The organism is Comamonas sp. UBA7528 (assembly GCF_002479375.1).
In the GTDB taxonomy this organism is placed as follows: domain Bacteria; phylum Pseudomonadota; class Gammaproteobacteria; order Burkholderiales; family Burkholderiaceae_C; genus Comamonas.
Window position 1 is genome coordinate 193,266 of the sequence record NZ_DLMU01000004.1, and the last position, 114,019, is coordinate 307,284.

The 114,019-nt window shown below is 63.4% G+C and carries 100 protein-coding genes and 3 pseudogenes (1 of these 103 running past the window's edge); 45 read left to right on the forward strand and 58 right to left on the reverse strand.

Annotation, left to right across the window (positions count from 1 at the left end):
• The 9 genes and pseudogenes from B3349_RS04995 to B3349_RS05035 all read right to left on the reverse strand — a co-directional run.
• Positions 1–370, reverse strand: a pseudogene (locus tag B3349_RS04995) (transglutaminase family protein); the annotation flags it as partial.
• Between the two features lie 184 nt (positions 371–554).
• The gene (locus B3349_RS05000) at positions 555–713 is read right to left on the reverse strand and encodes a hypothetical protein (protein ID WP_291586925.1); all 159 of its coding nucleotides are present in this window, start codon (positions 711–713) and stop codon (positions 555–557) included.
• Between the two features lie 118 nt (positions 714–831).
• On the reverse strand, positions 832–957 hold the full coding sequence (locus B3349_RS05005) for a hypothetical protein (RefSeq protein WP_291586927.1): 126 nt from the start codon (positions 955–957) through the stop codon (positions 832–834).
• 112 nt (positions 958–1,069) lie between these two features.
• Positions 1,070–1,282: a hypothetical protein gene (locus B3349_RS05010; RefSeq protein WP_291586929.1), complete on the reverse strand. Its 213-nt coding sequence runs from the start codon at positions 1,280–1,282 to the stop codon at positions 1,070–1,072.
• 709 nt (positions 1,283–1,991) lie between these two features.
• On the reverse strand, positions 1,992–2,276 hold the full coding sequence (locus tag B3349_RS05015; RefSeq protein ID WP_291586931.1) for an H-NS histone family protein: 285 nt from the start codon (positions 2,274–2,276) through the stop codon (positions 1,992–1,994).
• Between the two features lie 251 nt (positions 2,277–2,527).
• Positions 2,528–3,440, reverse strand: a pseudogene (locus B3349_RS05020) (IS481 family transposase).
• Between the two features lie 308 nt (positions 3,441–3,748).
• Positions 3,749–4,042 carry a hypothetical protein gene (locus B3349_RS05025; RefSeq protein WP_291586933.1) on the reverse strand — a complete coding sequence of 98 codons (294 nt, stop codon included), beginning with the start codon at positions 4,040–4,042 and terminating at the stop codon, positions 3,749–3,751.
• 117 nt (positions 4,043–4,159) lie between these two features.
• On the reverse strand, positions 4,160–4,342 hold the full coding sequence (locus B3349_RS05030; protein ID WP_291586935.1) for a hypothetical protein: 183 nt from the start codon (positions 4,340–4,342) through the stop codon (positions 4,160–4,162).
• 186 nt (positions 4,343–4,528) lie between these two features.
• A complete protein-coding gene (locus B3349_RS05035) occupies positions 4,529–4,813 on the reverse strand; it encodes a hypothetical protein (RefSeq protein WP_291586936.1) in 285 nt (94 codons plus the stop codon).
• A gap of 198 nt (positions 4,814–5,011) precedes the next feature.
• Here B3349_RS05035 and B3349_RS05040 point away from each other — a divergent pair, with 198 nt between their 5' ends.
• The 4 genes from B3349_RS05040 (at position 5,012) to B3349_RS05055 (ending at position 8,075) form a co-directional block, all read left to right on the forward strand.
• Positions 5,012–5,644, forward strand: coding sequence for a phage regulatory CII family protein (locus tag B3349_RS05040; RefSeq protein WP_291586938.1), 633 nt, complete (start codon positions 5,012–5,014; stop codon positions 5,642–5,644).
• 45 nt (positions 5,645–5,689) lie between these two features.
• The gene (locus tag B3349_RS05045) at positions 5,690–5,893 is read left to right on the forward strand and encodes a phage tail assembly chaperone (RefSeq protein WP_291586940.1); all 204 of its coding nucleotides are present in this window, start codon (positions 5,690–5,692) and stop codon (positions 5,891–5,893) included.
• Positions 5,894–5,985: 92 nt separating this feature from the next.
• Positions 5,986–6,111, forward strand: coding sequence for a DUF1799 domain-containing protein (locus tag B3349_RS20655; RefSeq protein ID WP_414646853.1), 126 nt, complete (start codon positions 5,986–5,988; stop codon positions 6,109–6,111).
• Positions 6,112–6,494: 383 nt separating this feature from the next.
• Positions 6,495–8,075, forward strand: a complete 1,581-nt coding sequence (locus tag B3349_RS05055) for a methyl-accepting chemotaxis protein (RefSeq protein WP_291587234.1) — start codon at positions 6,495–6,497, stop codon at positions 8,073–8,075.
• Positions 8,076–8,081: 6 nt separating this feature from the next.
• Here B3349_RS05055 and B3349_RS05060 read toward each other — a convergent pair whose 3' ends face one another.
• The 5 genes from B3349_RS05060 to B3349_RS05080 form a co-directional block, all read right to left on the reverse strand.
• Positions 8,082–8,894 (reverse strand): IS5 family transposase, encoded by an 813-nt coding sequence (locus tag B3349_RS05060; RefSeq protein ID WP_291587236.1) that lies wholly within the window; start codon positions 8,892–8,894, stop codon positions 8,082–8,084.
• 223 nt (positions 8,895–9,117) lie between these two features.
• Positions 9,118–9,651, reverse strand: coding sequence for a hypothetical protein (locus tag B3349_RS05065; protein WP_291586942.1), 534 nt, complete (start codon positions 9,649–9,651; stop codon positions 9,118–9,120).
• A gap of 100 nt (positions 9,652–9,751) precedes the next feature.
• Positions 9,752–11,194: an EAL domain-containing protein gene (locus tag B3349_RS05070; protein ID WP_291586945.1), complete on the reverse strand. Its 1,443-nt coding sequence runs from the start codon at positions 11,192–11,194 to the stop codon at positions 9,752–9,754.
• A 598-nt stretch (positions 11,195–11,792) separates the two neighbouring features.
• Positions 11,793–13,538 (reverse strand): methyl-accepting chemotaxis protein, encoded by a 1,746-nt coding sequence (locus B3349_RS05075; protein WP_291586948.1) that lies wholly within the window; start codon positions 13,536–13,538, stop codon positions 11,793–11,795.
• A gap of 27 nt (positions 13,539–13,565) precedes the next feature.
• The gene (locus B3349_RS05080; protein WP_291586950.1) at positions 13,566–14,045 is read right to left on the reverse strand and encodes a chemotaxis protein CheW; all 480 of its coding nucleotides are present in this window, start codon (positions 14,043–14,045) and stop codon (positions 13,566–13,568) included.
• Between the two features lie 889 nt (positions 14,046–14,934).
• Between B3349_RS05080 and B3349_RS05085 the strand changes: the two genes are divergently transcribed.
• Entirely contained in the window at positions 14,935–17,397 is a 2,463-nt protein-coding gene (locus tag B3349_RS05085; RefSeq protein WP_291586952.1) for a YgiQ family radical SAM protein, read from the forward strand.
• Positions 17,398–17,512: 115 nt separating this feature from the next.
• Here B3349_RS05085 and B3349_RS05090 read toward each other — a convergent pair whose 3' ends face one another.
• From B3349_RS05090 to B3349_RS05105, 4 genes are all read right to left on the reverse strand, one after another.
• Positions 17,513–19,966: a putative bifunctional diguanylate cyclase/phosphodiesterase gene (locus B3349_RS05090; protein ID WP_291586954.1), complete on the reverse strand. Its 2,454-nt coding sequence runs from the start codon at positions 19,964–19,966 to the stop codon at positions 17,513–17,515.
• Between the two features lie 43 nt (positions 19,967–20,009).
• Positions 20,010–21,497, reverse strand: coding sequence for a methyl-accepting chemotaxis protein (locus B3349_RS05095; protein ID WP_291586956.1), 1,488 nt, complete (start codon positions 21,495–21,497; stop codon positions 20,010–20,012).
• A gap of 187 nt (positions 21,498–21,684) precedes the next feature.
• Entirely contained in the window at positions 21,685–22,584 is a 900-nt protein-coding gene (locus tag B3349_RS05100) for a CoA transferase (protein ID WP_291586958.1), read from the reverse strand.
• 299 nt (positions 22,585–22,883) lie between these two features.
• Positions 22,884–24,080, reverse strand: coding sequence for an amino acid aminotransferase (locus B3349_RS05105; RefSeq protein WP_291586960.1), 1,197 nt, complete (start codon positions 24,078–24,080; stop codon positions 22,884–22,886).
• A 114-nt stretch (positions 24,081–24,194) separates the two neighbouring features.
• On the opposite strand from B3349_RS05105, the gene uvrB reads away from it, so the two are divergent.
• The 10 genes from uvrB (at position 24,195) to B3349_RS05155 (ending at position 34,153) form a co-directional block, all read left to right on the forward strand.
• Positions 24,195–26,252 carry an excinuclease ABC subunit UvrB gene (gene uvrB, locus B3349_RS05110; protein WP_291586962.1) on the forward strand — a complete coding sequence of 686 codons (2,058 nt, stop codon included), beginning with the start codon at positions 24,195–24,197 and terminating at the stop codon, positions 26,250–26,252.
• A 255-nt stretch (positions 26,253–26,507) separates the two neighbouring features.
• Positions 26,508–27,044, forward strand: a complete 537-nt coding sequence (gene iscR / locus B3349_RS05115; protein ID WP_066534422.1) for a Fe-S cluster assembly transcriptional regulator IscR — start codon at positions 26,508–26,510, stop codon at positions 27,042–27,044.
• Between the two features lie 115 nt (positions 27,045–27,159).
• Entirely contained in the window at positions 27,160–28,380 is a 1,221-nt protein-coding gene (locus B3349_RS05120) for an IscS subfamily cysteine desulfurase (RefSeq protein ID WP_291586965.1), read from the forward strand.
• Positions 28,381–28,429: 49 nt separating this feature from the next.
• Positions 28,430–28,828 (forward strand): Fe-S cluster assembly scaffold IscU, encoded by a 399-nt coding sequence (gene iscU / locus B3349_RS05125; protein WP_066534417.1) that lies wholly within the window; start codon positions 28,430–28,432, stop codon positions 28,826–28,828.
• 1 nt (position 28,829) lies between these two features.
• Positions 28,830–29,153 (forward strand): iron-sulfur cluster assembly protein IscA, encoded by a 324-nt coding sequence (gene iscA / locus B3349_RS05130; protein WP_066534414.1) that lies wholly within the window; start codon positions 28,830–28,832, stop codon positions 29,151–29,153.
• 79 nt (positions 29,154–29,232) lie between these two features.
• Positions 29,233–29,751: a Fe-S protein assembly co-chaperone HscB gene (gene hscB / locus B3349_RS05135; protein WP_066534411.1), complete on the forward strand. Its 519-nt coding sequence runs from the start codon at positions 29,233–29,235 to the stop codon at positions 29,749–29,751.
• Positions 29,752–29,848: 97 nt separating this feature from the next.
• Complete coding sequence (hscA, locus tag B3349_RS05140; RefSeq protein WP_291586969.1) at positions 29,849–31,717, forward strand: Fe-S protein assembly chaperone HscA; 1,869 nt, start codon at positions 29,849–29,851, stop codon at positions 31,715–31,717.
• Between the two features lie 11 nt (positions 31,718–31,728).
• Complete coding sequence (fdx, locus tag B3349_RS05145; protein ID WP_066534401.1) at positions 31,729–32,067, forward strand: ISC system 2Fe-2S type ferredoxin; 339 nt, start codon at positions 31,729–31,731, stop codon at positions 32,065–32,067.
• A 1-nt stretch (position 32,068) separates the two neighbouring features.
• The gene (dnaQ, locus tag B3349_RS05150; RefSeq protein ID WP_291586971.1) at positions 32,069–32,803 is read left to right on the forward strand and encodes a DNA polymerase III subunit epsilon; all 735 of its coding nucleotides are present in this window, start codon (positions 32,069–32,071) and stop codon (positions 32,801–32,803) included.
• A gap of 120 nt (positions 32,804–32,923) precedes the next feature.
• On the forward strand, positions 32,924–34,153 hold the full coding sequence (locus tag B3349_RS05155; RefSeq protein WP_291586974.1) for a PLP-dependent transferase: 1,230 nt from the start codon (positions 32,924–32,926) through the stop codon (positions 34,151–34,153).
• 72 nt (positions 34,154–34,225) lie between these two features.
• Here B3349_RS05155 and B3349_RS05160 read toward each other — a convergent pair whose 3' ends face one another.
• A complete protein-coding gene (locus tag B3349_RS05160; protein ID WP_291586976.1) occupies positions 34,226–35,704 on the reverse strand; it encodes an amino acid permease in 1,479 nt (492 codons plus the stop codon).
• A gap of 380 nt (positions 35,705–36,084) precedes the next feature.
• On the opposite strand from B3349_RS05160, the gene B3349_RS05165 reads away from it, so the two are divergent.
• Positions 36,085–36,984 (forward strand): pirin family protein, encoded by a 900-nt coding sequence (locus tag B3349_RS05165; RefSeq protein ID WP_291586978.1) that lies wholly within the window; start codon positions 36,085–36,087, stop codon positions 36,982–36,984.
• Positions 36,981–37,496 (forward strand): retropepsin-like aspartic protease family protein, encoded by a 516-nt coding sequence (locus tag B3349_RS05170; RefSeq protein ID WP_291586980.1) that lies wholly within the window; start codon positions 36,981–36,983, stop codon positions 37,494–37,496. The genes B3349_RS05165 and B3349_RS05170 overlap by 4 nt, the downstream gene beginning before the upstream one ends.
• Before the next feature lie 230 nt (positions 37,497–37,726).
• Here B3349_RS05170 and B3349_RS05175 read toward each other — a convergent pair whose 3' ends face one another.
• The 5 genes from B3349_RS05175 to B3349_RS05195 form a co-directional block, all read right to left on the reverse strand.
• Complete coding sequence (locus B3349_RS05175; protein WP_066534390.1) at positions 37,727–38,521, reverse strand: ABC transporter ATP-binding protein; 795 nt, start codon at positions 38,519–38,521, stop codon at positions 37,727–37,729.
• A gap of 31 nt (positions 38,522–38,552) precedes the next feature.
• Complete coding sequence (locus B3349_RS05180; RefSeq protein WP_291586983.1) at positions 38,553–39,437, reverse strand: ABC transporter permease; 885 nt, start codon at positions 39,435–39,437, stop codon at positions 38,553–38,555.
• A 134-nt stretch (positions 39,438–39,571) separates the two neighbouring features.
• The gene (locus B3349_RS05185) at positions 39,572–40,540 is read right to left on the reverse strand and encodes an ABC transporter substrate-binding protein (RefSeq protein ID WP_291586985.1); all 969 of its coding nucleotides are present in this window, start codon (positions 40,538–40,540) and stop codon (positions 39,572–39,574) included.
• A 689-nt stretch (positions 40,541–41,229) separates the two neighbouring features.
• Positions 41,230–41,883 carry a class I SAM-dependent methyltransferase gene (locus tag B3349_RS05190; protein ID WP_291586986.1) on the reverse strand — a complete coding sequence of 218 codons (654 nt, stop codon included), beginning with the start codon at positions 41,881–41,883 and terminating at the stop codon, positions 41,230–41,232.
• A 171-nt stretch (positions 41,884–42,054) separates the two neighbouring features.
• Positions 42,055–43,761 carry an electron transfer flavoprotein-ubiquinone oxidoreductase gene (locus tag B3349_RS05195; protein WP_291586988.1) on the reverse strand — a complete coding sequence of 569 codons (1,707 nt, stop codon included), beginning with the start codon at positions 43,759–43,761 and terminating at the stop codon, positions 42,055–42,057.
• A gap of 467 nt (positions 43,762–44,228) precedes the next feature.
• Between B3349_RS05195 and B3349_RS05200 the strand changes: the two genes are divergently transcribed.
• The 8 genes from B3349_RS05200 to B3349_RS05235 all read left to right on the forward strand — a co-directional run bounded on the left by B3349_RS05200 (position 44,229) and on the right by B3349_RS05235 (position 53,918).
• The gene (locus B3349_RS05200) at positions 44,229–44,735 is read left to right on the forward strand and encodes a sigma-70 family RNA polymerase sigma factor (RefSeq protein WP_291586991.1); all 507 of its coding nucleotides are present in this window, start codon (positions 44,229–44,231) and stop codon (positions 44,733–44,735) included.
• 8 nt (positions 44,736–44,743) lie between these two features.
• On the forward strand, positions 44,744–45,715 hold the full coding sequence (locus B3349_RS05205) for a FecR domain-containing protein (protein WP_349682179.1): 972 nt from the start codon (positions 44,744–44,746) through the stop codon (positions 45,713–45,715).
• 144 nt (positions 45,716–45,859) lie between these two features.
• On the forward strand, positions 45,860–48,358 hold the full coding sequence (locus B3349_RS05210) for a TonB-dependent siderophore receptor (protein WP_291586992.1): 2,499 nt from the start codon (positions 45,860–45,862) through the stop codon (positions 48,356–48,358).
• 304 nt (positions 48,359–48,662) lie between these two features.
• Positions 48,663–48,962, forward strand: a complete 300-nt coding sequence (locus B3349_RS05215) for a hypothetical protein (RefSeq protein WP_291586994.1) — start codon at positions 48,663–48,665, stop codon at positions 48,960–48,962.
• Between the two features lie 3 nt (positions 48,963–48,965).
• Positions 48,966–50,675, forward strand: coding sequence for a PepSY-associated TM helix domain-containing protein (locus B3349_RS05220; protein WP_291586996.1), 1,710 nt, complete (start codon positions 48,966–48,968; stop codon positions 50,673–50,675).
• The gene (locus tag B3349_RS05225) at positions 50,672–51,031 is read left to right on the forward strand and encodes a DUF3325 domain-containing protein (protein ID WP_291586998.1); all 360 of its coding nucleotides are present in this window, start codon (positions 50,672–50,674) and stop codon (positions 51,029–51,031) included. The genes B3349_RS05220 and B3349_RS05225 overlap by 4 nt, the downstream gene beginning before the upstream one ends.
• A gap of 273 nt (positions 51,032–51,304) precedes the next feature.
• Positions 51,305–52,180, forward strand: coding sequence for a Bug family tripartite tricarboxylate transporter substrate binding protein (locus B3349_RS05230; RefSeq protein WP_291586999.1), 876 nt, complete (start codon positions 51,305–51,307; stop codon positions 52,178–52,180).
• 169 nt (positions 52,181–52,349) lie between these two features.
• On the forward strand, positions 52,350–53,918 hold the full coding sequence (locus tag B3349_RS05235; RefSeq protein WP_291587001.1) for an acetolactate synthase large subunit: 1,569 nt from the start codon (positions 52,350–52,352) through the stop codon (positions 53,916–53,918).
• Positions 53,919–54,145: 227 nt separating this feature from the next.
• On the opposite strand, the gene B3349_RS05240 is transcribed toward B3349_RS05235, so the two are convergent.
• The 9 genes from B3349_RS05240 to B3349_RS05280 form a co-directional block, all read right to left on the reverse strand.
• Complete coding sequence (locus tag B3349_RS05240; protein WP_291587002.1) at positions 54,146–56,785, reverse strand: sensor domain-containing protein; 2,640 nt, start codon at positions 56,783–56,785, stop codon at positions 54,146–54,148.
• Positions 56,786–57,160: 375 nt separating this feature from the next.
• Positions 57,161–58,084, reverse strand: coding sequence for an enoyl-CoA hydratase-related protein (locus tag B3349_RS05245; protein WP_291587003.1), 924 nt, complete (start codon positions 58,082–58,084; stop codon positions 57,161–57,163).
• Positions 58,085–58,245: 161 nt separating this feature from the next.
• The gene (locus B3349_RS05250) at positions 58,246–58,560 is read right to left on the reverse strand and encodes a DUF2322 family protein (protein WP_291587240.1); all 315 of its coding nucleotides are present in this window, start codon (positions 58,558–58,560) and stop codon (positions 58,246–58,248) included.
• A gap of 188 nt (positions 58,561–58,748) precedes the next feature.
• Positions 58,749–60,077: a chromate efflux transporter gene (chrA, locus tag B3349_RS05255; protein WP_291587005.1), complete on the reverse strand. Its 1,329-nt coding sequence runs from the start codon at positions 60,075–60,077 to the stop codon at positions 58,749–58,751.
• A gap of 240 nt (positions 60,078–60,317) precedes the next feature.
• A complete protein-coding gene (locus B3349_RS05260) occupies positions 60,318–61,076 on the reverse strand; it encodes a hypothetical protein (RefSeq protein WP_291587007.1) in 759 nt (252 codons plus the stop codon).
• Positions 61,077–61,085: 9 nt separating this feature from the next.
• Positions 61,086–61,574 carry an EVE domain-containing protein gene (locus B3349_RS05265; protein WP_291587009.1) on the reverse strand — a complete coding sequence of 163 codons (489 nt, stop codon included), beginning with the start codon at positions 61,572–61,574 and terminating at the stop codon, positions 61,086–61,088.
• A gap of 144 nt (positions 61,575–61,718) precedes the next feature.
• Positions 61,719–61,973: a GlsB/YeaQ/YmgE family stress response membrane protein gene (locus tag B3349_RS05270; protein WP_280013964.1), complete on the reverse strand. Its 255-nt coding sequence runs from the start codon at positions 61,971–61,973 to the stop codon at positions 61,719–61,721.
• Positions 61,974–62,239: 266 nt separating this feature from the next.
• Positions 62,240–63,025, reverse strand: a complete 786-nt coding sequence (locus tag B3349_RS05275) for a glutamine amidotransferase (protein ID WP_291587012.1) — start codon at positions 63,023–63,025, stop codon at positions 62,240–62,242.
• A gap of 97 nt (positions 63,026–63,122) precedes the next feature.
• Complete coding sequence (locus B3349_RS05280) at positions 63,123–63,830, reverse strand: DsbA family protein (RefSeq protein ID WP_291587014.1); 708 nt, start codon at positions 63,828–63,830, stop codon at positions 63,123–63,125.
• Positions 63,831–64,089: 259 nt separating this feature from the next.
• Here B3349_RS05280 and B3349_RS05285 point away from each other — a divergent pair, with 259 nt between their 5' ends.
• Positions 64,090–64,335 (forward strand): hypothetical protein, encoded by a 246-nt coding sequence (locus tag B3349_RS05285; protein WP_291587016.1) that lies wholly within the window; start codon positions 64,090–64,092, stop codon positions 64,333–64,335.
• A gap of 108 nt (positions 64,336–64,443) precedes the next feature.
• Here the strand turns inward: B3349_RS05285 and B3349_RS05290 are convergent, their stop codons facing one another.
• The 5 genes from B3349_RS05290 to lptF form a co-directional block, all read right to left on the reverse strand.
• A complete protein-coding gene (locus B3349_RS05290) occupies positions 64,444–65,604 on the reverse strand; it encodes a pyridoxal phosphate-dependent aminotransferase (RefSeq protein WP_291587018.1) in 1,161 nt (386 codons plus the stop codon).
• An 81-nt stretch (positions 65,605–65,685) separates the two neighbouring features.
• On the reverse strand, positions 65,686–66,627 hold the full coding sequence (locus B3349_RS05295; RefSeq protein ID WP_280013969.1) for a CysB family HTH-type transcriptional regulator: 942 nt from the start codon (positions 66,625–66,627) through the stop codon (positions 65,686–65,688).
• Positions 66,628–66,670: 43 nt separating this feature from the next.
• Complete coding sequence (locus B3349_RS05300) at positions 66,671–67,093, reverse strand: sirohydrochlorin chelatase (RefSeq protein ID WP_291587020.1); 423 nt, start codon at positions 67,091–67,093, stop codon at positions 66,671–66,673.
• Positions 67,090–68,190: an LPS export ABC transporter permease LptG gene (gene lptG, locus B3349_RS05305; protein ID WP_066534356.1), complete on the reverse strand. Its 1,101-nt coding sequence runs from the start codon at positions 68,188–68,190 to the stop codon at positions 67,090–67,092. The genes B3349_RS05300 and lptG overlap by 4 nt, the downstream gene beginning before the upstream one ends.
• Positions 68,187–69,299: an LPS export ABC transporter permease LptF gene (lptF, locus tag B3349_RS05310; RefSeq protein WP_291587021.1), complete on the reverse strand. Its 1,113-nt coding sequence runs from the start codon at positions 69,297–69,299 to the stop codon at positions 68,187–68,189. Before lptF ends, lptG begins: the two co-directional genes overlap by 4 nt.
• Positions 69,300–69,323: 24 nt before the next feature.
• Here lptF and B3349_RS05315 point away from each other — a divergent pair.
• From B3349_RS05315 to B3349_RS05325, 3 genes and pseudogenes are all read left to right on the forward strand, one after another.
• Positions 69,324–70,820: pseudogene (locus B3349_RS05315) on the forward strand (leucyl aminopeptidase); the annotation flags it as partial.
• Positions 70,821–70,986: 166 nt separating this feature from the next.
• Complete coding sequence (locus B3349_RS05320) at positions 70,987–71,418, forward strand: DNA polymerase III subunit chi (RefSeq protein WP_291587023.1); 432 nt, start codon at positions 70,987–70,989, stop codon at positions 71,416–71,418.
• Positions 71,418–72,059, forward strand: coding sequence for a hypothetical protein (locus B3349_RS05325; protein WP_291587024.1), 642 nt, complete (start codon positions 71,418–71,420; stop codon positions 72,057–72,059). Before B3349_RS05320 ends, B3349_RS05325 begins: the two co-directional genes overlap by 1 nt.
• A 101-nt stretch (positions 72,060–72,160) precedes the next feature.
• Here the strand turns inward: B3349_RS05325 and B3349_RS05330 are convergent, their stop codons facing one another.
• Positions 72,161–73,165, reverse strand: coding sequence for a D-2-hydroxyacid dehydrogenase family protein (locus tag B3349_RS05330; protein ID WP_291587026.1), 1,005 nt, complete (start codon positions 73,163–73,165; stop codon positions 72,161–72,163).
• 313 nt (positions 73,166–73,478) lie between these two features.
• Between B3349_RS05330 and B3349_RS05335 the strand changes: the two genes are divergently transcribed.
• Both B3349_RS05335 and mnmH read left to right on the forward strand, forming a co-directional pair.
• Positions 73,479–74,228: a hypothetical protein gene (locus B3349_RS05335; RefSeq protein WP_291587028.1), complete on the forward strand. Its 750-nt coding sequence runs from the start codon at positions 73,479–73,481 to the stop codon at positions 74,226–74,228.
• Positions 74,229–74,469: 241 nt separating this feature from the next.
• Positions 74,470–75,522, forward strand: a complete 1,053-nt coding sequence (gene mnmH / locus B3349_RS05340) for a tRNA 2-selenouridine(34) synthase MnmH (protein ID WP_291587029.1) — start codon at positions 74,470–74,472, stop codon at positions 75,520–75,522.
• A gap of 175 nt (positions 75,523–75,697) precedes the next feature.
• Here mnmH and B3349_RS05345 read toward each other — a convergent pair whose 3' ends face one another.
• The 3 genes from B3349_RS05345 to B3349_RS05355 all read right to left on the reverse strand — a co-directional run bounded on the left by B3349_RS05345 (position 75,698) and on the right by B3349_RS05355 (position 78,391).
• Positions 75,698–76,225, reverse strand: coding sequence for a PepSY domain-containing protein (locus B3349_RS05345; RefSeq protein ID WP_291587031.1), 528 nt, complete (start codon positions 76,223–76,225; stop codon positions 75,698–75,700).
• Between the two features lie 388 nt (positions 76,226–76,613).
• A complete protein-coding gene (trpB, locus tag B3349_RS05350; RefSeq protein ID WP_291587033.1) occupies positions 76,614–77,822 on the reverse strand; it encodes a tryptophan synthase subunit beta in 1,209 nt (402 codons plus the stop codon).
• A gap of 110 nt (positions 77,823–77,932) precedes the next feature.
• Positions 77,933–78,391, reverse strand: a complete 459-nt coding sequence (locus tag B3349_RS05355) for an SRPBCC family protein (RefSeq protein WP_291587035.1) — start codon at positions 78,389–78,391, stop codon at positions 77,933–77,935.
• Positions 78,392–78,704: 313 nt separating this feature from the next.
• Between B3349_RS05355 and B3349_RS05360 the strand changes: the two genes are divergently transcribed.
• The 4 genes from B3349_RS05360 to rbp all read left to right on the forward strand — a co-directional run bounded on the left by B3349_RS05360 (position 78,705) and on the right by rbp (position 81,071).
• Positions 78,705–79,664 (forward strand): Bug family tripartite tricarboxylate transporter substrate binding protein, encoded by a 960-nt coding sequence (locus tag B3349_RS05360; RefSeq protein WP_291587037.1) that lies wholly within the window; start codon positions 78,705–78,707, stop codon positions 79,662–79,664.
• A gap of 458 nt (positions 79,665–80,122) precedes the next feature.
• The gene (locus B3349_RS05365) at positions 80,123–80,293 is read left to right on the forward strand and encodes a hypothetical protein (RefSeq protein ID WP_227657880.1); all 171 of its coding nucleotides are present in this window, start codon (positions 80,123–80,125) and stop codon (positions 80,291–80,293) included.
• 52 nt (positions 80,294–80,345) lie between these two features.
• Positions 80,346–80,606, forward strand: a complete 261-nt coding sequence (gene infA / locus B3349_RS05370; RefSeq protein ID WP_066534340.1) for a translation initiation factor IF-1 — start codon at positions 80,346–80,348, stop codon at positions 80,604–80,606.
• A gap of 93 nt (positions 80,607–80,699) precedes the next feature.
• Positions 80,700–81,071, forward strand: coding sequence for an RNA-binding regulator (gene rbp, locus B3349_RS05375; RefSeq protein ID WP_066534338.1), 372 nt, complete (start codon positions 80,700–80,702; stop codon positions 81,069–81,071).
• A gap of 179 nt (positions 81,072–81,250) precedes the next feature.
• On the opposite strand, the gene B3349_RS05380 is transcribed toward rbp, so the two are convergent.
• Positions 81,251–82,201 carry a LysR family transcriptional regulator gene (locus B3349_RS05380; protein WP_291587042.1) on the reverse strand — a complete coding sequence of 317 codons (951 nt, stop codon included), beginning with the start codon at positions 82,199–82,201 and terminating at the stop codon, positions 81,251–81,253.
• A 100-nt stretch (positions 82,202–82,301) separates the two neighbouring features.
• On the opposite strand from B3349_RS05380, the gene B3349_RS05385 reads away from it, so the two are divergent.
• Positions 82,302–83,552 carry an MFS transporter gene (locus B3349_RS05385; RefSeq protein ID WP_291587045.1) on the forward strand — a complete coding sequence of 417 codons (1,251 nt, stop codon included), beginning with the start codon at positions 82,302–82,304 and terminating at the stop codon, positions 83,550–83,552.
• Positions 83,553–83,652: 100 nt separating this feature from the next.
• Here B3349_RS05385 and pdxR read toward each other — a convergent pair whose 3' ends face one another.
• Positions 83,653–85,164, reverse strand: coding sequence for a MocR-like pyridoxine biosynthesis transcription factor PdxR (gene pdxR / locus B3349_RS05390; RefSeq protein ID WP_291587047.1), 1,512 nt, complete (start codon positions 85,162–85,164; stop codon positions 83,653–83,655).
• A 145-nt stretch (positions 85,165–85,309) separates the two neighbouring features.
• Between pdxR and B3349_RS05395 the strand changes: the two genes are divergently transcribed.
• Positions 85,310–86,563: a benzoate/H(+) symporter BenE family transporter gene (locus tag B3349_RS05395; RefSeq protein WP_291587049.1), complete on the forward strand. Its 1,254-nt coding sequence runs from the start codon at positions 85,310–85,312 to the stop codon at positions 86,561–86,563.
• 4 nt (positions 86,564–86,567) lie between these two features.
• Positions 86,568–87,422 (forward strand): YggS family pyridoxal phosphate-dependent enzyme, encoded by an 855-nt coding sequence (locus tag B3349_RS05400; protein WP_291587050.1) that lies wholly within the window; start codon positions 86,568–86,570, stop codon positions 87,420–87,422.
• Here B3349_RS05400 and amaB read toward each other — a convergent pair.
• The 9 genes from amaB to B3349_RS05445 form a co-directional block, all read right to left on the reverse strand.
• Positions 87,410–88,930, reverse strand: coding sequence for an L-piperidine-6-carboxylate dehydrogenase (gene amaB / locus B3349_RS05405; protein ID WP_291587052.1), 1,521 nt, complete (start codon positions 88,928–88,930; stop codon positions 87,410–87,412). The genes B3349_RS05400 and amaB overlap by 13 nt on opposite strands.
• Positions 88,927–89,169, reverse strand: a complete 243-nt coding sequence (locus B3349_RS05410) for a hypothetical protein (RefSeq protein ID WP_291587054.1) — start codon at positions 89,167–89,169, stop codon at positions 88,927–88,929. Before B3349_RS05410 ends, amaB begins: the two co-directional genes overlap by 4 nt.
• A gap of 161 nt (positions 89,170–89,330) precedes the next feature.
• The gene (locus tag B3349_RS05415) at positions 89,331–90,449 is read right to left on the reverse strand and encodes a saccharopine dehydrogenase family protein (RefSeq protein WP_291587056.1); all 1,119 of its coding nucleotides are present in this window, start codon (positions 90,447–90,449) and stop codon (positions 89,331–89,333) included.
• Positions 90,450–90,730: 281 nt separating this feature from the next.
• Positions 90,731–91,624 (reverse strand): 3-hydroxyisobutyrate dehydrogenase, encoded by an 894-nt coding sequence (gene mmsB / locus B3349_RS05420; protein WP_291587058.1) that lies wholly within the window; start codon positions 91,622–91,624, stop codon positions 90,731–90,733.
• A gap of 130 nt (positions 91,625–91,754) precedes the next feature.
• The gene (locus B3349_RS05425; protein WP_291587059.1) at positions 91,755–92,156 is read right to left on the reverse strand and encodes a DUF488 domain-containing protein; all 402 of its coding nucleotides are present in this window, start codon (positions 92,154–92,156) and stop codon (positions 91,755–91,757) included.
• Between the two features lie 61 nt (positions 92,157–92,217).
• On the reverse strand, positions 92,218–92,781 hold the full coding sequence (locus B3349_RS05430) for a TfoX/Sxy family protein (protein WP_291587061.1): 564 nt from the start codon (positions 92,779–92,781) through the stop codon (positions 92,218–92,220).
• 54 nt (positions 92,782–92,835) lie between these two features.
• Positions 92,836–94,002, reverse strand: a complete 1,167-nt coding sequence (locus tag B3349_RS05435; RefSeq protein WP_291587063.1) for an acyl-CoA dehydrogenase family protein — start codon at positions 94,000–94,002, stop codon at positions 92,836–92,838.
• Positions 94,003–94,093: 91 nt separating this feature from the next.
• Complete coding sequence (locus B3349_RS05440) at positions 94,094–94,534, reverse strand: lysozyme inhibitor LprI family protein (RefSeq protein WP_291587065.1); 441 nt, start codon at positions 94,532–94,534, stop codon at positions 94,094–94,096.
• A gap of 89 nt (positions 94,535–94,623) precedes the next feature.
• Positions 94,624–96,147: a CoA-acylating methylmalonate-semialdehyde dehydrogenase gene (locus tag B3349_RS05445; RefSeq protein ID WP_291587067.1), complete on the reverse strand. Its 1,524-nt coding sequence runs from the start codon at positions 96,145–96,147 to the stop codon at positions 94,624–94,626.
• Between the two features lie 212 nt (positions 96,148–96,359).
• On the opposite strand from B3349_RS05445, the gene B3349_RS05450 reads away from it, so the two are divergent.
• The 7 genes from B3349_RS05450 (at position 96,360) to B3349_RS05480 (ending at position 109,717) form a co-directional block, all read left to right on the forward strand.
• Entirely contained in the window at positions 96,360–97,253 is an 894-nt protein-coding gene (locus tag B3349_RS05450) for a LysR family transcriptional regulator (RefSeq protein WP_291587069.1), read from the forward strand.
• A gap of 217 nt (positions 97,254–97,470) precedes the next feature.
• The gene (locus tag B3349_RS05455; RefSeq protein ID WP_291587071.1) at positions 97,471–100,644 is read left to right on the forward strand and encodes a bifunctional diguanylate cyclase/phosphodiesterase; all 3,174 of its coding nucleotides are present in this window, start codon (positions 97,471–97,473) and stop codon (positions 100,642–100,644) included.
• A gap of 239 nt (positions 100,645–100,883) precedes the next feature.
• Positions 100,884–101,207 carry a YnfA family protein gene (locus B3349_RS05460; RefSeq protein ID WP_279998875.1) on the forward strand — a complete coding sequence of 108 codons (324 nt, stop codon included), beginning with the start codon at positions 100,884–100,886 and terminating at the stop codon, positions 101,205–101,207.
• Between the two features lie 319 nt (positions 101,208–101,526).
• Positions 101,527–105,051: a chromosome segregation protein SMC gene (smc, locus tag B3349_RS05465; RefSeq protein ID WP_291587075.1), complete on the forward strand. Its 3,525-nt coding sequence runs from the start codon at positions 101,527–101,529 to the stop codon at positions 105,049–105,051.
• A 19-nt stretch (positions 105,052–105,070) separates the two neighbouring features.
• Positions 105,071–106,303 (forward strand): cell division protein ZipA C-terminal FtsZ-binding domain-containing protein, encoded by a 1,233-nt coding sequence (locus tag B3349_RS05470; protein ID WP_291587076.1) that lies wholly within the window; start codon positions 105,071–105,073, stop codon positions 106,301–106,303.
• A 232-nt stretch (positions 106,304–106,535) separates the two neighbouring features.
• A complete protein-coding gene (gene ligA / locus B3349_RS05475; protein ID WP_291587078.1) occupies positions 106,536–108,659 on the forward strand; it encodes an NAD-dependent DNA ligase LigA in 2,124 nt (707 codons plus the stop codon).
• Positions 108,659–109,717, forward strand: a complete 1,059-nt coding sequence (locus tag B3349_RS05480; RefSeq protein ID WP_291587080.1) for a patatin-like phospholipase family protein — start codon at positions 108,659–108,661, stop codon at positions 109,715–109,717. The genes ligA and B3349_RS05480 overlap by 1 nt, the downstream gene beginning before the upstream one ends.
• 90 nt (positions 109,718–109,807) lie before the next feature.
• Here the strand turns inward: B3349_RS05480 and B3349_RS05485 are convergent, their stop codons facing one another.
• The 5 genes in view from B3349_RS05485 to B3349_RS05505 are tightly spaced (at most 18 nt apart) and all read right to left on the reverse strand, a layout consistent with a single transcriptional unit that may run on beyond the window.
• Positions 109,808–111,358: an AAA family ATPase gene (locus B3349_RS05485; protein ID WP_291587082.1), complete on the reverse strand. Its 1,551-nt coding sequence runs from the start codon at positions 111,356–111,358 to the stop codon at positions 109,808–109,810.
• 11 nt (positions 111,359–111,369) lie between these two features.
• On the reverse strand, positions 111,370–111,987 hold the full coding sequence (locus B3349_RS05490) for a hypothetical protein (RefSeq protein WP_291587084.1): 618 nt from the start codon (positions 111,985–111,987) through the stop codon (positions 111,370–111,372).
• Entirely contained in the window at positions 111,984–112,178 is a 195-nt protein-coding gene (locus B3349_RS05495; RefSeq protein WP_291587086.1) for a hypothetical protein, read from the reverse strand. Before B3349_RS05495 ends, B3349_RS05490 begins: the two co-directional genes overlap by 4 nt.
• A gap of 17 nt (positions 112,179–112,195) precedes the next feature.
• Positions 112,196–113,908, reverse strand: a complete 1,713-nt coding sequence (locus tag B3349_RS05500) for a hypothetical protein (protein ID WP_291587088.1) — start codon at positions 113,906–113,908, stop codon at positions 112,196–112,198.
• 18 nt (positions 113,909–113,926) lie between these two features.
• A protein-coding gene (locus tag B3349_RS05505) for a hypothetical protein (protein WP_291587092.1) crosses the window boundary here: on the reverse strand, positions 113,927–114,019 show its 3' end. It continues 387 nt past the right edge of the window; only the last 93 of its 480 coding nucleotides appear in the window; its start codon lies off the right edge, out of view; its stop codon occupies positions 113,927–113,929.

The window sequence follows — 114,019 nt, forward strand, 5'->3', positions numbered from 1 at the left end:
CCACCGCGTAGTTCGACAGGCGGTCGGACTGGCAATAGCGGCTGGGGTAGATGAAGTGCAACACCTCCAGCGGCAGCAAGTGCACGGGCACTTCGACAATGTGCATCGGGTCGTCCAGGTGGTGGGAGATTTCCACGGTGGCCTGGTACTGCACGCGCAGCGGCCCGGGTTGCGCATGCAGGCGCAGGCAGCGCTGGCCCACGTTCTGGCTTTGCTGCACATCCCATGTGGCGCCAGTCTGGCTGATGGTGAGGTTTTCATACGGCACCACCTGGTGGGGGGTGCAGGCTGCGTGGATGTAAAAGAAAAAATCTGCGCCCGGTGGCTGCACGGTGTACGCCAATTCAAGCTGCAGCTGGAGTCTGATCATGCTCGTCTCCGGCAACCTGAAAGTTAGGGGATTCGTGTCGCTGACGAAATGCTCCGTATCGCGCTGATCAGGCTGGATTGCCATCAGTGACCAAAGCGGGAGCCAGTTTGTGCGCGCTGCATCTAAGCGGAAATTCACAAAACCACATGTGCAGCGTCATTTCAACATCACTTGCCGAACTTTTTCAGCCTTGCTGCTTCTCTTTTACGCCAGGCTCTTTTTCTCTGTCACCTTGCTGCCGCTCAACTTTTTCATGCGGCTCAGGCGCATCCTGTCTCACAGGTGCAGGCGGCACTGGCGGTGCGACAGGCTCGGTTTTTAGCGGTGTTTGGGTATCGGTCATTTTTTGCCTTCACGTTTTCCTTGAAGATCAAAAGCCCGCATTTAGCGGGCTCCGTTAACTACTGGTCTTGAAGACCGTGTAGTGACCCCGAAAACCGAGGCGTTGGCAACTTGATTGCTTACTTGTGCTGCTCACTTGGCTTTTGAACTGGCTGACCTTGTTGAGGAGTCTTCGGGGAGGACTGCTCGGCTTGGCCGGGCTTTTTGCTCGGGGTTTGGCCGGGCTGCTGGTTGGATTGCGTCATTTGGACTTCCTTAGCCTTTAGCAGCGCATCAGGATGACTTGCTGCATCTTCACAATGAGGCTTTATGGATAACCACGCTGTACCAATGCGTTACGACCCCTACCATTGAGGATCAATAGTCCTCTTCCGCAGTTTTTTCGCGCTGGACTGTGCGGACCTTTTTTATGGTCACTTTGGGTTGTTTGCTCGGGTCCAAAAGCTTGGCCAGCACATGCCAGTTCGGTTCGAAAACATAGGTGTTGCTCGCAGTCGTGTGTCTGTCAAAGTCTGGTAGTTGGGGCTTTCTGTCGCCTAAATAGGCTGCAGATTTTGAGAGGGTTGACATTTTGACCTCCGGTCTGTCAAGACGAATCGGGGCCGATCGCCTTTCTTCAGGGTACTCTTTTTAGCCTTCAAAAACCGCCCGGAGACAAAACTTAAATTTCCAGGTGCTTAGCCCCGCATGCACCCGGTGCAGATGTCTCGTTTTTCGCCTCGATGTCACGCAAGCCGCACTGCCGTCCCAGAGCTTCCTGGTGTGTCGCCCCTGTTTTCTGCCGCCTGCTGGCCGTCCTTGATGTACCCTGAGAGCCCGCCATGCACGGAGCATCGTGACAGCGACAAGCGGCAATTGCCCCCTTGAGCACATGCGTCAGAGACTGCATGGCTGATCTGAGGAATACTGGAAATGTCGGGATAGATTGGTCAAAAGCGCCCAAACTTGCGCGCTGGTGGGCCATCCATAAGGATGGTCTGGCGCACTGGTTTTGCGAGCCAGACATCGCTTTTTATTCAAGCTTTTGGTTTACGGATGCGGTCCCCCCTCCTGCGTTCAGCTACTGCGGGGACTACAAAAAATCTTTGACACCGCGTCCGGAACGCTGCAGCAAAATTTAGCTATTTCCCGCGTAGTTGTAAGACCGAATCATCTCGGTGAGTGGTCGTGTAGCTGTCAGTTGGAAATTGGGCATGTGCCAATCCACGGCAAGCATTAGTCATCAGCAAAAGACGCAAAAAAGCCCGCGAATTGCGGGCTGTGCTGGATAGATGTGCGCTTAAATCGCAAACGCTGCGCGGTCTTGGTTCGCAATCCACTTTGGCGGCTTGCCGCGGCCAGTCCAGGTAGCGCCGGTGGCGGGGTCGCGGTACTTGGGGGCCACAGTTCCACGGGCACCGGTTGCGGCCTTCTTGCCACCAAACACATCATCAGCAGTCAGGCCGAATTGCGCGACCAACTCACGCGCTTGGGTCACAGCGTGGGTCAGTTCGGTTTTGCGCGCCTCGGCAATCTTGGCTTCCAGTTCGGCTTTTTGTTGAAGAAGGCTTTGGTAGGTGCTCATGGTGTTGATCCCTTAGTTTGAGAGTTTGCAGTTGCCGTTTGAAAGATGCGCGTATGTCCCGCGCTTGGGTCTTGCCTTGTGTGCTTTTTCCGAAGAGACAGCATCCATATAGTAATTCTCAATATTATTTATATTACTTTAGATTTCTGAAATGTAGAACACTTCCAGTGAAATTGTTCACCAAATCAGAGCATCCGCGTTGGCCGGTGCTCTGGTTTGCCCCGGGTTGCCTCGGGCGAAAGGTTGCTGGATTAGGTGTTGAGTCTCAGGAGGTTGTTCATGGCCGGTATACGGCTCATGGGAGGCTGGTGGTTGGGGGCGGAGTGTGGCCTGAGCCAGTTGTAGTGGTCAACGAAGGGCTGCAATGCGGCTTGCCGCTGCGCTGAGCTTTCGCAGGCACGGGCGTAAGCCCACTCGCGCAGGCTGATCTGCACGAAGCGCTCGGCCTTGCCATTGATCTGTGGGGTGTAGGGCCGGGTGCGGATGTGGCGTATGCCCAGCTCGTCGCAGGCAGCTTTGAAGGCGTTCTTGTACCCCGTCCCGTTGTCGGTCATGACGCGCTCGATCTTCACGCCCATGCCCGCATACCAGGCTACGGCCTCGCGCAGGAACTGCACGCAACTGGCGGCCGTCTCATCGGGCTTGATCGCGGCGAAGGACACTCGCGAGTGATCGTCGATGGCCAGGTGCACCGTATCCCAGCCGATGCCCCGGTTGCGGCTCGTCCTGTCGCCCGTGATTCGGTGACCGATGCCCTGGATGCGTCCGAGCCACTTGGTGTCGATGTGCAGCAGCTCGCCGGGGGCAGCCCGCTCGTAGCGGATCACCGGCACGGGCGGCAGCAGGGCCTGGAGCCTGCTCAAGCCCATGCGCGCCATGTGGCGCGCAACCGTCGCCAGGCTGCGACCTGACTCCTTTGCAATCCGCCACAGCGGCACACGCTCGCGGCGGCGCTGCTCTAACCGATGGAGCTGCTCGGGATCGCAGGCGCTCGGGCCACGCCAAGGCCTGCTGCTTTGAATCGCGCCAGCCACTTGTAGCCGTGCGCTCGTTGACTCCCGCCGCACTGCTGGCATCCCTGACCTTGCAGCCCTCGTGCAAGACCCTGTAGACCAACAGGGCTCGACCTCGCGGCGTCAATGCCGCATGCTTATGGCTGTCCATCCGTCTTCCTTTGCTGAGTTGCGATGGCCTGGTAACCACAGCTTTCCAGAGCAGGGACGGATGAACAACCTATTAAGACTTCACATCTAGCCACGGCTATTGCTGCGTGTGCTGCTCGCTGGTTCGGCATGGCTGATTCCCACATTGCATTTCGGCACCACGCAGTCCACGTTGCTCGCGAGGCAGGCTCACCCAAGGCGGGCCTTCTGGCCGCAGCCATGGATTTGCGTGAGCGACTGGCCCAAAGCCCGGATGGTCGGCAAGCCCTGCGTGATCTAGGTTTTGAGCCATGAGTGATCAGTCTGCAATCACGACAAAGGCTCTCGCTGAGGCTGTGATGCAAGCATCTCCGCGTCGAGTTTTGCCGCCGTTTCTGGGAAATGACGATGCAATGCGGTTCGCAGGCCCTGGATCAGGCTGGCGACTTCATGCGGCTCCATCCAAATCTCTGGAAGCGCTTCAACTGGGTGATGGCCAGCCTCGTCCTGGCGGTGAACCTCGAGAGTGAGGCGATACATGTCGATGAACCGCCCCTCTCCCTCGTTTGCAGAGCCCGTCGCAATGACCACCTCGTCTAACGAGTGCACGAATTCACTCGTCATGCCCGCCCTCTCTGGTGATGGTTGTGTAGGAACTCCCATCGTAGCCCGGGGCAGGGCGGGCACCCATTCCAAGCCAAACGCCAAGGAGGTGAGCCATGGCTGACCTGTACGCCGCTGCTACAGCTTCTCGCGCCGCGCAATTTCGCTGTCCACCCGCTGAATGCCCTCTAGAAGCATGAAGTACGCCTCTTCGAACGCATTCGCAACGATGGCTGGTGTGAATTCGCTGTGCTCGTCTTCGAGGTTCGACAGCAGCGCCGCGGCAAGCGTCGCAGTTGGACCTATCAATTCCTGTTTCATGTCCGCTCTCTCTGGCGTTGGTTGTGTAGGAACTTCCATCGTAGCCCATGGCCGGGCGGGCACCCGTTCCACGCCAAACGCAGAGGAGACCCCCATGGCTGACCCTTACCGCTTTGATGACTCCATTCCTGATGCTCTGCAGGGGCTGGGCACTGCGACGTGGGTATCGCGCCTTCAGCTTGTTTGTTATGGGGAAGCGTGGTCGGAAGGAGGCTGCTGTAGCGATGTCTTCGCACTTGCGCTCTGCTGCCCCCGAAGCGTCTCGAGCATGTGAAGGGCGCGGTCCTTCTCGGTCTGCATCAGATCCAGATACGAATTGCTGACCCCGGTGGGCATGTGCATGTTCTCCCAGGATTCGAATCTGATTGCCACGTCCTTGCTAATCTCTTCCGCAGGGATTCGGGCCAAGAGGCTCATCACCAGTAGCCGTAATCCATCGATCTGCGCCTGCAGCTCTTCTGGTTTTGTCATGTGCGCTCTCCCTTGGGGTGGTTGTATAGGCAGCACCAGCATAGCCCAGTGCCGAGCGGACACCCCTACACATCGCGCTGGCCCAGCGCGATCGCACGGAGCGCGCGTGCCTCAATCCTTCCAAGCCACTTCTCAGCCCGTTCAAGGGCTGCTTGCATCTGCTCTGATGTCAGCGCTTCGGGCTTGGGTGGTTGTGGCTTGGGTTCCATCTCTATCTTTCTTCGTTGGGCCAAGTGTCGGATCGACTCCGTTTGGCAGCAACGTCCGTTTTTCTGGAGCCCGGACATGAACTCCCTTGATGGATTGCGGCGCATGGTTGCCAACTACCCTGGAGGCCGGGCAGCTTTGGCTGTGCGCCTGGGTAAATCTGATGAGGTGCTGCGCAAAGAGCTGAGCAGAGCCTCTGCCCACCACAAGATGGGCCTGGCGGATGCTGAGCAAATTGCCGAGATGGGCCGCGAGGTTGGCAGCCCTGAGGTCCACACCCTGGGCACGGTGTTTCCCTTCAAGGCGCGTGTGCTCTCGCTGCCGGTGATGGACGTGGGGGAGGGCGGCTTGTGCCTGTCCAGGACCTCGGCCCGCGCTGTCCACGAGGCCGTTGATGTGCTGCTGGCGGTGACGCGTTCCAATGCCGACGGAAACATCAGCGACAACGAAAAGCGCGAGGTGTTGACCGAGATTGGCCAGGCGGTGTCTGCATTGCAGGCCGTGGTCGCCGCGCTGAAGGCCGAGCATGCGGCCGACAACCGCAGCCGCGTGGAGCAGTGTCATGAACTACTACCCGTTCCATATTGGCGACTTCCGCAGCGGCACCATGCACCTCACCAATGAGGAGGCGCACTGAAATCCATCCGTGCTGAAGCTAAGCCGGATGACGTGGAATTCAGCTTTGCAGGCCTGGTCAGCAATGGCGTGAACGAAGCTGCTGGCCTGATCCTGAAAGCTGTAACAGCCTGGGATATGGAAGATGCGATGACCGTGGAAAACATTGTCGAGCTGGAAGACATCCTGCCGGGCACCATCTCTGCCACGCTGAACAAGATCGATGGGGCTCTGTTCCAGGGCCGCCTGGGAAACTGAAGGCCATCGCTCGCGCCCTGTTTGAGCCACCGGTTACGCAGGCTGAGGCGCGCAGCGAGGGCTTCGAGCTAGAGGACTACGAAACGGAGGTCGTGGAGCTCTGGGCGGACAACACCCAGGTCTACGAGCTGTTCATGCGCGTCTGCACGCGCTGGAGGCTGCCGCCCATGGGCTGCAGTGGGAGGCCATCTACCCGCTCATCGACCGGCTTGGGCTAGAAGATGAAGCTTGGAACGACCTCCACGAATTGGTGATGTCGTTGGAGAGCTTTGCGCTGGAGGTGATGCGGGAGTTTGCGCCGAAATCTGATGAGAAGACTATCTATCAGTGCGTTGGAGCAGCTCGAAGTGACCGGCTGTTCGGGTGGGATGAGGCCAAGAATTGACGCGGAGTCTTGAGCGGAATTCCTAGCCTAAGTATATTTTTTTGCGCAGCATTCTCGAGATGCGCACTAAAGGATGGCGCACATTCCTTTGCATTGCAGGAAAGATGTTTTGCTTGGCAGTAGGGTTCTCAACTGATCTTGATCTGCATCATTTCCCTTACCATCTGTACGGAAGCTACTTTCCATACCAGGATGTGATCAAGGGAGGTGATGATCTTGGGACTCTTAAATATAAAAATTGGAAAACGCTTGGCGTTTTCTTTCGGCTTGGTATTGGTAATTACTGCGGTTATATCTGCCATAGGCGTTTGGCGTTTGCAGGAGCTGGAGAACGTAACTCAACAGCTGACGCAAATAGATAATGAAAGAGTCAAAGCCACATCGGATTGGCGTCAAACAGTTGAACTGAACTGGGTGCGTACGCGAGCGGCAGTCACAACGACTGACAGGCGCCACTTTGACGCTTTGCTTGCGGAAATGGACAAGACGTCACAAACAACGAATGCTGCTCGTACTGTTGTGGAGCGATTGATTCGTACAGATGCTGGCCGGGAATTGGTTGCAGCGATCGATAAAGCCCGCGAAGCTTATCGTGGTCCCAGAAGCGATCTCCTGAAGCGCAAGGCGAATGGGGAAGATGTCACTGACGACCTTGATAAAGTGATTGCGCCTCTTGCCGAAGCATATAACAAGTCGCTTCAAGATTTTGAAGCACGGCAGCAGATGCTATATGAGCGGACGAGAGATGAAGCTACCGCACAAGCCAAGCAAGGCCGGATCATCATCATCGTCTGTGCCGTGATTGCATTAGTGATTGGCGCTTTCGCGGCGAGAATGCTCAGCCTTTCCGTGACACGTCCTCTGCAGGTTGCAGTCCGAAGTGCAGAAAATATTGCGAATGGCGATCTGACACAGCCCATTCATTTTGAAGGCCGTGACGAGACTGCTGAACTCCTTAAAGCGCTGCAGAATATGCAGGCCAAATTGGCTGATGTAGTTGCAGGCGTACGCTCTAATGCAGAAAGCGTGGCCACTGCAAGTGCACAAATTGCGCAAGGAAACAGCGATCTGTCTACTCGCACTGAAAGCCAAGCGAGTGCGTTGGAAGAGACCGCTGCTTCGATGGAGGAGCTTGGATCGACCGTGCGTCAGAATGCCGATAACGCACACCAAGCGAATCAGCTTGCCCTGCAAGCGTCCACAGTGGCTGCACAGGGCGGAGAAGTCGTGGCCCAGGTCGTCGATACGATGAAAGGTATCAATGACAGTAGCCAGAAAATCTCCGACATCATTGGAGTGATCGACAGCATTGCCTTCCAGACCAACATCCTGGCACTGAACGCCGCGGTGGAAGCGGCCCGCGCTGGCGAGCAAGGCCGTGGCTTTGCGGTGGTGGCTTCTGAGGTGCGTTCGCTGGCTGGCCGCAGTGCGGAAGCAGCCAAAGAGATCAAGCAACTGATTTCCGCCAGCGTAAACCAAGTGGCGAAAGGCTCCCAGCTGGTGGATCAAGCGGGCACTACGATGACGGAGGTGGTCAGCGCCATTCGGCGAGTCACTGACATCATGGGCGAGATAAGCGCTGCAAGCAATGAGCAGAGCCAAGGCGTAGCTCAAGTCGGGGAAGCCGTCATGCAAATGGATCATACGACCCAGCAAAATGCCGCTTTGGTCGAGGAGAGCGCCGCCGCCGCGGGAAGCTTGAATTCTCAAGCTAGCCAGCTGGTAGGTGCAGTTTCCGTGTTTCGATTACCAGGAGGCCAGACGCTGCAGCTGCTAAGTGCTGACCGTCAAGGTTAAGAGTAGCTAACACCACCGATCCGCGAAGCGCGCACAGGTGAGCGCTGCCGCCAATTTCAGCAGCGCTTCGTGGATATCCAGCCTTCTTTCAAAGCGGATTCGCAGCTTGCCAAAGCCTGCAAACCATCCGAGCGTCTTGTCCACTACCCAGCGCTGCTTGCCCAGCCGCTCGCTACTTTCAAGGCCCCGTCTGGCTATCCGGCTGGCGATGCCCCGTTGCCTCAGGTGCTGGCGGCAACGCTTGTCGTCATAGTCCTTGTCGGCGTGCAGCTTCGATGGTCTTTTGCGGACACGTCCTGGCAAACCGCCAATTGCTGGAATCGCGTCTACACACCTCTCGAACATCTTGGAGTCGTGCCGGTTCGCCCCGCTGACCAGGATCACCAGGGGAATGCCTCTGGCATCTACCACGATGTGTCGATTGGACTGAGCTTGCCTCTGTCCGTGGGGTTGGGGACCGTTTCCTGACCCCCCCCCCGGGGGGCTTGGCGCTGAGAAGCCATCAATGCTGGCCCGGCTCCAGTCGATCTGGTTATGTTCACGCAAGCGGATCAGCATGGCTTGGTGCAACTGCTCCCAGACACCAGCGGCATTCCAGTCGCGCAGGTGCCGCCAGCAAGTCATGCCGCTGCCATACCCAAGGGATTGGGGACGGTCTTCCCATGGAATGCCTGTTTGCAGCACAAACAGGATGCCGTTGAGGGCGGCTTCATCGCTGACTGTGAGCTTGCGCGCACCGCCTTTGGCAGAAGGCACGAAGGCTGGGATCAGGGGTTGCAGTTGTCGCCACAGTTCGTTGCTTGTGGGACGTCGTGCCATGAGGGCAGCGAGCATCACTGCTCTGTGGTGGCCTCTGGCCAAGTGGTGTTAGCCACTCTTAGGTCGACTGCAGTGCCTGCTCAGGGTTCTCAAGCGTTCGGAAAGACATCGCTGCTGCCGCTGGGGGCATTGGTTGCCACACCTGGGCGTATCCAGGTTTGCGCCAATGAAGCCCTCAGATGCCAAGCTAGGCCGGCGCAAGGGTAATGCAAGAAAAGTGGCATCAAAGACGGATGTCTTTGGTGGAGCCGGATTTTATTTGCTTGAAGAACTTGATCTTTAGCTCATCCAGGCGGCTGATTGCCTTGGTTGATCCGGTCAAGTCAAAGCGCATCACGGTAAAAGATCCACTCTGCACTGGCATGGCAAAAGAGAGTATTCCAGATGACTCTGTCACCACAGCCGTCGCATCGTCAAACGGTGAAATGACATAGCGGTGATATTTTGTGCCGGATATTTCATAGGCGCCTGCGCAGTGCGCCGTGAATTGACTGGATCCGCTCGATGAATTGCCCAGCATGGGCGAAGATTCACCTCTCTTGCACGGTATATTGGGAGAGAGAATCATCCAGAAGCAGCCTTCTGCATCCTCTGCGCATACCTGCCCAAATGCATTGTCGCTGTCATTCGAAGTCAACGCCATGGGCGGGTTCCCATCGTTCGCCCCGAATACGCGCCATTTGCCAAAATAGTCATTTGCAGCGTTGGCATTGGCAGCAATCGAAAACAGTATTGCAGCATAGAGTGTTTTATTCATTTCTATCTTATTAATAATTTTGATTGAAACCTGCATCTGTGGAATATATGGTTTTTGAAATCGAATGATGTTCCCTAAGAAAGGTGTTATCCATTTCAGATCAAACTGACTTCATCTGCTCTGTGACTTCTGGCGCCGGTTTGGGGTGGCCAAACAGGAAACCTTGAAACTGAGAGTATCCGATGTCAATGAGCATTTCGTGCTGGCTGTGCTCTTCCACGCCCTCGACAATGGCTTCCATCTCTAACAGTTCGGATATTTCGAAAATCTTCTTCAGCAGATTGATGGAGGATTCATTGGACTTGGCATCTCGAATAAATTGCTTGTCTATTTTTATCTTTTGCACCGGCAATTTTTTGATTATGGACAATGATGAGAATCCAGAGCCGAAATCATCAAGGGCCCATTTGATGCCAAAATCTTTTAGTTGTTGGATTTTAAAAATTGCTTCCTCGGCATCGATGATCAAGGCCGACTCCGTCAGCTCAAGTTCTAGCAGGTCAGGCCTTATCCCGAAGTCTTGAACTACCTCGATGACGGCAGCGACGAAATCTTCATCGGCAAGCTGCACGGGACTCACATTGACAGCCACATATTTGTCTTTGAGCACAGGGTCTTTCGACCATTCCTTCAGCAGGCTACAGGACTGGCGCAACACCTCCAGACCAATGTCACGAATAACCAGACTCTCTTCGGCCAATGGAATGAATTTATCAGGAGATAAAAGCCCTCGTTCTGGATGGCTCCATCTCACCAGTGCCTCTGCTCCCAGAGTGCTACCTTCTGCATTAACCTGAACTTGGTAGTGGACCACTATTTCATTTTTTACCACGGCTTGGGCCAGGCTGAATGCGAGATCAACTTTCTCGTTTAAGTTTTTGATATATATTCTTATTATGGATGCCAGTATTAACGTGGAAAATGTGTAGTTGCTTACGCAGCCTATCATTCTGATATTTTCAGGCGGTGAGAAACTGGACGAATCTATATCAAAAAGTCCTACTCCGAAAGCGGCAAAAAGTACTAGGCAAAATCTGGGGAAAATAATTCCCATGTATTTGTCTTTGGGGTTAAATATAAAGACAACCCCAATAGCGAGCGGCAAGAAAAATACATGGGCAGAGCGTGGGATATTTTCAAGAGGGCTGTCTATCAAAGAGATAAGTGTCACTATCAACAAGAGTGCATGCGCCATCCCTGCCAGATATGCGTAGCTGAAATTTCTTGCGGAATAATATGAGCATAGGCCCACGAGAAAAAGCCCAACAAAGATCAGCGCCAGATCATTTCTGGAATATAAAAAATAACACGCAGCCCAGAATATTCCCAAAACTGTGCATACAATGGTATTGAGCTGTAAAAGCAGTTTGATTTTTATGACTTTATCGCTTTGGGGAAATTTTTTCCCCAACCACTCTACCTCTCGGTAGTGGGAGGCTTTTGTATTATATTTATTCGTCAACGTACTTGCGCCTTGTAAAATTAAAGCAGTTGATATTTCATTAAAACAATAATGATTATTATAAATTACAATTTGTTTCAATGCATTTGCTTTTAACTATAATTATTTTTGTTTTGATAGTTTATGATCAATATGGAGAATTGATTTTATTAATTAATGACCGGATGAAAATTTCATTAATTCTATCAAGATGCGAGATCCGTAGATTTTCTCATGGTGCGTGCAATAAAAAATGAATAGATGTCGATCATTCTTGCTTGAAACAGCCATGAAAAGGAAGGCTGGATGCCATCGGCGGCAGCAGATTGCTGGAAATGGGTATGTCGATGGGGAAGGCTGAAAAGGGGCGATCCAGGACCTGGTCGTGCCCATAAGTAGCGCTGATGATGGACAGGCCAGCCTGGCTGTTGGGGGGGGAGCTTGCGAAACCCTTGGGCGCCCGCAGACCTGCCGAGTGCTTGCGGACGCGGGTGCAATTCCCGCCAGCTGCGGGGGCACAACGCTCAAGGGCGTTCACTGGTGTCCAGTGAGCGCCCTTTGTCTTGGGTGAGCCATCGTGCAACACCCTGCATCCGAGGGCGTTGGCGCCCATGGTGCCGATGGAAGCGGATCGGCGTCAAGCGCCGGGAGCATGGGGCTTCTGGCGGATCTCAATGCAAGGCGACGGTGGTGGTGGTGCTTAGAAGCTTTCCCACTCGTCGGTGGCGTCTGCGGTTTTGGCCAATGCAGGGGGCTTGGCGGGTGCGGTGGGCACTGCTGGTGCGCTGCCCTCGATCTTGAAGGGGGCAGGGCGCGCTGCAGGGGCCGGCTTACGGGCTTGGGGGGCCGGGCGTGGTGCTGCGCTGGATGGCGTGGTAGTCGCCGAAGCCTTGGTGGCCTGGGCTTCGCTGGGGTGGAGTTTGAAAACGGCGACGGCCTGCACCAGGTCCTGTGCCTGGCCATGCAGGCTGTTGGCAGCGGCCGACATTTCTTCCACCAGGGCGGCATTCTGCTGCGTGGCATGGTCCATCTGGGTGACGGCATCGCCGACCTGGATGACGCCGGCGCTTTGTTCCGAGCTGGCGGCGCTGATTTCGCCCATGATGTCCGTGACGCGGCGGATGCTGCTCACCACTTCGTTCATGGTCGAGCCGGCCTGATCGACCAAGGCCGTGCCTTGTTCCACGCGCTGCACGCTGGCGGTGATGAGTTCCTTGATTTCCTTGGCAGCTTCGGCGCTGCGGCCGGCCAAGGTGCGCACTTCACCAGCCACCACGGCAAAGCCACGGCCTTGCTCGCCTGCACGGGCTGCTTCGACGGCGGCATTGAGCGCCAGGATGTTGGTCTGGAAGGCGATGCCGTCGATGACGCTGATGATGTCGGCAATCTTGGTACTGGATTGGCTGATGCCCTTCATGGTGTCCACGACCTGGGCCACCACCTGACCGCCTTGCACGGCCACGCTGGATGCGCTTTGGGCCAGTTGGTTGGCCTGGCGGGCATTGTCGGCGTTCTGCTTGACGGTGGAGCCCAGTTGTTCCATGGAGGCCGCCGTTTCCTCCAGGGCACTGGCCTGGCTTTCGGTGCGGGCCGACAGGTCGAGGTTGCCCTGGGCAATTTCGGAGCTGGCAGTGGCCACGCTGTCCGAGCCCTGGCGGACGGTGCGCACCACGCCCGACAGGTTGTTTTGCATGTCGCGCAAGGCTGCCATCAACTGGCCGATTTCATCGCTGCTGGTGATGCGCACTTCCTGGCTCAGGTCGCCTGCGCCAATGCGTTGGGCGGTAGCGCGCGCGTTGTCGATGCCAGAGGCAATGCCGCGCGACAGGCGGCGACTGATGAACACTGCAACGACGATGGCCAGCACCACCAGCGCAGCGCCCATCTGGTAGAGCTGCTGGAACATGGTCTTGACTTCCACCTCGGCTGTGGAGACGTTGCTGACTTCCGCATCGACCAGCACCTGGATGGCATCGACGTAGGCCGTGGTGGCGGGAATGAAGCGGTTTTGGACGAATGCTTGAATCGTCTGGTTGTCCGCCGTGGCCTTCATCTGGTTCACCTCATCGCGGGTGCTCAACCAGACCTTGCGGACATCCACGACCTTGTCGGCAAGCTGTTTGGATTGTGGGTTGCGGACTTTTTCGAAGAATGCGCTTTGCTTGGCATTGGTCTCGCGGGTGGTTGCGGCCATGGACTCCTTGAAGAAGTCCAGCATGGCCGTGCCATCGGAATAGGCGACAGCCAGAGAGCGTGCCGAGTTCTGGCGCACGTCGCCCTGCCAGGCACTGGCGATCTTTAGCAGTTCGGCCGAGCGCTCCATGCGCACGGTGGCCTGGGAAATCATTTCCACACGCCAGGCCGTGGCGGCGGACAGCAGCAGCAAGATGGCAATCACGAGCGTAAAGCCCAGATTAAGCTGGCTGGAAATTTTGAGGTTTTTCATGGTATGGCGACGAGTCTGTTCTTGTAGTTATGCGTTGGCTGGCGTCAGGCTGCTCAAGCCCATGTCCGCACTGGTGATGAGCTTCTCGATGTCCATGAGAATCAGCATGCGGGCCTGATCGGCCTGTTCCACCGTGGCAATACCCATGATGTGCTGCGAGGACACGGCGCCATTGAACTCCGGTGCAGGCTTGATGTCTTGCGCTTGCAAAGCCACAACGTCCTGCACCGCATCCACGACCATGCCAATCACCCGGTCCGCCACATTCAAAACGATGGTGACGGTTTGGCTGCCGTAGTGCACATCGGTCATGCCGAATTTGATACGCATGTCCAGCACCGGAACAATCACACCCCGCAAATTCAATACGCCCAGAATGAAGGTGGGGGCATTGGCCAGGCGGGTGGAGGGCTCATAGCCGCGAATTTCCTGGACTTTCAGGATATCGATGCCGTACTGCTCTTCTCCCAGCTGGAAGCTTAAAAATTCATTGTTGTTGGATTTCATGTCTCTGTGTGGTTGGGTTTATTGTTTGCACACAGAAGTATCCCCGCACCGGGCGGTGTGAGAGCGGCGGATCAAAGAAGAAAAGGCGGCCCAATATGGCCCATGCGTGGTGTATGCGTGGACCGCCTCTCACCGCCGCCATGGTCATGGATGGTGTTTCCTCCATGAAAAAGGCTTGTTGATCCACAGCGCCAAATAGCAGGTGGCGCCAAGTTTTGCTTCTTTTGCTTCTGCGTGCAAAAGCCGAGAGGCTACGGTATCCATGGAGCGCCATTGCGCATATTCCAGATGAATAAACTGTAACTTTCAGGCGATCAATTTTTGGCTATTGCCACAGGCCCTGGCGATGCCATTTTCTAAGAACAGTCCACTGAATGGCTGCGTAGCGCCGCCATGGAATCTGGTGCGTGCGCTTTGCTTCGATATGGTTGCTTTCCCCGGCTGGCTGCCGCAGCCAACTACTCGGCCATGCTGCGGCCGCAAGGGACGCATGAACCAGGATGGCTGGATCAGCGTTCCGGGGCGCGACGACTGGGGGTCAAGGAGGGCGGTCTGACCGTGTGGGTAAGCCCCCGGCGCCCGGGGCATAGGGCCTTGCCTGCAGAGTGTGCGAAATCACATTAAAATTCCAGCAGTGGTCGCAGGTTTGCACGCTTGGCTGTGCGGACGCGGGTTGATTCCCGTTTGCGCCACCATTTCACAAAGCGCCACACAGCGTATTCGCTGGCGTGGCGTTTTTCATTGGCTGCTGCGCTGTCTGTGCCAACAGTACGGGCACCGGCCAAGGCAGTGGCCATGTATGTAGGGTGTGATACACCCACAGCAGCTATGGCAGCTGTTGATACGTACACTGTCAGGTTACGCGCCTGCTCCCCCACGGATTCGCACCATGAACGCCCCCATCGACGTCTCATTTTTTGAACGCGCAGCCAAGCCGCTGACCAGCTACAAACCGTACTGGGCCAAACGCTTTGGCCCGGCGCCGTTTCTGCCCATGAGCCGTGCGGAAATGGACCAGCTCGGCTGGGACAGCTGCGACGTGATTCTGGTCACTGGCGATGCCTATGTGGACCATCCCAGCTTTGGCATGGCCGTCATCGGCCGTGTGCTGGAGGCGCAAGGCTTTCGTGTGGGCATCATTGCCCAGCCGGACTGGACCAGTGCCGAGGCGTTCAAGGCCCTGGGCAAGCCCAATCTGTTCTGGGGCGTGACAGCGGGCAATATGGATTCGATGATCAATCGTTACACGGCTGATCGCAAAATTCGCAGCGACGATGCCTACACCCCGGGTGATGTGGCCGGCAAGCGCCCGGACCGGGCCGCCATCGTCTACTGCCAGCGCTGCCGCGAAGCCTACAAGGATGTGCCTGTGGTGCTGGGCGGCATCGAAGGGTCGCTGCGCCGCATTGCCCACTACGACTACTGGAGCGACAAGGTTCGCCGCTCCATCGTGGTGGACAGCAAGTGCGACATCCTGCTCTACGGCAATGCCGAGCGCGCGCTGGTGGAAGTGGCACACCGCATTGCCGCGCGGGAGCCGGTGGAGCAGATCACCGATGTGCGTGGGACCTCGTTCTTCCGCCGCGCGTCCGAAGCGGGCTGGTTCGAGGTGGATTCGACCACGGTGGACGAGCCGGGCGAGGTCGAGCCCCATATCAATCCGTACATGACGACCAGCGAGCAGGCCGAGGCGCAAGGCCAGAGCTGCTCCAAGGAAGAGGCGGCTGCCGGAAATGCCGCTGGCAGCGCGGTTTCTGCCTGTGCCAGCGGTGCCGGCGACGCCCCATCGGTCGCCAGCGTGCAGCCGATCCAGTTCGTTCCCAATCTGTCGCTGCGCAGCAAGTCCAAGTTGCCTCCGCGGGACCGTACCGTGCTGCGTCTGCCCAGCTACGAAGAGGTCAAGAGCGACCCGATTCTGTATGCCCACGCCAACCGTGTGCTGCACCTGGAGACCAACCCCGGCAATGCCCGCGCGCTGGTCCAGGCCCATGGTGAGGGCACGACGGCCCGCGATGTGTGGATGAACCCACCCCCGATTCCGCTGACCACGGCCGAGATGGACTGGGTCTTCGGGCTGCCCTATGCACGCAGCCCGCATCCGGCCTATGCGGATGAGGGCGGCAGCCACGAAGGCACGACCAAGATTCCCGCCTGGGAGATGATCCGCACCTCGGTGAACATCATGCGCGGCTGCTTTGGCGGCTGTACGTTCTGCTCGATCACCGAACACGAAGGCCGCATCATCCAGAGCCGTTCGGAAGACTCCATCATCCAGGAGCTCGAGGAGATCCGCGACAAGGTCAAGGGTTTCACGGGCACCATTTCGGATCTGGGTGGTCCCACCGCCAATATGTACCGCCTGGGCTGCCGCGATCCCAAGATCGAGGCAGCCTGCCGCAAGCCGAGTTGCGTGTTCCCGGGTATCTGTCCGAACCTGCACACCGACCACGGCCCGCTGATCAAGATCTACCGCCGTGCGCGCAAGCTGCCCGGCATCAAGAAGATCCTGATCGGCTCCGGCTTGCGCTACGACCTGGCAGTCAAGTCGCCCGAGTACGTCAAGGAATTGGTTCAGCACCATGTGGGCGGCTATCTGAAGATTGCGCCTGAGCACACGGAGCAGGGGCCGCTGGGCAAGATGATGAAGCCCGGTATTGGCAGCTATGACAAGTTCAAGCAGCTGTTTGAAAAGTACAGCGAAGAGGCCGGAAAAAAGCAGTTCCTGATTCCCTATTTCATTGCAGCCCACCCGGGCACCAGTGATGAAGACATGATGAATTTGGCCATCTGGCTCAAGAAGAATGGTTTCCGCGCCGACCAGGTGCAGACCTTCTATCCCAGCCCCATGGCCACGGCCACGGCCATGTACCACAGCGGCCGCAATACCTTGACCCGTGTGCGCCGCCAGATGCGTGACGAGGCCGAAGAGCGCGTGGACATCGTGCGCGGTGAAAAGCGCCGTCGCCTGCACAAGGCCTTTTTGCGCTACCACGATCCGAACAACTGGCCGCTGCTGCGCGAGGCGCTCAAGGCCATGGGCCGCGCCGACCTGATCGGCAACGGCAAGCAGCACCTGATCCCGACCTTCCAGCCGCTGGTGGATGGCAGCTACCAGAGTGCACGCAAGAAAAACAGCACGGCCACCAAAGGCGGCGGTGCAGGGCTGGGCTACACCACCAACAAGGATGGCAAGGTCGTGGCCGTGCGCCAGCGTGTGCACAATGCCCAGGAGCCCCAGGGTGACGTGCGCTTCCGCCGTGCCGAGCCCAAACCGGGGCGCATGCTCACCCAACACACCGGCCTGCCACCGCGCCCCGGCGTGGGCAAATCGCTGGGCGGCAAAAAACGCTGAGTGAAGTAAAAGCCGCTTTCTGGAAAGAGAAGCGGCTTTTTTGTGGGAGAGTGGGCCGGTAGACTGGATACGGCGGTGGGCGCTGGCGACGCAGTCACCGCGCCAGCACAGCGCGTTACGGCGTGTCCTGGGGGGCTGTGCCGAAACGTTTGGCGCCTTGCGTGCTGGCTGCAGCGAAATATTCGTAGTTCCACGGCATGGGTTTGGCAATGCAGAAACCTTGTCCGTAGTCGACCCCCATTTTGCGCAGCGCATCGATGGTGGCCTCGTTTTCCACAAACTCGGCCACCGTGCGCTTGCCCATCATGTGGCCGATCTGGTTGATCATCTCCACCATCGCGAAATTGGAGGGGTTTTCCAGCATGTCATGCACAAAGCCGCCATCGATCTTCAGATAGTCCACGGGCAGGCGCTTGAGGTAGTTAAAGCTGGACATGCCGGCGCCAAAATCGTCCAGCGAGAAACGGCAGCCCAGGGCCTTCAACTCGGTAATCAGGCGGATGGCATTGTCCAGGTTGGCAATGGCGCTGGTTTCGGTGATTTCAAAGCACAGAATCTGCGGCGGAACGTGGAATTCCTCGATCTGCTGCTGGAGAAAGCCCAGCAGGGATTCATCGCCCAGGCTCATGCCCGACAGGTTGATGGCGCAGGTGTGTATATCGCGCAGCTGTTTGGGGTAGCGTGCCAGGGTGTGCAGCGCATGCGTGACCACCCACCGGTCCAGTGCCGGCATCAGACCGTAACGTTCGGCCGCGGGGATGAAGTTGCCGGGCGGAATGATCTGCCCGTGTTCATCGGTCATGCGCAGCAGCACTTCAAAGTGCAGGCCGTGCTCGGCCCTGGTCTGCAGGGGCGCCAGGGTCTGGGCGAACAGGCAAAAGCGGTTCTGGTCCAGCGCGGTACGGATGCGTTCCACCCAGTCCATCTCGCCCATGTAGCGCTTGAAGGCATGGTCTTCGTGCTCGTAGGCCAGGACTTTGTTGCGGCCGCTTTCCTTGGCGCGCAGACAGGCCATATCGGCCATGCGCAGCAGATCCTGGGCGCAGGCATCCACACCGCTGATATGCACCATGCCGATGCTGACGCCGGTGCGCAGAATGCGCGTGCCCCACTGCAGGTGCAGGCTCTGGATGGCATGGCGCAATTTCTCTGCAACCGCACTGGCCTGCTCCGGCGGGTAGTCGTGCAGCAGCACGGCAAACTCATCGCCGCCCAGGCGGGCCACGGAGTCGCTGTCGCGCGTCAGGCGGCTGATGCAGTGACAGACTTCACGCAGTACTTCGTCGCCCGCCGTATAGCCTGAGGTATCGTTGATCAGCTTGAACTGGTCCAGGTCCAGGTGCAGCAGGGTGGCCGGGCGGGACTGGTTCCGCGGCACGCTGAGCAGGCGTTCCAGGCGGGTGCGGAATTCGCTGCGGTTCTCCAGCCCGGTCAGCGTGTCGTGGCGGGACTGCCAGTTCAGCTGGTGCATGAAGTTCTGCTCGCGCGTGACGTCGTGCAGCACCAGCACGGCGCCAGCCAGCTGGCCTTCTTGCTGGATGGGAGAGCCCATCAGCTTGACGGCCAGTTGCTGCTGGTCATTGCTGCGACGTATCCAGCGTACGGCCTCATCGCGGAAGGGGTGGGGGGACTCCATCAGGCGCACAAACACCGGATCGCGGCCTTCCAGTTCGGTGCGCTCGAACACCAGCACCTTCTCCAGGGCCTGCCCGAGCAGGATGTCGGCGGGCTGGCCCAGCAGGATTTCTGCCGCAGGATTGGCATAGACGATCAGCCCCTGGTCGTTCAGCGTGAGCACGCCATCGCCCAGTGCCGCCAGCGTGGTGTAGCCGCGCTCGCGTTCGGAATGCAAGGCGTTTTCCACCGTGTGGCTTTGCGTCAGCAGCTTGTTCACAAACCACAGAATGGCCGAAATCAGCAGCAGCGCCGTGCCGAAGTTGATGGCCAGCAGCACCTGGGTGATCCTGCGGGAATGCACCCCCAGTGAGTCGCTGAAGGCCTGACTCAAGGGTGCAATGCTGGCGTCGATGTGGCTGATTTCCAGATGCCATGCCCTGCGTTGCAGCAGATCGATATTGCGCGGGTTGGTGGTGCGGGCATTGCGGATTTCCATCGACAGCGTGACCAGCTGGTCCAAATAGGTGTCCGCAGCGCGCCACAGGCCTATCGTCTTGCGCATCCATTCCATGTCCCAGGTGAGCCGCAGAATGTCTGTAGCAGTGCTGATGTCGTCGCTGTGGACTTCTCCGCGCAGCAGTCCTTCACGCACCTGCTGGGTGTTGGTGGGGGAACGGTCCAGGGCCAGCCTGGCCAGCCGGTCCCCGAGGGGAATCTCCAGCGCCTGGCGGAATTGCTGGTACGCCTCTTCATCGCCCTGGGCGGCGTAGCGATCCAGGTAGAGGATGGCGTCTTTCTGGGCCTTGGACCAAGTGCTCTCGCCTGCCACGATGATGCGCGTGCCCGACAGCAGGTAAATGCTCGCGGTTGCCAGCAGCAATTGCAGACAAATGGCCAGCACAAAAGGCCAGGTGCGGGCCAGGAGACTGCGTGCTTGGCTCCGGATGATCATGGGTGGGTGCGGAGGAATGGGCAGTGAATGGACATGGGCGTGCTTACCTCAACGACAAGGCGGCGCACTCGGTCGCTTGGCTGCTGTTTTGCAGGGTGTTGTCGGTCTGGAAACCCGCCACCAGATGGCTAAGCCGCTGCGCGTGCTGCGCCAGTGCCTGTGCGGCGTGGCTGGATTGCTCTACCAGAGCCGCATTCTCCTGGGTCAGCGTGTCCACCTGCTGTACCGCCGAGCTGGCATGCTGCAGCTGGGTGGCCTGTTGGTGTGCGGTCTGACTGATGGCCTCGATCAGCGTGGCGACCTGCTGGGAGTGGCTGACCAGTTGGTCCATGCTGTGGCCTGCCTGGCCCACCAGATTGGCTCCATGGTCGGCGTGGCCCATCGATTGTTCGATCAGCTGGCGCACATCCCGGGCGGCACTGGCGCTGCGCTGGGCCAGGGCCCGTACTTCGCTGGCCACCATGGCAAAGCCCCTGCCTTGTTCCCCTGCGCGTGCGGCTTCCACGGCGGCATTCAGTGCCAGGATATTGGTCTGGAAGGCAATGGAGTCGATCAGCCCCACGATGTCACCGATCTTGCGCGCACTGCTGTGAATGGCTTCCATGGTGCTCACGACATTGCGCACCACGCTGCCGCAGGCATGTGCGCTGCTGGTGGCATGGCCGGCCATGGAGCGGGCGCTGTCGGCTTCGGCGGCGCTGTGGTGGGCACTGCTGCGGATGGCGTCCATGCTGGCCGCTGTCTGCTGCAACTGGCTCACCGCGGATTCTGCACGCTGGCCCAGGTGCTGGTTGCCCTGTGCGATGGTGGTGCTGGTCTGCAGCACCAGTGCGGCGGCGGCATGGGTTTCGGCCACCACCTCGTGCATGCGCGCCAGCGCATGGCGCACGGATTGCGCCGTGGGACTGGTGACGGGCATGTGCTGCACGTTCAGCGACAGCTCGCCGCTGGCAGAAGGCTGGCACAGGCTGCGCAACTCGGCCGACTCCACCGCGTCGGCACGCATGCGCAGCGCGATGCCCACTTCCACCGCTGTCTGTACCACCACAAACACTGCGTGCAGGACCACGCGCCCCATATCCGGCTGGGTCAGACAGAACACGGGCAGGCCCAGCCATTGCAGGCGGTCGAAGGCCACATGGTGCACGGCAATCGCGGCGGCGGCCACCACGATGGGGCGCCAGTCACGGTAGACCAGCAAAAATGCCAGAAAAACGAAAACACCGAAGTGCAGCTCGGTTTGCCCCATGGACAGCTGGATGTGCAGGGCCACCATGGCCATACCGCACACGGCCAGCGTGCACCGGGACAGCGTGGAACCTGGCGCCAAACGGTAGGTCACGGCAGCGACGGCGAGCAGAAGCAGGGCGGCGGTACTGCCGGCTGCCAGGGAGCCATGGAGACCGCCCAGCGCTGCCGCAGCCAGCGCCCCCAGGCTCAGAATGCCCAGCACGGTCACATCTGCGCGGCATGCCATGGCATGCATGCTGGCATGCACTTCGTCCCGGGCTGGCTGCGTGACAGTCTTCATGGATGTCCCTTGTAGAGTTCCCATGCACCGCATGGAATGGGCGAGGGAGCCAGGACATTCACTGGTGCATGCTGTGGTGCACCGGCGCAACCCTCATCCAAGAGCAGGGCGGAATACGCCCCCCATGCAGCCCAGAGGCCGCTTGATTGGTACCGGCTGTGCGCAACTAACGCACGGCTTCAGTCCATTATTTGTTTCTATCTGCAAGGACATGTAGGGGAATGTCCTTTTCTACGGACAAGCGTTCTAAATCTGTACCAGCGGTGGTCTGCAGAAAGCGGGCGATTTGGGCATGCACCGCCGGTGCGCGCATGGCCTGCACGCTGCCGTCGCACTCCACGCCCGCCAGGGCGCAGAGCTGGCGGGCAAAGTGGGGCTCCAGGGCGGCTACGGCCACATGCCCGTCGGCCGTAGCGTAGACACGATAGCCGGCATGTGCTCCGCCCACATCGCCGTTGGGGGTGGTCAGGCCCCAATGCAGGGGCTGGGCCAGCCAATGGGCCGCCTGGGCCAGGCCCACGTCGCGCACCACGCCGGTGCCACTGCGTTCACGCTCCAGCAGGGCTTGCAGCAGGGCTTCGGCCGCGCTCAGGGCGCCCGCCATGTCGGCGTGCAGGCTGGTGGGCATGTGGCCGGGGCTGACCAGGCCGGCTTCGGCCTGGTAAGTCAGGTCGTGGCCGGGTTGCCCGGCCGCTTCGGCATTCAGATCCCCCTGGATGCGCACCATGCACAGCTGGGGGTAGCGGGAGTGCAGGTGCTCCCAGTCCACCCCCAGCTTGACCAGGGCGCCCGGGCGGAAGGAGGTAATGAGCACATCGGTGACCAGCAGTTCCTGCTGCAGCAGCAGCTGGCCTTCCTCGGTTTTGAGATTGGCGTGCAGCACACGCACGCCCTGGTGCAGCTCGCGGTATGCGGCGGGGCTGTACTGGGCCATGGGGTCGGCGCTGCTGCTGTGTTCCGGCGGCGGGGGCTCGAGCTTGGTGCAGATGGCGCCCATCTGGTGGCAGCGCAGCAGGGCGGCCGGCCCGGGCAGATTCAGCGCCAGGCTGAGGACGCGGATGCCTTGGAGTGTGGGGTGGTGTCTCATGGTGATCTTGTGGTTTTGATAAGGGCGGCAACGCTCCTGCGAATGGCTCTCCGTCTTTATAGCCGGTGTGCTGGCGCAGGCGATCAGCCGCAGCGACAGCGATTGCTCTGAAAATATGAGCTGCCTGTGTGCTGTGCAAGGGCTGCGCAGGGCTAAAAACACATGGATTTCCCTGAGATCGGCGCGGTGCAGGGAGTTCTGTCTGCGCAATGCTGGGGCGCAGGCATAAAAAAACCGCCCGAAGGCGGCTTGGCAGAACACGATCGGCTGCAGCGCAGTGCGCCGCAGCGGTGGTGTCTTTACATCACGGCAGCAATGGACTTGCAGACGTGGTCGATGTTCTTGCTGTTCAGCGCGGCCACGCACATGCGGCCGGTGTCGGTGCCGTACACGCCGAATTCATTGCGCAGGCGCACCATCTGGTCCTTGGACAGACCGGAGTAGCTGAACATGCCGATCTGGGTGGTGATGAAGCTCATGTCTTGCTGCACGCCGGCAGCCTTCAGGCCGTCCACCAGCTTCTGGCGCATGGCCTTGATGCGCACGCGCATCTCGCCCAGCTCGGCTTCCCATTGGGCGCGCAGTTCGGGGTTGTTCAGCACGGCGGCCACCACAGCGCCACCGTGGGTGGGTGGGTTGGAGTAGTTGGTGCGGATGACGATCTTCAGCTGCGACAGCACGCGGGCCGCTTCTTCCTTGTCGTTGGCCACCACGGACAGGGCGCCCACGCGCTCGCCATACAGGCTGAAACTCTTGGAGAAGGAGGTGGAGACGAAGATGTTGAGGCCTGCGGCCACGAACTTGGCGATCACGGCGCCGTCTTCGGCCAGGCCGTAGCCAAAGCCTTGGTAGGCCATGTCCAGGAAGGCGACCAGGTCCTTGGCCTTGACAACTTCGATTACCTTGTCCCACTGGGCGGGGGTGATGTCATAGCCGGTGGGGTTGTGGCAGCAGGCGTGCAGCACCACCACGGTGCCGGGGGCCGCAGCGCTCAGGTCGGCGATCATGCCTTCGAAGTTGATGGCGCGGTTGGCGGCATCGTAGTACTTGTAGCTGTCCACTTCAAAACCGGCATTCTGGAAGATGGCGCGGTGGTTTTCCCAGCTGGGGTCGGAGATCAGCACCTTGGCGTTGGGGTTGAGCTTCTTCAGGAAGTCGGCACCGATCTTCAGACCGCCCGTACCGCCCACGGCCTGCACGGTGGACACGCGGCCGGACTTGACCACGTCGGACTCAGCGCCGAACACCAAGGCTTTCACGCCGTTGTCGTAGGCAGCGATGCCGTCGATGGGCAGATAGCCACGGGCGGTGGGTTTGTCCATCATGGCCTTTTCAGCAGTCTGCACGCACTGCAGCAGGGGCAGCTTGCCGTTATCGTCGAAATACACGCCCACGCCCAGGTTCACTTTGTTGGGGTTGTTGTCGGCGGCGAATTGATCATTCAGGCCCAGGATCGGATCGCGGGGAGCCATCTCGACGGCGGTAAACAGAGACATGAAAAGTCCTTGATGGTGGAAATAAAGCGGGGAGCACCCAAGTACTGCGGTAGTCTTGAGAGTTGCCCCGTTATTTTAGCCCCGGGCAGCATCATGCGTTGAGCACATAACACCATGCAAGAAGCTATTGATACCGCGCCAGAAGGCACTTTTGTGCATTTCCCCGATTCGCCCTTCGAGCTGTTCCAGCCGTACCCGCCGGCAGGGGACCAGCCTGCGGCCATTGCCAAGTTGGTGGAAGGCATTGAGGACGGTGAGGCTTTTCAGACCTTGCTGGGGGTGACGGGCTCGGGCAAGACCTTCACCATGGCCAATGTGATTGCACGCATGGGGCGACCGGCCATTGTGTTTGCGCCCAACAAGACGCTGGCTGCACAGCTGTACAGCGAGTTCCGGGAGTTCTTCCCGAACAACGCGGTCGAATACTTCGTTAGCTACTACGATTACTACCAGCCCGAAGCCTATGTGCCGCAGCGCGACCTGTTCATTGAAAAGGACAGCGCCATCAACGAGCACATCGAGCAGATGCGGCTGTCGTGCACCAAAAGCCTGATGGAGCGGCGCGATGTGGTGATTGTGGCCACCGTCTCGGCGATTTACGGTATCGGCGAGCCGGAGAGCTACCACCGCATGGTGATGACACTGCGCACCGGCGATACGCTGAGCCAGCGCGATGCGATCGCCCAGTTGATCCGCATGCAGTACCAGCGCAACGACCAGGAGTTCACGCGCGGCAAGTTCCGTGTGCGCGGTGACACCATCGATGTGTTCCCGTCGGAAAACTCGGAGCTGGCGCTGCGCATCGAGCTGTTTGACGATGAGGTGGACAGCCTGCAGCTGTTCGATCCGTTGACCGGGCGTGTCAAGCAAAGCATCCCGCGCTTTACCGTCTACCCCAGCAGCCACTATGTGACGCCGCGCGACAAGGTGCTGGCGGCGGTGGAAACCATCAAGCTGGAGCTGGCCGAGCGCCTGAAGCAACTGGTGGGCGACGGCAAGCTGGTGGAGGCCCAGCGCCTGGAGCAGCGCACGCGGTTCGATCTGGAAATGCTGTCCGAAGTGGGGCACTGCAAGGGCATCGAGAACTACACGCGCCACCTGTCGGGCTCGAACCCGGGCGATCCGCCCAGCACGCTGACCGACTACATGCCCAAGGACTCGCTGATGTTCCTGGATGAGAGCCACCAGATGATTGGCCAACTCAACGCCATGTACAACGGTGACAAGGCGCGCAAGACCACGCTGGTGGAATATGGGTTCCGCCTGCCGTCGGCGCTGGACAACCGTCCGCTGAAATTCGAGGAGTTCGAGCAGCGCATGCGCCAGGTGGTGTTTGTCTCTGCCACGCCGGCGGACTATGAAAAGACGCACTCCGGCCAGGTGGTGGACCAGGTGGTGCGACCCACCGGACTGGTCGATCCGGAAATTGAAGTGCGTCCTGCCACCCACCAGGTGGACGATGTACTGCAGGAAATCCGCAAGCGGTCGGAGGTCGGGGAGCGGGTGCTGATCACCACGCTGACCAAGCGCATGGCCGAGCAGCTGACCGATTACCTGACGGACAACGGGGTGAAGGTGCGCTATCTGCACTCGGATGTGGACACGGTGGAGCGTGTGGAAATCATCCGCGACCTGCGACTGGGGGCTTTTGACGTGCTGGTGGGCATCAATCTGCTGCGCGAAGGCCTGGATATTCCCGAAGTGTCGCTGGTGGCCATTCTGGATGCGGACAAGGAAGGCTTTCTGCGTGCCGAGCGCAGCCTGATCCAGACTATCGGCCGCGCGGCGCGCAATCTGCACGGCAAGGCGATTCTGTATGCGGACCGGATCACCGATTCGATGCGCAAGGCTATCGATGAGACCGAACGCCGCCGCGTCAAGCAGATGGCGCACAACGAAGCGAACGGAGTGATTCCGCAGGCCATTGTCAAGAGGGTGAAAGACCTGATTGATGGGGTCTACAGCGAAAAGAGCGGAAAAGAGGCCAAGCAACTCGAAGTACGCCAGCGCCAGGTCGAAGAGGTGCAGGAACTTTCCGAGAAGGAAATGGCCAAAGAAATCAAGCGTCTCGAGAAGGAGATGCTGGAGTTCGCGCGCAACCTGGAATTCGAGCAGGCCGCCCGTGCGCGCGATCAGTTGGCTGCGTTGAAGACGCGGATGTTGGGTGTCTAGGCATGCCGCCTGTCGGTGGAAACCGCGGGGCCGATAAGGTCTCGCTATGCCCGCAAGCGACAAAAACCATGGTATCCGACAAATTTGATGGGGTTTATGCTATACTCCTGTCAATAACTCAACAACAACACACTTCGAAACAAAGAAGGGCTCTGGACCTTTTATAGGGCGGAGTAAGGGCGGAGACGGTGTCGGTACCAGGCATCCACTTGGCCGACGTTTCTGTAACCACAAGCCTGATTGAAGGAGCTCGCGATGCGTCTCACTACCAAAGGCCGCTTTGCGGTCACTGCCATGATTGACTTGGCCCTGCGCCAGAACAACGGTCCTGTCACCCTGGCGGCCATCAGCCAACGCCAGCAAATTTCGCTCTCTTATCTGGAGCAGTTGTTCGGCAAGCTGCGCCGCCATGAACTGGTGGAGTCGACCCGTGGTCCTGGTGGTGGATACACCCTGGCGCGCAAGGCGGCCGACATCACCGTGGCCGACATCATTGTGTCGGTGGACGAACCCATTGACGCCACCCAGTGTGGCGGCAAGGAAAATTGTATGGGCGAAGCAGGTCGCTGCATGACCCACGAACTGTGGGCCGCACTGAACCAGCGCATGGTCGAGTTTCTGGACTCCGTCACCCTGCAAAAGCTGGTGGACGAGCAGATCGCCAAGGGCGTTCAGATCGAAGACAAGCCGGTCGTGCGCCGTGCGATCTCGACCGCGCCGGTGGTTAAACCCATCCGCGTGAACGCCCCGAATTCGGTTTTTGCCCTGGGCAACGCCTTCGCAAAATCCTGATTTGGCGGGTGTGTGCTGGTCCCTCGGGAGCGGCGCCCACCCGGACAACGGCCAATTATTTCGGCACATTCATTTCGGCATATTCAATTGCCAGCCTGATTTCATAGAGCCAGCCATGGACATGACCCCGCACTTCCCCATCTACCTTGACTACGGCGCCACCACGCCTGTGGATCCCCGCGTCGTGGACGCCATGATCCCGTGGCTGCGCGAGCATTTCGGCAACGCTGCCTCGCGCAGCCATGCCTGGGGTTGGGAGGCGGAGGAAGCCATCGAGAAGGCGCGCCAGCAAGTCGCAGACCTGATTGGCGCCGATCCGCGTGAAATCGTCTGGACCAGCGGTGCCACGGAATCCGACAACCTGGCCATCAAGGGCGCGGCACAGTTCTACAAGGGCAAGGGCAAGCACCTGATCACCGTGAAGACCGAGCACAAGGCCGTGCTGGACACCATGCGTGAGCTGGAGCGCCAGGGCTTTGAAGTGACCTACCTGGATGTACAGGAAAACGGTCTGCTGGATCTGGAGGTCTTCAAGGCCGCCATCCGTCCCGACACCATCCTGGTGAGCGTGATGGCCGTGAACAACGAGATCGGCGTGATCCAGGATCTGAACACCATTGGCGGGATCTGCCGTGAGAAGGGCATCATCTTCCACGTGGATGCTGCACAGGCCACGGGCAAGATGCCGCTGGACATGCAGACCATGCCTATCGACCTGATGAGCCTGGCTTCGCATAAGACCTACGGCCCCAAGGGCATCGGCGCTCTGTATGTGCGCCGCAAGCCGCGCATTCGCCTGGAAGCGCAGATGCACGGTGGTGGCCATGAGCGCGGCATGCGTTCGGGCACGCTGCCTACCCACCAGATCGTGGGCATGGGCGAGGCCTTCCGCATTGCCAAGGACGAAATGGCGCAGGATCTGGAGCATGCCAAGCGCCTGCAGCAGCGTCTGCTCAATGGCCTCAAGGATGTGGAGCAGGTGTTCGTGAACGGCGATCTGGAGCACCGCGTGCCCCACAACATGAACATCAGCTTCAACTACGTTGAAGGCGAGTCGCTGATCATGGGGATCAAGGGCCTGGCGGTGTCGTCGGGTTCGGCCTGCACCTCTGCCAGCCTGGAGCCCAGCTACGTGCTGCGTGCCCTGGGTCGCAGCGATGAACTGGCGCACAGCAGCCTGCGTATGACGATCGGCCGTTTCACCACGGAAGAGGAGATCGACTATGCCATCAGCACCATCCGCATCAACGTGGAAAAGCTGCGTGAACTCAGCCCCCTGTGGGAAATGTTCAAGGATGGCGTCGATCTGAGCACCATCCAGTGGGCCGCGCACTGAAGCGTCGCCAGCAGCACAGTACATACTGAAAATTCAAGAGGTAGACACCATGGCTTACTCTGACAAAGTTATTGACCACTATGAAAATCCCCGCAACGTGGGCTCCTTCGACAAGGGCGACGATTCGGTGGGTACCGGCATGGTGGGCGCTCCGGCCTGCGGCGACGTGATGAAGCTGCAGATCAAGGTCAACCCATCGACCGGCGTGATCGAAGACGCACGCTTCAAGACCTACGGCTGCGGCTCGGCGATTGCCTCGTCGTCGCTGGTGACCGAATGGGTCAAGGGCAAGACGCTGGACGAAGCGGCTGCGCTGAAGAACAGCCAGATCGCTGAAGAGCTGGCACTGCCACCCGTGAAGGTGCACTGCTCCATCCTGGCGGAAGACGCCATCAAGGCAGCGGTCAACGACTACCGCACCAAGCACACTGCCACTGCGGAAGCCTGAAATGGCCATCACGCTGACAGAAGCGGCCGCACGCCATGTGGGGCGTTATCTGACGCGCCGCGGCAAGGGCATCGGCGTCCGCCTGGGGGTCAAGACCACGGGCTGCTCCGGCCTGGCCTACAAGCTGGAGTATGTGGACGGCGTGGAGGCCGAGGACATCGTGTTCGAAAGCCACGGCGTCAAGGTGCTGATTGATCCCAAGAGTCTGGCGTACATCGACGGAACCGAGCTGGATTTCGTGCGCGAAGGTCTGAACGAAGGCTTCAAATTCCACAACCCCAACGAACGTGATCGTTGCGGCTGTGGCGAGAGCTTCCGCATCTGACGCGCTGTGAACGGCCTGCAGGCAGGCCGCCCCTTCCTCCAAACCGCCACCGCAGCCGTGCTGGCGGTTTTTTATCGACATGAATCTGCAGTCTGACGATTTTGAACTGATGGGCCTGCCGCGCCAGTTTGCCCTGGATCGTGCACAACTGGATGCGCGCTGGAAGGAGTTGCAAAAGCAGGCGCACCCGGACCGCTTTGCGGCCGAGGGCGCGGTGGCGCAGCGCGTGGCCATGCAATGGTCGGTGCGCATCAACGAGGCCTACCAGCGTCTGAAGCAGCCACTCAAGCGTGCGGCCTATCTGTGCGAGTTGCTGGGCGCGCCAGTGCGGGCGGAAGACAACACCGCCATGCCGACGGCTTTTCTGATGCAGCAAATGGAATGGCGTGAAGCCTTGGATGATGCGGCCACGGAGGCGGACATCGATCGCCTGGAGCAGGAAGTGGCCGACTCCAAACGCGCCATGCTCCAGCGGTGCGAGCAATTGCTGGTGTCTCCCGAGGGAGCACAAAAAGCTGTGCAGGAGGTGAGATCCCTCATGTTCGTTGAGCGCTTTGCCCAGGACATCGATCGCCGCCGCGATCAACTGGGACAATAGGCTTCCTTCTTTTGTCGCAGCGCTGCAAGCGCGCTGCACATCTCTGTGGGGCAGGGGGCACGCCGTGCCTGCCTTCCCTTGTGATTGCGAAGAATCCATGGCGTTACTGCAAATTTCTGAACCCGGCCAGTCTCCTGATCCGCACCAACGGCGCATTGCCGTGGGCATTGACCTGGGAACCACCCATTCGCTGGTGGCTTCGGTGCGCAATGGCGTGGCCGAATGCCTGCCGGATATGCAGGGTCGTGTTCTGCTGCCTTCGGTGGTGCGCTATGCACCCGAAGGCAAGCGCCAGATCGGTTATGAGGCGCGGGGCCATGAAGTGGAAGACGCTGCCAACACCATCGTGTCGGTCAAGCGCTTCATGGGCCGCGGCCTGGCGGACATCGCTAACGCCGCGCAGCTGCCCTATCTGCTGGAGCAGCCCGAAGACCAGGGCATGGTGGCCCTGTCGACACGGGCAGGCCGCAAGAGCCCGGTGGAGATCAGTGCCGAGATCCTGGCTACCTTGCGCTACCGTGCCGAAGACAGTTTTGACAACGATCTGTACGGTGCGGTGATCACCGTGCCGGCCTATTTTGACGATGCCCAGCGCCAGGCGACCAAGGATGCCGCCCAGCTGGCAGGCATCAACCTGCTGCGCCTGATCAACGAACCCACGGCGGCGGCCATTGCCTATGGCCTGGACAATGCCAGCGAAGGCGTTTACGCCGTCTACGACCTCGGTGGCGGCACGTTCGACATTTCCGTGCTGCGCCTGACGCAAGGGGTGTTCGAGGTGATTGCCACCGGCGGCGATTCGGCCTTGGGTGGCGACGACTACGATGCTGCGCTGGTGCAGTGGGTGTTGGAACGTACCCCGGTGCAGCCCGCCCACGGCGAAGACCGTGCAGCCCTGCGTGTGGCAGCCCGGGCGTGCAAGGAAGCCCTGACAGACGCAGACAGCGCTGCATTTGCAGCCACGCTGTCGGGTGGGGCGCAGATCGCCCTGGAGGTGACACGCGCCGATTTCGATGCCGCCACTGCGCACCTGACCAAGCGTTCGCTTGCCGCCGTGCGCCGCGCCTTGAAGGACGCAGAGCTGGTGGTCGAGGATGTCCAGGGGGTGGTGATGGTGGGGGGCTCCACCCGCATGCCCCAGGTGCAGCAGGCGGTGGGCACTTATTTCAACCAGACCCCGCTGACCAACCTGAATCCGGATGAGGTGGTGGCGCTGGGCGCCGCCATCCAGGCCAACCAGCTGGCGGGCAACAACAGCGCCGGCGATCTGCTGCTGCTGGACGTGATTCCGCTGTCGCTGGGGGTGGAAACCATGGGCGGGCTGGTGGAGCGCATCGTGGCGCGCAATGAAACCATTCCCTCGGCCCGTGCCCAGGATTTCACCACCTACAAGGATGGCCAGACCGCCATGGCCATCCATGTGGTGCAAGGGGAGCGCGATCTGGTCGCCGACTGCCGCAGCCTGGCGCGTTTCGAGCTGCGGGGCATTCCGCCGATGGCGGCGGGTGCGGCGCGCATCCGCGTGACGTTCACGGTGGATGCCGATGGTCTGCTGTCGGTCAGTGCCAAGGAGCAGCTCAGTGGCGTGGAAGCGCACATTGACGTCAAGCCGTCCTACGGTCTGTCGGATGCCCAGGTGGCGCAGATGCTGCAAGATGGCTTCAACACCGCACAGGAAGACATGAAGGCGCGTGCGCTGGTGGAAGCCCGCGTGGACGCTGACCGCATGCTGCTGGCCACGCACAGTGCGCTGGCCGCCGATGGCGATGTGCTCAGCGCTGCACAGCGCGCCGAGATCGACCAATTGATGGACGCTTTGAGCCAGGCCAAGAGCTCGGACGATGTGGCCGTGGTGGAAGCCGCCACGCAGGCGCTGGCCAAGGGCACGGAAGCCTTTGCCGCCGAGCGCATGAACCGTGGCATCCGCGAAGCCCTGGCTGGCAAGAACGTGCAATCCATTTCCTAAAATCTGACCCCATGCCTGTTATCAAAATTCTTCCCCATCCCGAATACTGTCCACAAGGCGCCCAGGTGGAGGCGCCTGCCGGTACCTCGATCTGCGAGGCCCTGTTGGACAACGGCATCAAGATCGAGCATGCCTGCGACATGAGCTGCGCCTGCACCACCTGCCACGTGATCGTGCGTGCGGGTGGGGCATCGCTGAATGAAGCCGAGGAGGAAGAGGAAGACCTGCTGGACCGCGCCTGGGGCCTGGAGCCGCAATCGCGCCTGTCCTGCCAGGCCATCCTGGCACAGCAGGACGTGACGGTGGAGATTCCCAAGTACTCCATCAACCACGCCAAGGAAAACCACTGATATGTCACGGCTGATCGTTCTCGATACGGAAACCACGGGTCTGTCGGCCGTTGACGGCGACCGCATCGTGGAGCTGGGGTGCGTGGAGCTGGTGAACCGCAAGCTCACCGGCAACAACCTGCATCTGTACTTCAATCCCGAGCGCGACAGCCATGAGGAGGCCTTGCGTGTCCACGGCCTGACCACCGAGTTCCTGCGCGACAAGCCCAAGTTCGCCGAGAAGGCGCAAGACATCCTGGCCTATCTGCAGGACGCCGAGCTCATCATCCACAACGCGCCGTTCGACGTGGGTTTCCTGAACAAGGAGCTCGATCGGCTGGGGCTGAAGCCGCTCAAGAGCTATGTCAGCGCTGTCACCGACACGCTGGCGATGGCCAAGGAGCTGTTCCCCGGCAAGCGCAATTCGCTGGATGCGCTGTGCGACCGCCTGGAAGTGGACAACAGCGGACGCACCTTGCACGGCGCTTTGCTGGATGCGGAGCTGCTCGCCGACGTCTATATCAACATGACCCGCGGCCAGGATGCGCTGTTGATCATGGAAGACGAGGCCCCTTCTGCTTCCCAGGCGAATGCAGAGGTCGGCAGCCAGCAGCGCGTGGACCTGTCCAGCATTGCTCTGCAGGTGCTGCGCGCCAACGAGCAGGAACTGGCCAGCCATGAGGCGGTGCTGGCCGAGCTGGACAAGTCCAGCGACGGCAAGACCATCTGGCGCACCGCGGAGCAGGCCGCCGCCTGATGCCGCAGCGGCCTGCTGCCCGTGCGGGGTAGCACGCCGTGCTGCAATCAGGGTCAAATACCGCTGCTGCGCATAGGCGTTCGCGGCAAAGCGCCCCAGGCAGGCTAGGATGCGGGGCTTATGACCGATACCCGCTCCCGCGATCTGATCACGCAGATCGTTCACCACCCCTACGTTCCCCCGTCCGATTTTGTCGCCCCCCAGCCGCCGGTGCACAAAGGCTCCACGGTGCTGTTCCCCAATGTGGCGGCCATGCGCGAGCGCCGCTGGCTGGATAAGAGCAGCTACACCTACGGCTTGCACGGCACACCCACCACCTACCAGCTGGAAGAGCGCCTGTGCGCGCTGGAAGGCGGCTTGCAGTGTCTGCTGGTGCCCAGCGGTCTGTCGGCGCTGACCACGGTGTCGCTGGCATTGTTGAACGCTGGCGATGAAGTGCTGGTGCCCGACAACGCCTACGGTCCGAACAAGGATTTCACCGAGATCGAGCTCAAGCGCCTGGGCATCGGTCATGCGTTCTACGATGCCATGAACCTGGCCGATCTGGAGGCCAAGATCACGCCCGCTACCAAGCTGGTGTGGCTGGAAGCTCCTGGCTCGGTGAGCATGGAATTTCCGGATCTGGCGGCCTTGGTGCGCCTGTGCCGCGAGCGCGGCGTGAAGACGGTGCTGGACAACACCTGGGGTGCAGGTCTGGCTTTCCGTCCGTTCGATCTGCTGGCCGACGGCGGCAGCCTGGGGGTGGACATCACGGCCCATGCGCTGACCAAGTACCCCAGTGGCGGGGGCGATGTGCTGATGGGCAGCATCATCACCCGCGATGCCAATCTGCACATGCGCATCAAGCTCACCCATATGCGCCTGGGCATTGGCATTGGCGCCAACGATGCCGAACTGCTGTTGCGCTCCCTGCCCAGCGTGGGTTTGCGCTACCAGGCCCATGATGTGGCGGCGCGCGATCTGGCCCGGTGGCTGGGCCAGCAGCCGGCCGTGGTGCAGGTGCTGCACCCGGCGCTGGAAGGGGCTCCGGGCCATGTGCACTGGAAGGCTTTGTGCGGAGCCACCAACGGTGGCCAAGGCGCCGCGGCGGGCCTGTTCAGTGTGGTGATCGACCCCAAGTACGGGCAGGACGCCGTGGACCGTTTCTGCGACAGCCTGCAGCTGTTCAAGCTGGGTTACAGCTGGGGCGGTCCCATCAGTCTGGTGGTGCCTTACGACATCGAGCGCATGCGCAGCCAGCCGCATGCGCAACTTAAGACCGGGACCGTCGTGCGTTTTTCGATCGGTCTGGAGCAGGTTGACGATCTGCGTGCCGACCTGGCGCAGGCGCTCTCCCAGGCGTTTGCCTGATTGCGCTGAGCGTGTGCCGCAAAAAAGCCGGGCAATGCCCGGCTTTTTTTGTGGTCGCTGTCCGCGCCGTGTTCAGCGGCTGCCGGAGAGATCCATTTCTTCATAGCGCACGATGTGGGTGCCCTTGGCCCATTTGTAGCCGAACCAGATCAGCAGAAACAGCGGCAGGCCGATGTAGGTGGCGATGACACCGGTCCAGTCGATGCTGTCCTTGGTGAAGGCTTCGTAGTTCTGGCCCAGGGTGATGACCAGGCACAGCACAAAGGCAAAGATGGGGCCGAAGGGAAAGGCCGCTGCGCGGTAGGGCAGCTGGTCCAGCTGGTAGCCCTGTGCTTCGCAGCCCTTGCGGAAGCGGTAATGGCTGATGGCAATGCCCAGCCAAGCCACAAAACCGCACATGCCCGACAGGTTCAGCAGCCAGATGTAGACCGCTTGCGGGCTGAAGATATTGGTCAGAAAGCACAGCGCGGCGACCACGGTGGTGGCAACCAGGGCCATGATTGGCACACCGCGTGCATTCACGCGGGCGAACAGCCGGGGCGCCATGCCTTGCTGGGCCAGCGCATACAGCATGCGGGTGGAGGCATACATGCCCGAATTGCCGGCCGACAGCACCGACGTCAGCACCACGGCATTCATCACGGCCGCGGCACCCAGCAGGCCGGCGCGTTCGAACACCAGGGTGAAGGGGCTGACACTGATGTCGCCCACATCGTTCTTCAGCAGTTGCGGATCGGTATAGGGGATCAGCAGGCCGATGATCAGGATGGAGAACACATAGAACAGCAGGATCCGCCAGAACACCTTGCGCACGGCGCGGGGCACGTTCCTGGCCGGGTCTTCGGATTCGCCGGCGGCAATGCCGATCAGCTCAGTCCCCTGGAAGGAGAAGCCCACGATCATGGCCACGCCGATCAGCGCGGCAAAACCGCCGGCGAACGGCGCATCTCCGGCGCTGAAGTTGGCGATGTTGCCCCACAGCCCTTCGGGCGCACCGCCTTGCAGGATGCCCAGGATCATCAGCAGGCCCACCGCAATGAAGACCAGCACCGTGGTCACCTTGATGGCGGCAAACCAGAACTCCGACTCGCCGAAGCCCTTGGCCGACAGGGCGTTGAGCCCCACCATCAGGGCCAGAAACAGTGCGCTCCACAGCACGCCATTGCTGTCCGGGAACCAGTAGGCCATCACCAGCTGGGCGGCCACCAGATCCACGGCAATCGTCACGGCCCAGTTGTACCAGTAGTTCCAGCCCAGGGCGAAGCCAAAGCCTTCGTCCACATACTTGGCGCCATAGGTGGCGAACGAGCCGGAGACCGGCAGGTGCGAGGCCATCTCGCCCAGGCTGGTCATCAGAAAGTACACCATCAGGCCGACGACCATATAGGCCAGCAGTGCGCCGCCAGGGCCTGCTTGCGAGATGGTGGCGCCCGAGGCGACAAACAGGCCGGTGCCGATGGAGCCGCCGATGGCAATCATCGACATATGGCGCGGCTTGAGGCTGCGGTGCAGCGCGGAAGGCTGGCCGGAAGAAGAGGAGTCTGCTGCCATGGGTGATGCAGTCGTGTCGTCAAAAAAGCAAGATCCCAGGCGGTGGCCTGGTTGCCCGCACCAAAGACAAAGGCCGCAGACAATGCGGCCTTGAAAGCTGGAACGGGGGCGTTCGGAGGCAGATTGTGCGCGATGGGGTGCATCGCCGGTGGCGATGGGGTTAATGACCCTACAGGCAGTTTAGAGCTGCTAATGCCCCTCGCATGTGTGCTGCCAGTGGCGCCGGGGCGTGGGCACAACGCAGCACCGCGGGTGATCCTGCTGGTTGTGGGCCGTGCTCTGCGCCGGTCATGAACGTTGCGGCCCCTGGATGGCTGTCGCAGGGACCCAAACGCGGTTTAATCGCTGCATTGGCAATGCCCCCTGGGCTGGAGTTTTGCATGACCGATCACACGGCTTTGGAGATTCAACGCATCGCACCCCGTAGCAGCGACCTGGGTGAGGGCCTGATGGTGGCGCGCACCTTGCCCAGCCGGGCACGCCGCATGGTGGGGGCCTGGTGCTTTCTGGACCATATCGGCCCCACGCATTTTGCGGACGGCCAGGGCCTGCACGTGGGAGCGCATCCGCACACACGGCTGCAGACCTTCACCTGGATGATCGAGGGTGAAATCCTGCACCGCGACAGCCTGGGCAACGAGCAGGTGATCCGACCCGGGCAGGTCAATCTGATGACGGCGGGCCATGGCATTTCCCATACGGAGGATTCGGCGCAGCCCGGTCAACGCCTGCATGCGGCCCAGCTGTGGATTGCCTTGCCCGATGCGGTGGCCGAATGCCCGCCGGACTTCGCCCATTACCCTGATCTGCCTCAATGGAACGACGCCCAGGCGCCTGCGGTGCGTTGCGCGCTGATGGCCGGTCAGTACGCTGGCCACGCCGCACCCACGGCGGTGCATTCCCCATTGCTGGGGCTGGAGTTGCGCAATACCGGCAGCACGCCGGTCACGGTGGCGCTGGCATTGGCGCCGGGTTTCGAGCATGGGCTGATGGCGCTGGAAGGCAGCTTCACTCTGGCAGGCCAGGGCTTTGCCATGGACGAGCTGGCCTATGTGGCCCCCGGACCTGATCAGGCTGCGCTGGAGCTGGCGCCGGGGGCGCGCGTGCTGCTGCTGGGCGGCGCGCCGCTGGGCGAGGCCGTGACCATGTGGTGGAATTTTGTCGGTCCGGATCTGGCCAGTATCCGGGGTTACCGCGCCGAATGGGAAGCGGCCAGCCCGCGCTTTGGCAGTGTGCCCGGCGGGGAAGGGCGGCGCATTGCGGCCCCGGCCTTGCCGTGAACAGCCCTGACGCCACGCAGCAGGCGGGACGCCGTGCCCTGTGGCGCACCCAGCTGGGCATGGCGCTGTTCTGGCTGGCGGCGCTGGGTGCGCTCTACCTGGCCATGGACCGCTGGCTGCAGCCCGCTGCGATAACCGTGCAGGCCGATGGCAGCGTGCAGTTGCAGCGCCACCGAAACGGGCATTTCTATGCTGCTGGCCATGTCAATGGCCAGCCGGTGCAGTTCATGGTGGACACCGGCGCGACGGCGGTGGCCGTGACCGATGCCCTGGCCGAAGCCGCCGGGCTGCGTGGCGGGCGGTCCGCCACTTTTTCCACTGCCAACGGCGACCGCCCTGGCCGACTGGTGCGTGCCGACACGGTGGCCGTGGGGCCGCTCACGGTGCACCAGCTGACCGTGGGCACGGGTTACACCGGCGCCACGCCGCAGTCCGCGCTGCTGGGGCAGAATTTTCTGCGCCACTTCGATGTGCGCATGCAGGGCGATGTGATGGAGCTGCGCCCGCGCTGAGCCCATGCATGAGCCCATGCTGAGTCTGCGCGTGCCGTGTGGCGGCGCTGTGAGGCATGGCAGAGGGGGGGCGCTGCAGGGGGCGTCCGGCTGAACGTGGGCCGCTGGCATCCATGCCGGTGGGGTCTGCGCGTTGGTGCGGGCATGCCGCTTCCATATCGTTCACCCTGTCGCTACCGGCATGAAAAAAGCAGCCCGCAGGCTGCTTGGGATGGGGCGCTGTGGAAGGGTCAGCCCAGCAGCAGGGCGTCGTCCGCCAGTTTTTCGCCGCGCACCTTCTCGAACATGTGCAGCAGATCGGGTACGTCCATCTGGGCGCGCTCTTCGCCGCTGACGTCCAGCACCACGTTGCCCTGGTGCAGCATCACGGTGCGCTCGCCCACGTCCAGGGCCTGGCGCATGCTGTGCGTCACCATCATGGTGGTCAGCTTGCTCTCGGCCACGATGCGGGCGGTGAGCTGCAGCACAAAGTCGGCGGTGCGGGGGTCCAGCGCGGCGGTGTGTTCGTCCAGCAGCAGGATGCGCGAGGGCTGCAATGCCGCCATCAGCAGGCTCACGGCCTGGCGCTGGCCGCCCGACAGCAGACCGATGCGGTCCGTGAGGCGGTTTTCCAGGCCCAGGCCCAGTGTGGCCAGGCGTTCGCGGTACAGCTCGCGGTTCTGGGCCTTGACGGCGCTGCTCAGGCCGCGCGACGTGCCGCGGCGGTGGGCCAGTGCCATGTTTTCTTCGATGGTCAGGTCCTCGCAGGTGCCGGCCATCGGATCCTGAAAGACGCGGGCCACCCGGTGGGCACGGTCCCAGACGGGGCGGCGTGTCATGTCTTCGCCGGCAATGTGGATGCTGCCCTTGTCCACGCTCTGGTCACCGGAGATGGCGTTCAGAAAGGTGGACTTGCCGGCCCCGTTGGAGCCGATGACGGTGACAAACTGGCCGTCCGGAATGTCCAGCGACAGGCCGCGCAGCGCGCGGGTTTCGATGGGCGTGCCGGGGTTGAAGGTGAGTTCGAGTTTTTTGGCGCTCAGCATGGGTTCACAACTTTCTTCAATGGTGGGCGCGTCAGGGCTTGCGGCTCCACTTGCGCTTGAGCTGGGGAATCACCAGCGCCACGGTCACGAGCAGGGCGGTCACCAAGTTCAGATCCTGGGCCTTGAGGCCGATGAAGTCGCTGTTCAGCGCTGCTGCAATGAAGAAACGGTAGACGATGGCACCCACCACCACGGCCAGCGTGCACCAGATGATCTTGCGCGAAGGGAGGATGGATTCGCCCACGATCACGGCGGCCAGACCGATCACGATGGTGCCGATGCCCATGGAGATATCGGAGCCGCCCTGGGTCTGCACGAACATGGCGCCGGCCAGTCCCACCAGGGCGTTGGAGATGGCCATGCCCAGCAGGATCATGCCGCCGGTGTTCACGCCCTGGGAACGGGCCATGCGGGCGTTGGAGCCGGTGGCCCGAATGGCCAGGCCGCGTTCGGTGGCGAAGAACCAGTCCAGTGCCAGCTTGGCGGCGACCACAATCACCAGCAGCAGCAGCGGGCGGAAGATGTAGTCGTCAATGCCCTCGGGCTGGAGCATGTTGAAGATGGTGGGGTCGTTGATCAGCGGGATGTTGGGGCCGCCCATGACGCGCAGGTTCACGGAGTACAGCGCAATCATCATCAGGATGGAGGCCAGCAGGTCCATGATCTTCAGGCGCACATTCAGCCAGCCGGTGATCAGCCCGGCCACGGCGCCGGCCGCGGTGGCGGCCAATGTGGCCAGCCAGGGATTGATGCCGGCAGCAATCAGCACGGCGCAGACCGCGCCACCCAGAGGGAAGCTGCCGTCCACGGTCAGGTCGGGAAAGCGCAACAGGCGGAACGAAATGAAGACGCCGAGCGCCACGAGGGCGAAGATCAGGCCGATTTCGATGGCGCCGAAAAATGAGAACAGGGACATGGACGGGGCAGGCGCCGGGCGCCACACTTGGGGGGGGGAATGAACAAAGGCAGGGCCAAGTGTACTTGGCGCCTGCCTTGGGTCTGCCCGGTTGGGGCAGACAACACTCAGGGGATGGAAGGGCCCGGAAGGGCTTACTTCACCACCTCAGCGGCGGACTTCACCAGTTCGTCGCTCAGCTTGATGCCTTGCTTCTCGGCAGCGCCGGGGTTCACGAACAGTTCCATTTTGGTGCTGACTTCGGGCTTGATGGTGCCGGGCTTTTCACCCTTGAGGATGCGCACCACCATGCGGCCGGTCTGCTCGCCCAGATCACGGTAGTTGATGCCGTAGGCGGCCACAGCGCCGCGCTTGACGGAGTCGGTGTCCGAGGCCACCAGCGGGATCTTGGCGTCCTGGCCGACCTTGACCAGCGATTCGTAGGCCGACACCACGTTGTTGTCGGTGTTGGTGTAGATCACGTCCACTTTGCCGATCAGCGAACGGGCGGCGCTGCCCACGTCCACGGAACGGGGGGCGGCGGCTTCCACCAGGGTCAGGCCCAGGGTGGGCAGCAACTTCTGCAGTTCCTTGACCACGACCACCGAGTTGGCTTCGCCGGGGTTGTAGACCATGCCGATGCGCTTGGCGTTGGGTGCCACCTTCTTGACCAGCTCCATCTGCTTGTCCAGGGCCAGCAGGTCGGACACACCGGTCACGTTGGTCTTGGAGGGCTCCCAACTGGGCACCAGCTTGGCGACCACGGGGTCGGTCACGGCGGAGAACACCACGGGCACGGTCTTGCTGGCGGCGACCACGGCCTGGGCCGAGGGGGTGGCGATGGCGACGATGGCATCAGGCTTGTCACCCACGAACTTGCGGGCGATCTGGGCGGCGGTGCCGGTGTTGCCCTGGGCACTTTGGTACTGCCACTTCAGGCTCTTGCCTTCTTCGTAGCCGGCGGCCTTCAGCGCGTCCTTGACGCCGTCACGCACGGCGTCCAGGGCCGGGTGTTCGACGATGGCGGTCACCGCCACGGACTTTTGCTCGGCCGCTTGTGCGGGGGCGATGGCAGCGATGGCCAGTGCCATTGCACCCAGCGGTGCCCAGGTCAGATGCTTCATGTAGCTATCTCCAGCTTTTGTTGGTTTGGAATGCCTGCTGTGTTTGCGAGAAGGGGCTGCGCAGGACCGTGCTGCTCCTCGGCGGGCAAGTCTAAAGCACGACCGTGCCGAATGGAGTGGGGCGAAACACTGGTTTGTGACGCTTTTCTGACGGCGTGCAGTTTTCCTGCAGACCCCGCTGCGGGTTTGCACTTAGATACAGGGGCTGCGCAAAAAAACACACGAAAAAATGCCCGTGCAGCCATATCTATGCTGTGTCAGAAGCTATGGTTTTTTCTGGTGCAGCCCGGGGAGTGCGGTGCACCAATCTGCTGCAGATTCCCGCAGTTCATGCACTCTTTCATGCCATGCGCAGCGCGCGTGAGCGATGGTGGTGCGGCAGCGCCGGCCGCCGCCCGAGAAGATGGTCGCCGTGTTCGCCCCGGCTTTTTGCACTCAGACAAATGAGACGCTGACTTTCACTGCTTGCTGGTGGGCAAATACCAGTCACCCCATCAGCAAAGGCCGCAGGGCATGCACATGAGAGAAGCGCATGGGACGGCGGCCTTTGCTGATGCGCCGCCCGTCCATCCGGGACTTGATGGCAGGCAGCATGCTGTGTAGATGGCGTTCGGGGCCATGGAGTTCCCCGGAGGCGCGATGATAAACGGCTGCCATGTACCGGCCGCTACGGTGGTTCGGTGCAGGATTCAGCGGTGCAGCTCGTATTCCAGCGCCCAGAAGTAGTCCCAGACGTGGTGCTGGCTGCGGTGGGCCCAGGGGGCCACGGCAGCCAGCAGCTGCTCTCGGCTGGGAAAGTTCTTCAACACCCGGTGCACTGACCCATCGGCCAGGGGGCGCAACTGGTAGGTGTTGCCCGCAGCGTCGCGCTCGGCAATCGGCGTGCTGCTGCCAGGCACATACCGGTTGTCCATGAAGACCACGCGCGCGCCGGGTTGCAGCACCGCGTGCAGGTTCTGCAAAAAGGCCGGAATGCGCTCCAGTGGAATGTGCGACCACCAGAAACCGGCCAATGCGGCTTCAAAGGGCAGGCCGCTGGCGTCGTGCGTGGGCGGCTGGTAGGCGTCGCCGATTTGCAGCTGAACCTGCGGAAAGCGTGCGGGCGGCATGCGCGTGCGGGCGATCTGCAGCGTCTCGATGGCGCTGTCGATGCCCAGCACGCGGGTGGCGTGGGGCGCGTAGAACGGTGTCCAGTAACCGGTGCCGCAGGCGATCTCCAGCACCGAGCGGCCGCTGAACACGCCGGGCAACCAGGCTTCCATCTGGCGCAGATCGGCCTGGCGCTCGGGCTTGTGGTAGATCTGGTCGTATTCGCCGGCGCGGGCGGCGTAGTAGTCCTGCATGCCTTCCTCCTTCTGCTTGATTCTGGTGCATCCATCCCGCACGCGCCACCCATCGTGCAGGGTGGCGGTGCTTCCCAAGCCTGGGCTGTGCAAGGGCGCGGGCGAGGGGCTTGGTTCCGGGCGTAAAAAAGGCCTGCAGAGCAGGCCGGGTGTGCACAGAGTGCCTGGGTTTTACATCCCCGAGTAGTTGGGGCCGCCACCGCCTTCGGGCGTGACCCAGACGATGTTCTGCGTCGGGTCCTTGATGTCGCAGGTCTTGCAGTGCACGCAGTTCTGCGCGTTGATCTGCAGGCGCTGGGCATCGCCGCCCTTGTCGGTGTCGGCCACGAATTCGTAGACGCCGGCCGGGCAGTAGCGCGCCTCGGGGCCGGCAAACTTGGTCAGGTTGACGTTGACGGGCACCGAAGCGTCCTTGAGCGTCAGGTGGGCGGGCTGGTCTTCGCTGTGGTTGGTGTTGCTGATGAACACGCTGGACAGGCGGTCAAACGTCAGCTTGCCATCGGGCTTGGGATAGTCGATGGGGGTGCACTCTGCCGCGGGCTTCAGGTACACGTGGTCAGGCTTGTCGCGGTGCAGCGTCCAGGGGATGTTGCCCTTCAGGACGAACTGCTCCAGACCGTTCATGATGGTGGCAGTGGACAGGCCCTTCTTGAACCAGGTCTTGAAGTTGCGGGCCTTCCACAGCTCGTCGTACAGCCAGCTGTTCTCGAAGGCGGTCTCGTAGGCGCTCAGCACATCACCCTGGCGGCCGGCGGTCACGGCGTCATAGATGGCGTCGGCCGCCATCATGCCGGTCTTGATCGCGGCGTGGCTGCCCTTGATGCGGGACACGTTCAGGAAGCCGGCGTCGCAGCCCACCAGCGCACCGCCGGGGAACACGAACTTGGGCAGGCTCAGAATACCGCCGGCCGTGATGGCGCGGGCGCCATAGGAAATGCGCTTGGCCGGCTTGATGCCCTTGGCCTCATCGCCTTCCAGGTAGTAGCGGATGTTGGGATGGGTCTTCCAGCGCTGCATCTCCTCGAACGGAGACAGGTAGGGGTTGGCATAGTCCAGGCCCACCACATAGCCCAGCGTGACCAGGTTGTTTTCCAGGTGGTAGAGGAAACCGCCGCCATAGGTCTTGTTGTCCATGGGCCAGCCGCCGGTGTGCAGCACCATGCCGGCCTGGTGGCGGGCAGGGTCGATCTCCCACAGTTCCTTGATGCCGATACCGTAGGTTTGCGGGTCCTTGTCGGCATCCAGCTGGTACTTGGCAATCAGTTGCTTGCCCAGGTGGCCGCGTGCGCCTTCGGCGAACACGGTGTACTTGCCGTGCAGTTCCATGCCCAGCTGGAATTCACCGGTGGGCTCGCCATCCTTGCCCACGCCCATGTTGCCGGTGGCCACGCCCTTGATGGAGCCGTCTTCGTTGAACAGCACTTCGGCCGCGGCAAAGCCCGGGAAGATTTCCACGCCCAGGGCTTCAGCCTGGTCGGCCAGCCACTTGCTGAAGAAGCCCAGGCGCACGATGTAGTTGCCTTCGTTGTGGAAGCACTGGGGCAGCAGGAAGTTGGGAGTGCGCAGCGAGCCCTTTTCGCTCAGGAACACCATGGCGTCGGTGGTGACGGGCTGGTTCAGCGGTGCGCCTTTTTCCTTCCAGTCGGGGATCAGCTCGTTCAGCGCCTTGGGGTCCATGATGGCGCCGGACAGCGTGTGCGCGCCGGGTTCGGAGCCTTTTTCCAGCACCACGACAGAAATGTCCTGGCCTTTTTCGGCGGCCAGCTGCTTGAGGCGGATGGCGGTCGACAGGCCTGCAGGGCCGCCACCGACCACCACCACGTCGTATTCCATGGCCTCGCGTGGTCCGTACTGGGCCAAGATTTCTTCGTTTGTCATCGGGGTGTCTCGCTTATAAATAGTGAAAATCCGGAGGGCCTGAAGCCGGTGCTGCAGCGCCGCAAATTGCGGCTGATTCTATGCGTGCTGAAGGCATCTCCCAATAACTTGCGCGGCACTTACGGGGAGTCAACCCTGAAATATGACGTCTTGTCGGCATTTTTCTGACACCTTGGTGACGCATGGCGGTGGCCGCCTTGCCGCATTGCGAGGGGTTGCCTGTGCCGGATGCGAAGGTGGCAGGCCGGGGGAGGTGATGTCCACCAGCTGGCCCAGGGCATGCGGCTACAGAACAAGGTCACGCCATGCGCGGTGTCCGAAGCTGCGCAGCACACCGTGTCGCACGCCTTGGCAGGTTCCCCGCACAGAAGGGGGAAAGGCGAAGGCCATCCATGGTCGGGAGTGACTGCAATAGAATGAATAAGAACCATTCTTGTTTGATTTGCAGCGGACCGACCGGCTCCTATATGCCTTCCAGCCTCCCATCTTCTTCGCGGGACATCGCCACCCTGTATCTGGACCACCACAGCTGGTTGCTGGCTTGGCTGCGCCGGAGGCTGTCGAACGCCTGCGACGCAGCGGATCTGACCCAGGACACTTTTGTGCGCATCCTCGGAGCCAGGGAGGTGGCGACGATCGAGACGCCGCGCGCCTACCTGACGACCGTGGCCAAGGGCGTGCTGGTCAACTGGTACCGGCGCCAGGCGCTGGAGCAGGCCTACCTGGAAGCCCTGGCGCTGCTGCCCGAGCCGCAGGTCCCTTCACCTGAGCAACGCGCGCTGGTGCTGGAGACGCTGCAGGAGATCGATGCCATGCTGGACACGCTGGCACCCGTGGTGCGCCGCACCTTCCTGTTGTCGCAGCTGGAGGGCATGAAATACGAAGACATTGCGCTGCAGCTGGGGGTGTCGCTGACCAGCGTCAAACGTTATATGGCCCAGGCGTTCCGCCAGTGCCTGCAACTGGTGGAGTGAGCAGGTTCATGGCCGGTGATGCAATGGATGCGCGCATTCTGGACGAGGCGGCCGATTGGCTGGTGCTGTGGCACGGCCAGGGGATGACAGAGGCGGAGTGCGCGGACTTCGAGCGCTGGCGCGCCCGCAGTCCCGCCCACCGCCAGGCGTGGGCCCGCGCAGAGCTGCTGATGGGGCGGCTGGGTGATCTGCCCCGTGACTGGGCCATGCCGGTGCTGGACCGTCCGGTGCGCCATGCCCGCCCTTCGCGCCGTCAGGTGGTGGCCAAACTGGCTGCCTTGCTGGCCGTGGCACCAACGGCCTGGCTGGGCTGGCAATGGGCGGGGGAGCAGGGCTGGACGGCCGATGTGCGCACCGCCACGGGTGAGCAGCGCCGTCTGACCCTGGCCGATGGCAGCCAACTGCTGCTGGACACCCATACCGCTGTGGACATTGTGTTCGATGGCCTGCAGCGTACGGTGCATCTGCGCAAAGGGGCGATTGCGGTGGACACCGCGCCGGACGCCAACGGCCTGCAGCGTCCTTTTGCTGTGCACACCGCCCTGGGGCGGCTGCGGGCACTGGGGACACGTTTCACGGTGCGCCAGGAGGATGCGGTGGTGCACCTGGCGGTGGCCGAGGGCGCGGTGGAGGTGACGCTGCACGGAGAGACGGTACCCCGCGCCGTGGTGCCGGCGGGACAGCAGACGGAGCTGACGAAGCAGGGCGTCAGCGCACTTGCGCCGGTGTCGGTGCAGCAGCAGGCCTGGACACACGGCATGTTGATGGCCGATGCCATGGCCTTGAGCGATGTCTGCGCCGAGCTGTCGCGCTACCGCAGCGGCATTTTGCAATGCGCGCCGGAGGTGGCGGGGCTGCGGGTGTCCGGGGCCTATCCGCTGACGGATACCGACCGTGCGCTGGCCATGCTGCAAGCGACGTACCCCATCCAGGCGCACCAGCGTTGGCGTGGGCACTGGGTCACGCTGCTGGCGCGTTAGGGCGCACAGCTTGCAGGGCTGCAGCGGCCTGCATGCCCCTGACAAAAAAATGTGCCCGCACCCTGAGACTTTTTTCCGGCTCGCTTGGCAAGGGAAGTGAAACCGCTTTTTGCTCTTCACTTTTTTGCCCAAGGACCGCCTTTCATGCCCGCATTCCAGGCTTCACGCCCTGTCTTCCATCCTGTTGCCCACGCCGTACGGCTGGTCTTGCTGGGCTGCGCCCTGGCGGCCGGCGCGGCCCATGCGGCAGACCCCGTGCCTGCAAGCACGCCCATGGCTGCCCAGAACTACCAGATCCCCGCAGGCCCGCTGGGCCGTGCACTGGCCGAGGTGGCTGCCGCAGCGGGCGTGGCACTGTCTTTCGACCCCGCATTGACCCATGGACTGAGCAGTCCGGGCGTGGCAGGCAGTTTCACGCCCCAAGCGGCTTTGCAGCGCCTGCTGGCGGGCAGTGGACTGGAGCTGGTGCAGCGCCCTGGCGGCAGCTATACCCTGCAAAAACAACCGCAGCCGCGCAGCCGCAGTCAGGAAGGGGCGACGCTGGCCGAAGTGCGCGTGACGGCGAATGCCGAGCCCAGCGACGCCACGGAAGGCACCGGCAGCTACACCGCCCGGCGGATGCGCACTGCCACGCCCCTGGCGCTGTCGCCGCGCGAGACCCCGCAGGCGGTCTCTGTGGTCACCAGCCAGCAGATTGAAGACCGGGGGCTGGTGTCGCTGGCCGATGCGGTGCAGGCCACCCCCGGCCTCACGGTGAGCAAGTGGGGCGGCGAGCGCTACCGCTTTTCTTCGCGCGGCTTCCAGATCAACAACCTGATGGTCGACGGCCTGCCCATGGAGTATGAGGAGGCGGCACTGTCCACGGGCGCACTGTCCATGTACGACCGCCTGGAAGTCATGCGCGGTGCAGCTGGTTTGAGTGAGGGGGCGGGAACGCCGGGCGGCTCCATAAACCTGGTGCGCAAGCGCCCGACACGCGAATTCCAGGGCTCGGCCACGGTCAGTGCCGGCAGCTGGGACGATTACACGGGCTCGGTGGATCTGGGTGGGCCGTTGAACGAAGCCGGCACGCTGCGTGGGCGTGCCGTGGTCAGCCGCCAGGATCGGCATTCTTTCATTGATGACTACCAGAACCGGCGCACCCTGGCCTACGGCATTCTGGAAGCGGATCTGGCATCTTCCACCACCGTGACCCTGGGCGCTTCGTACAGCAACGAGGACAATCCTGGCGTGGACTGGAACGGTCTGGGCACCATGCCCGACGGCAGCTTTCTGCCGATCCGCCGTTCCACGCGCATGAGCCCCAGCTGGTCTTTCTGGGACAAGCGCAGCACCACGGTGTTCGCCGATGTGGAGCACCGCCTGGGCAACGGCTGGAAGGCCAAGTTCGCGGCATCGGCCATCGACAGCGAAATGCACATGCTGGGGACCTATCTGCGTTCGGCCACCATTGATGCCGGCGGCCAGCCGCTGTTCAGCCTGGGCGGTGGTGGTTACGACTACGAGCGCACGCAGCGCAGCTTCGATGCCCAGCTCTCGGGTGCGGTCACCGCCTGGGGCCGCAGCCACGATGTGGTCGTGGGCGCCAGCCACCGCCGCAGCCGCTGGGACGATGTGGGCGGTGGCGCCACCATCGACGGCAGTTTCACCCTGGCAACTTTCAATCCGCTGAACTGGGACCCACGCAGCGTGCCCCTGCCCACGGTGGGCGCCTACGGCCTGTGGCGGCGCAAGGCCGATATGGAGCAGACCAGCGTCTATGGCATGACCCGCCTGGCCGTGACCGATGCGACCAAGCTGATTCTGGGATCGCGCCTGGACTGGTACGAGCGCAACCAGGTGCAGTTCGACGGCGACTATCCTTATGGAGAAACCCACCAGAAGGCCAGCCACAAGTTCACGCCATATGCCGGGGTGGTGCATGCGCTGAGCCCGACCCATGCCGTGTATGGCAGCTGGACACGCATCTTCAACCCGCAAAGCTACAACACGGCCGACGGCGGCACGCTGGCGCCCGAGCAGGGCCGCAATCTGGAACTGGGGATCAAGGGCGAGTACCTCGACGGCCGCCTGAACGCCAGCGCAGCGCTGTTCCAGATCGATCTGGAAAACCTGCCAGACGCCCTGCCCAGTTCCGCATGCACCGGACAGCTGACCGCCTGCTACCAACCGGCCGGCAAGGTGCGCAGCCGGGGGGTAGAGTTCGAGGTGGCAGGCGAGCTGGCCCGTGGCTGGCAGGTGGCCGCCAGCTATACCTATGCCTCGGCCAAGCGGGTGGCCGCCGCTTCGGGCTACGACCCCACGGGCAGCTATTCCGTGGGATCCCGCTATGCCACCAACATGCCGCGCCATCTGTTCAAGCTGACCACAAACTACCAGCTGCCAGGGGCGTTGCACCGCTGGAAGGTTGGCGGTTCGGTCCACGTGCAGGACAGCATTTCCAGCACCTGGCATGTGCGCCAGGGTGGCTATGCCCTGGTCGGCCTGCACGCGGCGTATGCACTCAGCCGCCAGCTGGACCTGAGCCTGAACGTCAACAACCTGTTCGATCGCAGCTATTACTCGGGCATTGGTGCGGACAACGGGCCGAACTTCTTTGGCGACCCGCGCAATGTGATGCTGACGGCACGCTACCGCTTCTGAGGGTGCTGGCTGCGCCGCGGGACTGCCTGCCTTGGGCGGTTCGCGGCGCTGGGCTGTTGTTTCAGGAGCCGATGAGACATCCGGCCATCCCCCGCAAGGATGGGGCGGCAAGTGCCTGCGCGACAGGGGGCGTTGCCGGCTCCTGTGCCAGCAGGTCAGGGCGCAGGGGCCAAGCCCGCCCGGGACCTCTCCCTTGGCCACAATAAGATGGCCCTTTTTTCCATCTCGCGTGTCATAGCCTGAGAAGGGGGTATTTGCGCCCTCGTTTTTTTCTGTCTGTTTCTCGCTGAGGGATTGCTGCGCCATGTCGCTTGCTTTGACCGCCCGTCCGGGCTTTTCCATACTGTCGCGCGTGCTGGCCGCCGTGCTGGGGGGCTATGCCGTAGCCAGTGCCGTGGCCGTGCTGCTGGCTGCGGTTTTGCCCGTGGCGCGCGCGGAAGCGGTGCTGGCCGGCATGCAGTGGAGTTTTGTTGTCTATGTGGTGGCCGCGATCTGGGCGTTCTCACCCGTGCCGCTGGCCCGTGTCTGGGGCGTGCTGCTGACGACCGTGGCGCTGCTGGTGCTGGTCAGCTGGGTCTGCGCACGTGCCGGTACAGGGGGCTGAGAGATGGCCAAATCACCTTCTACCAGCGGCGTGGGCCGCGGCAGCTTTCGCCAGGCCCAGGCCTGGCTGCACACCTGGTGCGGCCTGTGGGTGTCATGGCTGCTGTTCGCGGTGTTTCTGACCGGCACACTGGCCGTGTTTGAAGAGCCCATCACCCACTGGATGACCCCCGAGCACCACGCAGAGGAGGCTGCACAGGTGGCGGCGCCGGCGGCGGCAGCCGGGGGCAACCTGTCCCAGCGCCTGGCCTGGGGGCTGGCCTATATGGAAAAACACCATCCCGACGCCGAGATGTGGGAGCTGTGGCCGGCCGATGCCGAGGGCGCAGGGCGCCTGACCGTGTACTGGTTCGATACCGCGCGCGCTTACGCAGAGGCCAAGCTGAACCCTGTCAACGGAGAGCCGCTGGGCACCGTCGCACGCACGGCGCGTGACACCCTGGGTGGGCACCATTTTGTGGACTTTCACTACCAGTTGCACGCTGGCAGGGTGGGGCTGTGGGCCGTGGGCATCGCGGCCATGGTGATGCTGGTGGCGCTGGTCAGCGGGGTCATCACACACCGGCGCATCTTTCAGGATTTCTTCACCTTTCGCCCCCGCAAGGGCCAGCGTAGCTGGCTGGATGCGCACAACGCCACGGGGGTGTTGACGCTGCCGTTCCAGCTGATGATTGCCTATACCGGGATCGTGATTTCGGGTCTGAGCTTCATGCCGGCAGGCGTGGTGGCCTTTTACGGGGCGGGCAGTGACGGGGTGCGGGCACATATGGCGGCGCTGGAGGAGGCGGGCAAGCCCCCACGTTCCGGCCAGGCGATGGCGGTGCCCGATCTGGAGCCGTTTGCCCTGCGCGGACAGCAACTGATGGGCCAGCCTGTGCGGGCCGTGGTGATCAGCCATCCGGGCGATGCCGCAGCGCGCATTGGCGTGTACGGCTGGAACCAGGAGGACAGCATGCGCCAGCGCCTGAGTGCCACCAGCGGCATGGTGATGTTCTCTGCCGCGACGGGCGATGTGCTGCAGGTGCGGCTGCCTGGTGGCGTGGATGGTGGCGGTGCTTCGCTGGCGCAGTCAGTGCTGGGCGGTCTGCACCGTGTGGAGTTTGGGGGGCTGGCACTCAAGTGGCTGTACTTTCTGTGTGGCCTGGCGGGCAGCGCCATGGTGGCCACCGGCGCTGTGCTGTTCATGGTCAAGCGCCGTACCAAGCACCTGGGCGAGTTCGGCCGCGCCACCGCCCGCGTGTATGGACTGATTGAAAGCCTGAATGTGGCGGCCATCGCCGGGCTGGCGCTGGCCTGCATCGGCTATCTGTGGGCGAACCGGCTGGTGCCGGTGGAGCTGGCCCACCGCCATGACTGGGAGCTGGCCACCTTCTTTGGCCTGTGGCTGCTGGCGCTGGTGCATGCGCTGTGTCGCCCGCCTGCCAGGGCCTGGAACGAGCAGCTGGGCGCGCTGGCCGCGCTGTGCCTGCTGCTGCCGCTGCTGAACTGGATGACGGTGGGTGACCAGCTGTGGGCCCAGTTCCTGCGCGCAGACTGGGAAAGCATGGGCGTGGAGCTGGTGGCACTGGCCTGCGGTGGTGTGGCGCTGCTGGCATTGCGCAGTCGCGCCCAGCAGCGGCCGGTTGCCGCAACGCGCAAGGCGGCAGAGAGGGGCGTTGCCACGGCTGACGTGTCCGTACCTGCATCGGCCGCCCGTGCCAAGGAGGCCGCATGAATACCGGACTGGCTTTTCTTTTGTCCTGGGCGCTGGCGCTGGCGGGCATGGCGGCATTGGCGCTGGCGATCGACCGCCACCACGGACAGCTCCATGGCGACAGCGAGCTGTCTCGCCGGCGCGCAGTGCTGCTGCAGGTGGCGGGGGGATTGCTGCTGGCAGCTGCCGTGGTGCCTTGCGTGCAAGCCTGGGGCAGCACGGTGGGGACGGTGGCCTGGCTGGGCTGCCTGTCTGCCGGCGCTTTGGCGGTGGCCTGGGGGCTGAGTGTTTCCCCACGCACCGTGGCTTGGCTGGCCCTGTTGGCGGCACCGGCCGCGCTGGCGGTGTGGCTCTGGTGCGGCGGCTGGGTGGCGTGAACGTGTCAACGCGTAAAAAGCTGCAGCCAGGGCCGCGGCGCTGGCTTTACCGTCTGTAATCCTGGCGACTTCCGGCTAGGGTATGCACGCCTGAAACCGGAGCGCTCGCTTTCTACACTGGCTTCTCATCCATCTGGAGGAGGCAAGCGCATGAAGCAATCTCGGCGTGGGGTTCTGAGCTGGGCCTTGGCGGCCTGCGGGGCGACGGTGGCGTCCGGGCCTGTAGCGGCTTGGGCGCAAGGGGCGTATCCGAGTCGGCCCATCAAATTCATCGTGCCCTGGCCGGCCGGCGGCAGCGCCGACATTGCCGGGCGCCTGTATGCTGACTTTCTGTCCAAGGAGCTGGGCCAGCCCGTGGTGGTGGAAAACCGGCCCGGCGCCGGTGCCAACCTGGGGGTGGGCGTGCTGGCCAAGTCGCCGGCCGATGGGTACACGCTGGGCCAGGTGTCCATCGGCACCCAGAGCATCAACCAGTTCATCTATCCGGCGCTGGGCTTCGATCCGGTGGGCGGTTTCGAGCACATCGGCCTGCAGACCAAGCAGCCCAATATCCTGCTGGTGAAAAAAGACTCGCCTTTCAAGACGCTGCAGGAGCTGGTGGCCTATGCGAAAAGCAACCCGGGCAAGCTGAACTATGCATCGCCTGGCATTGGCTCGTCGCTGCACCTGAGCGGGGCGTACCTGGCCTCGCAGGGCGACTTCCAGTGGACCCATGTGCCGTTCAAAGGCAGCGCGGAATCGATTCCGGCATTGATCGGCGGGCAGGTGGATGCGGTGTTCGACAACCTCTCGTCCTCGCTGCCCCATGTCAGGGACGGCAGCAAGGTGCGGGCACTGGTGGTGACGTCGCAGCAGCGCGTGGCCGACATTTCCCAGGTGCCCAGCGTGCTGGAAACCGCAATTCTGAAAGACCCCATCTACTCGTGGTTTGGCATTGCCGCACCCAAGGGCCTGCCGCCCGAGGCACTGCAGCGGCTGGTGGCCGCATCGGCCCGGATCTTTCAGCACCCGGATTACATCCAGAAGCTCAAGGCGATTGGTGCCGAGCCGGGCGGGCTGCAGGGGGCGGATTACCTGAAGTTCCAGGTGGCCGAGCGCGCGCGCTGGAGCAAGGTGGTCAAGGACAACCAGATCAGCATCCAGAACTGAGCGTGCGCACATGTTCCGAGATGCCGCCGTGCGCCAGCTGCGCGGGCCATTGACGCCCGGGCGACAGACGGACTAGTCTGTCCCCAGGCACGCTTCAGGCATTGGAGGAGCGTCCTCCTGCGCTTGTTGCATGTACGCAAGCAGCTATGGATTTGAAAGGAAACAAGAGATGAACGGTGCCGATCAGCTGTGTGACACCCTGCTGGCCAACGGGGTGGATGTGTGCTTTGCCAACCCCGGCACGTCGGAAATGCACTTTGTGGCTGCGCTGGACCGCAAGCCGCAGATGCGCTGCGTGCTCGGTCTGTTTGAAGGCGTGGTCACCGGCGCGGCCGACGGGTACGCGCGCATCACCGGCAAGCCGGCCGCCACGCTGCTGCACCTGGGCCCGGGCCTGGCCAATGGCCTGGCCAATCTGCACAATGCGCGCCGTGCGCGTTCGCCCATCGTCAATGTGGTGGGTGAACATGCCACTTACCACCAGCAGTACGATGCGCCGCTGACGTCCGACATCGAATCGCTGGCACGCCCCATGTCGCACTGGGTGCACCGCATTGCAGCGCCTGAGGCGGTGGGCAAGGACACGGCCCGCGCCGTGGGCGAGGCGCTGCGCAAGCCCGGCCAGGTGGCCACGCTGATCCTGCCGGCCGACTGTGCCTGGGGCGAACTGCCCAAAGACACCCGGCCGGTACAGGCACGGCTGCTGGCCGCACCCGCACCGGATGTGCAGCACATCGAACATGTGGCACGTGCCATGCTGCGCGCCATCCAGGCCGAAGAGCAGGTGGTGCTGTTCCTGGGCCCGCAGGCGCTGGAGCCCGAAGCACTGCAGATTGCCGGCCGGATTGCCCAGGCCATCGGCGCGCGGCTGATGACGCCCACGGCCTTTCGCCGCATGCAGCGCGGCCGCGGCGCCGTGGCGGTGGAGCGTCTGCCCTATGTGGTGGATGCCGGCCTGCAGGCCCTGGCCGAAGTGCAACAGCTGGTGCTGCTGGGCGCACCCCAGCCGGTGGCATTCTTTGCCTACCCCGGCAAGCCCAGCACGCTGGCGCCGGCCGGCTGTGCCATCCACACGGCCTGCAGCCCGGAAGAGGACGCGCTGCTGGCGCTGCAGGCCCTGGCCGCCGCGCTGGGCGTGGACCGCAAGGCGCCACTGGCCGTGCAGGCTGCCGGCCACATCCATGCGCCCACCAGCGGGCCGCTGACAGCCAGCGCCGTGAACCTGGTAGCGCTGCAGGCCTTGCCGGAAGGCGCCATCGTGGTGGATGAATCCATCACCTCCGGCCGCGACATTGCGGCGCACAACATGCAGGCCGTACCCCATGACTGGCTGGTGATCACCGGTGGCGCCATCGGCCAGGGTATCCCCACCGCCGTGGGGGCGGCCATTGGCGCACCCAGCCGCCAGGTGGTGGCTTTCCAGGCTGATGGCAGCGCCATGTACACCTGCCAGGGGCTGTGGACCCAGGCGCGCGAAAAGCTCAAGTGCCTGACCATCATCTACGCCAACCGCAGCTACGCCATCCTGCATGGCGAGATGAAGGCCGTGGGCACCCAGATCCCCGGCGAGAATGCCCAGCGCATGCTGACGCTGGATCAGCCCGCCATCCGCTGGACCCAGCTGGCCGAATCCATGGGCGTGCCGGCGGTGCGCTGCGAGACGGTGGAAGACTTCAAGAAGGCGTTGCAGGCAGGGCTGGCGGAAAACGGCCCCTTCCTGATTGAGGCCGTGATCTGAACTGAATGGGACTGCGGCGCGGTGACAACGGCCTCAGCGTGCCGGGAGCACCAGACCATGGCTGCGCAGCGCGTACAGCCGGGAATGCGTGCCGGGTCAGTGCCCTGGGTCGACAAGGCGGTGGCAGATGGCACGGCATACGCCTGGAGCCGTTACTCCGCACTGGGCTTCTCAGCCCAGGGCCTGCCCGGAGGTGGGAGACTGCCTGCCGGGCCTGTCCGGCTCCGTCAAGGGCGGATGAATTCGCAGCCCCCTGGGGTGGGCACATGGCCAGCCACCGGCGCGCGGCTCTGCAGGTTGCAGGCCAGCCAACCGGGAAGTTCCGACGGTTGAAGAGGCTTCGCAAACAGGAACCCCTGGGCTGCCGGATAGCCCAGGTCCTTGAGCAGCTTGCGCTGCGCATCGGTTTCCACCCCTTCCGCCACCACAGACAGGTGCAGGCTTTTGCCGACGCCCAAAATGGCGCTGCTCAGGGAGCGTGCCGCTTCATCGTGCTGCAAGTCGGCGACAAAGCTGGGGTCCAGCTTCAGTTCGCTCACGGGCAGGCGGCGCAGGTAGCTCAGGCTGGAATATCCGGCGCCAAAGTCCTTCATGGAAAGCCGCACGCCCTGCCTGTGGATGTCGTGCAGTGTTTTCAGCGTGGCGGGATTGGCATCCTGCAGAATGCTTTCCGTCAGTTCCAGGGTGAGGTCCTGCGGTTGCAGTCCATGGCGGTGCAGCGTATCGGCAGTCATCTGTGCCAGATCGAGGTGCTGAAAATCCGTGGGGGAGAGATTGACCGATACGGCCGGCACGCCGACGCCTTCCCGGCGCCACTGGGCCAGCTGGCGACAGGCTTCATCCAAGGCCCAGCGGCCAAGTTCTGCCGTCAGGCCGTGCTCCTGTGCCAGTGCGATGAACTGTGTGGGTGGAATTTCCCCCATCTCTGGATGCGTCCAGCGGGCGAGTGCTTCCACGCCATAGAGTTCGCCGGTTGCCAAATCGATTTGCGGCTGGTACTGCAACCGCAGGCGCAGTTGTCTGTCCTGCAAGGCGTTGCGCAGCTCCATCTCCAGCATCAGCTTCTGCTGTGCCGCATGGTTCATTTCGTGGCTGAAGAAGCAGAACCTGCCCCTGCCGATGCTTTTTGCCTGGTACATGGCCATGTCGGCATGCTGCAGCAGCGTCTCCAGATCGTGCCCATCGGCGGGGAACAAGGCAATTCCGATGCTGGCAGACAGCGACAGGCGGGTTTTTTTGATGGTCAGCGGTTCGGCCAGCAGCACCTGCAAGCGCTCGATCGTGCTGGTGGCATGGTCCGCATCGCATTGCGTTAGCACTGCGGCAAATTCATCGCCGGACAGGCGACCGACGATGTCGTTGGCGCGCAGTACCTGCTGCAACCGGGCTGCCATGGTGCGCAGCAGCTCGTCACCGGCGCCATGGCCCAGGGAGTCGTTCACCTGCTTGAAGCGGTCCAGGTCAATGAACAGTACGGCCAGTTGTTCGTGGTTGCGCGTTGCCGAGGCGATGGCCTGGTCCGCCTTGGCGCGCAGCAAGGCCCGGTTGGGCATGCCGGTCAGGCCATCGTAGAACGCCAGCTGGCGAATGCGGTGCCGGTCCGATTCGCGCTCCAGTGCCAGGGCGCACAAATGCGTACACGCATTGATCAGCTTCTGGTGAAAGTCCCGTGAGGCTTCGGCCCGTGGTTCCCGGAAATAGAAGGCAAACGTGCCGATAGGCTGGAGCTGGCTGTTGCAGATGGGAGTCGACCAGCAGGCCTGGTACCCCAGTGGCAGTACCAGGTGCCGATACTGCTCCCAGAGAGGGTCTTGCGCGATGTCGTCCACCACCACCGGTGCATTGCGCCAGGCTGCCGTGCCGCAGGAGCCGGCGGCAGGACCGATGGACTGTCCGTCCAGAAGCTGCGCATACGCTTGGGGCAAGCTCGCGCCCGCCAAAGGGTGCAGCAATCCCTGGGCATCCACTTCCAGCACCGATGCCGTCACCTCCGGTGCAATCCGCTCGACTTCCTGGCAGACCAGCTCCAGGACCTCCGTCAATGGCTGCTCGCGTGCCAAGGCCTCCAATACGCGGTGCTGCAATGCCTCGTGCATCTTGGAGCGGGTGATGTCCGTGAGCATCGAAACGGTGTAAGTCCATGCACCCTGCGCATCCTGGATCGGATTGCTGATGACCTTGACCCAGTAGCGCTGACCGCTTTTGCCCACCACAATTTCTTCCCGCTCCACGGATGCCCCGGAACGCAATGCGCCGTGGTAGTTTTCTGAAAATTCGGGCGGCAGGTGCGGTGCCAGCAGGCCGATGGGGGCCCGTCCCAGTACTTCCTCGTTCTGCCAGCCAAATAGGCGGCTGAACCCACGGTTCACATGCAGGATGCGGGAGTCCTTGTCGCTGATGATCAATGCCGCATCCGAGGTGTCTGCGATCAGCGTCAAACGCGTGAGATGTTCCTGCTGGGCCTGCTCTTTGACGTAGCGGTCTGTGATGTCGGTCGCAATCTTGAGAATGTGCTGCACCTGGCCCTGTGCATTGAATACCGGGGAATACGTGGCATCCAGCCAGCAACTACGGCCATCGTCGCGTACGCGCTCCACGGAACCGGAATAGGAGTTGCCGGCACACAGATCTGACCAGATGGTGCTGTAGCGCCCACTGTTGAGCAAGGCTTGCGGACAGAAGCTGCTGTGCTTTCTGCCCTGTGCCATTTCATGCGACAAACCAAACAGCTGCAGATAATTGGCATTGGCGTGGCGCAGCGTGCCATCGAGCTCGAACTCTGCAATGGCCATGACCCGGTCGAGTGCCATCAACTGCTCCGTGCCCAGATTGCGAGGAAAGTCATCCAACAGGGTTTCACCTTTCATGCGCTCCTCCGACCGATCCTTCTGGTGCCGACAATGGCCCGCCACATGCACGAACCCCGCGTTAGGGGACGTTCATGTTAGGAGGGTTGTCGGAGCAGGAAATACCATTTAGCCATGGATAGGAAGCGGGTATCCATGTGAAGAACCCCATAGCCTGAATGCGGCGCAGACCGCAGGGGGTGGAATGCACATGATTCTGATCGGTCTTCGCTGGCAGCGGACCTTCCGGCCACGCTGTGGGGAGGCACGGGGCACTGTGGAAGGCATAAAAAATCCCGGACTCTCCGGGATTTTTGCTGTGGATGCCTGTGGCGCGTGAGGTCCGCTCCAGTGGGCGCCATGCGCGGCGCGCAGCGTGTCGACGCTTGTATGGGGCTATTCCGTTTCCAGCGTTCCAAACTGCCGGTACCCGCCGGTTTCCGGAAAGCTTCCCGCACGCTTTTGCTGGCCAGCCTGGACGGCTTCCATCACATGGCGGTTGCTCCAGATGCCGGACTGTAGCCAGCCCATCTGGCGCAGGCTGTCCTGCACGCTGTGGTCGCGTGCGTAGTGCAGGGCCTGCTTGGTACCCCAGATGGCTACGGGTGGGTGCCGGGCAATCTCCCGGGCGCAGGCCATGGCAGCTTGCAGTGCGGCGTCAGGGGTGTCGAGCACGGCATTGACAAAGCCCTGTTGCAGGGCCTGGGCTGCGGGCCAGCGCCGACCGGTGTAGGCCAGCTCCTTGACAAGCCCCATGGGCAGCAGCTTGGGCAGACGCTGCAGGCTACCGATGTCGGCGACCATGCCGATGTTGATTTCCTGCACGCAGAAGAAGGTGTCCTGTGTGGCGTAGCGTATGCAGGCACAGGCCACCATGTCCAGCGCACCGCCGATGACGCCGCCCTGCAGCGCGGCAAGCACCGGCAGGCGCAGTTCTTCGAGGCGGGTGAGCGTGGCCTGCATGTTCCACAGCATCTCGGCCAGCGCGGCGCGGCCTTCAGGCGTGCGGTCGTCCGGGGCAAAGTCGGGGTTGGCAAAGGTCTCCAGGGCCATGCCGGCCGAGAAGTGCTTGCCGGTGCTGCTGATGACCAGAACGCGGGCGGAACAGGCGTCTTTGCCGTGCTGCAGATGGTGAAGCACGGTGTCCAGCTCGCGCCAGAAGCCGGGGCTCATGGTGTTGAGGCTGTCCGGGCGGTTGAGCTGCAGGTGGGCAATGTGGTCCTGCAGCGTCCAGCGAAAGTGACTGAGGGCGGGGAGGGGCGAAGCGCTGGAATCGGCAGCAGCGGCCGATGCGGTGGTGGAGGCGGTCGATGTGGTCATGCGCTGCACTCTAGGCGGCGCTGCGGCCGTGCACCACTGGCGTAAACACCGGATGCGCACCGCCAGTGCCAACCGCTGTGGCGCGGAATACGCTCCTGCCGGTTGCGGCCCTCTGGCTGGCGCGTGGGCGACAGGCTGGCAGCAGCCTGTCTGCAGCGCAATCAGGCCGGGTCGATCTGCACGGTGAAGCCCTTGCCGGTGGCGATGACCTCCAGCAGGCGGTCGATATTGGGATGGGCACCGGGGCGGGCCTTGGCGTCTTCGGTGTGCTCGGCAAAGATCTGCAGGCCTTCTTCGGCCGCTGCCACATTGATGCTGCCGTGCTTGGCTACCAGGGCGTTGTACACGGTGACCGAACCCGCCTTGCCCGGGGCATTGGGTATGGTGGCGACCACGGCGCCGCTGTCGTCCAGCAGGTGCAGGGCGGCAATGTGGGTGATGGCGGGCAGCTGGCGCAGGTTGTCGGCAAAGGCCATGGTCAGGGCTTTCAATTCAAGAGGTCTGGAAAAACACAGCCGCTGGAGGCCAGGACTGCGGCCGCTATTGTGGCCCGGAGTGATGCCCCGGTTGGCGAAGCCCGGGGCAGTCTGGGTATATGCCGTTCATGAACCAGATCTTGGATCATCCGGCGCAGGCTTGCTCTGGCGGGATGCTGGCTGCGGCCTCAAGACGCCAGCACATAGCCCAGGCCTGCAGCCAGCAGCACCACAGCCACGGGCGGCACACGGGCCACGGCCAACAGCGCCAGGTACAGCAGGGCCAATGCGCAGTCCTCCCGGCTGTAGATGGCACTGGTCCACACCGGGTCGTACAGGGTCGCCAGCAGCAGTCCCACCACCGTGGCGTTCACCCCGGCCAGCACGCGCTGGGCCACAGGGTGAGCGCGCAGCGCGGCCCAGAACGGCATGGCACCAAGCACCAGCAAGGCGGCCGGCAGAAAAATGGCCACCAAGGCCAGCAGGCCACCCAGCCAGGCCGACCATGCCCCCGACCCCAAGCCTAGCGGCAGCAGCGCACCCAGATAGCTCGCCAGCGTGAACAGCGGTCCTGGTACGGCCTGGGCGGCGGCATAGCCGGCCAGAAACTGCTCGCTGCTCAGCCAGCCGGGTTGCACCACGCCGCCTTGCAGCAGCGGCAGCACCACATGGCCGCCGCCAAATACCAGCGCTCCGGCCCGGTAGAACACGCTGGCTGCGTGCCACAGGGGTGACTGGGTGCCGTGGGCCAGCAGTGGCAGGGCCAAGCCCAGCAGCAGGCACAGCAGCAGCAAGGCCGCGCCGGTGCGGCGGGAGATGCCAGTGTCTGGAGCGAGGTCGGTGACCGCCGACGCGGACAAGGCGGGCCGTACCCAGCGCCAGCCGATCAGTGCGCCCAGTCCAATCAGCAGCAGCTGCACGCTGGCGCCGAAGTGGCTGGTCAGCAGCAGAGTCAGCACTGCCGCGCTGAGCGCCAGGGCGGCGCGCAGCCGGTCCGGGCACAGGCTGCGGCCCATGCCCCAGACGGCCTGGGCTACCACCGCCACGGCCACCAGCTTGAGCCCGTGCAACACGCCGTGGAACGCGTCCTCATGCCCCCCAGCCTGCGACAGGCCCAGGGCCAGGGCGGTCAGCAGCAGAGCCGACGGCAGTGTGAAACCCAGCCACGCTGCCAGCGCTCCCCAGCCGCCGGCACGCAACTGGCCCAGGGCCATGCCCACCTGGCTGCTGGCCGGACCGGGCAGGAATTGGCACAACGCCACCAGATCGGCGTACTGTGCATCGCTGAGCCATTGGCGCCGCTGCACGAAGGCCGTGCGGAAATAGCCCAGATGTGCCACCGGCCCGCCAAACGAGGTCAGGCCCAATTGCAGAAAGACGATGAACACTTCCAGCACCTGGCGCCAGCGTGCGGGTGGCCGCGAGGTCGGGGCTGCGGGCGGCGACTGAATGCCACTGCCCGGGTTGCCTGGGGTGAGGTCTTGGGGGCTGGCTGTGCGGTCAGGATGCAGCGGCATTGCGGGGGCGACAGGGGCTGCGGCAGGTGGGGGAGCAGATGGAGAGGGCATGGTGGCACGAGAGAGGATGGCACCAGCATAGCTCCGGCATGTGAAAGTCCAGGGTCCGCGGTGCGGATGCGACCATAGCGGCTGTGCCGGGATGGTGTGGTCTTGCAGCAGCTTCTTTCCGGCACGGCGCCCGCTGGCTACGCTGGCCTCCGGGTGTGCGCACAGAGGCGGCGTGCGGCGCGGGACGGGTCACTCTGTCTCGGAACCGCTCTCTTTGTGCAGCCCTCCCAGCCCCATGCCGACGCCCATGCCTCCCATGCCACCGGCAGCCGCACCGCCGCCTCCACCACCTGCGCGGCCCCCGCCGGCTGCCGCACCCGCGCTGCCTGGAGCACCGGTTGCGCGCCGGGCGTTGCCACCACTGGTGCTGCTGCGCGTGGGGCCCTGGTTGGGGATGGTGATGTGGGCGGGAATCGGCTCCAGGTCCAGTGCCGCGCGGATGAACTGGCGCAGAGAGGCCACCAGCGGCGCGGTCTCGATGGCGCGGCCGGCCACCATGTCCTGCGCAGCCTGTGCGGCCAGACGCACCTGCTCTTCGGTGCCCAGCAGGATCACATCGGACAGGGCCGCTTCCACGCTATCGCGCGTGCGGCGCTGGCGTTCGCTGCTGCTCGAGGTTGGAATGTCGTCACTGTCTTCGCCGGTGCTGTCTTCGGCTTCGGCGGCATCTGCCATGGTTTCCGCACGGCGTGCGGCGGCGTGGACGTCACGCAGATGTACGGGACTGACGGCCAGTTCCCCGGTGAAGCTGCCGCCCAGGGTCTTGTAGACGGCCATCAGGGTTTTGAGCCGCTCGTTGATCTGGCGGTTTTCGCGTTCACGGCGTTTCTGGATGGTCTGCATGAACACCAGGCGTATGCCCACCATCAGCAAGGTGATCAGCAGGAGGCTGGCCACCGTGGTGAGGATGGAGGACCAGGAGCTGAAATCGATCATGCCGCCGCGCATGGTGTCTCCTCAGGTTGCAGACTGCAGCAGCACGCGCTGGATGTAGTCCCATTCTGCCGGGGTGACCTCGGTGATGGACAGACGATTGCCGCGCTGCAGCACGCGCATGTCCTGCAGTGCGGCATGTTCGCGCAACTCGGGGATGAGGATGGGGCGGGTCTTGCGCAGGGCCTGTACATCCAGCAGCAGCCAGCGTGGCTGGTCGGGACTGCTCTTGGGGTCGTAATAAGGCGACGTCGGATCGAACTGGCTGTCGTCCACGCGCAGACCTCCGGCGATGCGCGCCAGGCCGTAGATGCCGGGTTCGGCGCAGCTGGAATGCCAGTACAGCACACCATCGCCCACGCGCATCTGGTCGCGCATGTAGTTGCGCGCCTGGTAGTTGCGCACGCCATCCCAGGCAATGGTCTGCCCGGGCGCCGCGAGCGCGTGGTCGATGGAGTAGGCATCAGGCTCGTTCTTCATGAGCCAGTAGCGGGGCGTGGAAGCATCGGTCATGGCTGCAATGATCGCCGATTTGGTGCCGCTGGAGTGGGTTGGTGCCGCATGCGCCATGGGCGAAAAAAAGCAGGTGTACCGGGGTACACCTGCCGTGGGACGCTGACGACCGGGGCGCAGCGCGGGCTGCGGCCGTCTGCCGGCTCAGCGGGCCTTGCTGCGGACCAGGTTGTAGATGAACAGCAGGACGATCGCGCCGATGACGGAGGCGATCCAGCCGGCGGCTTCACCCTGGGCGTACAAGCCCATGGCCGCACCCAGATAGCTGGCCAGGAAAGAGCCGGCAATGCCCAGCAGGATGGTCATGATCCAGCCCATGCCATCGTCGCCCGGTTTGAGCGCGCGTGCGATCAGGCCCACGATCAAACCCACAATCAAGGTACCAATTAGCGACATCATCTTTGATCTCCAAAAGCAATAGGGGCTACTCTAAAGAGCGCGCGCGGCGTGGGTTGTCGGACAGGGGCTTTTTGATGGTGCGGCGCACTGCGCGTGTGCATTGTGACAAGCCCGGTGCGGGCGCTGGCCGCCCAGTATGTCAAGAAACGTCCTGAGACCCTGATTCCTGTGGAGCGGATTGCTATCGAATAGGAGAGAGGCGGGATAGACAGTCTGTCCGGCGCAGCGGGCGCAGGCCCGCAGCCTGGATGCTGCCGCGGCCGTGCTCAGGCCATACAGGGCTGCGGGGCCGTATCGGTGCGCAGTTGCTGGTGGGCATAGTGCGCAAAGCGCGGAAGCAGGCGCGCGGCCCAGGGCGTGCTGCACACGGGCCACTCGCTGCTGTCGGCGCTGGACAGCGCGTGGCTGTGCAGGCTGTGGCGCACATGGTCCACATAGGCTTGCATCACCAGTGCATCGAATTCCGGGTGGAACTGCACGCCCCAGGCATGCGCACCCCAGCGAAAGCCGTGGTGGGGTTCGTGCGGGTTGGCCGCCAGCACTTGGGCGCCTGCAGGCAGGCGGCGTACCGACTGGTAGTGCACGGCATGGGCTTGAAAGCGGGCAGGCAGGTCGTGCCACAACGGATCCAGCGCGGCGGCGCGCTGGGCATCAACCGGCACCGTGCCCAGCTCCAGGCCGGCCGGATGCGGGGCGACCTGCCCACCCAGGGCCTGGGCCAGCAACTGGTGGCCAAAGCAGATGCCCAGCATGGGCAGATCCTGCTCGGCCAGGGTGCGCAGCCAGTCCTCGCAGCGCAAGCACCAGTCGGCACCGTCGGTGACCATGTCGTGCGAACCGGTGATGACCAGGCCGGCCATGGCGCTGCGCTCCGGCCACTGCCAACCGGCTGCGGTGCAGGTGTGGGCATCCAGCACGCGGATGTCCAGCGGTGTGCCGGCCAGACCCTGGGTGATCCAGTCTTCAAAATCGCCATGCGCTGCCGCGAGCGTGGGCAGGGTGGATCCGGTTTTGAGGATGTACAGAGCTGGTGTGGCGGATATGGCAGGCATGAAGCGTTCCCAGAGCGTGTCAGATATGCATTCTTTGCATGCAAGAATCATGCCGTTTGTCTGCCGGCCAAGTGTCCGCACGCCCTGGGGCAAGGGATCAGTCGACCGGCAGAGAGAGTAGCCACTGCGCCAGTGCGTCGCGCCAGACGGTGGGCTGACCCAGAAAGCTGGCAGTGTCCACGCGTTGCAGCTGTACCGGGACATCTGGCGCGGTCTGCCATTCCAGCACCCAGGTGGGAAAGCCCTGGCCTCCGGCGCGCTGCAGCCACTGGCGGCTGTCCCGAATGTGGTCGATCGTGCGGTCGCCCAGTTGCATCACATAGGCTGCCGCAAATTGCTGGGTGTCGAGCCCGGCCTCGGCGGCGATCTGCTGCAGGGTGTCGGCATCGCTGATGGTGCGGCCTTCCGCGTAGTGCGCGTGCTGGATGCGGTGTAGCAGATCCAGGGCGTGGACTTGTGGCTGGTCGCTGGCTTGGTCCATGGCCTGCACGGCCAGCAGGGCGGTAATGGGTGGACCAGAGTCCAGCGGCGTACCCACCTGGTTCAGCAGGACGTCGGTGTAGGCCGAGCCAAAGGGCTGGCCGGTCAGCTGGGCTATGCGGTGGTCGTGTGGCAACACGTGGTCGCGCCAGTCGGTCGTGATGCGCCGTGCGTGCGGGCCTGCCAGCATGCCACCGGCATGCCATTGCACGACCAGGCCGGGCAATTGGCGTGCGGCATCCACAAGTGGTGCGGCGCCATAGCACCAGCCGCACAGTGGATCAAAGATGTAGTGCAGGGTGGGTGCGGTGCGGGCGGAGGTCATCAGCTGTGGGCAAGGGGTGGAGATTGCCCGCAGTATGGCCCAGCAGCAATCACCCGCCACTGTGCTGTCTGTCGTTGGGGTGTGTCGGCGCGGGTGAAATATCCGATGCCCTGGATGCCATCGCCGTCACGCAAAGCCCACCCCACAGACAGCCCGAAGTGGCAGGTAGTGCGCAAGCATGCAAACAGACGGGAGGGCCTGTCGGCGCATCCGCTGGACTGTGTCCACCGCCACTTCGCACCGCCTTCGGGCGGCTGCTATGGACATTGTGTTGCACCTGCTGGGCAGTGTGTCCAGCTTTTTGCTGCGCTTGCTGGGGTTTCAACTGCTCTTTTTCTGGCCCGGCTGGCTGGTGCTCAGGTTGCTCACGCTGGGGTGCTATCCACGCTTTCTGGGCCCGCGGTGCAATGCCTGGGCGTATGAAGACGTGGAGCTGGTCAGCTGCATAGGGCTGGTTGCCGTGCTGCTGGCCCTGGCGCTGTGGGCACACTATGGAGCCGGGTAAGGCTTGCAGTTGCGGCGGTGGCTGCTTGGCGGTGTCTGGCCTGAAAAGGCCTGCGCCGAGGTGAATCGGCCTGGTGGGGCAAGGGCCTGCACAGGCCCTTTGGGGTGCTTACAGCTTGCGCAGCCGTTCCAGCGCGGCGCGCAGGGTGTCGTCCTGCTTGGCAAAGCAAAAGCGCACCACTTTCTGATCGAAGCCGTCGCCGTAGAAGGCGGACAGCGGAATGGCGGCCACGCCGACTTCCTTGACCAGCCATTGGCAGAACTCGGCCTCGTTCAAATCGCTGATGGCGGAAATGTCGGCGCACTGGAAGTAGGTGCCGGCCGTGGGCAGCAGCTTGAAACGGGTATGGCTCAGACCTTCGGCAAACAGATCGCGCTTGCGCTGGTAGAAGGCAGGCAGTTCCAGGTACGGCGCCGGGTTCTGCATGTAGGTGGCCAGGCCGACCTGCATGGGGGTGTTCACGGTGAACACATTGAATTGGTGCACCTTGCGGAATTCGGCCGTCAGCGCGGCGGGGGCGGCCACGGTGCCGACCTTCCAGCCTGTCACGTGGTAGGTCTTGCCAAAGCTGGAGACGATGAAGGTGCGTGCCGCCAGGCCGGGGAAGCGCGCCGCGCTTTCGTGCTGGGCGCCGTCAAACACCATGTGCTCGTACACCTCGTCGCTGATCAGCAGCACATCGGTGGGGGCCAGCAGGTCTTCGAGCTGCTGCATCTCTGCCGCCGTCCATACCGTAGCGCTGGGGTTGTGTGGCGTGTTGACGATCATCAGCCGCGTTCTGGGCGTGATGGCTGCGGAAATCTTGGCAAAGTCCGGGCGGAAGGTGCCGGGGGTCAGCGGTACCCGGACGATGGTGCCGCCGGCCATCTCGATATTGGGGGCGTAGCTGTCGTAGCAGGGGTCCAGCACGATCACTTCATCGCCGGCCTGCACGGTGGCCAGGATGGCAGTCAGGATGGCCTGGGTGGCGCCTGCGGTGATGGTGATCTCGGTTGCCGCGTTGTACTGGCGGCCATGGAGGGTGTGGATTTTCGCGGCCACCGCTTCGCGCAGCTGGGGCATTCCGGCCATGGGTGGGTACTGGTTGTGGCCAGCACGCATGGCATCGTTGACGGCGTCCAGCAGCGTGGGGTCGCAGCCAAAGTCCGGAAAGCCCTGGCCCAGGTTGACGGCCTGGTGTTCGGCGGCCAGGGCCGACATCACGGTGAAGATGGTGGTGCCCACATGGGGCAAGCGGCTGGGGAAACTGGGAGTGTGGGCGGTGGTCATCGCTCAATCGCAAAAAGGCAAAAGCCCGGGGGCTAGGGGGCTAGCGCCGGGCTGGGGAAAGTCTCTGGGTGAACTGTACGCTCACAGTTCGTAATCGTTGACGTGGCCGGTCATTGCCCGCGCGATCAGGTCGCGGCTGAGGCGGTCGCTCAGGGTTTCGGCAAACTTGTAGACGAAGTTGCGCAGGTAGGCGCCACGCTTGAAAGCCACGCGCGCTACGCTCTGACCGAACAGGTGGCCGACGGGGCGGGAGACCAGGTCCACGCCCGGATCGTCACGCATGGCCATTTCGGCCACGATGCCGATGCCCAGGCCCAGGCGCACATAGGTCTTGATCACGTCCGAATCAATGGCTTCCAGCACGATGCGCGGGGTGATCTTGCGCGTGGCAAACGCGGTGTCGATCTTGTTGCGGCCGGTGAAGGAGGGGTGGTAGGTGATCAGCGCTTCCTGACCGATGTCTTCCAGACCGATGCGTTCCTTGGTGGCCAGCGGGTGGCCCTTGGGCACCACCAGCACGTGCTGCCATTCATAGCAGGGCAGGGTGACCAGGTCGGGGTAGTCGGCCAGCGATTCGGTGGCCATGCCGATTTCTGCCACTTCATCCAGCACCATGCGCGCCACTTCGTGGGGCGTGGCCTGGTGCAGGCTGATGGTGACCTTGGGGTAGGCGTCGCGCAGCTTGGCTACTGCATTGGGCAGCACATAGCGCGCCTGGGTGTGGGTGGTGGCAATGCTGAGGGTGCCGCTGTCCTGGGCACTGAACTGCTCGCCGATGCGCTTGAGGTTACCGACTTCACGCATGATCAGCTCGATGCTTTTGAGCACATGCTGGCCAGGTTCGGTGATGCGCTTGAGGCGCTTGCCGTGGCGGGCGAAGATGTCCACGCCCAGTTCTTCCTCCAGCTCGATGATGGCCTTGGAGACGCCTGGCTGCGAGGTGTGCAGCGCTTTGGCGGCCTCGGTGAGGTTGAGGTTGCGGCGGGCGGCCTCTTGAACGAAGCGGAATTGGTGCAGATTCATAAGCGGATGTCGGCTGGCGTGGACATCATTATGAATGATTTATCTAAAGTTTTGGTTCTTTATATATGTGCTGCTGTGCGATTTGTGCCAACAGGCCGATGACCCGGGGGTCTTCGCCCACGGCGGTGGCGCTGTCCAGCTGCACGCCGGGGTGCTGCTGGCGGGCTTGCTCCAGCAGCAGGGGCAGGTCTTCGCGCGCGTGGCGGCCGGTGCCCAGAAACAGCGGCAGCACGGTAATGCGGGTGCAGCCCTGGGCGACCAGTTGCGCAATGGCGGTGGGCAGCGAAGGGCTGCTGATCTCCAGGTAGGCGCACAGGCAGAGCGCGCCCGGCTGTTCTGCCAGCAGTTGATCGCGCACGGCCTGCATGGGGCGGTGCCACAGCGGGTCGCGCGAGCCATGTGCGAACAGCACCAGGCCCGCTGCCGGAGCGGCGGGGCCGGGGTCGCTGTGGGTAGATGGGTTCATCGCCGCAGCACCAGCCAAGTGAATGCGCCCAGGGACAGCAACGAATAGATCACCCCGGGGGCTGCTGCTGTCAGCATGGGCTGCCAGTTGTTCAGATTGCCGGCGTAGCCAAAGACGTTGTTGAGCAGGAAGAAGCTGATACCGGCCATCACACCGCCGAACACATAGCCTGCCAGTCCGCCGGAGCGGAAATGCAGATAGGCAAAAGGCAGGGCCAGCACCACCATCACCAGGCAACTGAGCGGGTAGAACAGCTTGCGCCAGAACTCGATCTCGTACTTCTGCGCCGACTGGTCGTTGCTCTGCAAATGCTGGATGAAGCGGAACAGCTCAATGGTGGGCATGCGATCAGGCTTGTGCACGGCCGCCGCCACCATGTTGGAGGTGAGATTGGTGGCGAAGTCGTATTCGGCTTCGGTGTAGCGCTGCAGGCGCGCTTGTGTGGGTTCGGGGTAGCTGAACTCGGAGCGGCGTACCTGGCTGAGCTTCCACAGGTCGTTGTCCTTCACCTCGGCTTTTTCGGCATGGATCTGGCGCAGCATGCGGCCGTCGGCATCGAACTCGAAAATGCGCACGCCCAGCAACTCGTCGTCACGGATGTTGCGCACATTGATGGCCAGGGTCCTGCCGTCTTTGCGTTCCTTCAGCCAGGCTCCTGTCGCCCCGGAGGTGACGGTGCCACCCTGGAACTTGGCCTGGGTGGCCGATGCGGCGCGTTCGGACAGCGGAGCGATGTAGTCCCCTATCAGAAAGGTAAGCACCACAAAGCCGGCGCCAATGGTGACCAGGGTGCGCAACGCCAGCCAGGGGCCCAGGCCGCTGGTGCGCATGATGGTGAATTCCGAGCTTTGCGCCAGGCGGGCCATCACGTAGATGGTGCCGATCAGCACGGTGATGGGCAGCAGCTCGTACAGGTGATTGGGCACTTCCAGCAGCACCACCAGCATGGCCTGGGGGACGCCGTACTGCTCGTAGCGGCCCACATAGCGCATTTCGTCGAGCAGGTCGAAGAAGAAGAACAGCGCCAGGAAGGCCAGAGTCACAAACGCCACCGTGGTGATGACGTCCTTGAAGATCATTTTGCGCAGTGTCTTCATGCCGAAGCTCCTTGCGGTACTTGGGCGCGGCGTTGCAGCAGTTGTCGGGGCGACCAGCGGTGGTGGCGAATCATCAGGGTGGCCAGGGCGATCCCCAGGACCGCGCCGTGCAGGCCGAGCAGGAAGCCCAGCATGGACATGCGGCCGGAGACGACCCAGCTTTGGCCCACGGTCATCAGGTTGTAGTAGACCACGAATGCCAGCAGCGCGACGGCCAAGCTGGTGCTTTTGGCGGCACGCGGGTTGGCGTTGGTGATGGCCAAGGCCAGCAGCACAAAGTTGAGTGCTGCCAGGGGCAGGCCCAGGCGCCAGCCCAGCTCGGCCCGGTCCTTGGGCGCGTCAGAGGCCAGCAGTGCTGCCGTGGGCTGGGATTTGGTGGCCAGGGCTTCGGCGCTGGCGCTGCTGCCGTCCGACAGGCGCAGTGCGTATTCCTGAAACTGGCTGATGCGCAGCCCCGCTCCGTCGGGCTTGGTCTCGATGCGTTGGCCATCGGTCAGCACGGCCATTCTCACGCCTTGCTGCACGCGCAGATGGGCGCTCTTGGCGGAGGTAACGACCTCTTTGCCATTGCTGTTGTCGACGATGAAGACATTGCTCGCAGATTCGGAGGACACGGATTCCTTGTCGATGAAAAACACCCGCTGGCCGTCCGAGGATTCTTGGAACTCTCCGGGGGCAATGCGGTCCACATCGCTGCGCTGCTCGAATTGTTCACGCATCTGCTGCACCTGCTGGTTGCTCCAGGGCCAGACCCACAGGCCCAGCACGGCGACGATCAGCAGCACCGGCCAGGCAAAGCGCAGCAGCGGCTTGACCAGACTGGCCAGGCCGCGGCCGCTGGCAAACCAGATCACCATTTCGCTGTCACGGTACATGCGGGTGAGCGTGCCGACAATGGAGACGAACAGGCTCAGCATCAGGATGGTGGACAAATGGCTGAGCACGGTGAAGCCCATGACCAGCAGCACGTCGGATGGGCTGACATTGCCCTTGGCGGCCTGGCCTAATGTGCGGATCAGCATCATGGTCATGACCACGGTAATCAACACCACCAGGGTGGCGCCAAAGCTGCGGGCCAGCTCCTTGCGTATGGATGAATCGAATAACATCGGCTTTAAAGGAAAACACCGATTATGAACTTTGATCTCAAGGCCTTGAACTTGGCGGGTGCTGCCGCTGAAAAATGTGATGCGCTGGTGCTGCTGGTGCCCGACGCTTTCAAGCCCGGCAAGGACGCGCTGTCACAGTGCGTGGCGCAGGCGCGCAAGGCAGGGGATCTGGACAATGGTGCCGGCAAGCAACTGGCGCTGTACCAGCCCGCAGGCGTGGCGGCCCGCCGCGTGCTGTTGCTGGGCGCGGGTACGGCCTCTGCCAAGGAAGTGCGCACCGCGCTGACAGCGGCTGCCAGCACCCTCAAGGCCACGGGCTGCAAGCGTGCGGTGGTGTGCCTGTCGGCCCTGCCGGATGCGGCGGCGGTGACGGCCGCCGCCGTGCAGACGCTGGCCGATATCAGCTATGTGTACACGGCGACCAAGCCCGAAGCCAAGGCCCTGGCCTGGACGCGTACCACCGTGGGCGTGCCCGACAAGGCTGCGGCCGCACAGGCATTTGCCCTGGGCGAGGCCTTGGCCTCTGGCGTGGGCATGGCCCGCGAATGGGCCAACCGCCCCGCCAACCATGCCACGCCCACCATGCTGGCCGCTGCGGCCAAGGCCTTGGCCAAGCACAGCGGTATCCAGTGCAAGGTGCATGGCCCCAAGGAAGTGGCCAAGCTGGGCATGGGCGCTTTCATGGCGGTGGCCCAGGGCTCGGCCCAGCCGCTGCAGTTCATTGAACTGCACTACAACGGCGCAGCCAAGTCGCAGGCGCCGGTGGTGCTGGTGGGCAAGGGCATCACGTTCGACACCGGTGGCATCTCGCTCAAGCCGGCTGCGGGGATGGACGAGATGAAGTTCGACATGGGTGGCGCCGCCAGTGTGCTGGGCGTGTTCCGCGCGCTGGCCGAGCTGCGCCCCGCCATCAATGTGGTTGGCCTGATCCCGGCCTGCGAAAACATGCCCGACGGCACGGCCGTCAAGCCCGGGGATGTGGTCACCAGCATGAGCGGCCAGACCATCGAGATTCTGAACACTGATGCTGAAGGCCGTCTGGTGCTGTGCGATGCGCTGACCTATGCCGCACGTTTCAAGCCTGCCGCACTGGTGGACGTGGCCACGCTCACCGGTGCGTGCGTGATTGCCCTGGGCGGCATCCGCAGCGGCATGTACGCGACCAGCGATGCACTGGCCGATGCCTTGCAGAAGGCGGGCGATGCCGCGCAGGACCTGTGCTGGCGCATGCCGCTGGACGACGACTACGCTGAGGGCCTGAAGACGACGTTTGCCGATGTGGCCAATGTGGCAGGCCGTGCCGCGGGCTCGGTCACCGCCGCCAAGTTCCTGCAGCGCTTTGTGGGCGACATCCCCTGGGCGCATCTGGACATCGCAGGTACCGCATGGAAGGAAGGCGCTGCCAAGGGCGGCACCGGCCGCCCGGTGGGCCTGCTGGTGCACTATCTGCTGGGCCAGGTGGCCACGGCAGCCAAAACTGCCAAGCCGGTAAAGGCCAAGGCGCCCCAGGCGGTGGTTGCGGACAAGGTCGCCAAGAGCGCGAAGCCGGTGAAAGCCGCCAAGGCAGTCAAAACCGTCAAAGCTGTCAAGGTGGCGCAGCCTGCTGCGGCATCCGACACGGCGCCGACGGCCAAAGCCGCGCTGACGCCGGTGGAAGCTGCGCGCGATTGAGAAGGCGGGTGCTGTGATGACCGAGGTGGCTTTTCACTTCAACGCGCCGGACAAGTTGGGCTATGTCTGCCGGTTTGTGCGCAAGGCACTGCGCCATGGGGCGCAGGTGACTGTTACCGCCCAGCCCGGCGTGCTGGCCCATCTGTCGGCGCGGCTGTGGAAAAGCGCGCCCAGCGATTTTCTGGCCCATGCCGGCCCTGGGGCCGACCCGCAGGTGCAGGCCTTGTCGCCGGTGGTCCTGGTGCAGCAGGCCGAGGCCTCACCGCACCGCGACATCCTGCTGAATCTGGGCGAAACCGTGCCCGATGGACTGGAAGGTTTTGCGCGGGTGGTGGAGGTGGTGTCGCTGGACGATATGGACCGCGCGATGGCCCGCAACCGCTGGAAAGACTATGCGGCACGTGGTCTTGCCATCCAGCGGCATGATCTGGTGCTGAAAGGAATGTGATGGAGCCGTTTGGCCGCCAACCGCCGCGTTTTGTGCCGACACTGACCGATGTGGTGCCGGAAGGCCTGCCGCTGGCAAAGCCTGCGCAGCAGGAGCCGGTGCTGGAAGACCTCGTAGACGCGCCGGGATTGTCGTCGGAGTCTGCCGCCGGCATGCCTGCGGGACCGGAGGGCGTACCGCAGGCGGGTGCGCAGCCAGTAGCAGGATCCGTGTCGGAACCCGTGCTGACGTCTTTCGTGCCAGCCGATACGGCAGGTATGCCTGAGCCGGCACAGATGGACCCGGTGCTGGCGGAGCCGCCTGCGGACTGGCTTCGTGGGGAAGCGGATTCTGTGGCAGGCGGCTATGCCGATATGCCTTTGGTGCTGGATCTGCCCGAGCCCGCAGCGGAGCCCGCACCTGTGCCAGCGTGGGATGCCGCAGCCCTGCACGAGATGCTGGTGGAGCGTATTCTGGCGCGGGTCCAGCCCCAGCTGGAGGCGCATCTGCGCGAAGTGGTGGCAGATGTGGTGTCCATGCATGCCCAGGCCATGTCGCGCAGCCTGCATGCTGCCGTGGAGGATGTGGTGCAGCACGCCGTGGCCGACGCGATCACCCAGGAGCAGATCCAGGCCCAGCTGGGGATTCAGTCCCCTCTATAGCGCTGAAGGTGTGCCGGTGGTGGGGGCGTTGTCGCTCCGGAAAACAATAAAGGCCTGCTGATGCAGGCCTTTTTGATAAGGACATGGTTTCGTGGAATGGCTCAGCGCGGAGCAAGCACCGCGGGGTTGACGATGTTGGTCGGCTTGCCTTGGACGAAATTCACCACATTGTCAAAAGCCGCGCCAAAGTACAGTTCGTAGTTGTCCTGTTCCACATAGCCGATGTGCGGCGTGCAGATGCAGTTCTCCATGCGCAGCAGCGCATGGCCTTGCAGGATGGGCTCAGACTCGAACACATCCACCGCGCCCATGCCGGGGCGGCCGTGCTGCAAGGCCGTGGCCAGCGCGTCTGGCTCCACCAGCTCGGCCCGCGAGGTGTTGACGAACAGGGCCGTGGGTTTCATCAGCGACAGGTCCCGCAAGGTGATGCAGTGCTGCGTATCGGGCGTGAGCTTGAGGTGCACGGACAGAATGTCGCAGGTGGAGAAAAAGTCTTCGCGCGAATGGGCCACCTGGTAGCCATCGGTCAGTGCCTTGGCGCGTGAGGCCTCGCGCCCCCAGACCTTGACGCCCATGCCAAAGGCCTTGGCGTAGCCGGCCACGATCTGGCCGATGCGGCCATAACCCCAGATGCCCAGAGTGCGACCGCGCAGCACGGTGCCCAGGCCGAAGTTGGAAGGCATCGAGGCCGCCTTGAATCCGGACTGCTGCCAGGCGCCATGTTTGAGATTGGCGATGTATTGCGGCAGGCGGCGGCTGGCCGCCATGATCAGTGCCCAGGTCAGCTCGGCTGGTGCAACCGGGGAACCCACGCCTTCTGCCACGGCAATGCCGCGCTCGCTGCATGCCTGCAGATCGATGTGCGGGCCCACGCGGCTGGTTTGTGAAATCATCTTCAGCCGGGGCAGCTTCTCCAGCAAAGCACGTGTGATGGGCGTGCGTTCGCGGATCAGCACAATGATGTCGGCATCACGCAGTCGCACAGCCAACTGGCCCACGCCTTTGACCGTGTTGGTGAAAACCTTGGCGTTGAAAGCGTCCAGACGGCTGGCGCAGTGGAGCTTGCGAACTGCGTCTTGGTAGTCGTCCAGGATCACGATATTCATGGGAGCGTGGCCTTATCAAACCGAGAAGAAGTGAAACAGATGCAAAGCTTGCCTGCACGCGCATGTGGTCTGCAGTCTGCCACGGCGAATCTGCAGCACAAATGTGTATTCTCTTCCGAAACGTGCGTTAAAACTATGTGAAACCGGTGTGTGCGCGTAAAACCGTGCGCCATGGATGCTATGGATTTCCATCTGGCGATAGCGCGAAGTGTTGGCGTGGCGATAGAAGGTTGCAGAAGAACCGTATTCCTTCGCGGCACAAATGCGCTGTTGGCTGGCAGCGGGCGGCGAGCTGGTCTGTTACGTTGGGCTGATGCAAAGTTGGAATCGATCGCAATGGCGTGCTGCTGGGCTGCAATGTCTGGCAGGCGTGCTGCTGGGAGGGTTGGGTGGCTGCGTCAGCGCCCCGGCGCCGCACGGTGCGGTGCAAGGGGAGAAATTCTCAGCCGAGGAAATATGGCAGTCCGACAGCAACCGCATGGTCACGCTGGCGATGCGCGACAACCTGGAGAGCCTGTGGATGCTGGCAGACAAGCTCTACCAGCGGAACCCAAGGGAGTGGAAAAAGAGTGCCTCCAGCCGCGAAGCGGCACTGGTGCAATTGCGCAAGGCGGTGCTGGAGCGCCAGCCATGGCCCGATCTGCAAGGTCAGCGTGATATCGCCGCCTTGTCGCTGGCGCTGCAGCCGCAATTCGGTGGGGACCGCGTGGCGGGCTTTGTCTATGCGGCAGCAGATACGGTGATCACCGCCCATGGCAACAAGACCCGTTTCACTCTGGTTGATGGTCTGGATGCACAGCATGTCTTCAATGCCGCACGCAATCTGGAAGTGGCCAACTGGATCCTCAACAGCCGGCGCAATGCGGATGGTTCATCGTTGCTGCTGTCCAACCACATCGACGACAGCCAACGCAATCTGAGCTTCGAGCGGGAGATGGGCAAGATCATCGGCAGGCTGGATCTGGTGGCCAGCTATGCCACCGAGCGTTACCGTCGCTCGGTCATCGGCTATGGGCAAGGGCTGGTGGCCGGGCCGTTTCTGCAGTTTCTGCCGGTGCGCTGAATGCGTGGTGTAACCGGGGGGCGCTGTTCGGTGGCAGAGACCGGCTGGCAGGCGTGCCACAATCGCGGCATTGCAAGGACAGACCGGCGCAGCCATTGCCCGGTTCTGGCGTTTGTATCGAGGCTCGATCGACTCCCTTGCGCCATGCCGGCTTGCCGGGGCGCTACACCAGTGCTGCATTGCTGCACTGCGTCGATTGTTCCGGGGCCGGGCGCCTGCTGTTGTTCTAACGCTTTGTCCCGTGTCACACCGCCAACCCATACGCGTCGCTGATATCGCGCAGTTTGACGCCATCATCGACGCCCGCACCCCGGCCGAATTCGCGCTGGACCGCATTCCAGGCGCCATCAACTGCCCCGTCCTCAGCAACGAAGAGCGCGTGACCATCGGCACCATCTACAAGCAGGTCAGCCCTTTCGAGGCCAAGCGGCTGGGGGCAGCCATGGTTGCCGCCAATCTGGCGGGCCATCTGCGTGAAACCTTCGCCAACCAGCCAGCCCACTGGAAGCCGCTGGTGTACTGCTGGCGTGGCGGGCTGCGCAGCGGCTCCATGGTGACCTGGCTGAGGCTGGTGGGCTGGGACGCGCAGCAACTGGCCGGCGGCTACAAGGCGTTTCGCGGCCATGTGATTGCGCAGCTGGAGCAGCAGGTGCCCCGGTTACATCTGCGGGTGCTGTGTGGTGCCACCGGCAGTGCCAAGACCCGCGTGCTGCATGCCCTGCAGGCGCAGGGCGCGCAGGTCCTGGACCTGGAGGGCATGGCCAGCCACAAAGGATCGCTGTTGGGAGGCCTGCCTGGCGTCGAGCAGCCCAGCCAAAAGCATTTCGACACCTTGCTGTACACCCAGCTGGCACAGCTGGATCTGACGCGCCCGGTGTTTGTGGAAGGAGAAAGTCCCAAGATCGGTCGCGTGGCCCTGCCGTTGGCGCTGGTGGAGCAGATGCGCCAGGCACCGGTGGTAGAGGTGCGTGCCACGCCGGAGGCACGTCTGGCCTTTTTGCTGCGTGACTATGTCTACCTGGGCGACGACGCCGCAGGTCTGGCCTTCAAGCTGGGATTTTTGAAGGAACTGCAGGGCAGGGAACGCGTGACGCGCTGGCAAGGCTGGGCACAGCAGGGTGATCTGCCTGCACTGTTTGCCGAGTTGATGGCACTGCACTACGACCCGCAGTATGAGCGCTCCCAGGCCAAGCATTTTGTGCAGTGGGCGCAGCGTCAGGTGCTGGAAACAGACGATCTGACCGCACAGGGCATTGTTGCGCTGGCGGGTCAGATGTATGCCGGTCAGGAGTGAAGCGCAGCCAGGACGTTGCTGCAGACCCGCTGCCGCCGGCGCAGGGTCACGCGCAGCAGGCTTGGGGCGATTGCAATGGATGGCGGTGGGCGGCATGCAGCCACGGCCCCTGGCCTGGAGTTCATGGCATGAACATTGCCGTGCACGGGCGAGGCACTGGTCTTGCGTGTCGCACTCAATCGCGCTTGGCGCGGATCACCCGGCCGTCGGCCGCATCCACCTTGACTTCCATCAGCACGCCATCGGCCTGCAGCACGTTGACCTGGTAGCTGGTCGTGCCCCAGTGGTTGTCCAGCTCGGCACTGACTGCGGTGCCGGGGGTATGTGTGGTGGCGGACTGGATGGCCTGGGGCAGGCTGGCTTTGGCTTTTTCCAGGCGCTGCAGGTCTTTGCGTTTGGCCTTGCCGTCGTTCTTGTATGGGGTGGCCTGGCCGGTGACGGCGTTCACCCAGACCTCTACGCTCTCGCCATTGGGCGTGATGACTTCCATCTCATAGCGGGCTCCTGCCTGATCGCCTTTGTCCAATTCGGCTTCGATCACCGAGCCTGGCACGGCGCGGGTGGCGTTGTCGATGGCCTGGATCAGGCTGAGCTTGGACTGCGCCGTGAGCTGAAGCCATTCCGCGCCCGATTTGGCGTTGGCCAGGGTGCAGAACGCCACCGTGGCAAGGGCAAGAGCATAACTACGGGGGGAAAAGCGCATGCGGAACTCCTTGTGCAGTGCAAAACGAAGCAGCAAGCTTAGGCGATGCCGCGTGCCAAGGCGTGTCAGCCCAGGCCGGTAATTGGCACGCTGGCGGGACGCAATGTTGCAGCCAGCCTGCGACCTTGTGCCATCCTGGAGATGCTGGTGGCATGATACCGGCACGGGCGTTCGGCGCTGTGGTGGCGTTTCCAGCGTCGCACACCGTTGGGGCTGTGATCTGGCTCGCCGATACCGGGGCCAGCGGTGAAAAAGGCAGGGCCGGAGTGATGCTGGCTCAGACGGTGCAACGCCAGTGCGCTGCCGTGCTCTGCGTTTTGAACTGCCTGCGGCAAAGCGCTTGGCCGGTGCCGCCAACGGCTTCTGTTGGCTGGGGCATCCGCTGTGCTTACAGCCCCAGGACCTTGGCTACGTAGTCCGCGTCTTTGTCGCCGCGGCCCGACAGATTGACCAGAATATGCTGGTCGGAGCCCAGCTGCGGCGCCTGGCGCATGGCCCAGGCCACGGCGTGGGCACTTTCCAGTGCAGGGATGATGCCTTCCACGCGCGACAGCGTCATGAAGGCGTTCAGACATTCCTTGTCGGTGACCGATTGGTACTGCACGCGCCCCAGGTCTTTCAGGTAGCTGTGCTGCGGTCCCACGCCAGGGTAGTCGAGGCCGGAGGCGATGCTATGCACGGCGGCAGGCGTGCCGTCGGCATTTTCCAGCACATAGCACTTCATGCCGTGGATTTCTCCGGGCTTGCCCACCGACAGGGTGGCCGCGTGGCGGCCGGGCTGGTCTACACCTTCTCCGGCAGGCTCCACGCCCACCAATTGCACTCCGGCATCATTCAAAAAGGCGGTGAACATGCCCATGGCATTGCTGCCGCCGCCCACGCAGGCGCTGACGTAGTCGGGCAGGCGACCATGCTTGGCCTGGAACTGCTCGCGTGCTTCGCGGCCGATGATGCTCTGGAAGTCGCGCACCATCATTGGAAAGGGGTGGGGGCCGACCACCGAGCCAATGGCATACAGGTAGTCGGTGGGGTTGGTCAGGTACTCGTCGAACGCGCTGTCCACGGCTTCCTTGAGTGTGGCCGCGCCACGCGTGACGGGCACCAGCTTGCAGCCCAGGATGCGCATCTTGGTGACGTTGGGGTGTTCTTTTTCGATATCGACCTGGCCCATGTGGATCTCGCAAGGAATGCCCACCAGCGCACAGGCCGTGGCCAGGGCCACACCGTGCTGGCCGGCTCCGGTTTCGGCAATCACTTTCTTCTTGCCCATGAACCTGGCCAGCAGTGCCTCGCCCAGGCAGTGGTTGATCTTGTGGGCGCCGGTGTGGTTCAGGTCTTCGCGCTTGAGGTGGATCTGCGCGCCGCCCAACTGGGCCGACAGGCGTTTGGCATGAAAGATGGGGCTGGGGCGGCCCACGTAGTCGGCAAACAGGTCGGCCAGCTCATCCTGAAAGTCCTGGCGCTGGGTGATCTGGGCATAGGCGATGTTGATGTCGTCCATGGCCTGCTTCAGATGCGGGGGCACCAGTTGGCCGCCATAGGGACCGAAGAAGCCCTGTTCGTCGGGCATGGGAGAAAAAGCGGGCAGAGCGTTCATAGAGTGACAGCAAGAGTGGGTGAAAACAATCCCCATCTTGATAGCACGCCATGCTTACAGCAAGCCATGCGAGCTTGCCCGGCTTGTCAAAGTGTGGCGATATCGGGTGATCAGGCCATCGTGGATTCGGACGGAATCTCGGCTTCCACCAGCAACGCCAGCAGTTGCAGCGACTGCTGCCAGCCCAGGTAGCAGGCTTCTGCAGGAATCACCTCGGGCACCCCTTCCTGCACGATGTGGACCTCGGTGCCGCAGGCCACGGCACGCAGGTCGACCGTGGTGGTCATGGAGCCGGGCAGGCTGGGGTCGTCAAACTGGTCGCTGTTGCGGATGCGGGTGTTGGGTACCAGTTCCAGGTAGGTGCCGCCAAAGCTGCTGCGCTCGCCGGTGCCCAGGTTGACGAAGGCCATCCGAAAGCGCCCACCGGTACGGGCATCCATTTCCAGCACCTCGCACACGAAGCCATGGGGTGGCATCCATTTGGCCAGAGCCGCAGGGCTAGTGAAGGCTCGGTAGATGCGCTCCGGCGGAGCCTGGAGCACGCGGTGCAAGCGGATGGTATGGGCCATGTCCAGCTCCTGTGTGCGGTGTGAAGGCGCCAAGCCTAGCGCTTTGTCGCAGGTGTGGCGAGCCAAAGCCCTGGCTGCGCCGTGGCAAAGCGCACCGGAGGTTCAGGTGGGTGATGCTGGGCGGTGCGCCGGGAACTGTCGCCTGCAGGACGGAAGGGCAGGGTTGCTGCCAGGATTGGGAGACGGGGCGCGCTCCTACAGTGTCCGGAACGTGCCGGCGATGGCTGCATTTGCGCGGCGAAGAGAACAGCGCCTGCACGTTGCAAAGGGGTAGTCCGCCAGCGGTGGCGGGGCCCATGTGAAAGGCAAGAGCATGCAACGCAGAACCCTGATCGCCCTGTGCGCGTCCCTGGCCGCAGTGGCCACCATGCCCCAAGCGGGCGCGCAAGGCGCATACCCTAACCGGCCCATTACACTGATCGTGCCCTATGGCGCGGGCGGGGTGACCGATGTGATCGCCCGTGCACTGGCACAGGGCATGTCCAAATCGCTGGGCCAGACCATCGTGATCGAGAACAAGCCTGGCGCCGGCGCCTCCATGGGCGTGGTCGACATGAAGAACGCCAAGCCCGACGGCTACCGCCTGACGCTCACGCCGGTGGGCATCTTCCGCCAGCCTCATATCCAGAAGGTGAATTTCGACCCCGTAGCCGATGTAAGCTATGTGGCGGCCTTCATGACCTATGACTTCATTCTGGCCGTGCCGGCCAATTCGCCCTTCAAGAGCGTGAAGGATGTGGTGGATGCTGCCAAGCGCGACCCCGGCAGCGTCGACTATGGGACCCCTGGCAAGTTCTCGGCCAACCACGTGACCATGGCGCAGCTGGAGCAAAAGACCGGAGCCAAGTTCACCCATGTGCCGTTCAAGGGAGATGCGGATTCCATCAACTCCCTGCTGGCCGGCCACACCAAGACGGCCGTGTTTGCCAACAGCGTGCAGCCGTACCTGGCCAGCGGCAAGATGCGGGCGCTGGCCATTGCCTCCGACAAGCGCACCGAAGCCTTTGCCGATGTGCCCACCTTCCGCGAGCTCGGCTATGCATTTGACGTGCCGTCGCCACTGGGCATTGCAGGTCCCAAAGCGCTGCCCGTCGAGATCACGCAAAAGCTCGAGGCGGCCATCCAGTCCGCCATGCAGGAGCCCGCCTTCAAGCAGGTGGCGGCCAACTACGGCATCCGCCTGGAATACCGCAATGCCCAGGAGTACAGTGCCTTTGCCAAGAAGGCCTTTGCCGAGGAGAAGGACATCGTCAAAGCGATAGGACTGGACTGATGATTCCTGTGGACTGCTGGGTGGTGCGTTCTGCATTGCCCAGCGGGCGCCGGGCTGGCATCCGCTGTCGGAGCGCGAGTCACTTGCAGTGAAGGCCTTTCAAATCCCCAGGACATTGATTGCTGCTATAGTGTTGTGCACTGCAGCGAGGTCCATGGACTGCTGGCAGCACATTCTGGCCTTCCGCTGGCACCGTACGGCAAGCGCTCCAAGGCCCATCGCATCAGACGATGACTGTACTTTCCTGTCCTGCGGCTTCTGATCCGCTGGTCTTCCCGCCCTGAACCTTCCATGGGCCGGAAAAAAATTCTCCCTCGCACCCCAACGCGTTGAGCGGGCTTGCTTTTGAGTCCTTCCTTTTTGTACCGGTGTTCTTGCACCACGTTCTGTTGTTGAACCACTCCTTCTCTCTTTCCCAGGTCGTCGGTAAATACCTTCTGTCTCCTGGTTCGGTGCCCATGCCCGACGGGCACTACACCGCCTCCCTTTCGATTCGCAGCGGCCACGGCACGGCCACCCATGACCGGGTGTTCCGCTTTGTGCCGCAATTCCGCTCCGCCCAAGCTGCCGTGGCCTACGCCATGGAGCAGGGTATGTGTTTGCTGCGCCAGCCCGGTCTGCCGGCCTGAGTGCACAACACCTTCGGGATAGATCCCCCAGTTTCATTCAGTCAGAGCCCTCATGTCGAAAGAAGATCTCATTGAAATGCACGGCCAGGTGATGGAAGTGCTGCCGGATTCACGTTTTCGCGTGACGCTGGACAATGGCCATTCCCTGGTTGCCTACACCGGTGGCAAGATGCGCAAGTTCCGCATCCGCATCCTGGCGGGTGACAAGGTTTCGCTGGAGATGTCGCCCTACGACCTCACCAAGGGCCGCATCACTTTCCGCCATATCGAAACACGCTCCGGCGGCGCTCCTTCGGGACCGCGGCGCCGCTAAGTTCCGGGCGGTGCGTCCCTGTAGGGCGCACCGCCCACCCTATGTCCATTGCAGCATCTGCTGCACGGTCATTTTTCCCCTGAAAGTTCAACCATGAACAACAAACTCTACGTCGGTAACCTCTCTTACTCCATTCGCGACAACGATCTGGAACAACAATTCGCCCAGTTCGGCAACGTGGCTTCCGCCAAGGTCATGATGGACCGCGACACCGGTCGCTCCAAGGGCTTCGGCTTTGTGGAAATGGCTTCGGAAGCCGAAGCACAAGCTGCCATCGAAGGCCTGCACGAGCAGTCCTGGGACGGTCGCAACATGATCGTCAACGTGGCCCGTCCCCGTGAAGAGCGTCCTGCCGGCTTCGGCGGCGGCGGCTTCCGTGGCAACAACGGCGGCGGCGGTTTCCGCGGCGGCAATGGCGGTGGTTACGGCGGCGGCCGTGGCAACGGCGGCGGCTACGGCTACTGAGCGAAGCGCTGATTGAGCGCCTGCAACACACAGAGAGATCTGGAATACCTGGTACTCCGACCTCTGTGCAGGCGCCAATGGGCCCGCAAAAAAGCTCCCCTGGTGGGAGCTTTTTTCATGGGTGCGTGGCAGGCGGCGCCATCTGAGATGTCGGTCGCAGCGGTGCACAGAAAGTCATTTCAGCGCCGTGCCGAGCCGCGTGTGGCGGCTCGCATCCCCGTGAGCCCGGGCATGGCGGCACGCATGGCATCCAGAAAGCAGCGCAGCCGTGCAGGGTAGAAAGCGGCCTGCGGGTAGACCAGGGAGACCGGCAGCGGTGCGGCCTCCCAGCCCGGGACCAAATGCTGCAGCCGGCCGGCGCGCAGATCGTCCTGTACCACCCAGGCCGAGGCAATGCCCACCCCCAGACCGGCCAGTGCGGCGCTGCGCAGGGCATACAGGCTGTCGGTGGACAGCCGGGGCTGGATGGCAAAGCGCTGCATGCCGTGCTGGGCATGGGTCAGACACACTTCGCGCAGGTAGAAGGTGTTGAGTGCCATCCACGGCCAGTCTGCCAGGTCCTGTGCGGCAGTGGCTGGCGGGTGCTGGGCGACCAGGGGTGGGGCTGCCACCACGATGCGGGGGACTTCGGCCAGACGCAGGGCGATGGCTGCAGGGTCCAGCACCTGGCCCACCTGGATGGCGCAGTCAATGCCTTCGGCAATGAAGTCCGCCCGGCGGTCATGCAGCAGCCATTCCACCTGTACCTCGGGGTAGCGGCGCAGGTAATCCAGCAGCGGCGCCATCAGCTGGTCCTGGCCAAAGGCGTGGGGCACCAACACGCGCAACTGGCCGCGCGGCACATCCTGCACGCCGCGCAGATCGGCCTCCATGGCCTCCCATTCATGCACCAGCGACTTGGCATGGGCGTAGCAGCGTTCGCCGTCCACGGTCAGCTTCATGCCGTGGGTGGAGCGTTGCAGCAGACGCAGGCCCAGTGTGCGCTCCAGCTGCTGCAGGCGGCGGCTGACGGTGGGTTGGGTGGTGCCCAGCTGCAAGGCCGCGGCCGACAGGCTGCCTGCTTCCACGATGCGCACCAGCGTGTGCATCAGCGCAATGCGGTCGCTGCCGGTAGAGATGGTTGTTTCCATACGCAGAGCGTATAGCAGATCTGCATGCCTTGCCACTACGCAAGCGCATGCTGACTCCAGATACTACGCAGCATTCCAAACAAAACCACAGATGGACACCATGTCATCCATTCAATCTACGTATGAAAAGCGTCCTGCTGGCGCCACCGCAGCACCTGCTGCTGCCGTGCCAATCCCCGCACCGCAGGCCATTGGCGCGCCGTTGCTGCTGTTGCTGGCCGCGGCCGCTGGTGTCAGCGTGGCGTCGCTGTACTACAGCCAGCCCATGCTGGGCCTGCTGGGGGCCGATATGCAGGCGTCCGCGAGTACTGCTGGCTGGGTGCCTACGCTGACGCAGCTGGGCTATGCGCTGGGCATTCTGCTGCTGGCGCCGCTGGGAGATCGGTATGACCGCCGGCGCATCATTCTGGTCAAGGCTGTTGCCCTGGTGGGGGTGCTGCTGACCAGCGGATTGGCGCCCGGCATGGGCAGCCTGCTGGCGGCCAGCCTGGGCGTTGGCCTGGCCGCCACGATGGCGCAGGATGTGGTGCCTGCTGCAGCCACACTGGCCCCAGCCGCCCAGCGTGGCCGCATGGTGGGGACGGTGATGACCGGGCTGCTGCTGGGCATTTTGCTGTCCCGTGTGGTCAGCGGCCTGGTGGCCCAGCTCTGGGGCTGGCGCAATATGTACCTGCTGGCCGCAGCGGCCATGGCCGTGCTGGTCGTGGCGGTGTGGCGCGGCCTGCCGCACTTTGCGCCCACCACCCAGCTGGGCTGGCTGGCGCTGATGCGTTCCATGTGGGAACTGTGGCGCCAGCATGCGTCCTTGCGCCGCGCGGCACTGGCACAAGGCCTGCTGGCGGTGGGATTCAGCGCCTTCTGGTCCACGCTGGCGGTGATGCTGCACAGCCAGTTCCAGCTGGGTGCCGCCGCCGCTGGTGCACTGGGCCTGGCCGGTGCGGCGGGGGCTCTGGCTGCACCACTGGCCGGGCGTATGGCCGACCGCCGTGGCCCTGAACTGGTGACGCGCGCAGGGGCCGCCCTGGCAGCGGCAGCCTTTGCCAGCATGGCCTCTGCGCCCTGGCTGGGAGCGCAGGGCCAGTTGCTGCTGATTGTGGCGGCGGCCGTGGTGTTTGACTTTGGTGTGCAGGCCGTTCTGGTGGCGCACCAGACAATCGTCTATGGCATTGCGCCCGAGGCGCGCAGTCGCCTGAATGCGCTGCTGTTCACTGGCATGTTCGTGGGCATGGCCAGTGGTGCTGCCCTGGGCAGTTGGGTGCTGGACCATGCGGGCTGGCTGGGCGTGGTGGTGCTCGCCACGGTGTCTGCCCTGGCCGCCCTGGCGGTGCGCTGCTGGCCGCATGCCCGTTGAGTGTTGCGAAAGTACACGGATACGCTGGGCTGACGCACCATGCATGAGGTGGAAGCTTCATCCCTTCCATCCACTTTCGGTAGCCGGGCCGCGGGAGCACTCAACCACGCTGCGCCAAGGTACGAATCGAGGGGCCTGTATTGCCGGGCAGTGCGTGCAGTATCTGGGCCAGCCGGCGCACGCCGGCTTCCAGTTCCATGGGGGTGTGGGCGGCAAAGCCCATCAGCACGCCGCAGTGGCGTGGTGTGCCGCTGTACAGCGCAGACATGCCTGCCAGGGTGATACCTGCACGCGCTGCTACCGCCACCAGTTGCGCTTCCGGCAGTCCGCCGCGCAGGTGGCAGGCCATCTGCATCCCGCCTGCTGGCACCTGAGGCTCCAGCCAGTCGGCCAGATGCGTGCGCAGCAACTGGGTGAGTACATCGCGCCGGTGGGCGTAGACGGTGCGCATGGTGCGGATATGGGCGCCCAGGTGGCCGCCTTCGATGAAGCGCGCCAGCGTCAACTGGGCCAGGGGAGCGCTGTGCCCGTCCTGTAGCGAGCGCGCTACGGTCATGGGTGACACCAGCGCGGGCGGCAGCACCATATAGCCCAGGCGCAGACCTGGAAACAGCGACTTGCTGAATGTGCCGATATAGAGCGTGCGCCCGTGGGCGTCCAGCCCCTGCACACAGGCCGTGGGCTTGCCCGCGTAATGGAATTCGCTATCGTAATCGTCCTCGAGGATCCAGGTCTGCCGCTCCCGGGCCCAGGCGATGGCGGTCAGCCGCCGCTCCAGCGACAGCGTGGCGCCGGTGGGGTACTGGTGGGACGGGGTCAGAAACATGGCCTGGGCGGAGGGTGCGGCAGCGAGGTGCTGCATCTGCATGCCATCGGCATCCAGCGGCACGGGTTGGCAGACCAGGCCGGCAGCGTCAAAGGCCTTGCGTGCGCCGTGGTAGACCGGGTCTTCAATCAGGATGCGGTCATCTGGGTCCAGCAGTACCTGGGCGCACAGGCTCAGCGCCTGCTGTGAGCTGGTCAAGACCAGCACCTGCTCGGGTGTGGCACGGGCGCCGCGTTCCAGATTCACATAGTCGGCAATGGCCTGGCGCAGCGGCAGCACGCCTTGCGCCGGGCTATGTTGCAGGGCGCGGTGTCCGTATTCCTTGAGTACCTGACGCTGCAGCCGCTCCCACACTGTCAATGGAAAGTTGCGGGTCTCGGGTACGCCGGGCACAAAGGCATGGGGCGCCGGATAGTCGCTCACGCCGCCGGCGGCCAGTATGGCCTGGCCGCGCTGGCTCAGCTGTGGTGCTGCGACGGTGTGGGGGGCTGCGGGGCGGACAGGCAGGCTCCGCGCCTGCTGGGACACCCGGCTGCCGCTGCCCACGCGCCGGGTGATGAAACCTTCGGCGTGCAGCTGGCTGTAGGCCGTTTCCACCGTGTCGCGCGAAACGGCCAGCGATTGCGCCAACGCGCGGGAGGCCGGCAAGGGGCGTCCTGCCGCCAGTTGGCCATCGAGGATCAATTGCCGCAGGCCGCGCTGCAGGCGGGCGTGCAAGGGCAGCGCATGGTAGGCCGGATCGGCCATCCAGGCTTTGACGGATTCGAGCAGGGCGTGTTTGAACAATTGGTCTGGCTATTCGTGAAAAAGTGGTTGGAATCAACATGCCATTGGGATTTTATAAACGGCGCATGCCCTGGCCACAGTCCGGCCCGGTTCCAGCTGCCACACAGGCCAGGGCGCATTTGATCTGTTGGAAAGTTGTTCAGGCATGCCCCATACCCCGGCTCCCGTTTCTGTGCCCACGCGGCTGCGTCTGCGCGATGTGTTCCACCCCGCCATGGCGGGGCTGGTATCGGTTGTCGTCAACTACGGCGGTACCTTCATCCTGGTGTTTCAAGCGGCCAGGGTCGCGGGGCTGGATGCCGCGCACACGGCTTCCTGGGTGTGGTCGCTCTCGATTGGCGTGGGTCTGACGGGCCTGCTGCTGAGTTGGCTGACACGCGCGCCTATCATCACGGCCTGGTCCACGCCGGCGGCCGCGTTTCTGGTCACGGCGCTGGCCACCACCCCCTATGCCGAAGCTGTGGGCGCCTACATGGCTTCGGCTGCTGCCTTTGTGCTGCTGGGACTATCTGGTGGCTTCGAGCGTGTCATCCGGCTGATTCCGCAGGGCGTGGCCACGGGGCTGCTGGCAGGGATCCTGCTGCCTTTCGGCATGCGGGCCTTTGGTGGCATGGCGGTGGAGCCGGCACTGGCGCTGCTGCTGATCGTGGCCTATGTGGTGCTCAAGCGCGTTGCCGCGCGCTATGCGGTGGTCGGCATTCTGCTGCTGGGGCTGGCGTTCCTGTTGTTGCAACGACGCGTGGACCTGGCAGGGCTGTCGCTGCAGCTGGCGGCCCCGGTGTTTACCTCGCCGGAATGGTCGCTGGACAGCCTGCTCAGCGTGGCCCTGCCGCTGTTCCTGATCACGCTGACGGGGCAGTACATGCCGGGCATGCTGGTGTTGCGCAACGATGGCTTTGCCACCAGTGCCAACCCGATCGTGACCGTGACCGGCCTGGGCTCGCTGCTGATGGCGCCATTTGGTGCGCATGCCTTCAATCTGGCGGCCATCACGGCAGCCATTGCCACGGGGCGCGAAGCCCATGAAGACCCGGCCAAGCGGTGGATCGCCGGTATTACCGCAGGCCTGGCCTATTGCGTGGTGGGCGTGTTTGGGGTGACGCTGGCCGCTGTGTTCATGGCTTTGCCTGCTGCTTTCACCACCACGCTGGCAGGTCTGGCCCTGCTGGGAACTCTGGGCGGCAGTCTGGCGGGGGCCCTGGCAGATGCCCGCACCCGCGAGGCGGCGCTGATCACCTTTCTGGCTGCGGCGGCCAATATCCAGTGGCTGGGCATTGGGGGCGCGTTCTGGGGTCTGGTGATCGGCCTGCTGGCCCATGCCGTGCTGCATGGCCGCATGCCCCGGCGCCAGCGCAGCGCAGCTCCCCTGGTGGTAACTCCCTCTGTCCCCAAGGCCTGAACGTATGCCGACTCCACACTTCTCTTCCATCACGACCTGCACCGGCCATGACCGGCATGGTCGCTATCCCCAGGCCCTTACCCTGGCAGATTTTCAACACAATCTGGCTGCGGTGCAGGCCCGCATCGCCGCAGCCTGCCAGCGCACCGGGCGCGAGGTGTCCAGCGTGCGGCTGTTGCCGGTGAGCAAGACCAAGCCCGAAGCCAGCCTGCGCCTGGCCCATGCGGCGGGTTGCCGGATGTTGGGCGAAAACAAGGTGCAGGAGGCCTGGGGCAAATGGGAAGCTCTGCAGGATCTGACCGATCTGCGCTGGTCGGTCATCGGTCATCTGCAAACCAACAAGGCCAAGCTGGTGGCGCGCTTTGCCAGCGAATTCCAGGCCCTGGACAGCCTGCGCCTGGCGGAGGCTCTGGACCGCCGCCTGCAGGCCGAAGGACGCGCGCTGGATGTCTTTATCCAGGTCAATACCTCCGGCGAGGCCAGCAAGTACGGCCTGGCACCCGAGGCGGTGCCAGCTTTCCTGCAAGCATTGCCCGCCATGTCGGCGCTGCGGGTGCGCGGCCTGATGACGCTGGCGCTGTCCTCCCATGACAGCGCGCGGGTGCGCCTGTGTTTCGTGTGCCTGCGCAGGCTGCGCGACCGGTTGCGTCAGAGTGCCCCGGCGGGCATGTCCCTGGAGGAGCTGTCCATGGGGATGTCGGGTGACTTTGACATCGCGATCGAGGAGGGCGCCACCGTAGTGCGTGTGGGCCAGGCCATTTTTGGGGCCCGGCCGGTGCCGGACCAGCACTATTGGCCAGGACTTGCGGGTCCGGTGGAGGTGGACGGGGTTTCAGGGCAGCCGCTTCACCCGAACTGAATGCCCTGGGCCAGAGGCAGCTCGCGCGAGTAGTTGATGGTGTTGGTGGTACGGCGCATGTACTGTTTCCAGGCGTCGGAGCCGCTTTCGCGGTCGCCACCGGTTTCCTTCTCGCCGCCAAACGCGCCACCAATCTCGGCCCCGCTGGGGCCGATGTTGACGTTGGCAATGCCGCAGTCCGAGCCGGCGGCTCCGAGAAACGTCTCCACCTCACGCAGATCGTTGGAGAAGATGCAGGAGGACAGGCCCTGGGGCACGCCGTTGTTCCAGTCGATGGCCTGCTCCAGCGTGTCGTAGGTCAGCACATAGAGCAGGGGCGCAAAGGTCTCGTGCTGCACGATGGCGGTTTGCGCTGGCATGTCCACCATGGCCGGGGCCACGTAATAGCCGTGGGGGAACTGCTCTGCCAGCACGCGCTGGCCGCCGGTCAGCACGGTTCCGCCCTGGGTCTGGGCCTGGGCAAGGGAATGCTGCATCGCATCCCAAGCGGCACGGTCGATCAGCGGGCCCACCAGTGTGCCGGCCTGCAACGGGTCGCCGATGCGCAGGCTGGCATAGGCTTTCAGGAGCTTTTCCAGCAGTGCGGCCTTGGCACTGCGGTGCACGATCAGTCGGCGCAGCGAGGTGCAGCGCTGGCCTGCCGTGCCCACGGCGCTGAAGACGATGGCACGCACCGCCAGATCCAGATCGGCCGCGGGTGTGACTACCATGGCGTTGTTGCCCCCCAGCTCCAGAATGCGCTTGCCAAAGCGGGCCGCCACCTTGGGGCCCACGGCGCGGCCCATGCGGCTGGAGCCCGTGGCGGACACCAGAGCGATCTGCGGGCTGTCCACCAGGGCCTCGGCCACATCGTTGCGGCCAAGCACGATCTGCGCCAGACCCGGGGGAGCACGGTCGCCAAAACGGGCGATCGCTCGCTCCAGGGCCTTGAAGGTGGCCAGGCCCGATAACGGGGCTTTCTCCGAGGGTTTGAAGACCACCGGGTCACCGCATACCAAGGCCAACGCCGCGTTCCAGGCGAACACCGCGCTGGGAAAATTGAAGGCGGTGATTACGACCACCGGCCCCAGCGGGTGGTACTGCTCCATCATGCGGTGGCCGGGGCGTTCTGACACGATGGTCTTGCCATGCAGCTGGCGTGACAGGCCCACGGCAAACTCGCAGATGTCCACACCTTCCTGCACCTCCCCCAGGCCTTCCTGCAGGATCTTGCCCACCTCGCACGAGACCACCTGACCGATGTCGGTCTTGCAGCGGCGCAGCTCCTCGCCCCACAGCCGCACCAGCTCGCCGCGCACCGGAGCGGGCACCAGTCGCCATTGCAGAAAGGCCTGGGCCGCGCGATCGATCACGGCCGGCATCGCTGCCACGGGCAGTGCGGCCAGCTGGGCCAGCGTTGCGCCGTCGATGGGGGAGCGCACGGTGATGTCATCGCCCTGGTGGGCGGCCAGATCGATGCCGCAGTGCGACAGCACGGTGGAAAAGTCGGTGGCAGAAAGCGCGGTCATGGGTGTTCCGTGGAAGAGGGGTGGGTGGGCTTGTGCGGTGGCACGGGTTTCAGGCCGTGGTAAAAGGTCCAGGCCGCTGCGAGGTAGACCAGAGGGTAGGCCAGCGCGTAGGCCGCCAGTTCCAGGTAGGCGGACAGGCTGTCTGCTGCAAAAAGCAAGGTGTGTACCAGTGCCGCCAGCAATGCCACCGTGTATGCCAGCAGCACCAGATAGGCCACGGCCGTGGCCGCCAGCAGCATGGCGCGCCGCCGGACCGGGACCTGCTGCGCATCCCCCGGCACGCAGCTGCCGGGGGATGCGCAGCAGGCGGTAGACCGCCAGCATGAGCAGAAATGGCAGGGCAATGGCGGGCAGAACAAACATGGCAGCGGGCAGAAAGAGGCAGACCCTGGCAGGGTGATCAGACGTCGGTGTTGCCGGGCGGCGCTGAAGCGGGCAGCAGGGCTTCAACGTAGCGCCCCACACGGGTGTTGCGCAAGGCGGAAAGCGTGCATTGCTCCTGTCGCACAAAGCCTTGTTGCGGCAGCAGGCCCTGGGCACACAATTCCACCGCAGCCAGCGCACCAGCGGCCGTGGTCAATTCGATGGCAGTGCGCTGCCGCCCGCGCAGCGGTGCACCGTAGAGCCGGGTGCTGTGCGTGAGCTGGTCCAGCCGACCGCTGCGCATGCCCGTGGCTGTGGCGGCAATCACCACCATGTCGTCGCGGCTGTGGGGAACGGCACCATCCAGCACCTGGCGCAGCAAATCGCGCCGCTCGATCAGGCGCAGCCCGTGCAGCAGCAGGTGCATGGCATCGCGGTGGCCCGGGTGGCGAATGGTCTTGTAATTCAGGTTGCGCACGCGGCCGGCCAGTGTTTCGCAAAGCGTGCCCAGGCCGCCAGAGGTGTTGAAGGCCTCGAACACCTGCCCGTCGAGGCTGAGGTTTTCCAGGCCCTCCAGGGCTTGCACATTGGCGATCTGGCCGCCCACGATGGCGTCACAGGGGTTGCAGTATTCGTTGATGACGCCGTCCACGCTCCAGGTGAAGTGGTAGCGCAGCGCATTCAGGGCGTGCAGCGTGAGCGCGCCCACGCGCAGTTGCAGGTCATAGAGCTCGTCAAACTGCCCGGCCAGATGGCCGCCCAGCATGCCGATCAGTCCCGGAGCCAGGCCGCACTGCGGCATCAGCACTGCCCGTGCCTGGGGGGCCAATGTGCGGATGGTGCGGGTGGCCGCCACATCCTCGGTCAGATCAAAGTAGTGCACGCCCCGCTGCGCTGCTGCCGTGGCCACGCGTGCTGCGCAGAAAAATGGCAGGGCATTGATCACCAGATGGTGTTTGTCCAGCACCGAAGCGAGCGCTGCATCATCCTGCACATCCAGTTGCAGAGGGTGTAGCTGAGGATCACCGTGGGTCGAAGGAGGATGCATATCGGCCAGCGTGACCTGCGCGCCATACAACTCCACCAGCATGTCGGCGAGGGTGGTGCCAATCTTGCCGGCACCGAGGATCAACACCTTGTCCAGAGCAAACTGCATAGCAACTCCTTGTCCAAGCCACCCACCATCCCGGCGGTGAGGCGACGGCGCGCATGCCGTGCGTGTCAGTCCAATGTAGCGAGGGCCACGAAAAATGCAGCCAGGGTCGTGGGGATAAATTTTCTAATGGGGTGTGAGAGGCGCTAACTGAATGAATTTGAATGCATTCTTGGATGGGATCGCCAGAGAACAGGTGATGCTGCACCGGTGCACAACGAAAAATGCCACCCAATTCAGATTGGGTGGCATTCGGCAGGGAAGCAAAGCCGGCGGCTACGCCATCATTTCTTTTGCAGCATCTTGATCACGCTGGAAAAATCCTCCCCGCCATGGCCCGCAATGCTGTGTGCGGCGTAAATGGCGCGGGCCATGCCGCCCAGCGGGGTGCTGGATTTGGTGGTGATGGCATTTTCCTGGGCCAGCCCCAGATCCTTCAGCATCAGATCGGTGCCAAAGCCGCCTGCATAGCCTTTGCTGGCGGGCGCGTTTTCGTGCACGCCGGGAAAGGGGTTGTACTTTTCCAGTGCCCAGTTACCGCCGGAGCTGCGGCGCATGATTTCGCTCAACACCTTGGGGTCCAGGCCATTGGCCACGCCCAGGGCGATGGCTTCGCTGGTGCCCACCATCAGAATGCCCAGCAGCATGTTGTTGCAGATCTTGGCCGTCTGGCCAGCACCCACGGCACCGGCGTGGAAGATGTTGGCGCCCATTTTTTCCAGCAGCGGACGCGCACGGTCCAACTGGGCGTCGCTGCCGCCCACCATGAAGGTCAGGGTACCGGCAATGGCGCCGCCCGTGCCGCCGGAGACCGGGGCGTCGATGAAGTCAATGCCCGCTGCTTCAGCGGCCTTGGCCACTTTCTGGCTGGTGGCCGCGGCTATTGTTGAGCTGTCGATCACCAGCGCTCCCTTGGCGATGTGCTGCAGCAGGCCGGGGGCGTTGCCGTTGCCCAGGAACAGCGCTTCCACATGCTGGCTGGCAGGCAGCATGGTGACGATGGCTTCCGCGCCCTGCACGACGTCCTGCGCGCTGGTGGCGACATGGCCGCCGGCCGCCACCACCTTGGCGATGGCGTCCTGGCTCAGGTCAAAGGCTTTGACGCTGTGGCCGGCCTTGACCAGGTTGATGGCCATGGGGGCGCCCATATTGCCGAGGCCGATGAATGCGATTTGCATGGTGCTGTCTCCTTGGGGGTGTAGGTATGGGAAAGGGGGTCTGGTCGGTTCAGTGGTGGCTCACGCGCGGTGGCGTGTTGCCGCCTGAGGGCGGTTGGTGCGCGGGAGGAAATGCTTTTGCCATCTGGGGTCAGTCCGCGGCGATGGCAGCGCCCTTGTCGGCCAGCAGCGCGCGCAGGACGCTGCGGTGGCAGCGGGTTTCGTCGTCGCAATAGCAGCCAATGGCAAAGCTGGTCTGTTGCGACAGCGCGGCGAGCAGTTGCAGTGTGCGGTCAGCACCGGCCTCCGCCATTTCCTTGCGGAAGGCTTTTTCGAATTGTTGCCAGGCTTTGGTATCCGCCGTTTTCTGGGCGGCCAAGCCCAGTGCCATGGTCTCCGCGCTGGGAGCGAGTTCGGGGTACCAGCAGTCGTAATAGTCGCGGCTGGCAAACTCCGCCTTGGGCACGCCCCGTGGCGGCCGGCGCACGGTACCAATGCGCAGACCTTCGCCCGGGGCGCGTGGGGAGCCGAGTTGGACGATACGAAGGGGCATGGGGGGGCTTTGCGGTAAAGGTCTGGGGTGGGCTGGACGCAGTGGGCTGGACGGCTGCGGCTTATAGATCGTCGTCATCAAATACCGAATGTTTGCGCGGTGGCGCAGCCGCGGCTGTCAGGGTCAACGCTTTTCGATTACCGGTTTTTTGAGGTGTTTTCAGTCCCTGACGATTTTCTGATGGGCTTGGGGCGCTCTTTTTTACAGAGCGCTTGCTTGCTGCTGTACTGGTCGCTTCCGCTTCGTTCACCGCCGCGGTTTTCTTCTTAGCCTTTTTCGGCGTGGCCTTGGCCAGTGGGTTGAAGGCCAGGGCAGCGTCGATCCAGTGCTGCCACTGGGCGCGTGTGGCGTAGGCGGCGGGCCCCACCAGAAAATAGCCATCCATCAGCCCCCGGCTGGACAGCGGCCGAACGTCAGGCGTCTCGGCCACTTCGGCGTGGGTAGCGGGGGGCAGGCGCACGAGCAGCTCGTCATGCTCCACGCCCAGGCACATCTTGCCGTTCACCATGAACACATGGCAGCCGAACATGCGTTTTTCCTCCACATCGCTGCCGTGCTCGGCCAGGGCCTCGCGCACGGCGTCAATCAGTTGCAGCGTGTCTTCGGAAAGGGGGCGGGCAGGCATGGTGTAAGGCAGATGAAAAAGGTCTCTACGGCAGAGCGGGAGTGCGCAGCTGCTTTAGCGGATTGCCTCGCAGGCATCGCCATCCAGCATGCGCCGGGCAATGATCACGCGCATGATTTCGTTGGTGCCTTCCAGGATCTGGTGCACGCGGGCGTCACGCATCAATCGCTCCAGCGGGTATTCGCGGATGTACCCGTAGCCGCCGTGCAACTGCAGCGCTTCGTTGCAGACCATGAAGCCGGTGTCCGTGGCAAAGCGCTTGGCCATGGCGCAGTAGGTCGATGCGTCGCGCGCACCGGCATCCAGTTTGGATGCGGCCAGCCGCACCATGTGCCGGGCAGCGACGAGTTCGGTCGCCATATCGGCCAGCTTGAACTGCAGGGCCTGAAAGCTGGCAATCGGTTTGCCGAACTGCTTGCGCTCCTGCATATAGCTTTGTGCCTGGGTGAGGGCACCCTGGGCCGCTCCGACCGAGCAGGTGGCAATATTGATGCGGCCGCCATCCAGCCCCTTCATTGCGATCTTGAAGCCTTCGCCTTCCCGGCCCAGCAGGTTCTGTGCAGGGATGCGCACGTTGTCAAAGTTGATCACGCGGGTGGGCTGGCTGTTCCAGCCCATTTTTTCTTCCTTCTTGCCGTAGCTCACGCCGTCGGCATGGGCGGGGACGACAAAGGCAGAGATGCCGGAGGCGCCGGAGTTCGCGTCACCGGTGCGGGCCATCAGCACCAGCACGTCGGTGGCTCCGGCGCCGCTGATGAAGGCCTTGCTCCCATTGATGACGTATTCGTTGCCCACCAGCTCGGCCCGGGTCTTGAGCGAGGCGGCATCAGAACCGGCTCCGGGTTCGGTCAGGCAGTAGCTCGCCAGTTTCTGTCCGCTGGTGAGTGCCTCGCCCCATTCGCTGCGCACGGCTTCGGTGGCCCAGGTGCCCAGCATCCACGTGGCCATGTTGTGGATGGTGATGAAAGCGGTGGTGGAGGGGTCCACGGCCGCCAGTTCTTCGAATACCAGCGTGGCATCCAGTCGTGGCAGGGCCAGGCCCCCGGCATTTTCGGGGGCATACAGGCCGCAGAAACCCAACTCGCCTGCCTTGGCAATGGCTTCACGCGGGAAGGTGGCTTCGCGGTCCCACTCGGCCGCATGGGGGGCCAGTTCGCTTTGGGCGAAGGTGCGGGCGGTGTCGGCAAAGGCGCGTTGGTCTTCGGTGAGTTCAAAGTCCATGGCGGGTGTCTCCGTTTCGTTGTTGTTCTGGGGGCGTGGCCAACGGATCAAAAATCCGTGGGTCGCAGTCTGTCGCGCTGCCTGGCTCCGTTCATTGCGGAGGCCTTTCGCCATGGTGCAGCCAGTGTTCCAGCGCGGTGCGGCGTGCTTCGGTGGCGGCCGTCAGGCATCGGTGGTAGCGCGCCGGCCAGTCGGCCCGGTCTTCGTCGGCTGCATGGCGGACCTTGCAGCCGCGCGTGCGCTGCCGGCTCCAGGCGGTCTGGTCCTGGCGCAGGGCAGGGCGTTCATGGACGGAGAGGGCACGCATCACGTCGGCGTAAAGGATGTTCTGGGCCGTGTCCACTTCCTGAAAGTGCTGCACGGCGCAGGCGTTCAGGCTGGCAACGGCGCTGGATTGCGGGTCGCAGACCGCACCGGCCTGGGCCCGTGCGGTGGTGGGGTACAGCGCAGAAACGGTCAGCAGGCCGGCAGCACACAGGTTTGCGAAGAACTGCAGCGGCTGGCGCATGCTGGGAGATGCGGGCAAAGACATGTCTGCATCATCCCAGATTCCATGCGGCCAGCCGGGCTTGCATGCCCGGACCATGGACAGCTGTTGCTATCGTTTCTGCTGCTGCCGGCTTACTTCAGGCTGATGGTGGTGTTCACACCGTGGCTGGTCGTGCTGTCGTCAAACCAGCGTGCGGTCACGGTCTTGGTCTGGGTGTAGAACATCACCACCTGCTTGCCATAGGGACCCAGGTCGCCCAGCTTGGATGCGCGGCTGCCGGTGAACGAGAAAAGTGGCACGGGCACGGGGATGGGCACGTTGATGCCGACCTGGCCCACGTCGATTTCCTCCTGGAACTTGCGCGCAGCGGCGCCGCTCTGGGTGAAAATGGCCGTTCCGTTGCCGTTGGGGTTGGCGTTGATGAAGGCGATGGCTTCATCGATGTCCGCCGCTTCGGCAATGCACAGCACGGGGCCGAAGATTTCCTGGTCGTACACGCTCATGCCGGGCTTGACGCCGCTGAAGACGGTCGGGCCAACGAAGTTGCCCTTTTCATAGCCCTGGACACTGGGCTTGCGGCCGTCCAGCTCCAGCTTGGCGCCATCGGCAATGCCGCGCTCGATCAGGCCTTCGACGCGCGACAGGGCGGCGCAGCTGACCACCGGGCCCACATCTGTGCCGGCTTCGGTGCCGCCTGAGACCTTGAGCGTCTTGGCCTTTTCCACCAATTCGGGGATCCACTTCTGGGCGTCACCCACGAGGACCACCACCGACAGCGCCATGCAGCGCTGGCCTGCGGCACCGAAAGCGGCACCGGCCAGGGCGTTGAGCGACTGCTCCTTGTTGGCATCGGGCATGACGATGGCGTGGTTCTTGGCCCCCATCATGCACTGCACGCGCTTGCCGTTCAGGCTGGCACGGTTGTAGACATGGGTGCCCACCTTGGTGGAACCCACGAAACTGATGGCCTTGATATCGGGGTGGTCGCAGATGGCGTTCACCGCGTCTTCACCGCCGTGGATCACGTTCAGCACGCCAGGGGGAACGCCGGCTTCCAGAGCCAGTTCGCACAGGCGCATGGTGACCATGGGGTCTTGCTCGGAAGGCTTGAGCACAAAGGTGTTGCCGGTGGCAATGGCCATGGGGAACATCCACAGCGGAATCATGGCAGGGAAGTTGAACGGCGTGATGCCGGCGCACACGCCCAGCGGCTGGTTCAGTGTGTAGGTGTCGACACCATTGGCCACGTTGTTGGCCAGCTCGCCCAGCTGCAGATTGCCGATGTTGGCGGCGTGCTCCACCACTTCCAGGCCACGGAACACATCGCCTTCCGCATCCGGCAGGGTCTTGCCCTGTTCGGCGGTCAGGATGGCCGCCAGTTCCTTCATGTTTTCACGGATCAGCTGCTGCAGCTTCAGGAAGATGCGGGCGCGCGTGCCGATCGGGGTCTTCTTCCAGGTCTTGAACGCTTCCTTGGCATTGCTCACTGCCAGGTTGATTTCCTCGGGCGTGGCGAAGGGCACGCGGGCCAGCACTTCCTGGGTGGCGGGGTTGACCACATTGCGCCACTGCGTGGTCTTGGATTCGACCAACTGGCCGTTGATCATCAGCTTGACGGTGGGGGCCAGCACGGCGGACTTGTCAGGGGCGTTCATGGGTGTCTCCTGGAATGGGTGTGGAAGCCGAAGCCTGCCGTCCATGTCGGACAAGCCCCGAGGTGGATCCCATGTTAGATGTGCAAAATGCTGCAAACAAGTGCTATTCATGCACTTAGGGTTTGCGTTTTTGCACAGACATTCCGATAGAAAGGTCGATTGCAAGGCGCGCAAGCCGTGTCAGCCTGGTACTAAGTCATGCGAGGGACAACATGGATTGGGAACAATTGCGCCACTTTGGCGCCTTGGCCCGGGCGGGGACGCTGGCGGGCGCGGCCCGGAGCCTGGGGGTGGAGCACACCACGGTGGCGCGACGCGTGCAGGCGCTGGAAAAAACGCTGGGCAAAAGCCTGTTTGCCCGGGGGGCCGACGGTCACCAACTGACCGAGGCCGGCCGCCAGCTGTTGCCGGCCATCGAAGCCATGACCCAGGCAGCCCGCCAACTGGAGCATGCGGCCGAACTGGCCGTGGATGATGCCGAGGCCCCCAGCGGCCTGGTGCGTGTGGGTACCACCGAAGGTCTGGGCACCCAACTGCTGGCGCCGGCCTTGGCCAGGCTCACGCTGCAGTGGCCGCAGCTGTCGGTGGACTTGCTGGCGCTGCCACGCCTGCTGCACCTGTCGCGGCGCGAGGCGGACATCGTGATCTCCCTGGAGCGGCCCAAGCGCGGGACGGTGGTGGTCAGCAAGCTGGCAGATTACCGCCTGTACCTGTATGGCGAGCGCGAGTACCTGGCCCGCCGCCCGCTGGTGGCCCAGCGCGAGGATTTGCGCCACCACCGCTTCATCCATTACGTGGACGATCTGCTGTTTTCCAAGGAGCTTCAACTGCTGGACCAGTTATACCGCCCGGAGCGCTTTGCCTTCCGCTCCACCAGCATCACTGCACAGTATGAGGCGGTGCGGGCAGGCGCCGGGCTGGCGGTGCTGCCGGCATTTTTGGCCGACCGTGACCCGACATTGAGCCGCGTGCTGCCCCAGCAAGCCTGCTTCACCCGCACGTTCTGGATGAGCATGCCGGAAGAGCTCAAGGGTTTGCCCCGCATACAGACGGTGTGGCGGTTTTTGAAGGAGTCGGTGCAGAACAAGCAGGGCTGGCTGGGATGAGGATGGAGGGTGAGGGTGTTTTTCACCCGGATGACCGCTCATCCGCACAACACCTAGGTTGATTCAAGTCATTTCTGTTTCAAAGTGTTGACGTTTTAGATAGAAAAGTCATCAATTCAGCCCTTCAGCAACATAGAAAGGCACTATGCTTTTAAGTGGTCCACAGTTTTAGCCGCCTATCGTCTTATTCGTCTGTGTGATCTTCTCCTCCCCCTTCATGGCAGTTGCTCCTTCTTCGCGCACGTGGGTCTCGGTCTGGTTGTTGCCAGGGGCTGTGCTATGCGGTGGTGGTTTGCTGAGCCTGGTGCTGGCGTGGATGCTGCAGCGCACGGTGCAGACCATGGCGCACGAGCGCGCGGTGCACCGCATCGATACCCTGGTGCAGGGGCTGGAGCACAGCGTCAACTCGTATGGCGAAATCGTCAAAGGCCTGCAGGCGCGCTTTTCGGTCAAGCCCTATCTGAGCCGCCAGGAGTTCGACGCCACCATGGTGGAGATGGATGTGCCGCGCCGTTACCCCGGTCTGCGCGCTCTGACCTTTACCCGCATCCTGGCTCCGTCCGAGCTGGCCAGTTTTGAAGCCAGCCTGCGCGCGGATGGTCAGGTGACACGCCAGGATCTGCGCATCCGCTTTGCGGCCGATCGCTCGGAGTACGCCGTGGTCGACTATGTCTGGCCGCTGCGTGGCAATGCCGCGCTGGCTGGGCTGGATGTGTATCTGCAGCCCGAAAGCCTCTCGAGCCTGTTGCAGTCGCGTGCCACCGGCAAGGTGTCCATGACAGCGCCATTCACCTTGCTGCAGGATGACAAGGACCCCACCGGGGTGCTGATCCGCGCACCGGTGTTTGTAACGCCTGCCGGCCAGGGCGAGCCGGTATTCCAGGGCGCAGTCAACATCAGTCTGCAGACGCGCGAGCTGCTGCTACATGCGTTGGACGCGGTGCAGCTCGATGGCGTGGCGGTGACCGTAGAGGATCTGGGGCGTGCCGATCAGCAGCCTGGCGGCGAGAACTTGCGCCGCACCATTTATCGCACGCCCAATTGGGAGGCATCCTCCACCACCCTGGCCCCGGTGCTGCGTGACATTGCCGTGCACGACCGTATCTGGCGGGTGCAGTTGCTGCCGCGCAGCGCGTTGCTGTCCCAGGTCGAGAGTGCTCACCCGTGGCTGATGGGGGCCGGCGGCCTGGGTGCGAGTGCACTGCTGGCGCTGCTGGTGGCCTTGCTGGCCCGCCAGCGACAACAGGCCCGCCAGGAAGTGGAGCACACCCAATCGGCATTGCAGGAGAGCATGGACCGCTTTCACGATCTGTTCCATCACTGCGGCATGGGGGTGAGCAAGGTGTGCTCGGAAACTGGGCGCTTGCTGCAGGTGAACCAGCGCTATTGTGAGATTCTGGGTTTCAGTGAAAAAGAGCTGCTGCGCACCAATGTGCTGGAGCTGAGTGCGCCCGAGGATGTGGAGGATACACGCCGGTTGCTGAGCGAGCTGCGCCAGGGACTGATCTCCAACTATCTGCAGTCCAAGCGCATGCGCCGCTGCGATGGACAGCTGATCTGGGTGGAGGTGGCTGCATCTCCCTTGCTGGATGGCCAGCAGGAACTGCTGGGCCAGCATATTTCGGTGGTGCAGGACGTGTCCGAGCGCCGCCAGTTGCAGGCTGCACTGGAGCAGCGTGAAGCACGGCTCAGCGCCATGCTGCAGGCGCTGCCGGTGGGGATGCTGATGGTGGATGCGCAGCAGCGCATTCTCTCTACCAACGACCGTTTCACGGCGCTGACCGGCTACGGTCCAGAGGACTTGCGGACGCTGGATGACTGGTGGAATGCCATCCAGCCCGATACATCGCAGCGCCAGACCAGCCGAGCCTGGGTGGAATCGGCACGGCGCGAAGCGATGGTGCAGGGGGTGATGCCGGGCTGCGAACTGGCCGTGCACTGCAAGGATGGCAAGATCCGGGCCATGGAACTGTCTGGCAGTCCGGTGCAGAGCGACTTTGTCTTTACGCTGATGGACCTGAGCCAGCGCAAGCAGGCGGAAGAGAAGATCCGCAACCTGGCGCTGTTCGACATGCTGACCCAGCTGCCCAACCGCCGCCAGTTGCTGGAGCGGGTGCATGACGCGCTCCAGCACTGCCCGCGCCAGAACACCGCTGGGGCGTTGCTGCTGCTGGACATCGACAATTTCAAGACCCTGAATGAAACCCAGGGCCACGACCAGGGCGATGCGCTGCTGTTGCAGGTGGCACAGCGTCTGTCACACTGCCTGGCCCAGGGGCCGCATGCCGGTTACACCCTGGCCCGCCAGGGTGGGGACGAATTTGCCGTCGTGCTGGAGAACCTGCCGGCCGATCCGCTGCAGGCCGCCCAGCAGACCGAAAAACTGGGGCGCCGCATGATGGAGGCGCTGCGCGAGCCTTTCATCCTGGGTACCGCGCCTTGCCACGTCACTGTCAGCATGGGGGCCACCACGTTCCATGGCTCCGGCGAGACGGTGGAAGAGCTGCTCAAGCGGGCAGACCTGGCCATGTACGAAGCCAAGAGTGCCGGGCGCAACGCGCTGCACTTCTTCGACCCCAGCATGCAGTCTGCGATCCGCGCTCGCGCGGAGATGGAAGCCGATCTGCGCAACGCGATCGAGCAAAGCCAGTTCGATCTGTATTACCAGCCCCAGGTCATGCACGATCAGGTGGTGGGGGCCGAGGCGCTGCTGCGCTGGCGGCATCCGGTCAAGGGCTTTATCTCGCCCGCACTGTTCATTCCACTGGCCGAGGACAACGGCATGGTGCTGCAACTGGGCCGCTGGGTGCTGCACACCGCCTGCCGCCAGCTGGCGCAGTGGGCGCAGCGCCCGGGTCTGGCGGAGCTGGCGCTGTCGGTCAATGTCAGCCCGCTGCAGTTCCAGCAACCGCAGTTTGTGCAGGATGTGGAGCAGGCTCTGGCCTCGCACGGCGTGCGGCCCGACCGTTTGAAACTGGAGCTGACCGAGGGCATGCTGCTGTCCGATGTGGAAGACACCATCCGCAAGATGGAGCAACTGCGCGGCCTGGGCGTGGCCTTTTCGCTGGACGACTTTGGCACCGGCTATTCCTCGCTGTCCTATCTGAAGCGTCTGCCGCTGGAGCAGCTCAAGATCGACCAGAGCTTTGTGCGGGAAGTGCTGACCAATGCCAACGACCAGGCGATTGCCAAGACCATCGTTGCCCTGGCCAGCTCGCTGGGGCTGCGGGTGATTGCGGAAGGCGTGGAAACCGCAGCCCAGCGCGATTTCCTGGATGCCAACGGCTGCCATGCCTGGCAGGGCTATCTGTTCAGTCCGGCTGTGCCGGTGGCGCAGTTCGAAACCTGGGTGGCCCAGTTCAGTGGCGTGGAGCACACCGCCATCGCCTGACTGGCGCGCTGGTGACTCCGGCCACCGCAGACCGGACGAATGGTGATGGATGTCCAGTTCCTTGACTAGGCTGGGCTGCAGCGGAGCTGCAGCGCGAGGCTGCGCAGGGACGGCGTGATCGCCAACACCTATTCCGAGGGAAATGAGCCCCAGCGGGGCTTTCCATCTGCACTGCATGCTATGGTTTGTGGATTCTTTTACACCGGACACCGTCATTTAGTGGCGGTTCTGTCTTTCCCATGCGCACATTTGCCCTGTACCTGCTGACGGCCCTGGCCGAAATCGTGGGCTGCTACCTGCCCTGGCTGTGGCTGCGTCAGGGGGGCAGCGCCTGGCTGCTGCTGCCGGCGGCTGCCAGCCTGGGCCTGTTTGCCTGGCTGCTCACCTTGCACCCTGACGCCAGTGGGCGGGTCTACGCGGCTTACGGCGGGGTGTATGTGACGGCGGCGCTGCTGTGGCTGTGGGCCGTGGACGGCGTGCGGCCCAGCACCTGGGATGTGGTGGGCGGCCTGGTCTGCCTGGGCGGCATGGCCATCATTGCCTTTGGGCCGCGCGGCGCCTGATTCAAGGCCCTTGGCGCACGCTGCGCGCCTGGCCTGGGCCACCGCTCCACGGCCGCGTCCGGGGTGGATTCGGGACCGCGGAGCACGATGCGGTGCGTGGCGACCAGGCATGGCGCCAGAAAAGTGCCGCCCAACGTGCCGTGGCGTTGCTTCTGAATCCATAGCTTCATGTCGTTTCTGTGAAAGGATAAAGCGCCCATTTGACTTGAAGTCTGCTGGCGTGGCCCATGCGGTTGGCCTGCAGCCAAGCGCGGTATCATGCGGGCCTGTTTTCCGCTTCGCACTCTCCCATACCATTCCTCTGCCACTGATCTGACCCGTGCGCCTTAATTCCATCAAGCTTGCTGGCTTCAAATCCTTTGCCGAACCCACCAATTTTCTGCTCCCTGGGCAACTGGTGGGTGTGGTGGGGCCGAATGGCTGCGGCAAGTCCAACATCATGGATGCGGTGCGCTGGGTGCTGGGGGAGTCCAAGGCCAGTGAGCTGCGTGGCGAGTCCATGCAGGACGTGATTTTCAACGGCACCACCCACCGCAAGCCGGCCAGCCGCTCCAGCGTGGAGCTGGTGTTCGACAACGCCGACCACCGTGCCGGGGGGCAGTGGGGGCAGTACACCGAAATCGCCGTCAAGCGCGTGCTCACGCGTGACGGTAACAGCAGCTATTTCATCAACAACCAGCCGGTGCGTCGCCGTGACGTGCAGGACGTGTTCCTGGGCACCGGTCTGGGCCCGCGCGCATACGCCATCATCGGCCAGGGCACCATCAGCCGGATCATTGAGTCCCGCCCCGAAGAGTTGCGCCTGTTCCTGGAAGAAGCGGCGGGCGTGTCCAAGTACAAGGAACGCCGTCGCGAGACCGAAAACCGCCTGTCAGATACGCGTGAGAACCTGACCCGCGTGGAAGACATTCTGCGCGAGCTGAACGCCAACCTCGAAAAACTGGAAAAGCAGGCCGAAGTGGCTGCCCAGTACAACGCCCTGCAAGGCAGCGTGACGCTCAAGCAGCAGCAGCTGTGGTTCCTCAAGCGTGCCGATGCCGAAGCCGACATGGCCAAGATCCGCACAGAAGGGCTGGAAGCGGTCAACGAGGTGGAGTCGCGCATGGCCGAGCTGCGCAAGATCGAGGCCGATCTGGAGACCATCCGCCAGGCCCACTATGCGGCCGGGGACACCGTCAACCAGGCCCAGGGCAAGCTGTATGAAGCCACGGCGGAAGTGGGCCGGCTGGAAGCCGAGATCCGCTATGTGGTGGAAGGTCGCCAGCGTGTGGAACAGCGCCTGCAGCAGCTGGGCGAGCAGATTGCCGCCTGGAGCACGCGCCGCGAAGAGGCCGAGATCGAACTGGAAACCCTGGCCGGTCAGGGCATGGATGCCGAAGAGCAGGCGGAGATGCTGGCAGCCCAGCTCGAAGAGCAATCGATGCAGCTGCCCGATCTGGAGGATGCGCACCGCACTGCCCAGACCAAGGCCAACGAGCAACGCCAGCTGGTTACTCAGGTACAGCAGCAAATCCAGGTGCTGGCTGCCGAGCAGCGCAGCACTAGCGAACAGTCTCGCCAGCTGGAGACCCGGCACGAACGCCTGCGTGCCGACCGCAATGCACTGGCTGCACCGGACGAAACCCGCGTCACCAACCTTCGCCAGCAGTATGAAGAAGCGGCCGAGCTGGCCGAAATGGCCGAAGCGGCGCTGGTGGAGCTGCAGGACAGTGTGCCCCAGCTCGATGATGAGCGCCGCCAACGGCAACAGGCGCTGAACCAGGAAGGCGCCCGCCAGGCCGATCTGGCTGCGCGCATGGAGGCCCTTAAGGCGCTGCAGGAAAAGGTCAAGACCGACGGCAAGCTCCAGCCCTGGCTGGCCAAGCACGGGCTGGACAGTCTGCAGGGACTGTGGAGCCGCCTGCATGTGGAGCCCGGCTGGGAAAACGCCCTGGAAGCCGCACTGCGCGAACGCATGGGTGCACTGGAAGTCGGCCGCCTGGACATGGTGCGTGGCTTTCTGGGCGCCGGAGGGCACGATGCGCCGCCCGCCCGGCTGGCCTTCTACAACAAGCCATCGGCCACTGCTGCGCAGAACGGACAAGGCGTCAACCGTCTGTCGGACCTGCTGCGCATCAGCGATGCCGGCCTGCAGGCCGTGCTGATCGATTGGCTGACCGGTTGCTACACAGCACCGACGCTGGACGAGGCGCTGACCCGCCGCGCCAGCCTGCAGCCTGGTGAAACCATTTACGTGCCCACCGGGCACGCCGTGACGGCACACAGCGTGAGTTTCTATGCCCAGGATTCCGAGCAATCCGGTCTGCTGGCACGGGCGCAGGAAATTGAGCATCTGGAAAAAGAGCTCCGCGCTCAGACACTGATCCACGAAGAATCCCGCATGGCCCTGGCCCGCGCAGAAAGCGCGTATGCCGATGCGTCGCAGCGCCTGGTGACGGCACGGCGCGAAGCGTCGGAGGCCAAGCAGAGCGCGCACGAGTTGCAGGTGGAGTCGCTGCGACTGAGCCAACTGGCCGAGCAGGCGCGTGCCCGCACGGCCCAGCTGGACGCGGACCTGGGGGAAGTGGCGGCCCAGCTCGAAGAGCTGCAGGAGCGCGCCGTGGCGGCCGAGGCCCGGTTTGAAGAGCTGGACATGCAACTGGCCGACAGCCAGGAGCGCCATGCCCAGCTGGATGAACGCGTGATCGAGTGCGAACGGAAAGTGGCCGAATGCCGCGAACAGCAGCGCACGCTGGAACGCCGTGCGCAGGAAGCCACCTTCAGCCAGCGCAGCGTGGAAGCGCGCAAGGGCGAGTTGCAGCGCACCATGGAAACGGCAATGCAGCAGAGCAAGGCCCTGGCCGAGGAGCGTGAGCGCGCCGTGGCCGAGCAGGGGCGCTTGAACGATGCGGCAGCCCAAGGCGGTCTGCAGGATGCATTGAATCTGAAGATGGAGCGCGAGCAGGCCCTGGCCGCCTGCCGCAGCGAATACGATGACCTGACCAATAAGCTGCGTGCCAGCGACGAGCGCCGCACCCAGCTGGAGCGCAGCATGGATCCGCTGCGCCAGCGCATCACGGAATTCCAGCTCAAGGAGCAGGCCGCACGCCTGGGGGTGGAGCAGTTCGAAGGCCTGTTGACCGAGGCCAATGCCGATCTGGCCGCCGTGGCCCAGTCCATTGCGGAAGGCAATGTGCGCCTGCATGGCCTGCAAGGCGATATCGACCGCCTGCACCGTGAGATTGCCGCCCTGGGTGCCGTCAATCTGGCCGCACTGGAAGAGCTGCAGATCGCACGGGAGCGCAAGACCTTCCTGGACGCGCAGATGGACGACCTGACCCGCGCCATGACGACGCTGGAAGACGCGATCAAGAAGATCGATGGCGAAACGCGCGAGCTGCTGTCGGGCACTTTCGACACGGTGAACCGCCACTTTGGCCGCATGTTCCCGGAGCTGTTCGGCGGCGGCAATGCCAAGCTGATCATCACCGGCGATGAAATCCTGGATTCAGGCGTGCAGGTCATGGCCCAGCCACCGGGCAAGAAGAACCAGACCATCCACCTGCTGTCAGGTGGCGAGAAGGCGCTCACGGCGATTGCGCTGGTGTTCGCCATTTTCCAGCTCAACCCGGCGCCGTTCTGTTTGCTCGACGAGGTGGATGCCCCCCTGGACGATGCGAATACCGAGCGCTATGCCAAACTGGTGGCCAGCATGAGCAAGGGCACCCAGTTCCTGTTCATCAGTCACAACAAGATCGCCATGGAAATGGCGCAACAGCTGATCGGCGTGACCATGCAGGAGCAAGGTGTCTCCCGCATCGTGGCCGTGGACATGGAGTCCGCGCTGTCCATGGCCGAGGCTTGAAAACGAAACAGACCCATTCATGAGCACCCTGCAAATCAGTCTGGCCGTCGTGGGCGTTGTCCTGCTCGGCCTGATCGTGGCCTACAACGCATGGAACACCCGTCGCCACGCCCCCAAACGTGCGGACCGGGACGAACAAGCCCGCCAGGGCGCTGAAGATGCGGCCCGCTTCGAGCCTGCGCTGGACGGTGTGGACGTGACGGATCTGCCCCCCCATATGCGCCAGGCTTCTACCCAGCCGCTGAGCACGCCGCTGCACGATCCGCTGCTGGATGCCATGCCGGACAAGCCGGAGTTCGAGGCACCCGTGGCTGCGCCGCAGCCGGACAAGGCCGTGGCCCCGGTGACCAGCGGTGCTGGGGCGGAGGAACCATCTCCGGCACAGACCGCAGCTGCAGCGCCGGTGCACCAGCCATTGCCGGCCGAACGCAAGCTGGCGCTCGATGGACTGATCGATGCCATCGCGCCCATCCAGATGGAGCAAAGCGTTTCCGGCGAGGCGGCACTGCAGGTGCAGCCCACCACGCGCCGGGCGGGTAGCAAGCCTTTCCGCATCGAAGGCTTCAACGAGGCCACGCGCGACTGGGAAAGCGTGCGCGCCGGCCAGCGCTACAACGCCTTCCAGGCGGGCGTGCAACTGGCCAACCGCACCGGTGCGCTCAACGAGATCGAGTTCTCCGAGTTTGCCGCCAAGGCCCAGACCTTTGCTGATGCGCTGAACGGGGCGCTGGAGCTGCCCGACATGTTGCACGAAGTGGGCCGGGCGCGAGAGCTGGACCAGTTCGCCAGCGAGCACGATGCGCAGCTGAGCTTCATGCTGCGCGCACGTACTGCCGCCTGGAGCCCGGGCTATGTGCGCCAGCATGCCGGTCAGCTGGGCTTTGTGATGACCAATATGCCGGGCCGCATGATGCTGCCGTCGCCGGTGCCGGGCAATTACCCGCTGCTGGTGCTGGCGTTTGATGCCCAGGCCGCCCAGGCCGCCGATCTGGATCGCACTGCCTTCCATGAGGTGATGCTGAGTCTGGACGTACCCCAGGTGCCGCGCACCGAGCAACCGTTTGCCAAGCTGCGCGAAGTGGCGCAGGCGCTGTGTGAAGCCATGGATGGCGTGCTGTGCGACCAGAACGGCCAGCCGCTGCACCCTCAGGTGCTGGAGCCCATTGCTGGCGATCTGGAACTGCTGTACGACCAGCTGGACCAGCGCGAACTGTCTGCCGGATCCATGCTGGCACGCCGTTTGTTTAATTAAGGCATTTCCCCAGAGTCGCCCGACGCGGCCTGCTCCACGCGATTGCGTCGCGTGGCGATGCGGGACGAAACGGCCGCGCCGGTGCCAGGCGGCCCTTGCGTGCGGCTCTGCCTCTGACGAGGCCGCGCTGGTTGCGCAGGTGTGGCCTGGGCTTTACGCCATCGCTCTTTCGGGCGAGGATGGGGGAGCCCGCATGCCTGCCGCGCGCAGCGTATTGAACCATTGAAGTCTGATGACCGAAAATTTTGATCTTTTTTCGGGTGAAACGCCCAGTGCAAGCGCTACGCCGGCTCCCAAGGCGGTCGTGGCCAAGGTGCAGGCGCTGCGTGCCCAGTTGCAGCAGTGGGCGCATGAATACTATGTGCAGGATGCGCCCACCGTGCCCGACGGCGAATACGACCGCATGTTCCAGCAGCTGCAGGGCCTGGAAGGGGCCTATCCGCAGCTCATCACCCCGGATTCCCCTACGCAGCGTGTGATCGGTGCCGTGCTGGACGGCTTGACGCCGGTGCGCCACGTGGTGCCCATGTTGTCCATCCGTACCGAGACCGATACCGAAGCCACAGGCGCCGAAGCCTTTGATGCCCGTATCCGCCGCGAGCTGGAGCTGGACGAAAGCGCGCCGGCAGTGGAGTATGTGTGCGAGCCCAAGTTCGACGGTCTGGCCATGAGCCTGCGCTACGAGCAGGGCCGTCTGGTCCATGCCGTCACCCGCGGTGATGGTGAGGTGGGCGAGGAGGTGACGCACAATATCCGCACCATCCGCCAGATTCCATTGACCCTGCCGACGGGCGTGGGTGGCGTACCACCGGTGCTGGAAGTGCGCGGCGAAGTGTACATGCGCCGTGCGGATCTGGAAAAGCTCAACGCCCGCCAGGAGGCCGCAGGTGCCAAGCTGTTTGCCAACCCGCGCAACGCGGCGGCCGGTGCCGTGCGCCAGCTTGACAGCAATATCGCCGCCCAGCGCCCGCTGTCCTTCTTTGCCTACGGCATGGGGGATGTCACGCCGGTGGCTGAGGGAGGGCCTCAGTTTGGCACCCATTACGCCCTGCTGCAGCAGCTCAAGGCATGGGGATTTCCGGTGGCGCCGCAGGTGCAGATTGCCCATGGCGCTGCCGAGCTGGTGGCATTTCACACCCGCATGGGGGCCGAGCGCGCCACGCTTCCGTATGAAATCGACGGCGTGGTCTACAAGGTCAACAGCCTGGCCCTGCAGCGCCAGTTGGGCTTTGTGACGCGCGAGCCGCGCTGGGCCGTGGCCCACAAATACCCGGCCCAAGAGATGCCCACCGTGATGGAAGGCATCGACGTACAGGTGGGGCGTACCGGCAAGCTCACCCCTGTGGCGCGCCTGGCGCCGGTGGCGGTCGGCGGGGTGGTGGTGACCAACGCCACTTTGCACAACCTGTTCGAGACGCGCAAGAAAGGCGTGCGCGTGGGGGACACCGTGATCGTGCGCCGCGCGGGGGACGTGATTCCCGAGGTCGTCGGCAGAGTGCCCGGTACGCGGGCCGCCTATGTGCCCAATTTCCGCATGCCTGCTGCCTGCCCCATCTGCGGCAGTGCGGTGGTGCGCGAAAAAGGCGAAGCCAACCACCGCTGCACCGGCGGGCTGTTCTGTGCAGCCCAGCGCAAGGAAGCACTGCTGCATTTTGCTGCCCGCCGTGCCATGGACATTGAAGGCTTGGGCGACAAGCTGGTGGACCAGCTGGTGGATGGCAATGTGGTGCGCACGCTGCCCGATCTGTACAAGCTGGGTTTGACATCGCTGGTGGCGCTGGACCGCATGGCCGAAAAATCGGCGCAGAACGTGCTGGATGCTCTGGAAAAATCCAAGTCCACCACGCTGCCGCGCTTTCTGTTCGGGCTGGGCATCCGCAATGTGGGGGAGGCCACGGCCAAGGATCTGGCCCGGCACTTCGGCCTGCTGGATGCCATCATGGACGCCAGCGTGGAACAACTGCTGGAAGTGCGTGACGTCGGTCCCATTGTGGCGGACAGCATCCATACCTTTTTTGCGCAGCCCCACAACCGAGAGGTGGTGGAGCAGCTGCGTGCCTGCGGGGTGCACTGGGAAGAGGGCGCCCCGGCCGAAAAACCGGCCCAGATCCTGGCTGGCATGACGGTGGTGCTGACCGGCACCTTGCCCACGCTGACGCGCGATGCAGCCAAGGACATGCTGGAAGCCGCTGGCGCCAAGGTGGCCGGCTCGGTCAGCAAGAAGACCAGCTATGTGGTAGCCGGGGCAGATGCCGGCAGCAAGCTGGCCAAGGCCGAGGAACTGGGCGTGAAGGTCCTGGACGAGGCAGGCATGCTGGCCCTGCTGCAAGGCAGCAACGTGGACGGAGGCTCCTGATGGCATTGACCCGGCGTACCCCCAAACTGGGCTTGGCGCTGGGCAGCGGCTCGGCCCGTGGCTGGTCGCACATTGGCGTGCTGCGGGCGCTCCGGGATGCGGGTATACAGCCCGATGTGGTCTGCGGTAGCTCCATAGGTGCGCTGGTAGGGGCTGCCTATGCCGGTGGCGAGCTGGAGCGCTTTGCCGACTGGGTGCAGGGCCTGGGCATGCGCGATGTGTTCGGTTTCATGGACTTCAATCTGGCCGGAGGCATGCTCAAGGGAGAGAAGCTGATCAGCTTCTGGCGCCGCAATTTCGCCGATTTCGATATCGAGAACTCTCCCATTCCGTTTGGTGCCGTGGCCACCGACCTGCATTCCGGCGCCGAGGTGTGGATGCGCCAGGGCTCGATCGCTGATGCAGTGCGTGCCTCGATCGCACTGCCCGGCCTGTTTACCCCGGTACTGCGCGAAGGGCGCTTGCTGGTGGACGGCGGTCTGGTCAATCCGGTGCCGGCTTCGCTGGCGCGTGCCATGGGGGCGGACATCGTGATCGCCGTGGATCTGAATGTTGACCTGATGCAACGCCACATGCAGCCGTTGGCGGTACAGGAGGCTCCGCCACCGATTCCATCACCACGCCACCAGCAGACAGAAGATGGTGACGAGGAGGGGGACGGCATGTTGAACAGGACGCCGCCTTACCCTGTGCCACCAGCCGGTGGCACAGCGGTGGAGGATGCAGGGGCCGTCATGCCGTCCCCCGGCAAGCCTTGGTCCAAGCGCTTGACCTCCTGGATCCCTGGCGTCGGTGCGCCACCGGCCGTCGCCAATAGCCCGCTGGTGGATGGCATGCGCATTCCTTCGGTGCTGGATGTGGTGATGACCAGCGTCAACATCATGCAGATGCGCATCACGCGCAGCCGCATGGCCGGTGACCCGCCCGAACTGGTGATTGCCCCGCGCCTGGCGCATCTGGGTCTGCTGGACTTCCACCGTGCCAAAGAGGCGATGGATGCTGGATATGCCGCAACGCAGGCCGCTCTGCCGGGGCTGGCACACTGGCTGCGGCAATAAGGGATGGGCAGGGCGTCTAGCGCCCAGCCCTGAGCCGAGGGCCGGGCGCCAGCAGGACAGCGCGCACCGCACGGGTGCGCTGGCGGTGCCTCAGGCCAGAACCTGGCGACGGGCGCGGACTTGCTGCGTGGCCGCGCCGATGGGCTGGCCCGATGCCGGAACGGCACGTTCCCGCCCCCAGGCCCGGATGCTTTCGATCTGCTCCGGCGCTGTCTTGGACAAGGGCACCACATTGGTGAAGCTCCGGCGGAAAAGCTCCGCCGTCACGACCTCGTCGCCGCGCAGGTACGCTTCCTTGACCACCTCGCGCACGGCCGACTCCAGGTCGGAGCCGGCAAAGCCATCGGACAGCTCCACCATTTCGTCCAGCAGCGCAGCAGGGACTTCCTGCCGCAAGCCGCGCTGGGTGTAGATGCCGATGATCTCGCGGCGCTCTGCCGGGGTGGGAAGATCGACAAAGAACAGTTCATCAAACCGGCCCCGGCGCAGCAGTTCCGGTGGCAGCTTGGACACATCGTTGGCGGTGGCAACCACAAAGACGCGGGCCAGGGATTCCTGCAGCCAGTAGAGGAACTGGCCGACCAAGCGGGTGGCTGTGCCGCCATCGCCGCTACCTCCGGCGCCTGCCAGGCCTTTTTCAATTTCGTCGATCCACAGCACGCAGGGCGCCACATGGTCGGCGGTGCTCAGCGCATCCTTCAGACGGGTTTCGCTTTGCCCCAGGTACTGCCCATGGATGGTGGACAGATCCAGGCGGTACAGCGGCAGTCCCCAGTTGGCTGCAATGGCCTTGGCAGACAGCGATTTTCCGCAGCCGGGCACCCCAACCAGCAGCACGCCACGGGGTGGCCGGATGCCACGTTCGCGCAGATCCGCGGTGAGCAGGGGTTGTTCCTTGTCCAGCCAGGCTTTGAGGCCTCCCAATCCGCCCACGTTCAGGCTGCTGCTGCGCACATTGACACGCTCGATGCCGGAGATGTCGGCAAAAATACGGTCCTTGGCATGCATCACCTCGACCATGTCGGCCTTGGTGATGCGGCCGTTGGCCAGCAAGGTCGCAATGATGTTCTCCGCTTCGATGCGCGATACCCCCGCGAGTGCGGCTGCGGCACGGCGCTCGTCGGCATCGTCCCATTCGATGGGAAAATGCTCGCGGTAGGCGTTGAGATTGTCACGAATGATGCCGAGCATCTCGTCTTCGGTGGGGGCGGAGAGCACCAGCGACATCCCTGCGCGCTGCAGCTGGCCCCAGACCGGCTTGGTGGTGATCACGATGACCGAGCCACTGTTCTCGGCTGCCAGCATGACGACATCCAGCAGGTGGCGCGCCGCCGGTGTGTCGTCTTCAATGTCCGAGACTTCGGTCAGGGTCGCGGTGAGATTCTGGCGCTGGGCGAACTGCTGGCTGGCGAAGTCCACGGCACCTGTCACGGAGCGGTCGTCGTTGACGGAGCGGTTGCTGCCGAGTTCGCGTGTCCCCTGGGACAGCGTGTGCACATAGATCGGAGCCTGCAGCGTGGCGCCGACGTCACGCAGCAGTTCCAGAACCCGGCTGCGCTCGGCGCTGCGGATGGAGATGAAGGGGATGCGCGCCTTGAGATAGCGCGTCAGCGTGGCTTTGAATTCGGCGGTGTCGCTCATGGAAGCAATGGTCAGTTCAGGATGTTGCGCCTGCGGGGTGCAGCCGCTGTGGCCGTGGCCGGAGGCAGGGCGGCTGCTGCCGGCGGCGCGTTATGAAGGGGGCTGGAGGACGCCGGCGTGCGGTCATAGCCCGTCAGCGGGTTGTTGCGCAACAGGGTGGCCAGCTGTCCGCTGCGGTCGGCCTTGGCTGTGTCTTCCAGCGATTTCTGTGCGCGCTCGGCAAATTTGAAAATTTCGCTTTGCAGGTGCTGCTGCGTAGTCGCGGGTAGCACCGGCAGTTGGCACAGCCGGTGGACAAAACCCAGTTGCACGCGTCCCTGGAGCACGGCGCGCACGATCAGGGTTTCCTGCGCCCCCAGGCGCAGATCACGTGCCAACCGGTCGGAGCAGCGTTGCAGCCGGCGCTGGACTTCTTCGCTGATCCGTTTGCCCAGCATGGGGGCCACACCCGCAGTCCACTCCAGCTGACCGTTCTCGAGCTGCAGCAGGCAAGCTGCGTCGTTGTCCTCTCTGGCCAGGGCATCGAGGCACTGGCTCCATTGGGCGTAGGACTGTGGGGCATCGCCTGCAGCGGATTCTGCGGCAGGCGATGCTGTATCAACAGGGCGGGAAAACCAGCCTCGTATCACTTGATGCGGCGCACAAAGGGCGAACCCGGCAGGAGATCCCAGTCAGGCAACGCTCCCGCCAGCGCATCGCGGTCAGGTTGTGGTACGGCTTGGGCTGCAACTGGTGCGGGTTGCACGGAAGGCGTCGCCACGGCGGGGCTGGAGGCGTCCGGCGTCGCAGGCGCCACGGTGGAAAAGAGGTCTCGGGGCATAGGGAATCCTGGTGTGATTAGGCGGCCATGACGCGGCGCACGTTGTCGTGACCGGACAGCAGATGCTGTGCCGGGCTGATGCTTTCCAGCAGGGCCGTCACATGGGCCGAAACGCCATCACGCTGCGCCAGGTCGCGGCGCAACTCCACGGTCTCTGCCATGCAGGCGCGCAATGCCTGTGCCGATTGGGTCTTCAGGCGCGCAAAGTCGTCGCGGATCTTGATGCGCAGTTTCTGCACGGTGCGGTGGCCCAGATAGGCCCAGCCCAGTGCGGCCAGCCCCAGCACTAGCGAGACCATGCCGTAGGACACGCTCATCAGCACCAGAACGGCACCGATGGCAACGGCGCCCCAGTGCTTGAGTCCCAGCTTGGCACCTGCCAGTGCCTCGGCTTCGCGTTGGTCCAGATGGGCGGCCAGGCTGGCCAGCAGCTCTGCCTCGTTTTCTCCGGCACCGGTCTGGCCGCTCCAGTCTTCAAGCTGCAGATCAATGCGTTGTGGCACCTTTTGCCGTGCCTTGGCGGTCACATCGCTGTGGGCATCCAGAATCCAGTCGCGCGAATGTGCAATCGCAAAGCGCTGCGTGGCCCGCGTGACATGCGAGGTTTCGGGGTGCATGGCGGCATTGGTCAGCAGCTGGGTGAAGTCCACCTGGGTGTCCAGCGTCTTGCTTTGCAGGTCGTAGCGGCTCTGGGCGGCACGCTTGTCGCCACTTTCTTCAATGATCAGTCGGCACAGTTCTTCCTGGCGACGCAGTGGCAGCTCCTCATCGTCAAAGCGGGTGACCAGTTTGGTCAGCAGATCGTCCACGGCCACCAGCACGCTGCTGGCGGGCTTGATCTCGCCTTGAAAGACCTGCTCGAAATGCTGCAGCACCGCCGATTGCATGGAGGCTTCGTTGAGCGAAGTGCCCAGCGCACCCCAGGTGGGGCTGAAGCGCGACAGATGGGGATAGTCGTCCGCATGGTCTGCGTGGGAGGTCTTGGAGCGCAAGGCGTCGCTCCACTGGCTGCGCTGTGCCTCGGCAAATCCCGCCTGCTGCGACAGTTCTTCGATCCAGGCGGTGATGCGCTTGGAGCACAGCTGTGTGGTGTCCGCATTGAAGACACCATTGGCCATGGCATCGACCATCACCACGGTCTGGCGGTCGAGCTGGTGTGGATTCTGGAGTCCGAAGTAGCGGTCCAGCCAGGTCCGGTTGGCTTCGCTGCGGCCGGCACGGCGGGAGATCAGGGCAAAGAACAGCGAGGTCTTTTCGTCGTCACGGCGCACCGCTTCGGCCAGCGCGCGCTGGGCCAGATCGCGGTTGTCTCCCAGCCAGGCGGCCAAGGCCACCAGGGCCGGTGCCAGCCAGTAGCGGGGGGTCGAGAGCATCAGCTCTTCCGTTGCCCCACGAATGGTTTCCTGGCGCACCAGCTGAATGTCGGAGGCTTGCAGGATGCCGGTGGCCTGGCGACGCACCACGGCGTTCTGCCCGAAGGTGTTTTCGATTTCCTGGCGGATCTTCACCTGGCGGGTTTCGGCCAGCGACAGTTCCTTGGCCTTGAGGTCTGCTTCGACGAAGTCTGCGAAAGCCTGCTCCAGGCGCGACAGTTCGGCACGGGTCTGCGACAGGTCGTGGCCGACGTTGTCCACCTGGTTGGAGACGGTGCCGATATCGCTTTGCAAGGAGCGAAGCGACCCGAGGATCAAGGACAGGTCTGCAACCTGGATGATGCGTTCAGAACTCATAGGGCAAGCACGGAGAGGTCAAAGGTCAATGAGCGCGGTCTGCCCGGAGGAGCTGACCGCGATAAGGCGGGATCCATAGACTTCAATGAAGGCGTAAGCCGGGTGCTGGGC

Excerpts from the sequence above, each read along its gene's own strand:
- B3349_RS05000 (WP_291586925.1), bottom strand. The coding sequence starts at position 713 with ATGACCGATACCCAAACACCGCTAAAAACCGAGCCTGTCGCACCGCCA.
- B3349_RS05005 (WP_291586927.1), bottom strand. The coding sequence starts at position 957 with ATGACGCAATCCAACCAGCAGCCCGGCCAAACCCCGAGCAAAAAGCCC.
- B3349_RS05010 (WP_291586929.1), bottom strand. The coding sequence starts at position 1,282 with ATGTCAACCCTCTCAAAATCTGCAGCCTATTTAGGCGACAGAAAGCCC.
- B3349_RS05015 (WP_291586931.1), bottom strand. The coding sequence starts at position 2,276 with ATGAGCACCTACCAAAGCCTTCTTCAACAAAAAGCCGAACTGGAAGCC.
- B3349_RS05025 (WP_291586933.1), bottom strand. The coding sequence starts at position 4,042 with ATGACGAGTGAATTCGTGCACTCGTTAGACGAGGTGGTCATTGCGACG.
- B3349_RS05030 (WP_291586935.1), bottom strand. The coding sequence starts at position 4,342 with ATGAAACAGGAATTGATAGGTCCAACTGCGACGCTTGCCGCGGCGCTG.
- B3349_RS05035 (WP_291586936.1), bottom strand. The coding sequence starts at position 4,813 with ATGACAAAACCAGAAGAGCTGCAGGCGCAGATCGATGGATTACGGCTA.
- B3349_RS05060 (WP_291587236.1), bottom strand. The coding sequence starts at position 8,894 with ATGGCACGACGTCCCACAAGCAACGAACTGTGGCGACAACTGCAACCC.
- B3349_RS05065 (WP_291586942.1), bottom strand. The coding sequence starts at position 9,651 with ATGAATAAAACACTCTATGCTGCAATACTGTTTTCGATTGCTGCCAAT.
- B3349_RS05075 (WP_291586948.1), bottom strand. The coding sequence starts at position 13,538 with ATGAAAAACCTCAAAATTTCCAGCCAGCTTAATCTGGGCTTTACGCTC.
- B3349_RS05080 (WP_291586950.1), bottom strand. The coding sequence starts at position 14,045 with ATGAAATCCAACAACAATGAATTTTTAAGCTTCCAGCTGGGAGAAGAG.
- B3349_RS05085 (WP_291586952.1), top strand. The coding sequence starts at position 14,935 with ATGAACGCCCCCATCGACGTCTCATTTTTTGAACGCGCAGCCAAGCCG.
- B3349_RS05090 (WP_291586954.1), bottom strand. The coding sequence starts at position 19,966 with ATGATCATCCGGAGCCAAGCACGCAGTCTCCTGGCCCGCACCTGGCCT.
- B3349_RS05095 (WP_291586956.1), bottom strand. The coding sequence starts at position 21,497 with ATGAAGACTGTCACGCAGCCAGCCCGGGACGAAGTGCATGCCAGCATG.
- B3349_RS05100 (WP_291586958.1), bottom strand. The coding sequence starts at position 22,584 with ATGAGACACCACCCCACACTCCAAGGCATCCGCGTCCTCAGCCTGGCG.
- B3349_RS05105 (WP_291586960.1), bottom strand. The coding sequence starts at position 24,080 with ATGTCTCTGTTTACCGCCGTCGAGATGGCTCCCCGCGATCCGATCCTG.
- uvrB (WP_291586962.1), top strand. The coding sequence starts at position 24,195 with ATGCAAGAAGCTATTGATACCGCGCCAGAAGGCACTTTTGTGCATTTC.
- iscR (WP_066534422.1), top strand. The coding sequence starts at position 26,508 with ATGCGTCTCACTACCAAAGGCCGCTTTGCGGTCACTGCCATGATTGAC.
- B3349_RS05120 (WP_291586965.1), top strand. The coding sequence starts at position 27,160 with ATGGACATGACCCCGCACTTCCCCATCTACCTTGACTACGGCGCCACC.
- iscU (WP_066534417.1), top strand. The coding sequence starts at position 28,430 with ATGGCTTACTCTGACAAAGTTATTGACCACTATGAAAATCCCCGCAAC.
- iscA (WP_066534414.1), top strand. The coding sequence starts at position 28,830 with ATGGCCATCACGCTGACAGAAGCGGCCGCACGCCATGTGGGGCGTTAT.
- hscB (WP_066534411.1), top strand. The coding sequence starts at position 29,233 with ATGAATCTGCAGTCTGACGATTTTGAACTGATGGGCCTGCCGCGCCAG.
- hscA (WP_291586969.1), top strand. The coding sequence starts at position 29,849 with ATGGCGTTACTGCAAATTTCTGAACCCGGCCAGTCTCCTGATCCGCAC.
- fdx (WP_066534401.1), top strand. The coding sequence starts at position 31,729 with ATGCCTGTTATCAAAATTCTTCCCCATCCCGAATACTGTCCACAAGGC.
- dnaQ (WP_291586971.1), top strand. The coding sequence starts at position 32,069 with ATGTCACGGCTGATCGTTCTCGATACGGAAACCACGGGTCTGTCGGCC.
- B3349_RS05155 (WP_291586974.1), top strand. The coding sequence starts at position 32,924 with ATGACCGATACCCGCTCCCGCGATCTGATCACGCAGATCGTTCACCAC.
- B3349_RS05160 (WP_291586976.1), bottom strand. The coding sequence starts at position 35,704 with ATGGCAGCAGACTCCTCTTCTTCCGGCCAGCCTTCCGCGCTGCACCGC.
- B3349_RS05165 (WP_291586978.1), top strand. The coding sequence starts at position 36,085 with ATGACCGATCACACGGCTTTGGAGATTCAACGCATCGCACCCCGTAGC.
- B3349_RS05175 (WP_066534390.1), bottom strand. The coding sequence starts at position 38,521 with ATGCTGAGCGCCAAAAAACTCGAACTCACCTTCAACCCCGGCACGCCC.
- B3349_RS05180 (WP_291586983.1), bottom strand. The coding sequence starts at position 39,437 with ATGTCCCTGTTCTCATTTTTCGGCGCCATCGAAATCGGCCTGATCTTC.
- B3349_RS05185 (WP_291586985.1), bottom strand. The coding sequence starts at position 40,540 with ATGAAGCATCTGACCTGGGCACCGCTGGGTGCAATGGCACTGGCCATC.
- B3349_RS05190 (WP_291586986.1), bottom strand. The coding sequence starts at position 41,883 with ATGCAGGACTACTACGCCGCCCGCGCCGGCGAATACGACCAGATCTAC.
- B3349_RS05195 (WP_291586988.1), bottom strand. The coding sequence starts at position 43,761 with ATGACAAACGAAGAAATCTTGGCCCAGTACGGACCACGCGAGGCCATG.
- B3349_RS05200 (WP_291586991.1), top strand. The coding sequence starts at position 44,229 with ATGCCTTCCAGCCTCCCATCTTCTTCGCGGGACATCGCCACCCTGTAT.
- B3349_RS05205 (WP_349682179.1), top strand. The coding sequence starts at position 44,744 with ATGGCCGGTGATGCAATGGATGCGCGCATTCTGGACGAGGCGGCCGAT.
- B3349_RS05210 (WP_291586992.1), top strand. The coding sequence starts at position 45,860 with ATGCCCGCATTCCAGGCTTCACGCCCTGTCTTCCATCCTGTTGCCCAC.
- B3349_RS05215 (WP_291586994.1), top strand. The coding sequence starts at position 48,663 with ATGTCGCTTGCTTTGACCGCCCGTCCGGGCTTTTCCATACTGTCGCGC.
- B3349_RS05220 (WP_291586996.1), top strand. The coding sequence starts at position 48,966 with ATGGCCAAATCACCTTCTACCAGCGGCGTGGGCCGCGGCAGCTTTCGC.
- B3349_RS05225 (WP_291586998.1), top strand. The coding sequence starts at position 50,672 with ATGAATACCGGACTGGCTTTTCTTTTGTCCTGGGCGCTGGCGCTGGCG.
- B3349_RS05235 (WP_291587001.1), top strand. The coding sequence starts at position 52,350 with ATGAACGGTGCCGATCAGCTGTGTGACACCCTGCTGGCCAACGGGGTG.
- B3349_RS05240 (WP_291587002.1), bottom strand. The coding sequence starts at position 56,785 with ATGAAAGGTGAAACCCTGTTGGATGACTTTCCTCGCAATCTGGGCACG.
- B3349_RS05245 (WP_291587003.1), bottom strand. The coding sequence starts at position 58,084 with ATGACCACATCGACCGCCTCCACCACCGCATCGGCCGCTGCTGCCGAT.
- B3349_RS05250 (WP_291587240.1), bottom strand. The coding sequence starts at position 58,560 with ATGGCCTTTGCCGACAACCTGCGCCAGCTGCCCGCCATCACCCACATT.
- chrA (WP_291587005.1), bottom strand. The coding sequence starts at position 60,077 with ATGCCGCTGCATCCTGACCGCACAGCCAGCCCCCAAGACCTCACCCCA.
- B3349_RS05260 (WP_291587007.1), bottom strand. The coding sequence starts at position 61,076 with ATGCGCGGCGGCATGATCGATTTCAGCTCCTGGTCCTCCATCCTCACC.
- B3349_RS05265 (WP_291587009.1), bottom strand. The coding sequence starts at position 61,574 with ATGACCGATGCTTCCACGCCCCGCTACTGGCTCATGAAGAACGAGCCT.
- B3349_RS05270 (WP_280013964.1), bottom strand. The coding sequence starts at position 61,973 with ATGATGTCGCTAATTGGTACCTTGATTGTGGGTTTGATCGTGGGCCTG.
- B3349_RS05275 (WP_291587012.1), bottom strand. The coding sequence starts at position 63,025 with ATGCCTGCCATATCCGCCACACCAGCTCTGTACATCCTCAAAACCGGA.
- B3349_RS05280 (WP_291587014.1), bottom strand. The coding sequence starts at position 63,830 with ATGACCTCCGCCCGCACCGCACCCACCCTGCACTACATCTTTGATCCA.
- B3349_RS05285 (WP_291587016.1), top strand. The coding sequence starts at position 64,090 with ATGGACATTGTGTTGCACCTGCTGGGCAGTGTGTCCAGCTTTTTGCTG.
- B3349_RS05290 (WP_291587018.1), bottom strand. The coding sequence starts at position 65,604 with ATGACCACCGCCCACACTCCCAGTTTCCCCAGCCGCTTGCCCCATGTG.
- B3349_RS05295 (WP_280013969.1), bottom strand. The coding sequence starts at position 66,627 with ATGAATCTGCACCAATTCCGCTTCGTTCAAGAGGCCGCCCGCCGCAAC.
- B3349_RS05300 (WP_291587020.1), bottom strand. The coding sequence starts at position 67,093 with ATGAACCCATCTACCCACAGCGACCCCGGCCCCGCCGCTCCGGCAGCG.
- lptG (WP_066534356.1), bottom strand. The coding sequence starts at position 68,190 with ATGAAGACACTGCGCAAAATGATCTTCAAGGACGTCATCACCACGGTG.
- lptF (WP_291587021.1), bottom strand. The coding sequence starts at position 69,299 with ATGTTATTCGATTCATCCATACGCAAGGAGCTGGCCCGCAGCTTTGGC.
- B3349_RS05320 (WP_291587023.1), top strand. The coding sequence starts at position 70,987 with ATGACCGAGGTGGCTTTTCACTTCAACGCGCCGGACAAGTTGGGCTAT.
- B3349_RS05325 (WP_291587024.1), top strand. The coding sequence starts at position 71,418 with ATGGAGCCGTTTGGCCGCCAACCGCCGCGTTTTGTGCCGACACTGACC.
- B3349_RS05330 (WP_291587026.1), bottom strand. The coding sequence starts at position 73,165 with ATGAATATCGTGATCCTGGACGACTACCAAGACGCAGTTCGCAAGCTC.
- B3349_RS05335 (WP_291587028.1), top strand. The coding sequence starts at position 73,479 with ATGCAAAGTTGGAATCGATCGCAATGGCGTGCTGCTGGGCTGCAATGT.
- B3349_RS05345 (WP_291587031.1), bottom strand. The coding sequence starts at position 76,225 with ATGCGCTTTTCCCCCCGTAGTTATGCTCTTGCCCTTGCCACGGTGGCG.
- trpB (WP_291587033.1), bottom strand. The coding sequence starts at position 77,822 with ATGAACGCTCTGCCCGCTTTTTCTCCCATGCCCGACGAACAGGGCTTC.
- B3349_RS05355 (WP_291587035.1), bottom strand. The coding sequence starts at position 78,391 with ATGGCCCATACCATCCGCTTGCACCGCGTGCTCCAGGCTCCGCCGGAG.
- B3349_RS05360 (WP_291587037.1), top strand. The coding sequence starts at position 78,705 with ATGCAACGCAGAACCCTGATCGCCCTGTGCGCGTCCCTGGCCGCAGTG.
- B3349_RS05365 (WP_227657880.1), top strand. The coding sequence starts at position 80,123 with ATGCCCGACGGGCACTACACCGCCTCCCTTTCGATTCGCAGCGGCCAC.
- infA (WP_066534340.1), top strand. The coding sequence starts at position 80,346 with ATGTCGAAAGAAGATCTCATTGAAATGCACGGCCAGGTGATGGAAGTG.
- rbp (WP_066534338.1), top strand. The coding sequence starts at position 80,700 with ATGAACAACAAACTCTACGTCGGTAACCTCTCTTACTCCATTCGCGAC.
- B3349_RS05380 (WP_291587042.1), bottom strand. The coding sequence starts at position 82,201 with ATGGAAACAACCATCTCTACCGGCAGCGACCGCATTGCGCTGATGCAC.
- B3349_RS05385 (WP_291587045.1), top strand. The coding sequence starts at position 82,302 with ATGTCATCCATTCAATCTACGTATGAAAAGCGTCCTGCTGGCGCCACC.
- B3349_RS05395 (WP_291587049.1), top strand. The coding sequence starts at position 85,310 with ATGCCCCATACCCCGGCTCCCGTTTCTGTGCCCACGCGGCTGCGTCTG.
- B3349_RS05400 (WP_291587050.1), top strand. The coding sequence starts at position 86,568 with ATGCCGACTCCACACTTCTCTTCCATCACGACCTGCACCGGCCATGAC.
- amaB (WP_291587052.1), bottom strand. The coding sequence starts at position 88,930 with ATGACCGCGCTTTCTGCCACCGACTTTTCCACCGTGCTGTCGCACTGC.
- B3349_RS05410 (WP_291587054.1), bottom strand. The coding sequence starts at position 89,169 with ATGCTGCTGGCGGCCACGGCCGTGGCCTATCTGGTGCTGCTGGCATAC.
- B3349_RS05415 (WP_291587056.1), bottom strand. The coding sequence starts at position 90,449 with ATGCAGTTTGCTCTGGACAAGGTGTTGATCCTCGGTGCCGGCAAGATT.
- mmsB (WP_291587058.1), bottom strand. The coding sequence starts at position 91,624 with ATGCAAATCGCATTCATCGGCCTCGGCAATATGGGCGCCCCCATGGCC.
- B3349_RS05425 (WP_291587059.1), bottom strand. The coding sequence starts at position 92,156 with ATGCCCCTTCGTATCGTCCAACTCGGCTCCCCACGCGCCCCGGGCGAA.
- B3349_RS05430 (WP_291587061.1), bottom strand. The coding sequence starts at position 92,781 with ATGCCTGCCCGCCCCCTTTCCGAAGACACGCTGCAACTGATTGACGCC.
- B3349_RS05435 (WP_291587063.1), bottom strand. The coding sequence starts at position 94,002 with ATGGACTTTGAACTCACCGAAGACCAACGCGCCTTTGCCGACACCGCC.
- B3349_RS05440 (WP_291587065.1), bottom strand. The coding sequence starts at position 94,534 with ATGTCTTTGCCCGCATCTCCCAGCATGCGCCAGCCGCTGCAGTTCTTC.
- B3349_RS05445 (WP_291587067.1), bottom strand. The coding sequence starts at position 96,147 with ATGAACGCCCCTGACAAGTCCGCCGTGCTGGCCCCCACCGTCAAGCTG.
- B3349_RS05450 (WP_291587069.1), top strand. The coding sequence starts at position 96,360 with ATGGATTGGGAACAATTGCGCCACTTTGGCGCCTTGGCCCGGGCGGGG.
- B3349_RS05455 (WP_291587071.1), top strand. The coding sequence starts at position 97,471 with ATGGCAGTTGCTCCTTCTTCGCGCACGTGGGTCTCGGTCTGGTTGTTG.
- B3349_RS05460 (WP_279998875.1), top strand. The coding sequence starts at position 100,884 with ATGCGCACATTTGCCCTGTACCTGCTGACGGCCCTGGCCGAAATCGTG.
- B3349_RS05470 (WP_291587076.1), top strand. The coding sequence starts at position 105,071 with ATGAGCACCCTGCAAATCAGTCTGGCCGTCGTGGGCGTTGTCCTGCTC.
- ligA (WP_291587078.1), top strand. The coding sequence starts at position 106,536 with ATGACCGAAAATTTTGATCTTTTTTCGGGTGAAACGCCCAGTGCAAGC.
- B3349_RS05480 (WP_291587080.1), top strand. The coding sequence starts at position 108,659 with ATGGCATTGACCCGGCGTACCCCCAAACTGGGCTTGGCGCTGGGCAGC.
- B3349_RS05485 (WP_291587082.1), bottom strand. The coding sequence starts at position 111,358 with ATGAGCGACACCGCCGAATTCAAAGCCACGCTGACGCGCTATCTCAAG.
- B3349_RS05495 (WP_291587086.1), bottom strand. The coding sequence starts at position 112,178 with ATGCCCCGAGACCTCTTTTCCACCGTGGCGCCTGCGACGCCGGACGCC.
- B3349_RS05500 (WP_291587088.1), bottom strand. The coding sequence starts at position 113,908 with ATGAGTTCTGAACGCATCATCCAGGTTGCAGACCTGTCCTTGATCCTC.